The sequence below is a fragment of the Streptomyces sp. NPDC043738 genome (assembly GCF_056436545.1).
Genome location: NZ_JBWKCJ010000002.1, coordinates 57,531 through 172,533 on the forward strand (window position 1 = coordinate 57,531; position 115,003 = coordinate 172,533).

The 115,003-nt window shown below is 69.4% G+C and carries 103 protein-coding genes, 2 tRNA genes and 1 pseudogene (2 of these 106 only partly in view); 55 read left to right on the forward strand and 51 right to left on the reverse strand.

What is annotated here, in order from left to right; translation table 11 throughout:
* The 3 genes from pspAB to AC0680_RS03375 all read right to left on the reverse strand — a co-directional run.
* Positions 1-182, reverse strand: partial view of a PspA-associated protein PspAB gene (pspAB, locus tag AC0680_RS03365; RefSeq protein ID WP_478624554.1) — the beginning only. The gene continues 382 nt to the left of window position 1, outside the view; only the first 182 of its 564 coding nucleotides appear in the window; its start codon is at positions 180-182; its stop codon lies off the left edge, out of view.
* Positions 183-212: 30 nt separating this feature from the next.
* Positions 213-1,112: a zinc metalloprotease HtpX gene (gene htpX, locus AC0680_RS03370; RefSeq protein WP_467657984.1), complete on the reverse strand. Its 900-nt coding sequence runs from the start codon at positions 1,110-1,112 to the stop codon at positions 213-215.
* Between the two features lie 227 nt (positions 1,113-1,339).
* Complete coding sequence (locus tag AC0680_RS03375; RefSeq protein ID WP_478624557.1) at positions 1,340-2,236, reverse strand: LLM class flavin-dependent oxidoreductase; 897 nt, start codon at positions 2,234-2,236, stop codon at positions 1,340-1,342.
* Positions 2,237-2,388: 152 nt separating this feature from the next.
* Between AC0680_RS03375 and AC0680_RS03380 the strand changes: the two genes are divergently transcribed.
* On the forward strand, positions 2,389-3,297 hold the full coding sequence (locus tag AC0680_RS03380) for a Cof-type HAD-IIB family hydrolase (protein ID WP_478624558.1): 909 nt from the start codon (positions 2,389-2,391) through the stop codon (positions 3,295-3,297).
* A 71-nt stretch (positions 3,298-3,368) separates the two neighbouring features.
* Here the strand turns inward: AC0680_RS03380 and AC0680_RS03385 are convergent, their stop codons facing one another.
* The 4 genes from AC0680_RS03385 to AC0680_RS03400 form a co-directional block, all read right to left on the reverse strand.
* Positions 3,369-5,048, reverse strand: a complete 1,680-nt coding sequence (locus AC0680_RS03385; RefSeq protein WP_478625063.1) for a GAF domain-containing sensor histidine kinase — start codon at positions 5,046-5,048, stop codon at positions 3,369-3,371.
* A gap of 103 nt (positions 5,049-5,151) precedes the next feature.
* Entirely contained in the window at positions 5,152-8,736 is a 3,585-nt protein-coding gene (gene cydD, locus AC0680_RS03390) for a thiol reductant ABC exporter subunit CydD (protein WP_478624559.1), read from the reverse strand.
* A 38-nt stretch (positions 8,737-8,774) separates the two neighbouring features.
* Entirely contained in the window at positions 8,775-9,776 is a 1,002-nt protein-coding gene (cydB, locus tag AC0680_RS03395) for a cytochrome d ubiquinol oxidase subunit II (protein ID WP_478624560.1), read from the reverse strand.
* Positions 9,777-9,785: 9 nt separating this feature from the next.
* Positions 9,786-11,294 (reverse strand): cytochrome ubiquinol oxidase subunit I, encoded by a 1,509-nt coding sequence (locus AC0680_RS03400; protein ID WP_478624562.1) that lies wholly within the window; start codon positions 11,292-11,294, stop codon positions 9,786-9,788.
* A 258-nt stretch (positions 11,295-11,552) separates the two neighbouring features.
* Here AC0680_RS03400 and AC0680_RS03405 point away from each other — a divergent pair, with 258 nt between their 5' ends.
* Positions 11,553-11,921, forward strand: a complete 369-nt coding sequence (locus AC0680_RS03405; protein ID WP_478624563.1) for a cyclophilin-like fold protein — start codon at positions 11,553-11,555, stop codon at positions 11,919-11,921.
* Between the two features lie 47 nt (positions 11,922-11,968).
* On the opposite strand, the gene hisC is transcribed toward AC0680_RS03405, so the two are convergent.
* Positions 11,969-13,048, reverse strand: coding sequence for a histidinol-phosphate transaminase (gene hisC / locus AC0680_RS03410; protein WP_478624565.1), 1,080 nt, complete (start codon positions 13,046-13,048; stop codon positions 11,969-11,971).
* 415 nt (positions 13,049-13,463) lie between these two features.
* Here hisC and AC0680_RS03415 point away from each other — a divergent pair, with 415 nt between their 5' ends.
* From AC0680_RS03415 to AC0680_RS03425, 3 genes are all read left to right on the forward strand, one after another.
* Positions 13,464-14,564 (forward strand): LacI family DNA-binding transcriptional regulator, encoded by a 1,101-nt coding sequence (locus AC0680_RS03415; RefSeq protein WP_384424289.1) that lies wholly within the window; start codon positions 13,464-13,466, stop codon positions 14,562-14,564.
* Between the two features lie 269 nt (positions 14,565-14,833).
* Positions 14,834-15,949 carry a metallophosphoesterase gene (locus AC0680_RS03420; protein ID WP_478624567.1) on the forward strand — a complete coding sequence of 372 codons (1,116 nt, stop codon included), beginning with the start codon at positions 14,834-14,836 and terminating at the stop codon, positions 15,947-15,949.
* A 225-nt stretch (positions 15,950-16,174) separates the two neighbouring features.
* The gene (locus AC0680_RS03425) at positions 16,175-17,065 is read left to right on the forward strand and encodes a hypothetical protein (RefSeq protein WP_478624569.1); all 891 of its coding nucleotides are present in this window, start codon (positions 16,175-16,177) and stop codon (positions 17,063-17,065) included.
* Between the two features lie 139 nt (positions 17,066-17,204).
* On the opposite strand, the gene AC0680_RS03430 is transcribed toward AC0680_RS03425, so the two are convergent.
* The 3 genes from AC0680_RS03430 to AC0680_RS03440 are packed head-to-tail and all read right to left on the reverse strand — an operon-like array spanning position 17,205 to position 19,115.
* Positions 17,205-17,612 (reverse strand): arsenate reductase ArsC, encoded by a 408-nt coding sequence (locus AC0680_RS03430; RefSeq protein ID WP_478624571.1) that lies wholly within the window; start codon positions 17,610-17,612, stop codon positions 17,205-17,207.
* Positions 17,605-18,717: an ACR3 family arsenite efflux transporter gene (gene arsB, locus AC0680_RS03435; RefSeq protein ID WP_478624572.1), complete on the reverse strand. Its 1,113-nt coding sequence runs from the start codon at positions 18,715-18,717 to the stop codon at positions 17,605-17,607. Before arsB ends, AC0680_RS03430 begins: the two co-directional genes overlap by 8 nt.
* Complete coding sequence (locus AC0680_RS03440) at positions 18,714-19,115, reverse strand: ArsR/SmtB family transcription factor (protein WP_478624574.1); 402 nt, start codon at positions 19,113-19,115, stop codon at positions 18,714-18,716. Before AC0680_RS03440 ends, arsB begins: the two co-directional genes overlap by 4 nt.
* Positions 19,116-19,194: 79 nt before the next feature.
* On the opposite strand from AC0680_RS03440, the gene AC0680_RS03445 reads away from it, so the two are divergent.
* Positions 19,195-19,662 carry an ArsI/CadI family heavy metal resistance metalloenzyme gene (locus tag AC0680_RS03445; protein WP_478624576.1) on the forward strand — a complete coding sequence of 156 codons (468 nt, stop codon included), beginning with the start codon at positions 19,195-19,197 and terminating at the stop codon, positions 19,660-19,662.
* 186 nt (positions 19,663-19,848) lie between these two features.
* On the opposite strand, the gene thiC is transcribed toward AC0680_RS03445, so the two are convergent.
* Entirely contained in the window at positions 19,849-21,636 is a 1,788-nt protein-coding gene (gene thiC, locus AC0680_RS03450; RefSeq protein WP_478624577.1) for a phosphomethylpyrimidine synthase ThiC, read from the reverse strand.
* A gap of 197 nt (positions 21,637-21,833) precedes the next feature.
* On the opposite strand from thiC, the gene AC0680_RS03455 reads away from it, so the two are divergent.
* On the forward strand, positions 21,834-23,243 hold the full coding sequence (locus AC0680_RS03455; RefSeq protein WP_478624579.1) for a YibE/F family protein: 1,410 nt from the start codon (positions 21,834-21,836) through the stop codon (positions 23,241-23,243).
* Between the two features lie 100 nt (positions 23,244-23,343).
* On the opposite strand, the gene AC0680_RS03460 is transcribed toward AC0680_RS03455, so the two are convergent.
* From AC0680_RS03460 to AC0680_RS03475, 4 genes are all read right to left on the reverse strand, one after another.
* Positions 23,344-23,766 carry an SsgA family sporulation/cell division regulator gene (locus AC0680_RS03460; protein ID WP_384424280.1) on the reverse strand — a complete coding sequence of 141 codons (423 nt, stop codon included), beginning with the start codon at positions 23,764-23,766 and terminating at the stop codon, positions 23,344-23,346.
* Between the two features lie 104 nt (positions 23,767-23,870).
* On the reverse strand, positions 23,871-24,641 hold the full coding sequence (locus tag AC0680_RS03465; protein ID WP_478625065.1) for an IclR family transcriptional regulator: 771 nt from the start codon (positions 24,639-24,641) through the stop codon (positions 23,871-23,873).
* 374 nt (positions 24,642-25,015) lie between these two features.
* Positions 25,016-25,240 (reverse strand): DUF5326 family protein, encoded by a 225-nt coding sequence (locus tag AC0680_RS03470; RefSeq protein ID WP_478624581.1) that lies wholly within the window; start codon positions 25,238-25,240, stop codon positions 25,016-25,018.
* Positions 25,241-25,458: 218 nt separating this feature from the next.
* The gene (locus tag AC0680_RS03475) at positions 25,459-25,776 is read right to left on the reverse strand and encodes a cupin domain-containing protein (RefSeq protein ID WP_384424277.1); all 318 of its coding nucleotides are present in this window, start codon (positions 25,774-25,776) and stop codon (positions 25,459-25,461) included.
* Positions 25,777-25,824: 48 nt separating this feature from the next.
* Between AC0680_RS03475 and AC0680_RS03480 the strand changes: the two genes are divergently transcribed.
* The 5 genes from AC0680_RS03480 to AC0680_RS03500 all read left to right on the forward strand — a co-directional run bounded on the left by AC0680_RS03480 (position 25,825) and on the right by AC0680_RS03500 (position 29,572).
* Positions 25,825-26,202, forward strand: coding sequence for a phage holin family protein (locus AC0680_RS03480; RefSeq protein WP_384424276.1), 378 nt, complete (start codon positions 25,825-25,827; stop codon positions 26,200-26,202).
* A gap of 3 nt (positions 26,203-26,205) precedes the next feature.
* Complete coding sequence (locus AC0680_RS03485; RefSeq protein ID WP_478624584.1) at positions 26,206-26,781, forward strand: low molecular weight protein-tyrosine-phosphatase; 576 nt, start codon at positions 26,206-26,208, stop codon at positions 26,779-26,781.
* Positions 26,778-27,917, forward strand: a complete 1,140-nt coding sequence (locus AC0680_RS03490; RefSeq protein WP_478624586.1) for a cystathionine gamma-lyase — start codon at positions 26,778-26,780, stop codon at positions 27,915-27,917. Before AC0680_RS03485 ends, AC0680_RS03490 begins: the two co-directional genes overlap by 4 nt.
* 230 nt (positions 27,918-28,147) lie before the next feature.
* Positions 28,148-29,044 carry a LysR family transcriptional regulator gene (locus AC0680_RS03495; protein ID WP_478624588.1) on the forward strand — a complete coding sequence of 299 codons (897 nt, stop codon included), beginning with the start codon at positions 28,148-28,150 and terminating at the stop codon, positions 29,042-29,044.
* 48 nt (positions 29,045-29,092) lie between these two features.
* Entirely contained in the window at positions 29,093-29,572 is a 480-nt protein-coding gene (locus AC0680_RS03500; RefSeq protein WP_468975808.1) for an NUDIX domain-containing protein, read from the forward strand.
* 38 nt (positions 29,573-29,610) lie between these two features.
* Here AC0680_RS03500 and AC0680_RS03505 read toward each other — a convergent pair whose 3' ends face one another.
* The 3 genes from AC0680_RS03505 to AC0680_RS03515 all read right to left on the reverse strand — a co-directional run bounded on the left by AC0680_RS03505 (position 29,611) and on the right by AC0680_RS03515 (position 33,435).
* Positions 29,611-30,456 carry a pyridoxamine 5'-phosphate oxidase family protein gene (locus tag AC0680_RS03505; protein WP_478625066.1) on the reverse strand — a complete coding sequence of 282 codons (846 nt, stop codon included), beginning with the start codon at positions 30,454-30,456 and terminating at the stop codon, positions 29,611-29,613.
* A 49-nt stretch (positions 30,457-30,505) separates the two neighbouring features.
* Complete coding sequence (locus tag AC0680_RS03510; RefSeq protein ID WP_478624589.1) at positions 30,506-32,350, reverse strand: globin domain-containing protein; 1,845 nt, start codon at positions 32,348-32,350, stop codon at positions 30,506-30,508.
* A gap of 449 nt (positions 32,351-32,799) precedes the next feature.
* The gene (locus AC0680_RS03515; protein ID WP_478624590.1) at positions 32,800-33,435 is read right to left on the reverse strand and encodes an HAD family hydrolase; all 636 of its coding nucleotides are present in this window, start codon (positions 33,433-33,435) and stop codon (positions 32,800-32,802) included.
* A 153-nt stretch (positions 33,436-33,588) separates the two neighbouring features.
* Here AC0680_RS03515 and AC0680_RS03520 point away from each other — a divergent pair, with 153 nt between their 5' ends.
* Complete coding sequence (locus AC0680_RS03520; RefSeq protein WP_478624591.1) at positions 33,589-34,146, forward strand: DUF2269 domain-containing protein; 558 nt, start codon at positions 33,589-33,591, stop codon at positions 34,144-34,146.
* A gap of 21 nt (positions 34,147-34,167) precedes the next feature.
* Here the strand turns inward: AC0680_RS03520 and AC0680_RS03525 are convergent, their stop codons facing one another.
* Both AC0680_RS03525 and AC0680_RS03530 read right to left on the reverse strand, forming a co-directional pair.
* The gene (locus AC0680_RS03525) at positions 34,168-34,641 is read right to left on the reverse strand and encodes a GlcG/HbpS family heme-binding protein (protein WP_478624592.1); all 474 of its coding nucleotides are present in this window, start codon (positions 34,639-34,641) and stop codon (positions 34,168-34,170) included.
* 104 nt (positions 34,642-34,745) lie between these two features.
* Entirely contained in the window at positions 34,746-35,966 is a 1,221-nt protein-coding gene (locus AC0680_RS03530; protein WP_478624593.1) for an MFS transporter, read from the reverse strand.
* Positions 35,967-36,099: 133 nt separating this feature from the next.
* Between AC0680_RS03530 and AC0680_RS03535 the strand changes: the two genes are divergently transcribed.
* The gene (locus AC0680_RS03535; RefSeq protein WP_478624594.1) at positions 36,100-36,636 is read left to right on the forward strand and encodes a MarR family winged helix-turn-helix transcriptional regulator; all 537 of its coding nucleotides are present in this window, start codon (positions 36,100-36,102) and stop codon (positions 36,634-36,636) included.
* Positions 36,637-36,745: 109 nt separating this feature from the next.
* Positions 36,746-37,198, forward strand: coding sequence for a GNAT family N-acetyltransferase (locus AC0680_RS03540; protein ID WP_468975824.1), 453 nt, complete (start codon positions 36,746-36,748; stop codon positions 37,196-37,198).
* 62 nt (positions 37,199-37,260) lie between these two features.
* On the opposite strand, the gene AC0680_RS03545 is transcribed toward AC0680_RS03540, so the two are convergent.
* The 5 genes from AC0680_RS03545 to AC0680_RS03565 all read right to left on the reverse strand — a co-directional run bounded on the left by AC0680_RS03545 (position 37,261) and on the right by AC0680_RS03565 (position 43,680).
* Positions 37,261-38,085, reverse strand: coding sequence for a TetR/AcrR family transcriptional regulator (locus tag AC0680_RS03545; RefSeq protein ID WP_478624595.1), 825 nt, complete (start codon positions 38,083-38,085; stop codon positions 37,261-37,263).
* Between the two features lie 786 nt (positions 38,086-38,871).
* On the reverse strand, positions 38,872-40,008 hold the full coding sequence (locus tag AC0680_RS03550; protein WP_478625068.1) for a pyridoxal-phosphate-dependent aminotransferase family protein: 1,137 nt from the start codon (positions 40,006-40,008) through the stop codon (positions 38,872-38,874).
* 123 nt (positions 40,009-40,131) lie between these two features.
* A complete protein-coding gene (locus tag AC0680_RS03555; protein WP_478624596.1) occupies positions 40,132-41,595 on the reverse strand; it encodes a serine hydrolase domain-containing protein in 1,464 nt (487 codons plus the stop codon).
* Positions 41,596-41,715: 120 nt separating this feature from the next.
* Complete coding sequence (locus AC0680_RS03560; protein WP_478625069.1) at positions 41,716-42,426, reverse strand: hypothetical protein; 711 nt, start codon at positions 42,424-42,426, stop codon at positions 41,716-41,718.
* Positions 42,427-42,456: 30 nt separating this feature from the next.
* Entirely contained in the window at positions 42,457-43,680 is a 1,224-nt protein-coding gene (locus tag AC0680_RS03565; RefSeq protein ID WP_478624597.1) for a MerR family transcriptional regulator, read from the reverse strand.
* Positions 43,681-44,075: 395 nt separating this feature from the next.
* Between AC0680_RS03565 and AC0680_RS03570 the strand changes: the two genes are divergently transcribed.
* Both AC0680_RS03570 and AC0680_RS03575 read left to right on the forward strand, forming a co-directional pair.
* Complete coding sequence (locus tag AC0680_RS03570) at positions 44,076-44,321, forward strand: hypothetical protein (protein WP_384424260.1); 246 nt, start codon at positions 44,076-44,078, stop codon at positions 44,319-44,321.
* A 134-nt stretch (positions 44,322-44,455) separates the two neighbouring features.
* A complete protein-coding gene (locus AC0680_RS03575; RefSeq protein ID WP_478624598.1) occupies positions 44,456-44,878 on the forward strand; it encodes a hypothetical protein in 423 nt (140 codons plus the stop codon).
* A 30-nt stretch (positions 44,879-44,908) separates the two neighbouring features.
* Here the strand turns inward: AC0680_RS03575 and AC0680_RS03580 are convergent, their stop codons facing one another.
* Positions 44,909-45,247, reverse strand: a complete 339-nt coding sequence (locus AC0680_RS03580) for a cyclic-phosphate processing receiver domain-containing protein (RefSeq protein ID WP_478624600.1) — start codon at positions 45,245-45,247, stop codon at positions 44,909-44,911.
* A 272-nt stretch (positions 45,248-45,519) separates the two neighbouring features.
* Here AC0680_RS03580 and AC0680_RS03585 point away from each other — a divergent pair, with 272 nt between their 5' ends.
* On the forward strand, positions 45,520-46,245 hold the full coding sequence (locus AC0680_RS03585; protein WP_478624601.1) for a dienelactone hydrolase family protein: 726 nt from the start codon (positions 45,520-45,522) through the stop codon (positions 46,243-46,245).
* A 115-nt stretch (positions 46,246-46,360) separates the two neighbouring features.
* Here AC0680_RS03585 and dnaB read toward each other — a convergent pair whose 3' ends face one another.
* Positions 46,361-47,818, reverse strand: coding sequence for a replicative DNA helicase (gene dnaB, locus AC0680_RS03590; RefSeq protein WP_384424621.1), 1,458 nt, complete (start codon positions 47,816-47,818; stop codon positions 46,361-46,363).
* A 476-nt stretch (positions 47,819-48,294) separates the two neighbouring features.
* Here dnaB and AC0680_RS03595 point away from each other — a divergent pair, with 476 nt between their 5' ends.
* Both AC0680_RS03595 and AC0680_RS03600 read left to right on the forward strand, forming a co-directional pair.
* A complete protein-coding gene (locus AC0680_RS03595) occupies positions 48,295-49,632 on the forward strand; it encodes an MATE family efflux transporter (RefSeq protein ID WP_478624602.1) in 1,338 nt (445 codons plus the stop codon).
* A gap of 41 nt (positions 49,633-49,673) precedes the next feature.
* A complete protein-coding gene (locus AC0680_RS03600) occupies positions 49,674-50,537 on the forward strand; it encodes a trypsin-like serine peptidase (protein WP_478624604.1) in 864 nt (287 codons plus the stop codon).
* A gap of 78 nt (positions 50,538-50,615) precedes the next feature.
* Here the strand turns inward: AC0680_RS03600 and rplI are convergent, their stop codons facing one another.
* The 4 genes from rplI to rpsF all read right to left on the reverse strand — a co-directional run bounded on the left by rplI (position 50,616) and on the right by rpsF (position 52,385).
* Positions 50,616-51,062 (reverse strand): 50S ribosomal protein L9, encoded by a 447-nt coding sequence (gene rplI, locus AC0680_RS03605; protein ID WP_393485791.1) that lies wholly within the window; start codon positions 51,060-51,062, stop codon positions 50,616-50,618.
* Between the two features lie 18 nt (positions 51,063-51,080).
* The gene (gene rpsR, locus AC0680_RS03610) at positions 51,081-51,317 is read right to left on the reverse strand and encodes a 30S ribosomal protein S18 (protein WP_003978893.1); all 237 of its coding nucleotides are present in this window, start codon (positions 51,315-51,317) and stop codon (positions 51,081-51,083) included.
* A 107-nt stretch (positions 51,318-51,424) separates the two neighbouring features.
* The gene (locus AC0680_RS03615) at positions 51,425-52,012 is read right to left on the reverse strand and encodes a single-stranded DNA-binding protein (RefSeq protein ID WP_384424252.1); all 588 of its coding nucleotides are present in this window, start codon (positions 52,010-52,012) and stop codon (positions 51,425-51,427) included.
* A gap of 82 nt (positions 52,013-52,094) precedes the next feature.
* Complete coding sequence (rpsF, locus tag AC0680_RS03620) at positions 52,095-52,385, reverse strand: 30S ribosomal protein S6 (RefSeq protein WP_006604399.1); 291 nt, start codon at positions 52,383-52,385, stop codon at positions 52,095-52,097.
* A 229-nt stretch (positions 52,386-52,614) separates the two neighbouring features.
* Between rpsF and AC0680_RS03625 the strand changes: the two genes are divergently transcribed.
* From AC0680_RS03625 to AC0680_RS03635, 3 genes are all read left to right on the forward strand, one after another.
* A complete protein-coding gene (locus AC0680_RS03625; RefSeq protein WP_478624606.1) occupies positions 52,615-52,920 on the forward strand; it encodes a hypothetical protein in 306 nt (101 codons plus the stop codon).
* Positions 52,921-53,058: 138 nt separating this feature from the next.
* Complete coding sequence (locus AC0680_RS03630) at positions 53,059-54,180, forward strand: lipid II:glycine glycyltransferase FemX (RefSeq protein WP_478624607.1); 1,122 nt, start codon at positions 53,059-53,061, stop codon at positions 54,178-54,180.
* 79 nt (positions 54,181-54,259) lie between these two features.
* Positions 54,260-55,291, forward strand: coding sequence for an alanine racemase (locus AC0680_RS03635; RefSeq protein WP_467657933.1), 1,032 nt, complete (start codon positions 54,260-54,262; stop codon positions 55,289-55,291).
* 90 nt (positions 55,292-55,381) lie between these two features.
* Here the strand turns inward: AC0680_RS03635 and AC0680_RS03640 are convergent, their stop codons facing one another.
* On the reverse strand, positions 55,382-56,863 hold the full coding sequence (locus AC0680_RS03640) for a glycosyltransferase family 87 protein (RefSeq protein ID WP_478624608.1): 1,482 nt from the start codon (positions 56,861-56,863) through the stop codon (positions 55,382-55,384).
* 160 nt (positions 56,864-57,023) lie between these two features.
* Entirely contained in the window at positions 57,024-59,684 is a 2,661-nt protein-coding gene (locus AC0680_RS03645) for a transglycosylase domain-containing protein (RefSeq protein ID WP_478624610.1), read from the reverse strand.
* Positions 59,685-60,045: 361 nt separating this feature from the next.
* Between AC0680_RS03645 and AC0680_RS03650 the strand changes: the two genes are divergently transcribed.
* The 4 genes from AC0680_RS03650 to AC0680_RS03665 all read left to right on the forward strand — a co-directional run bounded on the left by AC0680_RS03650 (position 60,046) and on the right by AC0680_RS03665 (position 63,866).
* Complete coding sequence (locus AC0680_RS03650; RefSeq protein ID WP_478624612.1) at positions 60,046-60,726, forward strand: PadR family transcriptional regulator; 681 nt, start codon at positions 60,046-60,048, stop codon at positions 60,724-60,726.
* 46 nt (positions 60,727-60,772) lie between these two features.
* Positions 60,773-61,855, forward strand: a complete 1,083-nt coding sequence (locus tag AC0680_RS03655; protein ID WP_478624614.1) for an inositol-3-phosphate synthase — start codon at positions 60,773-60,775, stop codon at positions 61,853-61,855.
* Between the two features lie 78 nt (positions 61,856-61,933).
* Positions 61,934-63,193: an MFS transporter gene (locus tag AC0680_RS03660; RefSeq protein ID WP_478624615.1), complete on the forward strand. Its 1,260-nt coding sequence runs from the start codon at positions 61,934-61,936 to the stop codon at positions 63,191-63,193.
* A gap of 109 nt (positions 63,194-63,302) precedes the next feature.
* Complete coding sequence (locus AC0680_RS03665) at positions 63,303-63,866, forward strand: LppU/SCO3897 family protein (RefSeq protein WP_478624616.1); 564 nt, start codon at positions 63,303-63,305, stop codon at positions 63,864-63,866.
* Between the two features lie 124 nt (positions 63,867-63,990).
* On the opposite strand, the gene AC0680_RS03670 is transcribed toward AC0680_RS03665, so the two are convergent.
* A complete protein-coding gene (locus tag AC0680_RS03670; RefSeq protein WP_478624618.1) occupies positions 63,991-65,466 on the reverse strand; it encodes a CCA tRNA nucleotidyltransferase in 1,476 nt (491 codons plus the stop codon).
* A 249-nt stretch (positions 65,467-65,715) separates the two neighbouring features.
* Here AC0680_RS03670 and AC0680_RS03675 point away from each other — a divergent pair, with 249 nt between their 5' ends.
* From AC0680_RS03675 to trxA, 7 genes are all read left to right on the forward strand, one after another.
* The gene (locus AC0680_RS03675; RefSeq protein WP_478624620.1) at positions 65,716-67,986 is read left to right on the forward strand and encodes a DUF6049 family protein; all 2,271 of its coding nucleotides are present in this window, start codon (positions 65,716-65,718) and stop codon (positions 67,984-67,986) included.
* A 46-nt stretch (positions 67,987-68,032) separates the two neighbouring features.
* On the forward strand, positions 68,033-70,261 hold the full coding sequence (gene murJ / locus AC0680_RS03680; RefSeq protein ID WP_478624621.1) for a murein biosynthesis integral membrane protein MurJ: 2,229 nt from the start codon (positions 68,033-68,035) through the stop codon (positions 70,259-70,261).
* A gap of 107 nt (positions 70,262-70,368) precedes the next feature.
* On the forward strand, positions 70,369-72,084 hold the full coding sequence (locus AC0680_RS03685) for a protein kinase family protein (RefSeq protein WP_478624622.1): 1,716 nt from the start codon (positions 70,369-70,371) through the stop codon (positions 72,082-72,084).
* 578 nt (positions 72,085-72,662) lie between these two features.
* Entirely contained in the window at positions 72,663-73,340 is a 678-nt protein-coding gene (gene sigM, locus AC0680_RS03690) for an RNA polymerase sigma factor SigM (protein ID WP_478624623.1), read from the forward strand.
* Positions 73,341-73,342: 2 nt separating this feature from the next.
* Positions 73,343-74,275 (forward strand): anti-sigma factor family protein, encoded by a 933-nt coding sequence (locus AC0680_RS03695; protein ID WP_478624624.1) that lies wholly within the window; start codon positions 73,343-73,345, stop codon positions 74,273-74,275.
* A 114-nt stretch (positions 74,276-74,389) separates the two neighbouring features.
* Positions 74,390-75,364: a thioredoxin-disulfide reductase gene (gene trxB, locus AC0680_RS03700; protein WP_478624625.1), complete on the forward strand. Its 975-nt coding sequence runs from the start codon at positions 74,390-74,392 to the stop codon at positions 75,362-75,364.
* 46 nt (positions 75,365-75,410) lie between these two features.
* On the forward strand, positions 75,411-75,737 hold the full coding sequence (gene trxA / locus AC0680_RS03705) for a thioredoxin (protein WP_384424235.1): 327 nt from the start codon (positions 75,411-75,413) through the stop codon (positions 75,735-75,737).
* An 83-nt stretch (positions 75,738-75,820) separates the two neighbouring features.
* Here the strand turns inward: trxA and AC0680_RS03710 are convergent, their stop codons facing one another.
* The 9 genes and pseudogenes from AC0680_RS03710 to rpmH form a co-directional block, all read right to left on the reverse strand.
* Entirely contained in the window at positions 75,821-76,438 is a 618-nt protein-coding gene (locus AC0680_RS03710) for a GNAT family N-acetyltransferase (RefSeq protein ID WP_478624627.1), read from the reverse strand.
* Between the two features lie 308 nt (positions 76,439-76,746).
* Complete coding sequence (locus AC0680_RS03715; protein WP_478624628.1) at positions 76,747-77,844, reverse strand: ParB/RepB/Spo0J family partition protein; 1,098 nt, start codon at positions 77,842-77,844, stop codon at positions 76,747-76,749.
* Positions 77,841-78,911: an AAA family ATPase gene (locus tag AC0680_RS03720; protein ID WP_384424619.1), complete on the reverse strand. Its 1,071-nt coding sequence runs from the start codon at positions 78,909-78,911 to the stop codon at positions 77,841-77,843. The genes AC0680_RS03715 and AC0680_RS03720 overlap by 4 nt, the downstream gene beginning before the upstream one ends.
* Positions 78,912-79,218: 307 nt before the next feature.
* On the reverse strand, positions 79,219-79,944 hold the full coding sequence (gene rsmG / locus AC0680_RS03725; protein ID WP_467657914.1) for a 16S rRNA (guanine(527)-N(7))-methyltransferase RsmG: 726 nt from the start codon (positions 79,942-79,944) through the stop codon (positions 79,219-79,221).
* 136 nt (positions 79,945-80,080) lie between these two features.
* Positions 80,081-80,587, reverse strand: a complete 507-nt coding sequence (locus tag AC0680_RS03730; protein ID WP_393485754.1) for a Jag family protein — start codon at positions 80,585-80,587, stop codon at positions 80,081-80,083.
* Between the two features lie 14 nt (positions 80,588-80,601).
* Positions 80,602-81,729: a membrane protein insertase YidC gene (yidC, locus tag AC0680_RS03735; protein WP_478624630.1), complete on the reverse strand. Its 1,128-nt coding sequence runs from the start codon at positions 81,727-81,729 to the stop codon at positions 80,602-80,604.
* A 3-nt stretch (positions 81,730-81,732) separates the two neighbouring features.
* A complete protein-coding gene (gene yidD, locus AC0680_RS03740) occupies positions 81,733-82,050 on the reverse strand; it encodes a membrane protein insertion efficiency factor YidD (RefSeq protein ID WP_393485750.1) in 318 nt (105 codons plus the stop codon).
* Positions 82,051-82,136: 86 nt separating this feature from the next.
* Positions 82,137-82,505: pseudogene (gene rnpA / locus AC0680_RS03745) on the reverse strand (ribonuclease P protein component); the annotation flags it as partial.
* A gap of 24 nt (positions 82,506-82,529) precedes the next feature.
* Positions 82,530-82,667: a 50S ribosomal protein L34 gene (gene rpmH, locus AC0680_RS03750; RefSeq protein WP_003949374.1), complete on the reverse strand. Its 138-nt coding sequence runs from the start codon at positions 82,665-82,667 to the stop codon at positions 82,530-82,532.
* Positions 82,668-83,042: 375 nt separating this feature from the next.
* On the opposite strand from rpmH, the gene dnaA reads away from it, so the two are divergent.
* The 12 genes from dnaA (at position 83,043) to AC0680_RS03810 (ending at position 99,773) form a co-directional block, all read left to right on the forward strand.
* Positions 83,043-84,953 (forward strand): chromosomal replication initiator protein DnaA, encoded by a 1,911-nt coding sequence (gene dnaA, locus AC0680_RS03755; RefSeq protein ID WP_478624631.1) that lies wholly within the window; start codon positions 83,043-83,045, stop codon positions 84,951-84,953.
* A gap of 991 nt (positions 84,954-85,944) precedes the next feature.
* Positions 85,945-87,075, forward strand: a complete 1,131-nt coding sequence (dnaN, locus tag AC0680_RS03760) for a DNA polymerase III subunit beta (protein WP_033266997.1) — start codon at positions 85,945-85,947, stop codon at positions 87,073-87,075.
* Positions 87,076-87,290: 215 nt separating this feature from the next.
* Positions 87,291-88,169: a phosphogluconate dehydrogenase (NAD(+)-dependent, decarboxylating) gene (gnd, locus tag AC0680_RS03765; protein ID WP_399145855.1), complete on the forward strand. Its 879-nt coding sequence runs from the start codon at positions 87,291-87,293 to the stop codon at positions 88,167-88,169.
* Positions 88,170-88,232: 63 nt separating this feature from the next.
* A complete protein-coding gene (recF, locus tag AC0680_RS03770) occupies positions 88,233-89,369 on the forward strand; it encodes a DNA replication/repair protein RecF (RefSeq protein WP_478624633.1) in 1,137 nt (378 codons plus the stop codon).
* Positions 89,370-89,442: 73 nt separating this feature from the next.
* Positions 89,443-89,976 carry a DciA family protein gene (locus tag AC0680_RS03775; protein WP_478624634.1) on the forward strand — a complete coding sequence of 178 codons (534 nt, stop codon included), beginning with the start codon at positions 89,443-89,445 and terminating at the stop codon, positions 89,974-89,976.
* Positions 89,977-90,297: 321 nt separating this feature from the next.
* On the forward strand, positions 90,298-92,328 hold the full coding sequence (gyrB, locus tag AC0680_RS03780; RefSeq protein WP_478624635.1) for a DNA topoisomerase (ATP-hydrolyzing) subunit B: 2,031 nt from the start codon (positions 90,298-90,300) through the stop codon (positions 92,326-92,328).
* A 50-nt stretch (positions 92,329-92,378) separates the two neighbouring features.
* Positions 92,379-94,970, forward strand: coding sequence for a DNA gyrase subunit A (gene gyrA, locus AC0680_RS03785; protein WP_478624636.1), 2,592 nt, complete (start codon positions 92,379-92,381; stop codon positions 94,968-94,970).
* Between the two features lie 15 nt (positions 94,971-94,985).
* Positions 94,986-95,696, forward strand: coding sequence for a DUF3566 domain-containing protein (locus AC0680_RS03790; protein ID WP_478624638.1), 711 nt, complete (start codon positions 94,986-94,988; stop codon positions 95,694-95,696).
* Positions 95,697-95,784: 88 nt separating this feature from the next.
* Positions 95,785-95,858: transfer RNA gene (locus tag AC0680_RS03795), tRNA-Ile, on the forward strand.
* A 189-nt stretch (positions 95,859-96,047) separates the two neighbouring features.
* Entirely contained in the window at positions 96,048-96,182 is a 135-nt protein-coding gene (locus AC0680_RS03800; protein WP_003958712.1) for a DLW-39 family protein, read from the forward strand.
* Between the two features lie 232 nt (positions 96,183-96,414).
* Complete coding sequence (locus AC0680_RS03805; protein ID WP_478624639.1) at positions 96,415-98,346, forward strand: vWA domain-containing protein; 1,932 nt, start codon at positions 96,415-96,417, stop codon at positions 98,344-98,346.
* 32 nt (positions 98,347-98,378) lie between these two features.
* Positions 98,379-99,773 carry a hypothetical protein gene (locus tag AC0680_RS03810; protein WP_478624640.1) on the forward strand — a complete coding sequence of 465 codons (1,395 nt, stop codon included), beginning with the start codon at positions 98,379-98,381 and terminating at the stop codon, positions 99,771-99,773.
* Between the two features lie 33 nt (positions 99,774-99,806).
* Here the strand turns inward: AC0680_RS03810 and AC0680_RS03815 are convergent, their stop codons facing one another.
* Positions 99,807-101,135: a serine/threonine-protein kinase gene (locus tag AC0680_RS03815; protein WP_478624641.1), complete on the reverse strand. Its 1,329-nt coding sequence runs from the start codon at positions 101,133-101,135 to the stop codon at positions 99,807-99,809.
* Between the two features lie 48 nt (positions 101,136-101,183).
* On the reverse strand, positions 101,184-101,732 hold the full coding sequence (locus AC0680_RS03820) for a helix-turn-helix domain-containing protein (protein ID WP_384424220.1): 549 nt from the start codon (positions 101,730-101,732) through the stop codon (positions 101,184-101,186).
* A gap of 127 nt (positions 101,733-101,859) precedes the next feature.
* Between AC0680_RS03820 and AC0680_RS03825 the strand changes: the two genes are divergently transcribed.
* Positions 101,860-101,932: transfer RNA gene (locus tag AC0680_RS03825), tRNA-Ala, on the forward strand.
* Positions 101,933-102,115: 183 nt separating this feature from the next.
* Here the strand turns inward: AC0680_RS03825 and AC0680_RS03830 are convergent.
* Entirely contained in the window at positions 102,116-102,838 is a 723-nt protein-coding gene (locus tag AC0680_RS03830) for a DUF5324 family protein (protein ID WP_478624644.1), read from the reverse strand.
* A 297-nt stretch (positions 102,839-103,135) separates the two neighbouring features.
* Between AC0680_RS03830 and AC0680_RS03835 the strand changes: the two genes are divergently transcribed.
* Both AC0680_RS03835 and AC0680_RS03840 read left to right on the forward strand, forming a co-directional pair.
* Positions 103,136-103,663 carry a peptidylprolyl isomerase gene (locus AC0680_RS03835; RefSeq protein ID WP_384424218.1) on the forward strand — a complete coding sequence of 176 codons (528 nt, stop codon included), beginning with the start codon at positions 103,136-103,138 and terminating at the stop codon, positions 103,661-103,663.
* A gap of 134 nt (positions 103,664-103,797) precedes the next feature.
* Positions 103,798-104,706, forward strand: coding sequence for a rhomboid family intramembrane serine protease (locus AC0680_RS03840; protein WP_478624645.1), 909 nt, complete (start codon positions 103,798-103,800; stop codon positions 104,704-104,706).
* 236 nt (positions 104,707-104,942) lie between these two features.
* On the opposite strand, the gene crgA is transcribed toward AC0680_RS03840, so the two are convergent.
* The gene (gene crgA / locus AC0680_RS03845; protein WP_384424216.1) at positions 104,943-105,197 is read right to left on the reverse strand and encodes a cell division protein CrgA; all 255 of its coding nucleotides are present in this window, start codon (positions 105,195-105,197) and stop codon (positions 104,943-104,945) included.
* 179 nt (positions 105,198-105,376) lie between these two features.
* On the opposite strand from crgA, the gene AC0680_RS03850 reads away from it, so the two are divergent.
* The 6 genes from AC0680_RS03850 (at position 105,377) to AC0680_RS03875 (ending at position 109,996) form a co-directional block, all read left to right on the forward strand.
* Positions 105,377-106,147 carry a DUF881 domain-containing protein gene (locus tag AC0680_RS03850; protein WP_478624647.1) on the forward strand — a complete coding sequence of 257 codons (771 nt, stop codon included), beginning with the start codon at positions 105,377-105,379 and terminating at the stop codon, positions 106,145-106,147.
* A gap of 37 nt (positions 106,148-106,184) precedes the next feature.
* Positions 106,185-106,886: a class E sortase gene (locus AC0680_RS03855; protein WP_478624648.1), complete on the forward strand. Its 702-nt coding sequence runs from the start codon at positions 106,185-106,187 to the stop codon at positions 106,884-106,886.
* Positions 106,887-106,967: 81 nt separating this feature from the next.
* Positions 106,968-107,144, forward strand: a complete 177-nt coding sequence (locus AC0680_RS03860) for a hypothetical protein (protein WP_384424213.1) — start codon at positions 106,968-106,970, stop codon at positions 107,142-107,144.
* Entirely contained in the window at positions 107,141-107,797 is a 657-nt protein-coding gene (locus tag AC0680_RS03865; protein WP_468975941.1) for an aminodeoxychorismate/anthranilate synthase component II, read from the forward strand. The genes AC0680_RS03860 and AC0680_RS03865 overlap by 4 nt, the downstream gene beginning before the upstream one ends.
* Positions 107,794-109,227 carry a class E sortase gene (locus AC0680_RS03870; RefSeq protein WP_478624650.1) on the forward strand — a complete coding sequence of 478 codons (1,434 nt, stop codon included), beginning with the start codon at positions 107,794-107,796 and terminating at the stop codon, positions 109,225-109,227. Before AC0680_RS03865 ends, AC0680_RS03870 begins: the two co-directional genes overlap by 4 nt.
* Positions 109,228-109,252: 25 nt before the next feature.
* Positions 109,253-109,996, forward strand: coding sequence for a class E sortase (locus AC0680_RS03875; RefSeq protein ID WP_478624651.1), 744 nt, complete (start codon positions 109,253-109,255; stop codon positions 109,994-109,996).
* A 118-nt stretch (positions 109,997-110,114) separates the two neighbouring features.
* Here the strand turns inward: AC0680_RS03875 and pknB are convergent, their stop codons facing one another.
* From pknB to AC0680_RS03890, 3 genes are all read right to left on the reverse strand, one after another.
* On the reverse strand, positions 110,115-112,103 hold the full coding sequence (pknB, locus tag AC0680_RS03880) for a Stk1 family PASTA domain-containing Ser/Thr kinase (RefSeq protein ID WP_478624653.1): 1,989 nt from the start codon (positions 112,101-112,103) through the stop codon (positions 110,115-110,117).
* 145 nt (positions 112,104-112,248) lie between these two features.
* Positions 112,249-113,718 (reverse strand): peptidoglycan D,D-transpeptidase FtsI family protein, encoded by a 1,470-nt coding sequence (locus AC0680_RS03885; protein WP_478624654.1) that lies wholly within the window; start codon positions 113,716-113,718, stop codon positions 112,249-112,251.
* Positions 113,715-115,003, reverse strand: partial view of an FtsW/RodA/SpoVE family cell cycle protein gene (locus AC0680_RS03890; protein ID WP_399145875.1) — the 3' portion only. 94 nt of this gene lie beyond the right edge of the window; 1,289 of the gene's 1,383 nt are visible here — the last part of the coding sequence; the start codon falls outside the window, past its right edge — the gene reads right to left on this strand; it ends in the stop codon at positions 113,715-113,717. The genes AC0680_RS03885 and AC0680_RS03890 overlap by 4 nt, the downstream gene beginning before the upstream one ends.

Consider the following 115,003-nt stretch of genomic DNA (forward strand, 5'->3'; position numbering starts at 1 on the left):
TCCTCCTGGATACGTGCGAACGCACCGCCCTCGACGCTCGCGAAGCACACCGATCCCACGCCGGTGGCCTCGAAATCGGCCGCGGCCTGGAGAGTCACCGCGGCCGACGGCAGTGCGAAGAGCTGGTCGAGATCGGGGCGTACCGGCTTGCTGCGGCCGAGGATGGCGTCCAGAAATCCCATGCGCGGCTTACTCCTTTCACTTCCGGCCCGTCACGGCCGCCCCAGCTGTGCCGCGATGCGTCCCAGCTGCTCCAGCCGCGCCTCCAGCGTCGGGTGCGAGGACAGCAGCCGGCTGAAGCTCTCCTTGTTGAACGCCGGGGCGAAGTAGAACGCGTTGAACGGCTGGGCCTTGCGCAGGTCCTCGGTCGGGATCCGCGCGATCTGGCCGGTGACCTTCGTGAGCGCGGCGGCCAGCGCCGACGGCCGGCCGGTGAGCAGCGCGGCGGCCCGGTCGGCGGACAGCTCGCGGTAGCGGGACAGCAGCCGGGTCAGCAGGAAGCTGATCGCGTAGACGGCCACGCTGACGGCGGTGACGATGAGCACGGCGATGGCCGCGTTCTGGTCGCGGTTGTTGCGGCCGACGCCGCTCCACAGGGCGGCCCGGGTGATGATGCCCGCCAGTACGCCGAGGAACGACGCGATGGTCATCACCGCGACATCGCGGTGGGCGACGTGGGAGAGCTCGTGTGCCAGCACCCCCTCCAGTTCCTCCGGCTCCAGCCGCCGCAACAGCCCCGTCGTGGCACAGACCATGGAGTTCTTCTGGTTACGTCCCGTCGCGAAGGCGTTCGGCACATCCGACTCGGCGATCGCGACCCGCGGCTTGGGCATATCGGCCAGCGCACACAGCCGGTCGACCGCGCCGTGCAGTTCGGGCGCCTGCTCCGGCGTGACCTCGCGCGCACCCATGCTGAACGCCGCGATCCGGTCGCTGAACCAGAACTGCGCGACGAACAGGCCGCCCGCGAGCAGCAGCACCACCACCCAGGCGCCCTTGAGCAGCACCACCAGCACGCTGACGACCACGACGTACAGCAGTCCGATGAAGAACATCGTCGTGACCATGCGCGAGGTGAGTCCGCGGTCCGGGGCGAATCGGGTCCGTGCCATGGCTCCTCCACAAACGCCGCACTTCGCGCAGTGCGGCGATCCGCCGGTGCACAGCGCCACACTGCGCACCGCACCCGCCGCACTGCGCCGTTGTCCCGATTCTCCCTCTTCGCGGCTATATAGGGGGTAAAGCTGAGGCCAGAGGCGGTCGGGCGCGTCGGGCCACCCGGAGGGCACCCGACGAGCGCGGTCCCCTACCTGGGCGCCCGGCCCGGCCCCGGAGCGGCCTACTTGCGCAGCTGCGCCAGGCCCTCCGTGGCGATCCGCTCGAAGACCGCGGTGTCGGCCGCGAAGAGCGAGTCGGCGATCGGCCAGTGGATCACCAGCTCGTCGAAGCCCAGCTCGGCATGCCGGCCCGCGAAGTCCACGAAGGCGTCCACGGAGTCCAGCGGACGGTCCGGGGTGAATCCGCTCAGCATGATCTTCTGCAGTTCACCGGCGTCCCTGCCCCCCTCGGCGCAGGCCTTGGCGAGCCGTTCGACCTGCCCTCGGACCGCCTGGAGCGACTCGTCCGAGGTCCCGCCCCCGTTGGAGACCTTGGGGTCGCCGGTCGTCACCCAGGCCTGGCCGTACCGGGCGGCCAGCTTGAGCCCGCGCGGCCCGGTGGCCGCCACCGCGAACGGCAGCCGGGGCCGCTGCACACAGCCGGGGATGTTGCGCGCCTCGTCCGCGGAGTAGTGCGTGCCCTCGTAGGAGACCGCGTCCTCGGTCAGCAGGCGGTCCAGAAGCAGCACGAACTCGGCGAAGCGGTCCGCCCGTTCCCGCGGCGACCAGGCCTCCTGGCCGAGCGCGGTGGCGTCGAAGCCGTTGCCGCCGGCTCCGATGCCCAGCGTGATCCGGCCGTCGCTGATGTCGTCGAGCGAGATCAGCTCCTTGGCGAGGGTGACCGGGTGCCGGAAGTTCGGCGAGGTGACGAGGGTGCCCAGCCGCATCCGCGAGGTCGCCGCCGCGGCGGCGGTCAGCGTCGGCAGGGCACCGAACCAGGTCTGGTCGCGGAAGGTCCGCCATGAGAGGTGGTCGTAGGTGTAGGCGGCGTGGAAGCCCAGCTCCTCGGCGCGCTGCCACTCCTCCCGCCCACCCTCGGACCAACGGCGGACGGGAAGTATCACGGTGCTCAGTCGCATGCCTCCGAGCGTACGGCGGCCCGCACGCTCGCAGCGATCCGCCTGCTTCCCCACCCGTACCACCCCCGTTCGCCCCCCTCGACCCGGACGTTCCGGGCTCATCCGCGCAACCCACCGCACGCCTGTGCGCAGCGGTACGGGAAGATGGGGCCGTGACTGATGCCCCCGCCACGCCGCCCCGGGCGCCCGGACCAGCCGTTGCACCCCGGCTGATCGCCACCGACCTCGACGGCACGCTGCTGCATGACGACAAGACGGTCTCCGACCGGACGATCGCCGCGCTCGCCGCCGCCGAGCGGGCCGGTATCGAGGTGTTCTTCGTCACCGGCCGCCCGGCCCGCTGGATGGGCCCGGTCAGCGACCATGTGCACGGTCACGGCCTGGCGATCTGCGCGAACGGCGCGGCCGTGGTCGATCTGCACCGCGGCGGCCGCATCGTCGAGGTCAACCCCCTGGCACGCACGGCCGCGCTCCAGGTCGTGGACGCGCTGCGCAGCGCCGCGCCCGGCACCTCGTTCGCGGTCGAGCGCACCAGCGGCATCCACTACGAGCCGCAGTATCCGCCGCTCCTGCTGGATCCCACCGCGTTCGTCGCGCCGGCGGAGAAGCTGCTGGCCGAGGACTTCGTGGCGCCTCTGGGCGGCACTGACGGCGCCGCCCCCGACTTCCCCGACCAGCCCGTGATCAAGTTGCTCGCGCACCACCCCGAGCTGGAGCCCGACGCCTTCCTGGCGCTGGCCCGTAAGGCCGCGGGCGATCTCGCGTCCTTCACCCGCTCCAGCCCGACCGCCCTGCTGGAGATCAGCGGCTCGGGCGTCAGCAAGGCCGGCACCCTCGCCCACTGCTGCGCGGAGCGCTGCATCACGCCGGACGAGGTCGTCGCCTTCGGGGACATGCCGAACGACCTAGAGATGCTGACCTGGGCCGGCACCTCGTACGCCATGGCCAACGCCCACCCGGAGGTACTGGCGGCCACCACGCACCGTACGGCGTCCAACAACGACGACGGCGTCGCGATGGTCATCGAGGAGATCCTCCAGGAACACGGCCGCCGGCCCTGACCGAGCACGGGCCGGACGGTTTCACGTGAAACATCCCGCGCGTGCAACGTCCGCCTCGACGAGGCGTGCCCTCACAGCGGCGCTTCCCACGTCACCATCGTCCCCGTTCCGTCCGTGCCGAGCCCCGGCCCGTACGTGCTGGAGCCGCCCAGCGAATCCGCACGCTTGGCGAGGTTCTTCAGGCCGCTGCGGCGGCCGCCGTCCGGGATGCCGATGCCGTCGTCGGCGACGGTCAGACGAACCCCCTCGGCACCGTCCGGCAGTCTGATCGTCGCGTCGACGACGACCTCGATCCGCGAGGCCTGAGCGTGCCGGAAGGCGTTCGACAGCGCCTCGCGCAGCGCGGCGATCAGGTTCTTGCCGGTCAGCTCGCCGACCCGCGAGTCGACCGCACCGACGAAGCTCGCCGACGGCTGGAAGCCGAGCGGTACGGCGGCGGTGCCGATCTCCCGCAGCACCCGGGTGCGCAGCCCGGACGGCGCCTCGGCCGGGCCCTGTTGGAGGGCGAAGATCGCGGTCCTGATCTCCTGGATGGTGACGTCCAGCTCGTCGACGGCCTTGCCGACGCCCTGCACCACCTCGGGGACGACGGATCTGCGCTGGGCGCCCTCCAGCATCATGCCCGTCGCGAACAGCCGCTGGATGACGAGATCGTGCAGGTCACGGGCGATCCGGTCGCGGTCCTGATAGACCGCGAGGCGCTCACGGTCGCGCTGGGCGTCGGCCAGCACCAGCGCCAGCGCGGCCTGCGCGGCGAACTGGGTGGCCAGCGTCCGCTCGGCGCCGGTGAACGGGCGGGCGCCCCGGGACCGCGGGGTGGCCAGCGTGCCGAGCACCCGGCCGCCGCTCTTGAGCGGCAGCATCATGCTCGGCCCGAAGCGGGGTGCGAGGGCCGTCACCATGCGCGGGTCGGTGGCCGAGTCGTCCACGAACACCGGCTCCCCGGCGAGGAGTTGTTCGGCCACCGGACTGTCGGGCGGAATCTGTGTCCCCATGATCCCGGCGGGTTCGTCGGCCGAGACCGCGACGATCTCCAGACCGCCCTCGTCGTCGGGCAGCAGCACGATGCCGGCCGCCGAGTCCGCCAGCTTCCGCGCCTGCTCGGCCACCACCGCGAGCGCATCGTCGACGTCGCTGCCGGCGAGAAGTTCGGTGGTCACCGCCACCGAACCGTCGATCCACCGCTCCCGCTGCCGGGTCGCCGCGTGCAGCCGGGCGTTGCCGATGGCGATACCGGCCTCGGTCGCGAGCACCCGCACCATGTGCAGGTCCTCCTCGCTGAACTCCCCGCCGCCGCGCTTCTCCGTCAGATAGAGATTGCCGAAGATCTCGCCCTGGACGCGGACCGGCACCCCCAGGAACGTCCGCATGGGCGGATGGCCCGGCGGGAATCCGGCCGAGCGGGAGTCCTGGGTGAGGTCGGCGAGGCGCAGCGGCTTGGGGTCGTGGATGAGTGCTCCGAGCAGGCCCTTGTGCCCGTCGGGCAGCGCACCGATCCGCTTGTGCTCCTGCGCGGTCACGCCGTACGTCACGAAGTCCGACAGCCCCTCGCGGGCGTCGTCGATGATGCCGATGGCGGCGTAACGGGCATCGGCGAGCTCGGCGGCGGTCTCCACGATCCGATCGAGGGTGATGTGCAGGTCGAGGCCCGCGCCGACGGTGCGCATCGCCTCCAGCAGCTGCGGCACCCGGGCGGTCAGCTCGGACGACAGCCCCTGCAGGCTGCGGGTGGCCTCGGTGGCGGCGTCCATGGGATCGGGAGCCGGGCTGGCGTCACCGCGCCCGGCACCCATGGGGTCCGGGGGTGCGGATCCTGCCGTGGCTGCCATGCTCAAGAGCCTAATAAGGGGACATTTACGGAGCCATTTCTACGGAGCCGGCCATCGGCAGGGCCGCATCCACCGCCCGCTCGCGCTCCAGCATCCGCCGGAACGGGCCGTCGGCCGCCGCCAGCTCCGCGTATGCCCCGCACTGCACGACGCGTCCGTGATCCAGCACCAGCACCTCGTCGACGGCGTCGAGCCCGGTGAGCCGGTGGGTGATCAGCACCGTCGTACGGCCCTCGGTCGCGGCCAGCAGATCGGCGGTCAGCGCATCGGCGGTGGCCAGATCCAGATGCTCGGCGGGCTCGTCCAGAACGAGCACCGGGAATTCCGCGAGCAGCGCGCGGGCCAGGGCCAGCCGCTGCCGCTGGCCACCGGACAGCCGGGCGCCGTGCTCCCCGACCATGGTGTCCAGGCCGTCGGGCAGCCCGCGCACCCAGTCGGCGAGCCGCGCCCGGCCCAGGGCGTCCCAAAGGTCCTGGTCATCGGCGTCGCCCGGGTCAGCGCGCCGGTCCCGGCGGGCGAGCCTGAGGTTCTCCCGCAGCGAGCTGTCGAAGATGTGCGCGTCCTGCGCGCACAGCCCCACAAGCCGCCGCACCGCGTCGCCGTCCAGCGTCCGGGCGTCCGTCCCGCCCAGTGTGTACGCCCCCGACTCGGGGTCCAGGAAGCGCAGCAGCACCTGCGCCAGCGTGGTCTTGCCGGAACCGGACGGACCGACGACGGCGACCCGGCGGCCGGCCGTCAGGGTGAGGCCGACCCCGTCCAGCGCCGGCCGGGACGAGCCGCCGTGGCGCGCGGTCAGATCCCGTACGACCAGCGGGAACGGCGTCTCGGGGGCCGCCGCGGGCGCGGTCGGCTCGTGTACCGGCGCGGGGGCGTCCAGCACCTCGAAGACCCGCTCCGCGGCGTGCCGGGTGTGCTGCCGGTACTGCACCGCCAGCGGCAGCCCGGTCACCGCCTCGAACGCGGCGAGCGGGGTGAGCACGACGACCGCCAGCGCCACCCCCTCCAGTCGGCCCGCGTGCACGGCCTGGACGCCGACGACCGCGGCGGCGGCGACCGTCAGCCCGCACAGCAGCGCCGAGAGCCCGGCACCGGTCCCGGCCACGGCGGCCGAGCGGGAGGCGATCCGGGTCAGCTCCCGGTCGGCGCGCCGCACCGATTCCGTACGGGCCCTGAGCGCGCCGGCCACCGTCAACTCGGCGGTCCCGGTGAGCACCTCGACGACCCGGGTGGCGAGCCGGCCGCGGGCCGGCGCCAGCCGGCGCTCCGCCCGCCGGGCCAGCGCGCCCGAGAGCAGCGGCACCCCCGCCCCCGCGAGCAGCAGCCCGGCGGCGAGGATCGCCCCCGCCTCCGGCAGCAGCCAGCCGGTGAAGCCGACGGCACCCGCGCCGACCACGACCGCCGCCCCGACGGGCAGCAGCCACCGCAGGAAGTAGTCCTGCACCGCGTCGACATCGGCGACCAGCCGCGACAGCAGATCGCCGCGGCTGCGCTCCTTGAGCCCGGCCGGCGCCAGCCGCTCCAGCCGCTGAAAGACCGCGACGCGTACGTCGGCGAGCATCCGGAACACCGCGTCGTGGGCGACCAGCCGCTCGGCGTACCGGAAGACCGCGCGCCCGATGCCGAACGCCCTGGTCGCGGTCACCGCCACCATCAGATACAGCACCGGCGGCTGCTGCGCGGCCCGCGAGATCAGCCACCCGGAGGTCGCCATCAGGCCCACCGCGCTGGCCACAGCGAGGCTGCCCAGCAGCAGCGCCAGCCCGAACCGCGCCCGGCGGGCACGCGCCATCCGGCGCAGACGGGTGAGCGCGCCGCCGTGGGCGGCGTCCGCCCCGGCCTCGCCCGGGTACGCGGGATCGGCGGTCCCGACCGGGGCCGCGGCGGAGCCCGGGCCCCGGTCGCGGGCCGCGACCGCGCCCGGCACCGGTCCCGGCTCCACGGCGGCTGCCGGATCGGGCAGCCGCACGACCCGGTCCGCCACCGCCAGCAGCGCGGGCCGGTGGACCACGAGCAGCACCGTACGGCCGACCGCGAGCCGGCGGACCGCAGCGACGATCGCCTCCTCGGTCTCGCCGTCCAGATTCGCGGTGGGCTCGTCCAGGAGCAGGATCGGGCGGTCGGCGAGGAAGGCCCGGGCGAGCGCGAGGCGCTGACGCTGACCGGCGGAGAGCCCGGCGCCGGACTCGCCGAGCCGGGTCGCCGTGCCGTCGGGCAGCGCGTCGACGAAGTCCAGCGCCCCGGCGTCGGCGAGCGCGGTACGTACCGCGGCGTCGTCCGCGTCCGGCCGCGCCAGCCGTACGTTCTCGGCGATCGAGCCGGCGAACAGATGCGGGTGCTGCGGAACCCAGGCGATCCGCCGCCGCCAGCTGTCGGGGGCGAGGGAGGCGATGTCCTGGCCGTCGACCAGGGCCCGGCCCTCGGACGGCTCGGTGAAGCCGAGCAGCACGCTCAGCAGCGTGGTCTTGCCGGCGCCGGAGGGGCCGACCAGCGCGACGGTCTCGCCCGTCCGGACCTCGAACGAGGTCGCGGGAAGGGAGTCGGCGGCCCGCCCGGGGTGGCGTACCACCAGCTCCTCGACGGCGAGGGCGGTGCCCCGAGGAGCGGGCGCGGTGCCGGGCACCGGCAGCGGCGTCTGGAGCACCTCGAAGATCTCCTCGGCGGCCGCGAGCCCCTCGGCCGCGGCGTGGTACTGCGCGCCCACCTGTCGCAGCGGCAGATATGCCTCGGGCGCCAGCACCAGCACCATCAGCCCGGTGTAGAGGTCGAGTTCACCGTGCACCAGCCGCATCCCGATACCGACCGCGACCAGCGCGACCGAGATCGTGGCGAGCAGCTCCAGCGCGAAGGAGGAGAGGAAAGCGATCCGCAGGGAGCGCAGGGTCGCGCGGCGGTACTCGCTGGTGATGGTGCGGATGGCGGCGGCCTGGGCCTTGGCCCGGCCGAAGACCTTGAGGGTGGGCAGGCCCTCGACGACGTCGAGGAAGTGCCCGGAGAGCCGGGCGAGCAGCCGCCACTGGCGGTCCATCCGGGATTGGGTGGCCCAGCCGATCAAGATCATGAACAGCGGGATCAACGGGAGGGTGAGGACGATCGTCAGTGCCGATATCCAGTCGCCGGTGACGATCCGGGCGAGCACCGCGACGGGAACGACGACCGCCAACCCCAGCTGCGGCAGATAGCGCGAGAAGTAGTCGTCCAGGGCGTCGATACCGCGGGTGGCGAGAGTGGTGAGCTCGCCGGTGCGCAGCTCGGTGGCGCCGGCACGCGACGTGGCGGGCGCGCCGGGCCCGAGCTGCGCCGCCCGCTCGACCAGCCGCATCCGCAGCTCGGACTTCACCGCCGCGCCGGCGCGGTGCGCGGCCAGCTCGGTGAGCCAGGAGATCACACCGCGTCCGACGGAGACCGCGGCGAGCAGTGCCAACGGTGTGGTCAGGCCGCCGAGATCGAGGTCGCGCTGGAAGGCACCGACCACGATCTCGGCGATCAGCATCGCCTGGCCGACGACCAGGCCCGCTCCGGCAAGCCCGAGTACCACCACCGCGACAAGGAAGCCGCGGGTGGCGCGGGCGTATCGGAGCAGACGCGGGTCGACGGGTTTCACGTGAAACATTCCATCCTGCTGAGGCCGCCCGAGCAGCGGCCGCTCAGCTAGTGGGCATCGGCGATGTGCTGGGTGCCGATTCGCTTGCGGAACACCCAGTACGTCCACCCCTGGTAGAGCATCACGAGGGGCGCGGCGATCACCGCACACCAGGTCATGATCTTCAGGGTGTAAGGACTGGACGAGGCACTGCTGACCGTGAGACTCCAGCTCTCGTTCAGCGTCGACGGCATGACGTTCGGGAAGAGCGTCAGGAACAGCATGGCGACCGCCGCCGCGATGGTGACGCCGGAGAAGGCGAAGGCCCAGCCCTCGCGCCCGAGCTTGTTGGCCCCGAGCGCCGCGACCAGGGCTACCACCGCGACGATCATCGCGATCAGGCTGCTGCCATCACCCTTGTCGGCCTGGGTCCAGCTGAGGAAGCCGACCGCGAGCACGGCGGTGATCAGTCCGAGAACGGTCGCGGTCCTGCGCGCCCGCTCCCGGATGTCACCGACCGTCTTGAGCGAGGCGAACACCGCGCCGTGGAAGGTGAACAGCGTCAGCGTGACCAGGCCGCCGAGGATCGCATACGGGTTGAGCAGGTCGAGAAGGCTTCCGACGTACTCCTTGTGCGCATCGATCTTCACACCGCGCACGATGTTGCCGAACGCGACACCCCACAGCACCGCGGGCAGCAGCGAGGTCCAGAAGATCGCCTGCTCCCAGTTCCGCTGCCAGCGCTCCTCGTTCCGCTTGGCGCGGTACTCGAAGGCGACCCCGCGCACGATCAGGCAGACGAGGATGACCAGCATCGGGAGGTAGAAGCCGGAGAACAGGGTGGCGTACCACTCGGGGAAGGCGGCGAAGGTCGCACCGGCCGCGGAGAGCAGCCAGACCTCGTTGCCGTCCCAGACCGGCCCGATGGTGTTGATCAGTACGCGCTTCTCGCGGCGGTCGCGGGCGAGGAGCTTGGTCAGGACGCCGATCCCGAAGTCGAACCCTTCGAGGAAGAAGTACCCGGTCCACAGGAAGGCGATAAGGACGAACCAGACGTCGTGGAGTTGCACAGTCGCCTCCTAGTACGAGAAGGCCATCGGCCGGTCGGCGTCAGTGCTGTCGCCGCCGATCTTGGTGGGCGGGTTGAGGTCGGAGTCGGTGAGCTCCTGGGGTCCGGCCTTGATGTACTTCACCAGCAGCTTGACCTCGACCACGGCGAGGATCGCGTAGAGCGTGGTGAAGACGATCATGGAGGTGAGCACCTCGCCCTGCGAGACGCCCGGGGAGACCGCGTCCGAGGTGCGCAGCACGCCGTAGACCACCCAGGGCTGGCGGCCCATCTCGGTGAAGATCCAGCCCCACGAGTTCGCGAGGAGCGGGAAGCCGAGGGTGACGAAGGCGAGCGACCAGTACGCCTTGCTCAGCCGGGCACCGAGCACCTTGTTCTTGGTGAGCGCGAGCCGGGGTGGCTCCTCGTCCCCCGTGCGCAGCCCCGGCGCCAGCCAGAACTTCTTACGGGTGAGCCAGAGCCCGGCGAGCCCGAGGGCGAACGACGACATACCGAAGCCGATCATCCAGCGGAAGCCCCAGTAGGCGACCGGGATGTTGGGCCGGTAGTCGCCGGGCCCGAACTTCTGCTGCTCGGCCCTGTTGACGTCGTTGATGCCCGGGACCGGCGAGGAGAAGTCGTTGTGCGCGAGGAAGGAGAGCAGGCCGGGCACCTCGATGGCGACCTTGTTGTGGCCCTTGTCGACGTCGCCGTAGGCGAAGACCGAGAACGGCGCAGGCTTCTCCGTTTCCCACAGCGCCTCCGCGGCGGCCATCTTCATGGGCTGCTGCTTGAACATCACCTTGCCCAGCTCGTCGCCGCTCACCGCGGTGAGGATGCCGGATATGACCAGGGTGATCAGCCCGAGCCGCAGCGATGTCCGCATCACCTTGACGTGCTTCTTGCGCATCAGGTGGAACGCGGAGATGCCGACCATGAACGCGGCGCCGGTCAGGAAGGCCGCGGTCAGCGTGTGGAAGACCACGACCAGGGTGGTGTCCTGGGTCAGCACCTTCCAGAAGTCGGTGAGTTCGGCGCGCCCGTTGGCGGCGTTGTACTTGTAGCCGACCGGGTGCTGCATCCAGGAGTTCGCGGCGAGGATGAAGTACGCCGAGAGGATCGTGCCGATCGAGACCATCCACATGCAGAAGCAGTGGATCTTCTTGGGCAGCTTGTCCCATCCGAAGATCCACAGTCCGATGAAGGTGGACTCGAAGAAGAACGCGATGAGCGCCTCGAAGGCCAGCGGGGCACCGAAGACGTCGCCGACGAACCGCGAGTAGTCGGACCAGTTCATGCCGAACTGGAACTCCTGGACGATGCCGGTGACGACACCCATCGCGATATTGATCAGAAACAGCTTGCCCCAGAACTTGGTGGCCTTGAGGTACTTCTCCTTGCCCGTTCGCACCCATGCGGTCTCAAGTCCGGCCACCAGAGCGGCGAGGGAGATCGTCAGGGGGACGAACAGGAAGTGGTAGACGGTCGTGATGCCGAATTGCCATCGCGCCAGTGTCTCTGGCGCCAACGCCAGTTCCACGCCTTGCTCTCCTTACGTCGCCATTGCCCTAGGGGCAATGTCCCTTTTGCGTCACATAAAGCGGTACATACCGGGACGGGCTTGTGAACGCGTTCACATTCACAAGCATTATCTCCTATGGCCGAATCGCTACACCCATGGGGGTGCGTGACCGCGGTCACGCCCGATTCCATGGCGCATGAACGCTTCCGCCGAACCCGGCGGACGCGCCCGCGCACCCCTTCCCCAGGGCTTCAACATATTGTTGAATTCATCGCCATGAAGATCCGCATCACATGGCCCGCAGGGCAATTGACCGCCACCCTCGACGACACCCCGACCGCCGCGGCACTCATCGCCGCACTGCCGGTCGACTCCACCGCCCACACCTGGGGCGAAGAGGTCTACTTCGACACCGGACTCACCCCCGCGCTGGAGGCCGACGCCCGCCAGGTCGTCGAACCCGGCACGGTCGCCTTCTGGCCCCCGGGCAACGCCCTCGCGCTGCCCTACGGCCCCACGCCGATATCCGAGGGGGACAAGCCGCGCCTGGCCTCCCCCTGCAATGTGCTGGGCCGCATCGACGGCGACCCCCGCACGCTGGCCACCGTCCGCAGCGGCGACCCCATCCACGTCCAAAAAGCCTGAGGCCGCAGGTCAACGACCCACGGCCTCCCGCAAAGCCTTACGACGGCTTACAGCGCCTTGCGAAACTCCTCCGCGGCCTGCAGGAACAGATCCATCGCCGGCTTCTCGCCGATCGTGACCCGCACGCCCTCGCCGGGGAACGGGCGCACGACCACACCGGCCCGCTCACAGGCCGCCGCGAAGTCGGTCGTACGGTCCCCCAGCCGCAGCCAGACGAAGTTGGCCTGCGTCTCGGGGACCGTCCAGCCCTGCCCGAGCAGGCCGTCGACCACCCGTGCGCGATCGGCCACCAGCGTGTCGACCCGCTCCATCAGGGCCTGCTCGCTGCGCAGCGACGCCACCGCCGCCTCCTGTGCGAGCTGGCTCACCCCGAACGGCACCGCCGTCTTGCGCAGCGCGGCGGCCACCGGCTCGTGCGCCACCGCGAAGCCGACCCGCAGCCCTGCCAGGCCGTACGCCTTGGAGAAGGTGCGCAGCACACAGACGTTGGGACGGTCGCGGTAGAGGTCGATGCCGTCGGGCACCTCGGCGTCACGGATGAACTCGCGGTACGCCTCGTCCAGCACCACCAGCACATCGCTCGGCACCTGGTCCAGGAAGGACTCCAGCTCCGCACGGCGCACGACGGTGCCCGTGGGGTTGTTGGGGTTGCAGACGAAGATCAGCCGGGTCCGGTCGGTGATCGCCGCGAGCATCGCGTCCAGGTCGTGCACCTCGCCGGAGGTCAGCGGGATCTGCACCGGAGTGGCGCCGGAGATCTGGGTGACGATCGGGTACGCCTCGAACGACCGCCAGGCGTAGATCACTTCATCGCCGGGCCCGGCCGTCGACTGGACCAGCTGCTGGGCCACGCCCACCGATCCGGTCCCGGTCGCCAGGTGCTCCACCGGCACCGAGAACCGCTCGGACAGCTCCGCCATCAGGCCCGTGCAGGCCATGTCCGGGTAGCGGTTGAAGGAGCCGGCGGCGGTCACCGCCTGCTCCAGGACGCCCGGCAGCGGCGGATAGGGGTTCTCGTTGGAGGACAGCTTGTACGTCACCGGCCCACCGGTCGACGCCGGCCGGCCCGGCTTGTAGGTGGGGATACCGTCCAGCGCAGCGCGCAGCTTCGGGGTCTTCTCGCTCACCGCAGGTCCTCCTCGACCGTCCCGCTCCTCTTCAATACTGCACACCTTATGAGGATTGGCCCGTTCGGCGTCAGCCCCGACCGGGGCCCGGATCACCGCCCGCACCGCGTCCGCCCCCGCCCGGCGGTTCGAGGCGACCCCGCGCACAGCGTCCGGGGCGCGCTCCCCGAACCAGCGCGCGCCGGTGGCTCGCGCCGTGGCGCGCATCCCTCGTCAAGGTGACTTGAGACCGCTTCGAGACCTGAACCGATCGCCAGGCAAGGACGCCAGATCACCCCCCAAACGACCGACGATTACTCCAACTACCTTTACTTGATAGGCAGTTGACGCATCATCACCATGCAGAAACGTGCCTTTCCACCGTCTGCGTTCGAGCCCCGCGATTGGCCCTATCGAGCCCTACTATCGGCTCGCCATGACAGCAGCAGGGAAGCACCAGGTGAGCCGGTCGACCGGTCGCCGGCTGGGGCGGGCGGGCATCCGGGACGTGGCCGCCGCAGCCGGTGTGTCGATCACGACCGTCTCCGACGCGCTCAACGGCAAGGGCCGGCTTCCGGATGCCACCCGTAGCCACGTCCGCGAGGTGGCCGACCGGCTGGGCTACCGCCCGTCCGCAGCCGCCCGCACGCTCCGTACCGGCAAGTCAGGGCTCCTCGGCCTGACCGTGACCACGTACGGGGATGAACCTTTCACCTTCACCGAATTCGCGTACTTCGCGGAAATGGCCAGAGCCGCCACCTCCGCGGCCCTGGCCCGCGGCTACGCGCTGGTCATCCTCCCCGCGACCTCCCGCCACGACGTGTGGTCGAACGTCGCCCTGGACGGCACCGTCGTCATCGACCCCGCCGACGGGGACCCCGTCGTCACCGAGCTCGTCCGGCACGGCATCCCCGTCGTCTCCGACGGGCGCCCCGGCGGCACCCTGCCGGTCACCGGCTGGGTCGACAACGATCACGAAGCCGCCGTCCTCGGCCTGCTCGACCACCTCGCCGACGCCGGCGCCCGCCGCATCGGCCTGCTCACGGGCACCACCACCGACACCTACACCCGGCTGTCGACGACCGCCTATCTGAGCTGGTGCGAGCGGGTCGGCCAGGACCCGGTCTACGAGTCCTACCCGGCGCACGACCCGTGCGCGGGGGCCGTCGCCGCCGACCGGCTGCTGGCCCGCCCGGACCGGCCGGACGCCGTCTACGGGCTCTTCGACCCCAACGGCACCGACCTGCTCGCCGCCGCCCGGCGCTACGGCCTGCGGGTGCCGGAGGACCTGCTGCTGGTCTGCTGCAGCGAGTCCACCGTCTACGCCACCACCGAGCCGCCCATCACCACCCTGTCCCTCAAGCCGCGCCGCATCGGCACCGCCGTCGTCCAGATCCTCATCGACGCCATCGAAGGACTCGACAACGGGCGGCCCATCGAACAGGTGATACCGACCGATCTGATCGTGCGGACCTCGTCCCAGCGACGGTCCCCCAGGACGACGGTCAGCCCGCCACGGAAACCCGCAGGCGAGTGAGCGTGCTGCCATATACGGACGAGCGGGCGTTCCGGCCAATACCGGGCGCCTCGTCGGTCAGGAAAAAACTGGGCGATCACGGGAGAAAACAGCCGTGAACGGCGGGCTCCGCCGGATTGACCACCCCCGGGTGCGTCACAACCCGCGATCGGCATTCCTATGATGGGCGGACGACACCGCGGACCGCCGTCGACCAGGCAAAGGTCCGAGAGGTGCACGGCGGCGCAACGGTGGAGGGGTCGATGACTCAGGGGGCCAGTCAGGGACCCATGGTGTGGACCATGGGGGGACAAACTCCGGGGTCCGCTCCGTTGCCCGGAATGCCCTCCGGCATGTCCGCCGGTTCGCCCGTCCCGCCTGCCGGTCCGCCACTCCATCTGCCCGCCGGCCCGCCGGCCGCGCCCCCCGTGGTGCCGCCCGCGGCCCAGCCGGTCGAGCTGCCCGAGGAGTACACGCCGACCGCGCGCGATCTGCCGGTCATCACCCCGGGCCGCACCGACACCCTCATCGACCGCCCGGCCGTCGTCCCGGCGCCCGAGACGGCCGAGGACACCGACGCGCCCGAGGGAATGGGCCCGCTGTACGTCGTCGGCGATGTGCACGGCTACTACGACGAGCTGCGCGAGGCGCTGGCCGCCGAGGGCCTGATCGACGCCGACGGCAACTGGGCGGCCGGCAACGCCCGGCTCTGGTTCCTCGGCGACTTCACCGACCGCGGCCCGGACGGCATCGGCGTGATCGACCTGGTCATGCAGCTGTCCGCCCAGGCCGCGGCGGCCGGCGGCTACTGCAAGGCCCTGATGGGCAACCACGAGCTCCTGCTGCTGGGCGCCAAGCGGTTCGGCGACACCCCCGTGCAGTCCGGTGCCGGCACCGCCTCCTTCCAGGCGGCCTGGCTGCTGAACGGCGGCCAGAAGACCGATATGGACCGGCTGCAGGACCACCACCTCCAGTGGATGGCCCGGCTGGACGCCGTGATGGAGGAGGACGGGCATCTGCTCGTGCACTCCGACACCACCGCCTACCTCGACTACGGCGACTCCATCGAGGCCGTCAACGACAACGTCCACGACGTGCTCACCCGCAGCGAGGCCGACGAAGTCTGGGACCTGTTCCGCAAGTTCACCAAGCGCTTCGCCTTCCGCGACGAGTCCGGCTCGCAGGCCGTACGCGAGCTGCTGGACGCCTACGGCGGCGACCGCGTCGTCCACGGCCACAGCCCGATCCCGTATCTGCTGGGCGAGGTCGGCACGGAGGACAGCGAGGGCGACGGCATCGCCGTCGACGGTCCGCATGTCTACGCCGACGGTCTGGCCATCGCCATGGACGGCGGCATCACGATGGCCGGAAAGCTGCTGGTCGTTCAACTTCCGCTGACTGGCTGAGCGTTCCGGGGGCAGGTGTACGTCAAGCCTGGCGGCTGGTCGGCCGGGTCGGAATCGGGGGGCGGCACAGGCGGAATCCGGTCGTGGCATTACTCAATTTCCGCAAACTCTCTGTCACCCCATGCCGGAGTCGCTCTACCATCGGGCTATCCGTAGCAGGCTCTCCTCCGTTTCCGCCCACTGCCCGGCCAACGCCGGCCGTACGGCCCTACGGAGCATCGGGGGATGCACATGAACAGCGCTCCGCACCTGCTGAACGAGGATCGCGCGGAATTCACGCGGATCCTCGATGAAGCGCTGCGTACCGCCGAATACCGCCCGGACGACCCCACCGCCGCCGCGGGAAAACATCTGAGCACCGAGCAGTTGCGCACGATGGCGCTCAGCGCGACCACCGCCATCGCCGCCTGCGCGACGGCCGAATACCAGCGCTATGTGCAGCTCCGCGCCGAGTTGCGCGCGCCGGCGCCCGCATCGTCCGGCGCCGGCGTGAGCGGTGAGGAGCTGGGCGAGGCCGCCGACGGGGGGCTGGGACTGGCCACCGCCACGGCCATGGGCGAGGCCGAAACCACCGGTGCCGGGCTGGCCGCGATGATCACCGTCCTCGCCCCGGTCCTCGCGGGCATCGCCGCGGTCCTCTTCCTCCTCATCGGCTACGTCCTGCGCACCATCAGCCCCGACAAGTCCCTTGCGGAGCCGCTGATCAGCGTCGGCTGGATCTTCGCCGCGCTGGCCGCCGCCGGAGCCCTCGTCGCGATGGGCGGCCTGCTCATCACGGCGCTGCGCAACGGCCCGTCCGCCCGGTCCACCAGAGCCGACGAGCTGGGCGAGGCGCTGGACGACGCCCGCGAGGCCTGGCGGTGCGCCCTCCTGGAGCGCGGACTGCTGCCCTTTCTCCGTGAAGCGCTGGCCGATCCGGCGGCCGCCCCCGACGACGACCCGGTCCGCTACGTCCCGCGCCGCACCACGGCCCCCGAGAGCCGCATACCCACCCTCGGCTACACCCGCCCCGAATTCACCAGCCCCGACAGCGGCTCGTCGGGCCCCCGCCCCCGCTACTCCAGCCCGGACTTCACCAGCCCGGATTACGGGAGGCCGGATCACACGCCGGACTAGGGCGTGTCCGATGGGTCAGGCCCTGGGGCGCGTCTCTCCGATCCCCGTGGGCCTGCTGCGCCTGGCACCGGCCGCGTCCGTCGCGCTCGGGCTTCGGTAGGCCCGTTCCGCCGGCGAGCCCGAGGTCCATCGGCGTCGCTCAGCCAGTGAGGTCGGTCAGCAGCTCCCGGATGCGGGCCTGGATCTCGTCGCGGATCGGGCGGACCGCTGCCACACCCCGGCCTGCCGGGTCCTCCAACTTCCAGTCGAGATACCTCTTGCCGGGGAAGACCGGACAGGCGTCGCCGCAGCCCATGGTGATCACCACGTCGGACGCCTGCACCGTCTCGGCGGTCAGCACTTTCGGCGTCTCGGCCGAGAGATCGATGCCGACCTCGGCCATCGCCTGGACGACGGCCGGGTTGACGGTGTCGGCGGGGGCGGAACCGGCCGAGCGGACCTCCACCTCGCCCTGGGCGAGGTCGGCGAGGAAGGCGGCGGCCATCTGCGAGCGTCCGGCGTTGTGGACGCACACGAACAGCACCGACGGCTTGCGGGAGTCAGTCATGGACGCGCTCCTGGAGACCGGCCGGCACGGCGGCCGGGGTGGGGGTGTCGGGGAAGAGGCGGCGGGCGGCCAGGGCTACATGGACCAGTGCGATCAGTACCGGCACCTCGATGAGAGGGCCGACGACGCCGGCCAGGGCCTGGCCGGACGTTGCGCCGAAGGTCGCGATGGCGACGGCGATGGCGAGTTCGAAGTTGTTGCCGGCCGCGGTGAACGCCAGCGTCGTTGCCCTCGGGTAGGGCAGGCCGACGGCCTTGCCCAGCGCCATGGAACCGGCCCACATGAGCGCGAAGTACACCAGCAGCGGCAGTGCGATGCGCGCGACGTCCAGCGGGCGGGAGGTGATCGCGTCCCCTTGGAGGGCGAAGAGCACGACGATGGTGAACAGCAGCCCGTAGAGCGCGAAGGGGCCGATACGGGGGATCAGCTTCGTCTCGTACCAGGTGCGACCCTTGGTCTTCTCGCCCAGGCGGCGGGTGAGGAACCCGGCGGCCAGGGGGATGCCGAGGAAGATCAGCACACTGCGGGCGATCTCCCACACGCCGACGTTCAGTCCGGTCTGCTGCAGGCCGAGCCAGCCGGGCAGGACGGAGAGGTAGAACCACCCCAGCAGGCTGAACGCGAGGACCTGGAAGACGGAGTTCAGGGCCACCAGGACGGCAGCGGCTTCGCGGTCGCCGCAGGCCAGGTCGTTCCAGATGATGACCATCGCGATGCACCGGGCCAGCCCCACGATGATCAACCCGGTCCGGTACTCGGGCAGGTCGGGCAGGAAGAGCCAGGCGAGCGCGAACATCACGGCGGGGCCGGCGATCCAGTTGATCACCAGGGAGGGGATCAGCAGGCGGCGGTCCCGGGTGACGCTGTCCAGGCGGTCATAGCGGACCTTGGCCAGCACCGGATACATCATCACCAGCAGGCCCAGCGCGATCGGCAGGGAGACGCCGGTGACGGTCACTTCCGCCAGCGCGTCCCCCAGGCCCGGCACCGCGCGGCCCAGGACCAGGCCGGCGACCATGGCCAGCAGGATCCATACGGCCAGGAAGCGGTCAAGGAACGACAGCCGGGCCGCGACCGGCCCCGCAGCGCTGTTCCGCGTGGTCATGAGGCGGCCTCCGCGGGCGCCTCTGCGGGCGGGGAGAGGGCCAGGCCGGCGGGGCGGGTGAGGATGCCGGCCAACCGGTCGGTCATCTCGGGAAGCAGCCGGTAGTAGACCCAAGTCCCGCGGCGTTCGGAGTCGATCAGCCCGGCCTGCTTCAAGAGCTTGAGGTGGTGGGAGATCGTCGGCTGGGACAGGTCGAAGGCCGGCGTCAGATCACACACGCACACCTCGCCGCCGGCCCGGGAGGCGATCATCGACAGCAGTCGCAGCCGCACCGGATCGCCGAGGGCCTTGAAGACCTTCGCCAGCTCGCCGGCCTGATCCTCGTCCAGCGGCGCGGTCAGCAGCCCCGGGCAGCACTCCTGGGCCTGACCGAGCACCTCAAGCTCTTGATTCGACATACGTCTATGTTGACAAACTTCAATCCAAGGCGCAAGCTTGCATCGAAGGACGTCAATACAACGTGCCGAGGAGGCTGTGGTGTCCCGCGTTCAGCTCGCCCTCAGCGTTTCCGACCTCGACGCTTCGGTGGAGTTCTACGCCAAGCTCTTCGGCGTGGAGCCTGCCAAGCGCCGCCCGGGATACGCCAACTTCGCCATCGCCGAACCGCCGCTCAAACTCGTCCTGATCGAGGGCGAAGCCGACCAGGAGACCCGCCTGGACCACCTCGGCATCGAAATGGCCTCCACCGAGCAGGTCACCGCCGCCACCGACCGCCTCACGGAAGCCGGACTGGCGACGTTCACGGAGAACCACACCTCCTGCTGCTACGCCCTCCAGGACAAGGTCTGGGTCCACGGGCCCGGCAAGGAACCCTGGGAGGTCTACGTCGTCAAGGCCGACGCCGAGCAGATGGGCAACTCGCCCGCGCTCGCGGAGGATGCCTGCTGCGGCAGCGGGCAACACGAGATGGGACGGACCAACACGTCTGCTCCGCCCACCAGTTGACGCATCCAGAATCATCGAGGTCGATGCCCGGAGCCGGGTCGGCCCGGCGCAGGCCCATCCCGCGGAGGCACAGGACCCGTTCGCAAGAAGGCCGCGTCCGTGGCCGGCCGACACCCGGAGTTCAGACAGCGCACCGTAACGGCGGGGCCCTCTCTGGGCCTCCGCCATTACTCTCCGGCGCGGAAGTCAGTCCGCCAGCGGCAGATACACACGGTTGCCCGCGGCCGCGAACTCCTTGGACTTCTCCAGCATCCCCGCCTCGATCTCCTCCGGCGTCGCGTCAGCGTCGCCGCCGAACTGCTCCGTGATGCTCCTGCTGATCTTCATCGAGCAGAACTTCGGGCCGCACATCGAGCAGAAGTGGGCCGTCTTCGCCGGCTCCGCGGGCAACGTCTCGTCGTGGAACGCGCGTGCCGTGTCCGGGTCGAGGGCCAGGTTGAACTGGTCCTCCCAGCGGAACTCGAAGCGCGCGTCGGAGAGCGCGTCATCCCATTCCTGGGCTCCCGGGTGGCCCTTGGCCAGGTCCGCCGCATGGGCCGCGATCTTGTACGTGATGACGCCGGTCTTGACGTCGTCGCGGTCGGGCAGGCCCAGGTGCTCCTTGGGCGTGACGTAGCAGAGCATCGCGGTGCCCCACCAGGCGATCATCGCCGCGCCGATGCCGGAGGTGATGTGGTCGTAAGCGGGCGCGATGTCGGTGGTCAGCGGGCCGAGCGTGTAGAACGGCGCCTCTTCGCAGATCTCCTGCTGGAGGTCGATGTTCTCCTTGATCTTGTGCATCGGGACATGGCCCGGGCCCTCGATCATGGTCTGCACGCCGTGCCGCTTGGCGATGGTGTTCAGCTCGCCGAGCGTCCGCAGCTCGGCGAACTGCGCCTCGTCGTTGGCGTCCGCGATGGAGCCGGGGCGCAGTCCGTCACCGAGCGAGTAGGTGACGTCGTACGAGGCGAGGATCTCGCAGAGCTCCTCGAAGTGCGTGTACAGGAACGACTCCTGATGGTGCGCGAGGCACCAGGCGGCCATGATCGAGCCGCCTCGGGAGACGATGCCGGTCTTGCGGCGGGCCGTGAGCGGGACGTAGCGGAGCAGCACACCGGCGTGCACCGTCATGTAGTCGACGCCCTGCTCGGCCTGCTCGATGACGGTGTCCTTGTAGATCTCCCAGGTCAGCTCCTCGGCCTTGCCGTCGACCTTCTCCAGCGCCTGGTACAGGGGGACGGTGCCGATCGGGACGGGGGAGTTGCGCAGCACCCACTCGCGGGTGGTGTGGATGTTGCGTCCGGTGGACAGATCCATGACCGTGTCGGCGCCCCAGCGGGTCGCCCAGGTCATCTTCTCCACCTCCTCCTCGATGGAGGAGGTGACCGCCGAGTTACCGATGTTGGCGTTCACCTTCACCAGGAAGTTCTTGCCGATGATCATCGGCTCGATCTCCGGGTGGTTGACGTTGGACGGCAGCACGGCGCGGCCGGCCGCGATCTCGTCCCGTACGAACTCGGGCGTGACGTTCTCGCGGAGGGCGACGTACTCCATCTCCGCGGTGATCTCGCCGCGCCGGGCGTATGCGAGCTGGGTGACGGCGGCGCCGTTGCGGCCACGACGGGGCTGACGCGGACGGCCGGGGAAGACCGCGTCCAGGTTCTTGAGGCCACCGCGCGGTGAGGTGTGCTTGAGGCCGTCGTCCTCCGGCCGCATCGGGCGCCCCGCGTACTCCTCGGTGTCGCCGCGAGCGATGATCCAGTTCTCCCGCAGCGGCGCGAGGCCACGACGGACATCGGTTTCGATGTTGGGGTCGGTGTACGGCCCGGACGTGTCGTAGAGCGTCACGTGCTTGCCGTTGGTGAGGTGCACCCGCCGGACCGGGACCCGAAGATCCGGGCGCGATCCGGAGACATAGCCCTTGTGCCAGCCGATCTGCGGCTCGCCGCCGGCACCGTTTTCGTTTTCGGGCGTGCGTGCATCCTGCAGAGTCATGAGACCCAACTCCCTACGCCGGCATTACCCGGTAACAGGTTCGGCGGTCGACGCAGCGGCTTCCGTCCATCGACGTTTCACGTGAAACATCACTGGGACGAAGGTCAGCGCCCTCTCAGCCCGGTGCTCCGAGCTCCCGCGATTGCAAAGGTGGCACCACGGTAGCGGCCGACGTAGCGGGGTGAACAGGGGGCCCCATGAGTTGTTGCAATGATCTGTGGGTGAGCTCTCACGAATCCCACCACCATCCTGCCGCGCACTCGCACGGTCACGGACACGGCCCTGCCGCGCCCGTCTCGCGGCATCTGCGCAAGGTCATCGCGGCGGTGCTGATCCCGTTCGCCACCGCGGTCGCGGTCGGCCTGGTCGTGCTCTGGCCGGGCGGCGCACCGGGGCACAAACCATCCGGCGTCGGCTTCGACCAGCCCACCGAGCGGGCCAGAGTGGTGAAGGTGGCGGAGGTGAACTGCGCGGATGTCCATGCCGAGCAGCAGCCACAGCCACCGTCGCCGACGGGGCAGCCACCGGCCGGGGGAGCGGCACCGGACAAGCCCTGCCAGCAGGCGACCATCAAGGTCACCACGGGCGAGAACGCCGGGCGCACTTTCCAGACGGTGGTGACGCCGGACGCCCTGCGGCACTACACCACCGGGCAGGAGGTGGTGGTGTCGTACTCCCCCAAGGCACCCAGGGAACTGCAGTACTCGGTCACCGATGTCGACCGGTCTCTTCCGATGTGGGTGCTGGCAGGGATCTTCGCCATCGCCGTCGTGGTCGTCGGCCGGCTGCGCGGGGTGCTCGCGCTGGTCGCACTGGCGGCCAGCTTCGTCGTCCTGACGCTGTTCATCCTCCCGGCGATCCTGCAGGGCTCCAATCCGCTGGTGGTGGCCGTGGTGGGGGGCTCCGCGATCATGCTGATCGCCCTCTACCTGTGCCATGGGCTGACGGCCCGTACATCCGTGGCGGTACTCGGCACCCTCGCCTCGCTACTGCTGATCGCACTGCTCGGTTCGGTCTTCATCGGCTGGGCGCTGCTGACGGGCAATACGGACGACACGACCGGACTCGTGCACGGGCTCTACCCGAACATCGAGATCCGCGGTCTGCTCCTGGCGGGGATCATCATCGGGTCGCTGGGTGTGCTCGACGATGTGACGGTGACCCAGACCGCCGCGGTGTGGGAGCTGAAGGAGGCGGACCCGACGGCGGGCTGGCGCAAGCTCTACAGCGCGGCGATGCGGATCGGCCGCGACCACATCGCGTCCGTCGTCAACACTCTCGTCCTGGCCTACGCGGGTGCCGCGTTGCCGTTGCTTTTGCTGTTCTCGATCGCACAGAGCAGCGTCGGTACGGTCACCACGAGCGAGGTGGTGGCGGAGGAGATCGTCCGCACGCTGGTCGGCAGCATCGGCCTGGTCGCCTCGGTCCCGCTGACGACACTTCTGGCGGCGCTCGTCGTCTCGGCGGACCGCAAGAACGACGGCACACGCCGCGCGCCGGGGACAGCGGATTCAGGGTCAGGGAGTTCGGGGGCAGGGCGCACCGACGATGCGTCGCGCGGCCGGTCGGGACGGCGTGGAGGGCATGGCAGGCGACGCAAGCGGTAGCCGGTACGGGCATGCCGCGCGGGGCCCGGAGGCGCACGGCATGTGAAGTGACCGGCGGGACCGTATGGCGCCGGTGTGGACGGGGCGTTCGGGGCCGGGGTCAGCCCGCGGGCGCCTCCGTGAGGATCCGGTCCAGCACGGCCTCCAACGTGTCGCAGACCTCTTCCTTGCCGAGCGGCACGAGCCGGTCCGTACGGTCCAGGAAGGCGACCAGCGGCGCCGCGCTCACCCGGAACAGGGCGCGCTCGGCGCCTACTTGGAGGCTGATGAAGACATCGCTGAGATGCTCGGGCGAGGCCGGTTCGATCCGCACATCACCCTCACCGGACGGCCGGCTCAAGCCGTCCAGCAGCAGCTCACGCCCGAAGGCCCAGGTGACGGGCGCATCACCGGGCAGGTCGAAGGTGAGGCGGACGGCGTAGGGATCGGCGCTGTCGAAGTCCAGCTCCACCGGAATCCGGAACGCGAGCTCCTCGGAGACGACGAAGCTCATGATCACTTCTGCCTGAACTGTGTCGGTCATCAACCACTGCCCCGCACTTGATCGGAGATGGCCGGGAAACATCCCCCGTAGCCCTATTGCCGCCATCGTCGGCCACGTGCAGGCAGATCACAAGGAGTGAGTTTTCAGATACTGATAGAGAAGGCGAGTGTCGTTAGTGTCGCCTCCGCCATTTTTCGTAGTCGATCCGTAACGGACCGCAATCGGTGCAGTTCGTTGGCCGGAAGTGACACCGCCAACGTCGCCGCGGCCGCACCGACCTGGATGGGGATGGCCGAACACACCGTGCCCAGGGCATATTCCTGTCGCTCGAAGGCCGCCTGACCGCGACGCACCGTATCCAAACGGCGCAGCAAATCGTCCTCAGATCGCAGGGAAAAGGGCGTTATCGACTGCAGGGGATGCCGCGACAGATGCTCCTTCCTCGATGCCTCGTCAAGCTGCGCGAGCAGACACTGCCCGATCGCATGAGCGTGAGCGGTGGTACGAAAATCAACCCATTCCTCCACCGGAGGGCGATCCGGGTTGTCCGTGACCGCCACGACTTCCACTTCACCCTCCCGGTAGACGGCGAAGTAGACGGCGGCGCCCAGCTTCCGGCCCGCCACGGCCAGCGCTTCGGAGATCTGGGCCCGCTGCCGGCGCCTGGCCCCGGCCTGACCGATGGCCTCCGCCGCCGCACCGATGACGAAGACGCCGTTCTCGCGCTGCAGATAGCCCTCGTACGTCAGGGTCCGCAGCAGGTGATAGGTCGTCGGCAGCGGCAGTCCGGTTTCCCTGGCGAGTTGTTTGGCCGGCGCCCCATCGGCGTGTGTGCTCACCGCCTCCAGCAGCCGGAGCGCTCGCTGCACCGAACCGATCAAGGTGGGGTGTGAGGTGGATTCGCCGTTCACCATTGCCAACGCCAACCCCCAGATCCGCTCGCCGTGGGGCACGGGGGCCCCGGTCGCGGGACCCGCTCCCACAACCGCGCGCGTCTCCCAGGCTCCCGCGATGACGCCGGCCCGGCCTCGCCTCACTCGGTATTTTCCGGAACGTCACCATCCGGAAGACGCCTGCGATCCGCACTCTAACTCCGCCGATCGGGGCAGTAAGCCGAAAGCCAGAGGAGTTAACCCACCTGGCGCACTAGTTGGCGTACGGAGCCAGGGTCGGGCCGACATCCGAGATGCGGGGCCGCCGTCGAACGGAGTTCGGGCGGCGCGCGTCGGGCGGTGCGTCGGCACCGGCGGGGTCGTCCGGACGCAGTCGTCCGAACGGAGGGTGTGGCTTACCAGTCGCTCTTCGACGAGGACGACGACGAACCGTTGAACCTGCGGACGAGGTAGACGACTCCGGCAATGAGCGCCGCCGCGATGAGGAGCTTGAACAGCACGCTGATCAGGAACCCGAGCGCCGAGGCGAGAAATCCTCCGAAGACCACGATCAGGACGACGGGCACCACGACCCAGGTGACCCACCACGGAAGCCCTGCGAATATCCCCTTACCAGCCACTGCTCTGCCCTGCTTTCTGTCTGTAACGGTGTCTGTACCGCGCTATCTGTCCACCGCACTGTCTGTGCGCCGATGGGACCGTCCGCGCGCCGGGCCGCTGCCCGGCCGTCTCCGGTTCTCCCATCACCAACGATGCTAGGGCGCGGAGCACAGCCGTGGGGGCTTCGCAGCCCCGGTCCTCCCCTGAGCCTTCCCCTACGGGTATCGGGCTTCGACCCTTAGCTCTCAGGAGGAGAGAAGACCACCATCACCCTGAGATCCTCGCTGATGTGGTGGAACTTGTGGGGGACCCCGGCCGGCACATAGACCACGCTTCCGCGCGCCACCGGCTCCGTCTCCGCGCCGACGGTGATCGCTCCCCGGCCGCTGACCACGAAGTACACCTCATCCTGGGCGTGCGGCTGCTGCGGATCGATGCTGCCGGCGTCCAGCGCGTACAGCCCGACCGACATGTTGCGTTCCCTGATGAACTGCAGGTACGCGCCGTCGTTGGCGGCCCGCTCCGCTTCCAGTTCATCCAGCCTGAAGGCCTTCATGCCGTTCGCACCCCTTGATGGTTCACACTCGTCTGCGACGATCTCACCATGAAGCATTTTCTGGTCAAGACGATCGCCAACGCCGCGGCGCTTGCCGTGGCCATCTGGCTGCTCAAGGACATCACGCTCACCGGCGAGAACACCGGCCGCCAGGTACTGACCCTGATCCTCGTCGCGCTGATCTTCGGGTTGGTCAACTTCCTCGTCAAGCCCGTGGTGAAGCTGCTGTCCTTCCCCCTGTTCATCCTCACGCTCGGCCTGATCACGCTGGTCGTGAACGCGCTGATGCTGCTGCTGACATCCTGGCTCGCCGGCAAGGTCGACCTCGCCTTCCATGTGAACGGCTTCTGGACGGCCCTGCTCGGCGGCGTGATCATTTCCATCGTCTCCTGGGCGATGCATGTGATCCTTCCCGACGAGGACTGATCCTTGACCGCTGCGTTCCGCGTCTGCTTCGTCTGCACGGGCAACATCTGCCGTTCACCGATGGCGGAGTCCGTCTTCCGCGCCCACCTCGCGGAGGCCGGTCTCGACGCCCTGGTCGAGGTGGACAGCGCCGGTACCGGCGGCTGGCACGAGGGCGACGGAGCCGACCCACGCACGGTCGCCGTGCTGCGTGCGGGCGGCTACCCCTCTGCCCACACCGCCCGGCAGTTCCGTGCCTCCTGGTTCGACCGCCTCGACCTGGTCATCGCGCTCGACTCCGGGCATCTGCGCGAGCTGCGGCGGCTGGCCCCCACGCCCGACGCCGCCGCCAAGGTCCGCCTGCTGCGCTCCTACGCGGCCGACACCGCGGGTGATCTCGACGTACCCGACCCGTACTACGGCGGTTTCCCGGACTTCGAGGAGTGCCTGGAGATGATCGAGGCGGCGAGCGAGGGCCTGCTGGCAGCGGTCCGCACCGCAGTCACCGCCCGCACCGTCGTCCCGGCCCGCGCGCCCGGACACGACGACCGCCGCCCGGTGCAGGTCCCGCGCCACCCGCAGGAGAAGGAGGACGCATGACGGGCGACGGCACCCGCGTCGTACGAGCCGGGCTTCCGGAGCCGGAGGCCTTCGAGCCGGCCCTCCCCGGCCCGGTTTTCGCGGCCCACTTCCACCTGCCCGGCGACGCCGTCGGCCCCTACATGTACGGACGGGACGCCAATCCGACGTGGACCCGCCTGGAGCGGGCCATCAGCGAGCTCGAATCGCCGGACGAGAGCGCCCACACCGTCACCTTCGCGTCCGGGATGGCGGCGATCACCGCCGTCCTCTTCTCCCAGCTGCGCTCCGGCGACGCGGTGGTCCTGCCCAGCGACGGCTACCAGCTGCTGCCGGCCGTCCGCACCCGCCTGGAGAGCTACGGCATCGAGGTCCGTACGGCGCCCACGGCACATGACGCACAGCTCGACGTGCTGGACGGTGCCCGGCTGCTGTGGATCGAGACGCCCTCCAACCCCGGGCTCGATCTCTGCGACATCCGGCGGCTGGCCGACGCGGCGCACCGGCGCGGCGCCCTCGTCGCCGTCGACAACACCCTCGCCACCCCACTCGGCCAGCGCCCACTGGATCTCGGCGCGGACTTCTCGGTCGCCAGCGGCACCAAGGCGCTGACCGGCCACGGCGATGTCCTGCTGGGGTATGCCAGCACCCGCGATGCCGCGCTGGCCGAGTCCGTACGACTGTGGCGCAAGACCGTGGGCGCGATCCCGGGCCCCATGGAGAGCTGGCTCGCGCATCGCTCACTCGCCACCCTCGCACTGCGCGTCCGCCAGCAATCGGCCGGCGCCCTGACGCTTGCCACGGCGCTGGCCGGCCGCCCCGAGGTCACCGGCCTGCGCCACCCCGGACTGCCGTCCGACCCGTCCCACCGCCTCGCCGTCCAGCAGATGCGCCCTGGCCGCTTCGGCTCCGTGGTCTCGTTCGTACTGCCGGACAAGGCGCACGCGGAGCGGTTCCTGTCCGCGTTGACCTTGGTCGACGACGCGACGAGCTTCGGGGGCGTTCGGTCCAGCGCCGAGCGACGCGCCCGCTGGGGCGGCGACGCCGTGCCCGAGGGCTTCATTCGTCTGTCGGTCGGCGTCGAGGAACCGGAGGACCTGGTCGCGGACGTCCTCCAGGCACTGGATGTCGCGGCGCTCGAGGCCTCGCAGAGCTGATTGGACGTAACTGGCCGGCAGGGTATCCCCCCTCGTCACCCTGCCGGCCGCGGCTCCGCGCGGACCAAGTCCACGTGTTTCACGTGAAACCAGCTGTTTCACGTGAAACGAACCGCTGAGACAAGGCTAGTTGACTGAGCGTCAGTGTCCAATCACGCTAGCGACACAGCCCTATCGACAAATTTATAGTTGGCCCGCGACCAGGCTTCCGAGGGCGCAGGAGGTACGCGATGGATCTGGCTCTGCTGCGTACCTTCGTCACGGTGCACCGAGCCGGCTCCTTCACCCGTGCCGCGGCGTTACTCGGCCTCTCCCAACCCGCGGTGACCAGCCAGATCCGGGCACTGGAACGCCAGTTGGGCCGCCCGCTCTTCCTGCGTTACGCCCGTGGCGTCACCCCCACCACCATCGGCGACGAGCTCGCCCACAAAGTGGCGCCGCACCTGGACGCGCTCACCGAGATCACCGAGACCGGCCTGGACCGGGACTCCGTGACCCGCACCCTCCATCTCGCCGGCCCCCCGGAGTTCCTCGCCGAGCGCGCGCTCCCCGCACTGACCCCGCTCATCGCCCAGGGCCTGTCCATACGCACCGCCTTCGGCGCCACCGACGAGCTGCTGACCGGTCTGGCCGCCGGCCACCACGATCTGACCGTCACCACCACCCGGCCGCGTGGCGGACTGCTCACCGCGACTCCGCTGTGCGACGAGGAGCATGTCCTGATCGCCGCACCGCGCTGGGCGGCCCAGTTGGGCGGCCCGGCGGTGCTGCAGGCCGGGGGCGTCCGCGTGCTGGACCCCGTACCGCTCGTGGAAGTCCATGAGAGCCTGCCGCTGATCGCCCGCTATTGGTCGGCGGTCTTCGACGCCAAGCCGGCGGCCTCCGCCGCCGTGATCGCGGCCGATCTCCGGGCGGTGCTGTCCTGTGTCACGGCCGGTGCCGGGCTCGCCGTGCTGCCTCGCTATCTGTGTGCCGAGGCACTGGACTGCGGAGAGGTCGTCGCGCTGCTCGACCCGCCGGTGCCCCCGCTGCGCACCTACTTCCTCGCCGTACGGACCGGGACGCTGGGCCTGCCGCATATCGCCCGGGCGCATGAGTCGCTGCTGTGGTCCGCCGTCGACTGGTGACGAAGGGGCAGGGGTTTCACCAGGCTGCGGTTGCGGCATCTGTCGACTATGACCGTACGGCCAGTCGTCAAACGCACCGCCCGCGCGATTCTGCTCGACGGCGCGGATCTTGTTCTGATCAAGCGCACCAAACCGGGCCGGGCCCCGTACTGGATCACCCCCGGCGGCGGGGTCGAGCCCGAGGACGCCACCGTCATCGACGCCCTCCACCGTGAGCTGGACGAAGAGCTGGGCGCGAAGATCAAGGACGTGGTGCCGGTCTTCGTCGACACCGTCGAGCACATCAGCGACGGCGGGGTGGACGGCGTGAAGGTACAGCACTTCTTCGTGTGCCGGCTCGACTCGATGGACCCCGCACGCCGCCACGGACCGGAGGTCGAGGAGCCCTGCGGGGACTACGAGATCGTGCGGGTGCCCTTCACCCGAGTCGGGATCGCCTCCGTCGAGGTCGTGCCGCTGTCACTGCGGCACTACCTCGACGGCAACATCGAAGGCGTACGGGCGATGCACGCCCCCGATCTGGGCTGAGCCCGCACGGCCGCACCGCCGCGCCCGCGGCGGATACGTCAGTCGTCGCGCCGGTCGAACCACCCGCGGAATTCGGGTTCGTCCTCCGCGGGGCGGCGCGGCTGGGCGCGCGCCAGCACCCGCTCGACCCGGTCGAGGAACTCGGCATTGAGCTCCTGCACGAAGTCCTCCCGGCCCGCGGCGCCCCGCGGCGCCGGGCCGGTGTCCTCGTGCAGCCCGCCCCGAAGGTGCTCGTTCTTGCGCTCCGCGCGCCGGAACGGCGATCGCTCGCCCGCCTCGGCCGCCGCGCCGAAGAAGTCGCCGCCCTTGCGCTTGAAGTCGTCCGTTCCCCAGGCCCGCGCCCCGCGCTGGTGCGCCGGGATCTTCTGCAGATGCGGAATGTGCTTGGCGCAGTGGATGTACGCCTCCTCGACCTCGACCGTGACCCACAGCTGGGCACGGCGGCCGGGGACCGGGTCGACCGGCAGACCGGCGTGGTGCGCCCGCATCTCGTCGTCCATCACGACCCGCGCCCGCCCGTTGACGTGCAGCCCGATGCGGTCACGGGTGAAGTCGACCATCAGCATGCCCAGGCGGGGGTTCTCCGAGATGTTGCCGATGGACGCCATGACACCGTTGCCGCGGTACTCCGGGTAGGCCAGCGTCCGTTCGTCGAGCACCTGGAGGAACCCGGGCGGCCCGGCCCGGAACGTCGCGTCGCAATCGCCGTGCCGGTCGGCCGTGGACAGGAAGAACATCTCCTGCCGGGACACGAACTCCTGCATACGGGCGTTGAGATGGTCCATGACCTGGTCCCGGTAGAAGCGGTCGGCGCGCTCGGTCGTACCAAGTCTCTGCTGCACCAAGTGCTCGCCGTCGCTTCCGGGGCGCGCCTGCGCGCGCATCCCCCACCCCTGGCCTGTCGGCTCGAATTCACCCTGTGCTGCCAAGACCTCAATCTCCTGCCGAGACCAGCTCTTCTATGGAGTCGTGCCGTATGCGGTCGGTCGGAATACCGACCCCCACCAAAGCGTCCACGCCGCTGCGGATCAACCCGGGCGGCCCGGAAAGATAGGCGTCGTACTCCCGGAACGGACCGTATTGCCGTACTGCGTCCGGAAGCTGACCGGTCTCACTGCTGGTCCCGCCACGGACCGCGGGCCCGGTGGCGACGACCGGGCGGACCGAGAGCCAGGGGTGGGTCTGTTCGAGGTTCAGCATGGTGTCGAGGTCGTAGAGGTCGTGATCGCTGCGGGCGCCGTAGAAGACCTCGACCGGGCGCCGGATGCCGTGTTCGGCGACGTCCTCGACCAGGGCCTTGATCGGGGCGATGCCGGTGCCACCGCCCACGCACAGCAGACCGTTGCGGGTGGTGTGGTCGACGGTCATCGTGCCGGCCGGGGCACCGAGCCGGATGACGTCACCGGGCCGTGCGCGGTGGACCATGGCGTTGGAGACCCAGCCGGCCGGGACAGCCTTCACGTGGAACGAGAGCAGGCCGTCCGAGCGCGGCGCGGAGGCGAAGGAGTAGTGCCGCCAGACCCGCGGCCACCAGGGGGTTTCGACGCTGGTGTACTGACCGGCGAGGAACGGGTAGGGCTGGTCGGGGCGGACCGTCACCACCGCGATCTCGGGCGTGCGCAGCTCGTGCGAGACCACCTCGGCCTGCCACCAGGGGGGCGCCACGGCCTCGTCCTCGGCAGCGGCGTCGATCATGATCTGTGAGATCGCGGTGTACGCGCGGACCCATGCGGCCTCGGTCTCCGGGCCCCAACTGGAGGTCGCATAGCGCGCGAGCGATCTGAGCAGGCATTCGCCGACCGCGGGGTAGTGGTCGGGCTGGGTGCCGTACTTGCGATGCCCGCGGCCGAGGTTCGACAGGTACGCGGTGAGCACTTCGCCGTTGTCGACGTGCTGGGCCGCGGTGAGCAGCGCCTTGAACAGCCGGTCGCGCTGGGTGTCCATCGAGGCGGGGAACAGCGCCCGCAGATCGGGGTGCTGGACGAAGAGCAGCGCGTAGAAGTACGAGGTGACCTTGTCCGCCACCGGCCCGATTTCGGCCATGGTGCGGCGGATGAGGATCGCGTCGGGAGAGGCCGGTGCTGCGTCGGAGGCCGAGGCTTCCAGAGTGTCGAGGGAGGGCTCCGGGGCAGGAGCGGCGGGGCGCTGAGGGGTGAAGACGGAAGGGGCGGGGGCCGTGTTCTGCGCGGCGGGGGCGCCGCCGGCGGGAGCTGCCGGGCGGCGTACCGGCTCGTGGACGGGTTCCGGCTCACGGCCCCGGGACGGCTCGCGTTCCTGGGCGGGCTCGGGCACGAGGTGCGGCGGGTCGAACGGAGACGAGGGAGCGCCGTACCCACGGCCCGCGGCGGCCTGCTCGGCATAGGGGGATGCGGCGGCCTGCTCGACATAAGGGGATGCGGTGGGCCGACGGCCCGTCTCGCGCCGCGGCTGAGGAACCTGCGGCGGCTCGGCCTCGCGTTCACGCGTGGCAGCGGTACCTACCGGCCGGATCGGATTGACCGGCCGCCTGGGTATCCGTTCCCGTTCATCCCGTTCACCGGGTTCGTACCGTTCGTTGGGTTCGTACCGCTCGCCGGAGTCTGCGCGTTGACCGCGGTCGTCGTGTGCTCCCCGGTCGTTCGGCTCGGGCCGGCCGTCCTGGCCCTGCTGATCCTGGACGTCTTGTCGCTCCTGCTGTTCTCCGGAGGGCTTCTTCGCCGGCGGATTGAACCAACCCCAACCGCCACTGTTACCGCCAGAAGAGCCGCCATCGGCCGACGTGGTGGTCGGAGCGTCCATGGTCTGCCTCGCCTCGAACGTCTTTCGGTTGACTTAGCACTTCCGCGGATCGGAACTGCCCGGAATTCCCCCGTCCTGCCCCGGAATTCTTAATCGACTCAAGCGATTCCGGCAACCCCCTCCAAAGCGGACAGATCTCACTCCCTTACGACAATGCGGAGCAGACGCCGCGTCAGCAGCATGCCAGCCCTGCCCATCACAACGGACAAACAGTCGGAAGTCCGGTCGTCACGGCCGCTTCACCGCTATGCTGACGAGCTTTGCCCGCGCTTAGTGACCCGCGGGAGCCCTCACCCCCGCCAAGCCGGACTCGACCATACCGGCAGTAGTTGAAACCACAAGACCTGATCTTGGAACACTCCGAACGGCCCCTCCGATAAGAGTGTTCCTCCCCACAGAGTGCATTTTCAGCACACACAGTGGTCGAATCCCCGGCAGAAAACTCGGAATTACCGGCCGGTACGCACCAGTTCGTATGCCTCGCGCAGATCGCGTCCCGCGTATGCATATAAGGCCAGGTCACTGACGTGGTGATCGGCATTCACGGCCACGGATCGGGGCACCGCCGCGAACAGTTCGGCGTCCGACTGCGAGTCGCCGTACGCCACGCAGTCGGCCCGGGTCAGCCCGTACCTCACACAGAGTTCATCCGCGATCCGCACCTTCGCCGCCGGCGAGAGGATGCCGGCCGGGTCCATCGGCTGCCGGATCGGCACCGCGGGCCAACGCGAGGCGTGCGCGGTGTCGGCCCCCCAGCCCACCAGCCGGTCGACGAAGAAGCTGGGCGAGAGGGAGATCACCGCGCACCGTTCACCCCGCGCTCGGATATCCGCCCAGACCTCCTGAATTCCGGCCAGCCAGGGCGCGCCGTCGAAGGCCGCGGCCACGTGGAGTTCGGTCAGCTCGGCGGCCCAGAGATCACATGCCCGCTGCGCGTACTGCAGCGGCGTCAGCTCCCCCGTCACGAAGCCGCGCTCCAACTCGGCGATCTCCCGGTCCAGCCCAAGCTGCCGGGAGATCTCGATGGCGGCCGCGGACCCGTGGAGCAGAGTCCCGTCCATGTCGAACAGATGCAGCGTGCCCATGGGGCGGAGCTTAGGGCCTGGGCGTGCTGGCCCATAGGACGGGCCCTGGGTGCCGTAGGGGAGCCGGCGCGGAGACCGTACTCAGGTGCGCGTAGGCGCGGATACTCCCGGCGGCAGATGTACGGCGGGGCCGCGGGCGCCACCGTGGACCGTATGCAGCAGCTTCGCCGGCCCGCCCGCCGGGCCCTCCTCGTCCTCCATGTCGCCGTATCCGTCAGCTGGCTCGGGCTCACTCTCGGGCTTCTGACCCTCAGTGTCACCGGCTTCACCGCCGGCTCCCCCGAGACGGCGGCGATCGCCTACCGGGCGATGAAGATCTTCAGCGACTGGCTGGTCCTCCCGATCGCCCTCGCCACGCTGGTCAGCGGACTGGTGTTGTCGCTGGGCACCGCATGGGGACTGGCCAGGCACCGCTGGGTCTTCATCAAATTCTGGCTGACGCTCGTCACCTTGCTGCTGACGGTGTTCTCCCTCCGACCGGGCATCGACCAACTGGCCGCCGAGGCGGCCGCAGGCAGTCCCACCCCCGACTTCAGCCTCGTCGTCGCCCCGGCGGTCGCCACGGCCACCTACCTCTTCATCACCGCGATCTCCGTCCTCAAGCCCTGGGGGCTGACCAAACGCGGACGTCGACTGCGCGCGGCGCAGTCGACCGGGACCCGCACCCCCCAGGCGCGAGGCAGCGGCAAGGAGGGCGCGGGCGTCCGCTAGCGGCCAGGGCCAAGACCGCCGTCAGGCGAGGCCGGCCTCCGCTATCGCCGTGGTGGCGATCCGGTGGTCCTGGTCGGGGGCACCGCCGCCGACGCCGAGCGCGCCGATCAGCCGGCCGTCCCTGTGCAGCGGCACGCCGCCCGCGAGGAAGAGCAGCGGCCGGTCCAGCGCCGTGGGCAGCGTGTGGCAGAGGCCGTCGGGCCGTACGAGATCGACGAGGTCGGCGGTCGGCGTGTCCAGTTGCAGGGCGGTGTAGGCCTTGCGGGTGCTGGTCTCCCCGGAGATCAGCACGGCCGTGTCGTCCCGCCGGAAGCCGAGCAGATGGCCACCCGCGTCGACAACGGTCACGCTGCCCCGGACCCCGAGGTCCTCGGCGGCCCGCACGGCGGCCTCGATGAGGACGTCGGCATCACGGGTCGTGAGGGGGCGGACAGCGGGGGCGCCATCGGTGGTGGAGGAGTGGGGGGCGGAGGCCTGGGGGGTGGTGGTGCTCATGAGAAGTGTCCTTGGGGTTTGGTGCTGGTGGCGCTCGTGGCGCCGCTGGTGCTGGTGTTGCGAGTAGTGCGGAGGTACGTCTGCCGGCGCGGTCTCCGGAACCGTCAGCTCTGCGCCGCCGGTACGGGCTCGTCGGCGATCGCGCCGGGAAGCCCGGTGGCCACGACCTGGCCACGGCCCGTCTGACGCCGCTCCAGGGCGGAGGCGAATATCGCCACCACGAGCGCCGCGACGGTCATCAGCGCACCGACCCAGTTGGGTGCGGTGTAGCCGAGGCCGGCCGAGATGACGATCCCGCCGAGCCAGGCGGCCAGCGCGTTGCCGAAGTTGAAGGCCGCGATGTTGCCGGCCGAGGCCAGGGTGGGCGCCGCGGCCGCCTGATCCATCACCCGCTTCTGCAGCGGCGGCACGGTCGCGAAGCCGAAGACCCCGATCAGCGCGATGGTGACGGTTGCGGCGATCTTGTTGTGCGCGGTGAAGTGGAAGGCGGCCAGTGAGAGCGCCAGACCGGTCAGGGACACATAGAGCATCGGCATCATGGCGCGGTCGGTGAAACGGCCGGAGACCAGGTTTCCGCCGACCATGCCGAGGCCGAAGATGGCCGTCAGCCAGATGACGGAGGACGGTGCGAAGCCGGTGACCTCGGTCATCATCGAGGCGAGGTAGGTGACGGCTGCGAAGACACCGCCGAAGCCGAGGATCGTCATCAGCATCGCGAGGCCGACCTGGGGGTTGCGGAAGACCGCCAGTTCGCTGCCTATGGGGGAGGCCGCCCTCGCCCGCTGCGCGGGAACGAGCTTGACGATGCCCAGCAGGCCGATCACACCCAGCGCCGTGATGGCGTAGAAGGTGGTGCGCCAGCCGAACTGCTGGCTGAGCATCGTGCCGGCCGGGACACCCACGACGTTCGCGATGGTCAGGCCGCTGAACATCAGCGAGATGGCGCTGGCGCGCTTCTGGGGCGCGACCAGGTCGGCGGCCACGAGCGCACCGATGCCGAAGAACGCGCCATGCGTGAACGCGGAGACGATCCGCCCGGCCAGCATGATCCCGAAATTGGGCGCGATGCCCGTGAGCAGATTGCCCACGATGAACAGGCCCATCAGCAGCATCAGCATCTGCTTGCGCGTGAAGCGCGTGCCGAGAGCGGTCATCAGCGGGGCGCCGATCACCACGCCGAGGGCGTAGAGGGTGGTCGCGTATCCGGCGAGCGGGATGGATACACCGAAACCGGCCGCCATGTCGGGCAGCAGGCCCATGACCGCGAACTCGGTCGTTCCGATCCCGAAGGCGCCGATGGCAAGGGCCAGGAGCGCGAGAGGCATGACGGATCCCTTCAGATCGTTGCGTCCGTCCTTTACGAGCGTTCACAATAATTGCAGACGCGGGTTAAATGCAAGCGCCGGATATTTCGAAAGTGCTCTATCCTGGTTCGTGCGCCCCTTGAGGAGGTCTTCGATGACGCAGCAGACGCGGGAGAAGCTGGACGCGCGGGAGCAGGCGGCAGCCCAGCAGCCGGCGACGGCCGAGCCCGGTTGCCCGCCGGCGTCGACCCCCGGGCTCGCGCAAGGCTGGTGCGCGCTCTCCGCCCTGCACGGCCGGATCGAGTCGCACATCGAGCGCGCCCTGCAGGCGCAGCACGACCTCAGCGTCCGCGAGTTCTCGGTCCTCAACGTGCTCAGCGAGCAGCACGACGGACCGGGCGGCCATCTGCGGATGCACCAGGTGGCGGACTCCGTCGTCCTCAGCCAGAGCGCGACCACCCGGCTGGTCACCCGGCTCGAGGAGCGGGGACTGCTCTCGCGCTACCTGTGCCCCGACGACCGGCGCGGCATCTACACCAACGTCACGCCCGACGGGCTCGCGCTCCTGGTGGAGGCCCGGCCCACACACGACGGCGCGCTGCGTGAGGCCCTCCACGACGCCGCTCGGCGTCCTGAGCTGGCGCCGCTGGTCACCGCCGTCGAGACGCTCGCACCGTCGACGGAACACTGACCGCAGGGACGATCAGAGAGGCGCAGGGACCAGTACGGTCCGGTGGCCCGGGTGCCCGGCCCGGTCAACCCCCTGCTGTGCTGTGAGCGCACGGCATAGGGTCGCGCCCATGAGCGACATCGAGATACGCCGCGCGACCGAAGCCGACCTGCCCGCCATCGTCGCGATGCTCGCCGACGACCCCTTGGGCGCCGCCCGCGAGTCGCCCGACGACCTCGCCCCGTACCACGCCGCATACGCGGCACTCGCCGCCGACCCGCAGCAGCACCTGGTCGTCGCCGTGCGCGAGGGGCGGACGATCGGCACCCTCCAGCTGACGGTCATCCCCGGCCTGTCGCGGCGCGGCGCCACCCGTTCGATCATCGAGGGCGTACGGATACACCACGACGAGCGGGGCGGCGGCCTGGGCAGCCAGCTCATCGAGTGGGCGGTGGCGGAGTCCCGCACGCTCGGCTGCCAGATGGTGCAGCTCACCTCTGACGCGACCCGGATCGATGCACACCGCTTCTATGAGCGCCTCGGGTTCGAGGCCTCCCACCTGGGCTTCAAGCTCACGCTCTGAAGGATGCGCGCACACCGTTAAGGATGAGCTCACTCCGGTGGGCGCGTTCACTCCGCCGGCGTTCAGCTCCGCCGCGTCCGCCGCCGCGCCCGGTGGGCCTTCTGCCGGCAGGAGCCTCCACAGAAGCGCGCGGGCCGTCCCGTACGAGCCACGGCAATCGCCGTACCGCACACCTCACACCGGGATTCGTTACGGTTCGCCGCTCCAGGTGGAAGTTTCGTTACGGCAGGGCCCGCCCGCAGCGCATCACACATCAGCACCGTCATCCGTCCCTGCGCCGCGGACTCCGGATCCGCCGCCGATGCGGCCTGCTCCATGGCAAGACAGCCCACCAGCAGAGCCCTGAGGTCCGCTATCCCGACGTCCTTCCGCACCGCGCCCGCCTGTTGAGCCCTGGCCAGCAGGGCCTCCAGCGCCTCGTCGAAGTCCCGCCCCACCCCCGGCGACGGCTCGAAGCGCCCTGCTCCGGCCGCCACCAGCGCGTCGCACAACGCCTTGTTCCGTGAGGCGAGCCGCACCACCGACGACAGGAACCGAAAGAAGACCCCACCGGGGTCCTCGACATCGATCAAGTCCCTTGCGGTGTCCGTGAACAGCTCGATCCGTTCCACGATCGTCGCCCTGAACAGGGCTTCCTTGGACGGGAAGTGGCGGTAGACGGTGCCCGCCCCGACGCCCGCGCGTCGTGCGATCTCCCCGAGCGGAACCCCCAACCCCCGTTCCTCGAAGGCGAATCGGGCCGCCTGAAGCACCAGCGCCCTGTTTCGCCGCGCATCCGCACGCGCGTACGGGACACCACGCGCGGCACCACCGTCCGCCATTTCCCGGGCCTCCTGAGAACCGTCGACGTCCGCGTCGAGAACCGCCGATTTAAACGGGTCGAGCATTCCGATTCTACGGGAGGGATCTACACATGATCCTTAAGGGTCGGACGCGGCCGTGACGACCGGGTCGACCAAACGGGCGCGGCAAGCACGGCTAGCGGGCGAGATCAAGGTGAGCGGAAGCAAGATGAGCGGAAGCAAAGTGAGCAGGAGGGAGCACGGCAATGAGGGGGGCAGGGCGCAGGGCGAAGAGGAGGGCGCAGGGCGAAGAGGAGGGCGCGGGGCGAAGAGGAGGGCGCGGCAAACCGTCGACTGATGGCGGACGGCGGAAAGCAGGCGGCGGGCAGCGGACGACGAACGGCGAACGGCGAACGGCGAACGGCGAACGGCGAACGGCGAACGGCAGACTACGGAGAGCAGATGACGGGTGGTGAATGACGAATGTCGGGCGGCTGACCGGTACCGGCGCACTCCCCTCAGCCCGCAAGCCCAAGGCCCGCGTCCTTGGCCATCACCCACCCGCTACCGGCCGCCACCGGGCCCACCTGGCGCATGGCTGTCGACGTGCTCCCACCGCCCCGGGCGTACGCACCTCGACCACCACGCGCCTCGACCACACACCTCTGTCGACAGCGCCCAACTCGGGCCCAGGATAAGGACCTTGGCAAAATACCCGACCGCCAAGGAGGCCGTCCGCGACCTCGGGCTATGCGAAACGAGGTGGCCGTCCCCGCGGGAGCCCGAGGCCCGTTTCACGTGAAACGAAGCCGCGTTGCACCTCCACACGGCCGCGTTACGCATACACACGTGGGGCCGTGTTTCACGTGAAACACGGCCCCACCAATGCTTTCAGCTACCGATGGCCTCGTCCCAGGCCTCGCCCGCAGCCACAGCGGCGCCCTCAGCGTCCACGGACACCCCCAACGCACGCAGCCCGCCCGCCAGTGCCATCAGCGAGGCCCTGACCACCGCATGATCGGCCGCGCGGCCATAGTGGTTGACCCGGATCATCTCCTTGGCCAGCGTGCCCGCGGCGGCCTGTACCGGCACCGCGGCGTCCACCGCGAGCGCAGCGGTCACGATCTCCCGGGCGTCCGTTCCCTCCGGCGCACGGAGTGTCGTCGCAGCTGGCGCCGCGTCCTCGTCGCGCACGACGTACGGGGCGAGCCCACCCATCGCCCGCACACCGGCCCGGGTAGCCGCGGCTGCCGCCCGGTGCCGGATGATCACCGCGTCCAGCCCCTCGGCGTCGATACGGTCGGCTGCCTGCTCCAGGGCGAGCATCTCCAGCTGCGCCGGAGCGTGCGGCAGCGCGGCGCGGCCGCCGTCGATCCAGCGCTCCTTCCAGTCCAGCAGCGAGAGGTACGAGCGGCGCGGCGCCTGTTCGTTGGCGGCGATCCGCTCCCACGCACGGGCACTGACCGATACCGCGGACACGCCGGCGGGGCCGGCCATCGCCTTCTGCCCGCCGATCACGCACAGGTCCACGCCCCACTCGTCGGTCAGCAGCGGCTCGGCCCCCACGGACGCGACCGCATCGAGCATGAACAGCGCGCCGTGCTCCCGCACCACCGCACCGATCTCACCGACCGGGTTGGTGTTGCCGGTGGCGGCCTCGGCGTGCACCAGGCTCACAAAGTCGATCTCGGGGTGCTTCCGCAGCGCATCCGCCACCTGCTGCGGGGCCACCGCACCGGTGAACGGCGCACTGATGGTGATCACCTCGGCGCCGCAGGACCGCAGCCAGCCGCCGAAGGTCTCCCCGTACGGTCCGGTGATGATGTTGAGCGCCGTGCTGCCGGGCCGCACGGCCGAGCGGATACAGGCTTCCAGGGGCAGCAGCGCCTCGCCCTGCATCGCCACGACATCGCAGCGGGTGCGCATCAGCGCGGCGACCTTGTCCTCGATCCGCGCGAAGTGGGACGCGGTGAGGGGAGGCAGGTCGAGCAGGTCCGGGGCGGCGGGGTTCGCGGTCGGGTCAGACACGGCAGTCACAGGGCCTTCCAGCGGTAGCGAGCCGCCTCGACGCGGCTCCTGACGTCTCGCTCGACTGTACGGCCCGACGCCCACGCCCTCACCGCACGGGCCTCCCCGCCCAGCGCACGGGCCTCACACCCGCCAGCCCTCCGGATCCACGCCCCCAGGCACCGGCTCCGCCGGCTCGTACGGACCGCGGGTGAAGACGAAGGTGCCGAGATCCAGATGGCTGACCGAACCATCCGGCTCCCGCACCACTCGCAGGGTCTCGCCCGCGTAATAGCCGTCCAGTCCGGTCCAGGTGCCGTCCGCCTCGGCCCGGAACCGCGAGGCGCGACCCGCCCGGGACAGCGGAGCGAGTTCAAGTCCGCGCTCGGTGCGCAGCCGCAGCGTGTGGGGGTTCGCTCCCCAGTACCAGAGGCCGGTCAGCGCCAGCAGCTCCGGGTCCAGGGGGCCGGGCAGCGGTCGCCAGGGCTCGGGAATCCGGGGTTCGTGCTCGATCACGATCCCGGTGAGATCCGCGGCGATCGCCGGAACCGCCGGGCCGGAAGTGCAGTTGGCGAGCACGATCCCGGCGACGTCCTCCTCGACGTCGGCCCACAGCCCCGCCAGGAAGCCGGGCATCGAACCGCTGTGGCCCACCAGCGTCCGCCCTTCTCGGCGCACCAGCTGAAGCCCCAGCCCGTACCCCGCCTCCCACCCGCTCCCCTCCGGCGGCACGGCCGGGCTCCGCATCTCGGCCAGACTCGCCGCACTCAGCACCCGCTCATCGCCCATGAGCAGGAACGTCGCCCACCGGCACAGATCGTCCAGCGTGGACCACAGCTGCCCCGCCGGGCCCATCAACCCGGTGTCGTGAGCCGGTTCCGGCAGCATCACATCGGCCCACGGATGCACCGCCCAACCGCCCGCGTGCGGCATCTCCGGCTGCAGGGTCGTACGGCCCATGCCCAGCGGTTGCAGCACCTCGCGCCGCAGCACCTCTTCCCACGGCGTACCGCCCCGAAGGCGTTCGACCAGCGCACCCAGCAGCGCATAGCCGGGGTTGGAGTAGTGATGTCGCCGCCCGGCGGGGAGTCGCTGCGGCCGGTCACCGAACAGGTCGGCCGGCTCCGGTCGCAGTTCGCCCGAGGTCCGCTCCCACCAGGGAGCCCTCGCCTCCGCCGCCAACCCCGAGCTGTGCGCCAGCAGTTGAGCGATCGTCGCGTCGGGCGCCGGAGTGCCCTCCAGATGCCTGCCGACCGGGTCCTCGAGCCGCAGCAGCTCCTCGTCCCGGAGCCTCATCACCAGCACGGCGACAAAGGACTTGGTGAGCGAACCGATCCGGTACTGCACATCGCCGTGCGGCACCTCGCCCTCCACCGAAGTCCTGGCTCCGCTCCACACCGCCCGGCCGTCGCGGACCACCGCACCCATCATCGAGGGCGCCCGCCCCTCCGCCTGCCCGATCGCCAGCCGCCGCAGCAGCGACCGCCGTGTCTGGGGCAGTAGCCCCACAAAGGCTTCGCAGGTGTCGACCGGCACCGGCACATGGCCGACCGGCGCGGACTCCTCCGCCCCCGGCCCTTGAGGCTCGGCGGACTGGGTGATGGTCATGGTGCTCCTCAACGGCAGATCCGATGCAATCGATCAGTTCAGGCGGACAGCTTCGCCTGTCCGGCCCCGGCCGATCCAGCTCAGCCGTTCCCCGTTCGCCCACCACCGCCCGTCGACTGATCAGCGCAGCACCGGTGCCCCGAGCACGCTCCCCAGCTCGGTCTGTTCCTCCTCCGGCAGCCAGCGCGCCGCATGCACCATGTGCAGAGCGGTACGCAGCCGCATGCGGTCCTCGTCCGTACCGAGATACCCGAGGTAGGCCGGGAGCGTCAGCCCCAGTGCCTTGAGATCGGCCCGCTCACACCACCGCGACAGCAGCTCACGGACGCGTGCGTCGACCACGGCGTCGTGAGCCCATGGCGCCGTGTCCACTCCGGTTTCGCTGCCTTGCCCGGCCTCCTGCTCGGACGGCGCAGAAGCCGTACCCCGCAGGCCCTCCGCGATCGCGAACCGGTTCCAGTCGCCGTACTGCCCCTCGGGGGCGTCCCTCACCCGTTCCGCGGCGCGCAGGAAGTACGCATGCGCCGGCGCCGGTTGGCCGAGCTTTCGATAGGCGAGCCCGATGTTCACGTACAACGACGGATAGAACCCCTGGACCCGCTCGTCGCCCACCCGGTCTGCCCGGGCCAGGCACTCCTGGTTCCACCGCAGCGTCTCTTCGGGCAGGGTCTGGTGCCGGGCGAGATAGTGCGCGGCGATGCACGCCTCATAGTCATCAGCGGCGATGTCCCAGGCTCGCTGGAAGAGTCCGAGCGCCGTCTCGGCGTCTCCCTCCGCCTCGGCCTGCATCCCTTCCACGCACAACCGCACCACAGGCAGTTCCGGATCCATCGGCTCGTTCCCCTCGGCAGTCACCAGCGGTCAGTCCTTGGCCTCGTTCTCGCGCACCGGCATCACCAACGTGGTGAAACTTCCCTGGTCGGCGGAGCGGACCACGACAGGACGGTCGGCCGAAACGCTCTCCAGCAGCACATCGGGCCCCACCCCGGCCTCCAGCGCGGGCACAAGTACCGCCGGATCAAAGGCGATCCGCAGCCCAGGCCCCGTACGAACCATCCGCAGCAGGACAGGCTCACACCCTCCGCCCGATACCTCCAACGCCTGCTCGGCCATGAGCCCGGGCTGCTCGGCCGTGGACCCAGGCGCTGTTTCACGTGAAACAGCGTTCTCGCGCCGGCCGCCTGCTCCGTCCCCGGCGTCGTCCCCCGCAGCGGTCGACAACGACACCACCCCCGCCCGTCCGGCCACCGCGTCCCGTAGCGCCAAACGGTCGACGATGACGCGGTGCCGTCCGGCTTCCAGGCCTTCCAGCATCAGCCGGTAGTCCGGAAACACCTCGGGTGTGGCCCCGCCCTGTCGTCGACCCGCGCTCTGCGTCACCTCTCGGCAGTCCGCCTCGCCCCGAAACCGGACGCCCGCGCCGTCGTTCGCGCAGTCGTCCGCGCACTCCACATCGACCGTCACCTGCCGTACGGCCCACTCCGCCAGATGCCGCGCCGTCTCCGCGCCGATCAGGATCTGTCGCGGCCCGCCCTCGAACTCCGCCGGCCGCAGCACCCGCACGGCCAGGCGATAGCGGTCGGTGGCCACCAACCGCACCTCGCCGTCGACGAGTTCCAGCAGCACACAGCCCAACGGCGGGTACTCCTTCCGGGGCGCCCCGGTCGCCGCCGCGGGCGCCACCTGCCGTACCGCGCTGGCGAGTTCGGCACCGCCCACCCGCGCCCTGGCCCAGCTCCGACCGTCGCCGACAGCCTCCCGGAGAAGCCCCTCCACCACCGCCCGCGCCGCGTCCGCCGTCCGCCGCGTCCGCTCCAGGTGTGTCCGCAGCACGCCCCGCGCCGCCTCCTCCCGCCCGTCCAGCACGACTGCGGCATCCACCAGCGGCAGCCCCGCCTCCCGCAACCGCCGCAGTCGTACCGCCCGCGCCGCCTGCCCGGCCGCATAGCGCCGGTAGCCCGTCACGGCATCCACCCGAGCCGGCCGCAGCATCCCGCAGTCGTCGTAGAACCGCAGAGCACTCGGCGCCAGCCCTACCCGTCGCGCGAATGCGCCGATGCCCAGCAGTTCTTCGCTGTCGTCCATGGAGGCGATTGTGGAGCTTCAACCAGCTTGAAGGTCAAAGCCCATACCGCGGCGGCGGTGCTCCACCTGGCGGACCGCTGTTGCCTCCGACTCCGCTACGACCAGCGGATCTCACCCTGCACGCCTGCGCCCAATGTCGTTGCCAGCTCGTGGAGTTGGGAATTCCGTTGAGGAGCGGCGCCCTCAATTCCGTTCGCCGAGTGGCCAACTGGCTCTGTCACCCACAGGGCGGAGCCCCGGCGTCCGATGCCCAGCCCCCTCGCCACCGCCGGCAGATCCCCCGAGAACCCGGATGGCAGTACCGATGCGCGGTGCGGCATTTTTCATATTAGCATCCCAGTCACTGTACGCAGTGGATCTGTCACAGATCGCATCCGTCAATCTATGGAGGAGAAATGCGCAAGCTTCACAAGGCTGCCGTCGTGGCCGCCATCCTCGGCACTGTCAGCTTCCTCGGCGCCGGCACGGCCTCCGCCCGGGGCGGCGGCCACGGTAACTGGTGCCGGTCGCACGACCTGAACGTCGACGTCCTCGGCCAGGTCGGGATCCTCAACGGCCTGCTGGGCAACGCGCTCAACGGCGAGGGCGGCCCGGGCGGACAGTTCGGCGGGGTCGGCTCGAGCATGGGCTGCAACGGCTGACAACTGGCACATGTCCCGGCGTCCGAGCCACCGGCTCGGACGCCGGGGCCCCTCCCCGGCCTGCATCAGGGCCTGGACGCAATCCGGTGCGCCGCGCATGACGCCCCGGCATCGATCGCAAAGGAACCCCGCACATGTTCAGTCGAAAGAAGATCGCAGCCGTCTCGGTGCTCCTGAGCGGCCTCGCCGTGACCGGCGCCGGTGCCACCCAGGCCTACGCCGCGGCAACGCCCAGCGACTGCACCCGTACCGCACAGGGCATCACCTGCATGCACAAGAGCCAGTCCGTCTACACCAACAAGGACGGCAAGCGCATCGTCAGGCAGACGCACGAATGCTCGACGAACTCCCGGCACGTCCTGGTGCTGCCCCGCATCGGCCTGCTGAACGAGGCCCCACAGACCACAAGGGTCGGGCCCGTCATGAACTGCTCCAACAAGGTGCCGCCCTCCAAGCACTTCAAGGAGGACAACCGGAACGTCCGAGTGCAGCCGGCGGCCCCCCGCAACCGCAACGAGGAGGGCCTGGTCCAGCTCATCGCCAGACGGCTGCTCTGACCCGGGCGCCCCCACACCGTGGGGAATTCGCTAGGCCGTTGCCCGCCGGACTCGGTAGTTCCAGCGCCCGAGCGACCGGACGACGGTTTCGGCACCGATGGGGTTGGCACTGTGAACGAAGACCATGCCGATGTGGAAGGGCCGTCCGCTGAAGGCGGCTTCTTCCATCAGGGTCACCACGGGCATGATGCTGTCGTCGCCGCCGAGATCGTGATCGAGCCAGAGTTCGCCGATGAAGGCGTCGCGGTACTCCTGCAGTAGCCGGACGCCTTCGCGGCTGGTGCGGGCGATCCGGGTGGCTCCGGGGAGCGGTCGCAGGTCGTCGATGCCGAGGATGACGGGCGTTGGTGCGGCTGGGGCCTCATTCACCTCGTCATCATCACAGGAGAGCGGCCGCGAGAACCTCGGGGTGCCAGGTCGTTCTGAGAGCACCGATGACCGGCGCTCTCAAACGGCCTGGCTGCCTCGGGCGGACCGGCCGCCGATCCCCGGCCGTTGGCGGTGTCCACGGCGCGCCCCCGGGGTCCGGCAAGGCGATCGCCGAACGCCCCTGCGTCTCCTGACAGGTCGTGTCGCCGCGCTTTTCTGCCGACGGTGAAGACCGGCCCGACCGGGCTCGACGATCACTACAGTCCAGCCTCATGACGACGATCACCACGCGCACGGTCGAATACCCGGCCGACGGCCTGACGATGATCGGGCACCTCGCACTCCCCGCCGGCGCCGACCGCCGGCCCGCAGTCCTGATCGGGCCCGAGGGGATGGGGCTCAGCGACGTCGAACGCCGCCGAGCCGATGCCCTGGCCGAGCTGGGATACGTGGCGCTGGCATTCGACCTCCACGGCGGGCGCTATTTGGGCGACCCCGAGGAGATGCTGGCCCGTTGCATGCCGCTGCTCGCCGACCCCGACCGGATGCGGGACATCGGCCACGCGGCACTCGATGTACTGCGCGCCGAACCGCGGACCGACCCCGACCGGATCGCCGCTGTCGGCTACGGCACCGGGGGCGCCATCCTGCTGGAACTCGGGCGCGACGGCGTCGACCTGCGCGCGATCGGGACGGTCAACGCACTGACCACGGGCCGGCCGGGCGAAGCCGCGCGCATCCGTTGCCCCGTGTGGGCCGGGGTCGGATCGGAGGACCCGATCATGCCCGCCGAGCAACGGGAGGCCTTCGCCGCCGAGATGCAGGCCGCGGGCGTCGACTGGCGCCTCGCGGTCTACGGCGGTGCCCTGCACGCCTTCCACCACCCACCCGTCGACCACTCCGCGCCCCCCGGCGTCGGCTACCACCCGCAGCACGCGCAGCGAGCCTGGCGCGACGTCGTCGGCCTGCTCGCCGAATGCCTGCCCGTCACGGAGTGAGTTGGAGCGTCAGGACTGCCGTCGTCACGGCACGACTGTCGTCGTCACGGCCCGACCGCGGAGAGAACGGCACGGCGAAAACGACACGGAGCCTGAGAACCCGCAGCGCGTCCGCTCAGGTCTGTGCCATGTCCACGAAGCGCGAGTAGTGGCCCTGGAACGCCACCGTGATCGTGGCCGTGGGGCCGTTACGGTGCTTGGCCACGATCAGGTCGGCCTCGCCCGCGCGGGGGGACTCCTTCTCGTACGCGTCCTCGCGGTGCAGCAGGATGACCATGTCGGCGTCCTGCTCGATCGAACCGGATTCACGGAGGTCGGAGACCATCGGCTTCTTGTCCGTGCGCTGCTCGGGGCCACGGTTCAGCTGGGAGAGCGCGATGACCGGGAGCTCCAGCTCCTTCGCCAGCAGCTTGAGGTTTCGGGACATGTCCGAGACCTCCTGCTGGCGGCTCTCGGCGCGCTTCGAACCGCCGGACTGCATCAGCTGGAGGTAGTCGATCACCACCAGCTTCAGCTCGTTGCGCTGCTTGAGCCGTCGGCACTTGGCACGGATCTCCATCATCGACAGGTTCGGCGAGTCGTCGATGTACAGGGGCGCGGCCGAGACGTCGGGCATCCGCCGGGCCAGCCGCGTCCAGTCCTCGTCCGTCATGCTGCCGGAGCGCATGTGATGCAGCGCCACCCGCGCCTCGGCGGACAGCAGACGCATCGCGATCTCGTTGCGCCCCATTTCCAGGGAGAAGATCACGCTCGGCAGATTGCTCTTGATCGAGCAGGCCCGCGCGAAGTCCAGCGCGAGGGTCGACTTACCCATGGCCGGACGCGCCGCGATGACGATCATCTGCCCCGGGTGCAGACCGTTCGTGAGCGAATCCAGGTCGGTGAACCCCGTCGGCACGCCCGTCATCTGGCCCTGGCGTGAGCCGATCGCCTCGATCTCGTCGAGAGCGCCCTCCATGATGTCGCCGAGCGGCAGATAGTCCTCGCTGGTCCGCTGCTCGGTGACGGCGTAGATCTCCGCCTGGGCGCTGTTGACGATCTCGTCGACATCGCCGTCCGCGGCGTATCCCATCTGCGTGATACGGGTGCCGGCCTCGACGAGCCGGCGGAGCACGGCACGCTCGTGGACGATCTCGGCGTAGTACTCGGCGTTCGCGGCCGTCGGGACGGACTGGACGAGGGTGTGCAGATACGAGGCACCGCCGACCCGGCCGATCTCGCCGCGCTTGGTCAGCTCGGCGGCGATGGTGATCGGGTCGGCCGGCTCACCCTTGGCGTAGAGGTCGAGGATCGCCTGGAAGACCAGTTCATGGGCGGGGCGGTAGAAGTCCTCGCCCTTGAGGACCTCGACGACGTCCGCGATGGCGTCCTTGGACAGCAGCATGCCGCCGAGCACGGACTGCTCGGCGTCCAGGTCCTGCGGGGGGACCCGCTCGAAGCCGCCGGCCCAGGAACCGCCGTCGTCGTCGCGGTCCGGTCTGTCGCCGCGGCCGCGGCCCTTGCCGTCGCCTCGGCGGGAGCGGGGAGCCGGCAGGCGGTCGCTCGGACCGGAGTCCGCCCAGGGGTCCTCCATGGGCTCGGGAATGCTCACCCCGGCACCTCCTCCCGTCCGCGACGCGGACCTTGCTGTGCTGTTCTTTCATACGGCACAGCTCTGACAATCGAGACGCCCGACTCCGGTTACGGCGCGTCGAGTTCGGACGATGTCTCAGGCCGGAACAGGCGGCGGGTGCCGGACCACGGTAGGCCCGTGGGCACCGTCCGCCAATCTGGTTATCCACAGGCCATGTGGATGACCGCCCCACAGCTGTGGAGAAGTCCCCGGATCCTGTGCACGGCGCGGGGGAAACTTCTGTGGACAAGCACACAATCACCCCACCCTCACCCTTCTGACCTGCAGTTTTCTCATCCATAGGCTGTGGGGGAGAAAAACTTCCGCCAGCCGTTCAAGATCGCGACAAACGGCACGGAGGAGGAGGCTCCGCACAACGGAAAGTAAGGACTGCAAAGGGTTTGCGTCTCTTACCTGTGGAAGATTAGATTGAGTCCATGACACAGGCTCCCGCGACCCGGCGGCGCTCCGACCGCCGCCACGACCGCGAGATCATCGCGCTGGCCCTGCCCGCCTTCGGTTCACTGGTCGCGGAACCCCTCTTCGTCATGGTCGACAGCGCCGTCATCGGCCACCTCGGCACCTCCCAGCTCGCCGGCCTCGGCGTCGCCGCCGGCCTGCTGACCACCGCCGTCGCCGTCTTCGTCTTCCTCGCCTACGCCACCACCGCGGCGGTCGCCCGCAGGGTCGGCGCGGGCGACCTCCCCGCGGCGATCCGCCAGGGCATGGACGGCATCTGGCTCGCCCTGCTGCTCGGCGCGGGGGTCGTCGCGGCCGTGCTGCCCACCGCCCCCTGGCTCGTCGAAGCCTTCGGCGCCTCGGCCACCGCCGCCCCGCACGCCATCGCCTATCTGCGCATCAGCGCGCTCGGCATACCCGCGATGCTCGTCGTACTGGCCGCCACCGGCGTGCTCCGTGGCCTCCAGGACACCAAGACCCCGCTCTACGTCGCCCTCGGCGGCTTCTCCGCCAACGCCGCGCTCAATGTCGCCCTGGTCTACGGCGCCGGCCTCGGCATCGCGGGATCCGCCTGGGGCACCGTCATCGCCCAGTGCGCCATGGCTGCCGCCTACCTCGCCGTGGTGATCCGCGGCGCCCGGCGGCACGGGGCCTCGCTCCGCCCCGACGCCGCGGGGATCCGCGCCTGTGCCCAGGCCGGCGTTCCGCTGCTGGTCCGTACGCTCTCGCTGCGCGCTGTGCTGATGATCGCCACCGCCGTCGCCGCCCGGCTCGGCGACGCCGAGGTCGCCGCCCACCAGATCGTGCTCACGCTGTGGTCCCTGCTGGCCTTCGCGCTGGACGCCATAGCCATCGCCGGGCAGGCCATCATAGGTCGCTTTCTCGGCGCGGGGGACCGCGACGGCGCCCAGGCCGCCTGCCGCCGCATGGTCCAGTGGGGCATCGCCTCGGGCCTGGTGCTCGGTGTGCTGGTCGCGCTCGCCCGTCCGGTGTTCATTCCGCTGTTCACCTCCGACCCCGCCGTGCGGGACCCGCTGCTGACCACGCTCCTGGTCGTGGCCGTGACCCAGCCGGTCGCCGGGATCGTCTTCGTACTCGACGGCGTCCTGATGGGAGCGGGCGACGGCCCGTATCTCGCCTGGGCGATGGTGCTGACGCTGGCCCTGTTCGTGCCGGCTGCGCTCGCCGTACCGGCCTTCGGCGGCGGACTGGTCGCCCTGTGGTGGGCGATGGCGCTGATGATGGCCGTCCGTATGGCGACGCTCTGGCTGCGCACCCGCTCCGGCCGGTGGATTGTGATCGGGGCCTCCCGCTGAACCACCTCCCGCAACACACAGTGCATGTCGATAATGACGGGGTGCGCTCGCTTGCCAGGAAGTCCGTGCTGCCCATGACGTTCGTCGTCGTCATGGCCGCTGCCGTGGTGGGCTACGCCGCGGAGGAGTCCGATACCCACGGCGGCATCGGCCACAGCAGCTTCGGCAAGTCCGGCGAGGCGGGCCAGGACCCCCAGGACCAGGATCCCGCCGCGACGGCTCCGGCCGACATCGGCAACGCGTACACCCCGCGCCGCACCGAGCAGAACGCCCGGGTCGGCGTGGTCTTCGAGAAGAACGACTCCGGTGATCACTTCTGCACCGCGAGTGTGGTGCAGAGCCCGGGCCGAAACATGCTGATCACGGCGGCGCACTGCGCATTCGACGCCGACGCCGGTTCCACGGTGGACGATCTCCTCTTCGCTCCCGACTACCGCGACGGCGAAGAGCCCTCGGGTCTGTGGAAGGTCAGGAAGGTGATCGTCGACGACCGCTGGGCCAAGTCGCAGGACGAGGACCTCGACGTCGCCTTCCTCATCCTCGACAAGAAGGACGGCGAGCAGATCCAGGACGTCCTGGGCGGGAACACCCTGGGCATAGACCGTGGCTTCGACAACGAGGTCAAGATCACCGGCTATCCCACCAGCCGAAACACCCCGATCTCGTGCCAGAACCGCACCACGAAGTACAGCGACACCCAGATGCGCGTCCAGTGCACCGACTTCGAAGGCGGTACGAGCGGCAGCCCCTGGCTCGCCGACTACGACCCCAAGAGCCACACCGGCACGGTCATCGGCGTCCTGGGCGGCCATGAAGGCGGCGGCGACGAGGACGATGTCTCCTACGCGGCGTACTTCGACGACGACATCGCCGAGCTGTACAAGCACGCCCAGGACGAGGACTGAGTCCGGCCGCTCGCGCCCCGGCACGGCGAAGGGCCGCACCCCGGTGACGGAGTGCGGCCCTTCTGCGTTGTCCTGCGATCAGGCGGCGACGACCTCGACGCCCAGCTTCGCAACGACCTCGGCGTGCAGACGCACGGAGACCTGGTGCGCGCCCAGGGTCTTGATCGGCGAGCCGAGCTCGACACGACGCTTGTCGACGTCCGGACCACCAGCGGCCTTGATCGCCGCAGCGACGTCGGCCGGGGTGACGGAGCCGAACAGGCGGCCCGCGTCGCCGGCACGGACGGCCAGCTTCACGCTGACGCCCTCGAGCTGGCCCTTGACCTCGTTGGCCTGCTCGATCGTGGCGATCTCGCGGATCTTGCGACCGCGGCGGATCTGCTCGACGTCCTTCTCGCCACCCTTGGTCCAGCGGATCGCGAAACCGCGCGGGACCAGGTAGTTGCGGGCGTATCCGTCCTTGACGTCAACGACGTCGCCGGCGGTGCCGAGGCCGGAGACCTCGTGGGTGAGGATGATCTTCATGAGTCGGTCACCCTTCCCTTATCGCGCGGTGGACGTGTAGGGCAGCAGCGCCATCTCACGGCTGTTCTTCACGGCCGTGGCGACGTCACGCTGGTGCTGAGTGCAGTTGCCGGTTACTCGGCGGGCACGGATCTTGCCGCGGTCGGAGATGAACTTCCGCAGCAGGTTCGTGTCCTTGTAGTCGACGTAGGAGATCTTCTCCTTGCAGAACACGCAAACCTTCTTCTTAGGCTTGCGAGCAGGCGGCTTCGCCATTGTCTCTCTCCAATGAGTTCAAGAAGTTTGTGCTGACGCCCTCAAGGCCCCCGGCCGTTTCACGGCGTTGTTTCACGTGAAACAACGCGGTCGGGCCGGATCCAGACCTAGAAGGGCGGCTCGTCCGAGTAGCCACCGCCGGAGCTGCCGCCCCAGCCACCGCCGCCGCCACCCTGCTGGCCGCCGCCGGCAGGGCCGCTGGTCGCCCACGGGTCGTCGGCAGGAGCGCCGCCGCCCTGCTGGCCGCCGCCGGGGCCGCCGCCCCAGCCGCCGCCACCCTGGCCACCGCCCTGCTGACCGCCGCCGAAGCCGCCGCCCTGGCCACCGCGACCGCTGGTCTTGGTGATCTTGGCCGTGGCGTTCTTGAGGCTCGCGCCCACTTCCTCGACGTCGAGCTCGTAGACCGTGCGCTTCACGCCCTCGCGGTCCTCGTACGAGCGCTGCTTGAGGCGGCCCTGTACGACCACGCGGGTACCCCGCGTAAGGGACTCGGCGACGTTCTCAGCCGCCTGACGCCACACCGAGCAGGTCAGGAACAGGCTCTCGCCGTCCTTCCACTCATTGGTCTGACGGTCGAAGGTGCGGGGGGTGGATGCGACGCGGAACTTCGCAACCGCCGCACCGGACGGGGTGAAGCGCAGCTCGGGGTCGTCGACAAGATTGCCGACAACCGTGATGACGGTCTCGCCTGCCATTAGGGGAACCTCTCGGCGGGTGTGCTGCTGGCTGCTGGTGTTGCTGCTACTCGGACCCGGTTACCGCTGAACGCTGAGGCGCTCAGTGGGTCTCGGGACGGAGGACCTTGGTCCGGAGGACCGACTCGTTCAGGTTCATCTGACGGTCGAGCTCCTTGACGACCGCAGGCTCGGCCTGCAGGTCGATGACCGAGTAGATGCCCTCGGGCTTCTTCTTGATCTCGTACGAGAGACGACGACGGCCCCAGGTGTCGACCTTCTCGACCTTTCCGTTGCCCTCGCGGACGACGGAGAGGAAGTTCTCGATCAGCGGGGAGACAGCGCGCTCCTCGAGATCGGGGTCGAGGATGACCATCACCTCGTAGTGACGCATGGTGAACCCACCTCCTTTGGACTCAGCGGCCACGGTCGTTCCGTGGCAGGAGGGTCATATGCGTTTCCGCGCCGAGCCCGGCCGGTCATCCGGACAGACATGGGCGCAGACCGTACAGAGTACCTGCCTGAAGCCTTCCGGTTGAAATCCGGCCGGTGCACCCCTCAATCTGGAACACAACGGGTGTGAGCGGCGTTACAGTGCGCCGCCCTGTCATCGGAGGTGCCGCATGGCACAGGCAGCTAGGACCCAGCGCGACCTGCTCTCGCTTCTCAACAGCGACGGCAAGGAGCATCCCGTCGAGAACACCTTCGCCCTCGTCACCCTGGTGCTCGGCGCGATCGCCGCCTTCACCACGCTCTCTCCCAGTCTGCACCTGGTCAGTTCCTGGGTCGGTCTGATCGGAATCGGCACCGGCCTGTGGGGCCAGTTCATCTCGTCGACGACAGGCGAACGCTTCCTGTTGATCATCGGGCTGGGCGCTTCCGCCTTCGGTTTCTACCTAGGTGTGGCGTTCGGCGGACTCATCGGCTGAGGCGCCCGGCCGTCTCACGGTGTGGCATACGGGGCCCAGCCCGTACGGCCCAGACGGGGCGCTCCCCGGTCACAGTAGGCTTCGGCGCGAGAGCCGGAGCCCCGACCATGGGGACACACCTGCCGAGGAGCGCCCCGCATGAGCCTGACCCTGAGGACCATCAGCCGAGAGCAGCATCTGGCGTACATCCAGAGCCTGCCCGCGGCGAGCCACATGCAGGTTCCGGCCTGGGCGGACGTGAAGGCCGAATGGCGTTCGGAGAGCCTGGGCTGGTTCGACGCGAGCGGCGAGCTGGTCGGTGCCGGCCTGGTGCTCTACCGCCAGGTGCCCAAGGTCAAGCGCTACCTCGCGTATCTGCCCGAGGGGCCGGTCATCAACTGGTTCACGCCGAACCTCAAGGACTGGCTCGAGCCGATGCTGGCGCACCTCAAGAAGCAGGGCGCCTTCACCGTGAAGATGGGTCCTCCGGTCGTCATCCGCCGCTGGGACGCCGCAGCGATCAAGGCCGGCATCCAGGACCCGGACATCAAGCGCCTGCGCCAGGTCGAGGCGACGCACATCGAGCCGCGCGCCTTCGAGGTGGCCGACCAGCTGCGCCGTATGGGCTGGCAGCAGGGTGAGGAGGACGGCGCCGGCTTCGCCGACGTGCAGCCCCGCTATGTCTTCCAGGTGCCCCTGGCCAATCGTTCCCTCGAAGAGGTCCACAAGGGCTTCAACCAGCTGTGGCGCCGGAACATCAAGAAGGCCGAGAAGGCCGGCGTCGAGGTCGTCCAGGGCGGCTACGACGATCTGGCCGAATGGCAGCGCCTCTACGAGATCACCGCGGAGCGCGACCGGTTCACGCCGCGCCCCCTCGGCTACTTCCAGCGCATGTGGAAGGCGCTCAACGCCGAGGACCCCAACCGCATGCGGCTGTACTTCGCGCGGCACAACGGCGTGAACCTGTCGGCCGCGACGATGCTGGTCGTCGGCGGGCACGTCTGGTACTCCTACGGCGCCTCCGACAACATCGGCCGGGAGGTCCGGCCCTCCAACGCCATGCAGTGGCAGATGCTGCAGGACGCCTACAAGCTCGACGCCTCGGTCTACGACCTCCGCGGCATCAGCGACTCCCTGGACGAGAACGACCACCTCTTCGGTCTGATCCAGTTCAAGGTCGGCACGGGTGGGCAGGCGGCGGAGTACCTCGGCGAGTGGGACTTCCCGCTCAGCAAGGTCCTGCAGAAGGCGTTCGACATCGCGATGTCGCTCCGCGGATAGCCTGCGCACCGGCGGCAGCTCCCCCGCACCGTTTCGTACCCTGAGACACTCCGCTACGAGAAAGGTTCCGGCCCCGGCCATGGCGCTCACCCTCTACGTCGACACCGCGCGCTGGCGGGCGCATCAGCAGAGCGTTCTCCAGCAGTTCCCCGGTCTGGTCCCGGTCTGCAAAGGCAACGGCTACGGCTTCGGCCATGAGCGCCTCGCCGACGAGGCGACCCGCCTGGGCGCCGACATCCTCGCGGTCGGGACGACCTACGAAGCGGCCCGCATCAAGGACTTCTTCAGCGGTGACCTGCTCGTCCTGACCCCGTTCCGGCACGGCGAGGAGCCGGTGCCGCTGCCCGACCGGGCGATCCGCTCGGTCTCCTCGGTCGAGGGCGTCGGCGGCCTGGTCGGCGCCCGGGTCGTCATCGAGGTCATGAGCAGCATGAAGCGCCATGGCGTCAAGCCGGAGGACCTGCCGAAGCTGGCCGCGGCCATCGAGGACGTCCGGCTCGAGGGCTTCGCGATCCACCTGCCGCTGGACCGCGCCGACGGCTCCGACGCTGTCGACGAGGTCATCGGCTGGATGGACCGGCTCCGCGCCGCCCGCCTCCCGCTGCACACCATGTTCGTCAGCCACCTCAAGGCCGATGAACTCGCCCGCCTCCAGCAGCAGTTCCCGCAGACCCGCTTCCGCGCGCGGATCGGTACGCGGCTGTGGCTCGGCGACCACGAGGCCACCGAGTACCGCGGCTCGGTGCTCGACGTCACCCGGGTGTCGAAGGGCGAGCGCTTCGGCTACCGCCAGCAGAAGGCGGCCTCCGACGGCTACCTCGTCGTGGTGGCGGGCGGCACCTCGCACGGTGTGGGCCTGGAGTCTCCCAAGGCGCTGCACGGTGTGATGCCGCGCGCCAAGGGCGTGGCCCGGGCCGGCCTGGCGACCGTCAACCGCAATCTCGCGCCGTATGTCTGGGCCGGAAAGCAGCGCTGGTTCGCGGAGCCCCCGCACATGCAGGTGTCGATCCTGTTCGTGCCGGGGGACGCCCCGCAGCCGCAGGTCGGCGAGGAGCTGGTGGCCCATCTGCGGCACACCACCACTCAGTTCGACCGCCTCGTGGACCGCTGAACCGGCCGGCACTCCACCGCACACCAAGGGCCCGGTGCCGCAGACCTCCTCTGCGGCACCGGGCCCCGTGCATGCACCACCGGCGCCGGATCAGTCCCGTACGACGCCCCAGCGCACCCGTGGCGTCCCCTCGAAGTGCACCGCGTGCCGAGGCGGGTGGTACGTCCTGCCGAGCACGAACACATCGGGGCTGCGGTCCAGGACACCGCCCGACGGATCGTCGTCACCGTCCCTGCGGACCACGTCGCGCTCCGGCATCAGAATGTCCCGTACGACCACGGCGCACAGGTAGAGGGTGCCCAGGAGGTGCAGCGCGATGGCCAGCTGATAGCCCTCCGGCGGCAGACCTTGGTGCTTGTCGCCGCTGCCGGTGTAGGCGAGGTACATCCAGATCCCCAGGAAGTACATGACCTCGCAGGCCTGCCAGACGAGGAAGTCCCGCCAGCGCGGCCGGGCCAGCACGGCGAGCGGGGTCAGCCACAGGACGTACTGCGGCGAGTAGACCTTGTTGGTGAGGATGAACAGCGCGACGACGAGGAACGCGAGCTGGGCGAACCGCGGCCGCCGAGGCGCGTAGAGGGTCAGCACCCCGATGGCGGCACAGCCCAGGAGCATCAGGAGCGTGGCATAGGTGTTGGCGTTCTCCAGCGGATTGCCGGTGCGCTGCGAGATCAGCAACCAGATCGAACCGAAGTCGATGGGCCGCTCCTGGCTGAAGGTGTAGAACTTCGCCCAGCCCTCACGGATGTGGAAACCCGTCGCATCGTGCGTGATCATCACCGGCAGGTTCACCACCAGCCAGGCCCCCACCGCTCCGGCCGCCGCCTTCCCGAACGCGCGCCAGGCTCCCGCCCGCCAGCACAGCACCAGCAGCGGGCCCAGCAGCAGCACCGGGTACAGCTTCGCCGCGGTCGCCAGGCCGATCAGCATGCCTGCCTTCAGCGGGCGGCTGCGCGACCACATCAGCATCCCGCCGGCGGTCAGGGCGATCGCCAGCAGGTCCCAGTTGATGGTCGCAGTGAGGGCGAAGGCGGGCGCCAGGGCGACGAGCAGGCCGTCCCAGGGACGGCGCCGATGCGTACGGGCCACGCACACCGCGATCACGGCGGCGCAGACCATCAGCATCCCGGCGTTGACCAGCCAGTAGATCTGCTCGCGGTACTGGATCGTCCCCGCGTTCGGTGTCATCCACGAGGCGACCTCCATGAAGACGCCGGTGAGCACCGGGTACTCGAGGTACTCCATATCGCCGGGCAGCCGGTCGAAGTAGGGGATCAGCCCGTCGGCGAAGCCCCGCCCCGCATAGAGATGGGGGATGTCGGAGTAGCAGGCATGGGTGTACTGGCTCGTGGCCCCGAAGAACCAGCCGCCGTTGTAGCAAGGCAGCTTCTGCACCATGCCGAGCGCGAACATCCCGATGGCGACGAGTGCGACGACCCGCACCGGTGTCAGCCAGTGCGTACCGAGCAGGGCGCGCCGGCCGAGCGGACCTCCGACCAGCTCGCTGCCGGCCGCCGCCACCTCATCCCGCCTTGTCGGCCGTACCGGCCCATCCTGTCGCACGCTCGTCATAGCCCCATCCTGCCGTACGACCAGGGGCAGAACATGGCGAAGCCCCTGTCCCGGCAAGCCGGGCAGGGGCTTCGCGGCTCATGTTTCACGTGAAACGGTCACCGTTGTTTCACGTGAAACGGTCGGCGCCATGTTTCACGTGAAACGGTCGGCGCGGTGCCTATGAGCCGGACGGGCCACCGAACAAGCCTCCGTTACCTCCGCCGTTGCCGTTCCCATTGCCTCCACTGCTACCCGGGTCCACGGTGGGAGTGCTCGTCTCGCCCCCGGTGTCACCACCCGGTCCGCCGGTGGTCGTCCCACCGTTGTCGTTGCAGTTGACGTCCCAGGGAGAACAGGGCTTGGTCGGAGTCGGGCTCGGGCTGTCCGACGGAGGAGCGGACTCGGTGGGAGTCTCCGACGGGGTCTCCGACGGGGTGTCCGAGGGGGTGGGAGTCGGCGTCGGGGACGGCATACCTGCTTCGTCCGCCCGCTCTCCGATCGGGATGGCAGCCGGGAACGGCTCCGAGGTGACACCGTTCATCGCCTGCAGCATGTACTCGGTCCACACCTCGGTCGGCAGCGCACCACCGTGAATCGAGTCGAAGCCGCCGACTCCGTTCATGGACAGCTGACGCGGGTTCTGCGCGTCCTCGCGGAACATCGTGATGGCCGTCGAGAGCTGCTTGGTGTAGCCGACGAACCAGGCCGACTTGTTCTCGTCGGTGGTACCGGTCTTGCCCGCGGCCGGCATGTTCAGCCGGTTGGCTTCCTTCGCCGTGCCGTTGTCGATGACGTTCTCCAGGACCTTGGTCACGTTGTTGGCGATGTTGGAGTCCATCGCCGTCTCCTGGCTGGGCTTCTCGAAGCCCGGCTGGTCCTCGCCCTCGAACGTCACCTTGGTCACGGAGTACGGCTCCACCTTCGTGCCCGACGCGGCGAACGTCGCATAGGCGTCGGCCATGCGGATCGCGCTCGGTGTGGAGGTGCCCAGCGCGAAGGACGGGTTGAGGTTCTTGTCGAAGCTGGCCGGCGAGATGCCCGCGGCCTGCGCCATGTCCCGGACCTTCGCCATCCCGACATCCATGCCGAGCTGCACGAACGGGGTGTTGACGGACTGCTCCATCGCCTTGACCAAGGAGATGTAGCCCCAGCGGTGGGCGCTCTCGTTCTCCTGGTAGAAGGGCGAGTTGTCCCGCTTGAGGACGTAGGTGCCGTCCGCCTTCTTCACCTTGAGATGGTCGTTGCCGTTGTACCGGCTGAGGGGCGAGAGCCCCTGGGGCTCGGTCGCGGGCACGCCGTACTTCATCGCCGCCGCGAGCACGAACGGCTTCCAGGTCGAGCCGACCGGGACGCCGAAGGTGTCGGCGTTGTTGCTGAAGTGGCCCTTGTCATAGCCCTCACCGCCGTACAGGGCGACGATCTTGCCGTCCCCCGGCACCACGGAAGCACCACCGAACTGGACGTACTTGTCCTTCTCGCGCTCCTTGGGGTTGATGTACCGCTTGTGGACCTTCTTGACGGCGTCAGCGAGCTGACCGGTCTTCTTCTTGTCGAAGGTCGTCCGGATCGTGTAGCCGCCCTTGTCGAACTGGGCCTCGCTGATGTCCCCGTGCTTCAGCACGTACTTCTTGGCGGTGTCCATCAGATAGCCGATCTGGCCGCTCTTGCTGGCCACCGGCTTGGGGGTGATGGGCTTGGGGAACTTCGTGTACTCGGCCCGCTCCGACTTCGACATGAGGCCGTTCTCGACCTCCCGGTCGAGGATCCACTTCCACCGCGCGATGGCGCGCTTGGTGTTCGCCTCCCGGGTGGCTCCCGGGCCGGTGCCACCCGCCGGGTCGTACAGGTCGGCGCCCTTGAGCACGGTCGCCAGGAAGGCACCCTCGTCCGGCTTCAGCTTGTCGGCGTTCTTGCCGTAGTACGCCTGGGCCGCTGCCTGGATCCCGTAGGCACCGCGACCGTAGTAGCTGGTGTTCAGATACCCCTGCAGGATCTTCGGCTTGTCCATCCGCCAGCCGACCTTGATCGCGATGAACAGCTCCTTGAACTTGCGATCGAAGGTCTGCTGCTGGTTCAGCATGGCGTTCTTGACGTACTGCTGAGTGATGGTCGAGCCACCCTGGGTCTCGCCGCCCCTGGCCATGTTGAACACGGCACGCGCGATACCCATCGGGTCCACTCCGGAGTCCGTCCGGAAGGAGGCGTTCTCCGCCGCGATCGCTGCATTCTGCATGGACGGCGGGATGTCTTTTATGTCGATGTTCTGCCGGTTGGTCTTACCGTCGCGAGCCATGACGTCGCCATTGGCCCAGAGGTAGACGTTGTTCTGCGACTTGGCGGCGTCACTCTCGTTCGGCACGCTCACCAGGGCCAGCGCGACGCCGGATACGCCCACGATCAGACCGGCGAAACCGATGCACAGGCTGGTGACCTGCTTCCACGACGGCACAAAGCGCCGCCAGCCGACCTTGTTGGCGCGCGGGTAGTCGATCAGACGCCGCTTGGCGGGCCGCCCGTCGCCACGCCCGCGGCCGCGGCCGCCCTCGGGGCCACCGCCACCACCGCCACGGCGGCCTCCACCGCCATGGCCGCCGGCACCGGAGCCCGCCGCCGAGGCGTCGGACCCCCTCCGGCGGCCGCCGCGCTGGGCGGCCCTGCGGGCCTCGGCCCGACCGCCCGTCCGCGACTCGTGCCCGGAGGGGTCACCGTAGGGGGCAGGACCGGCAGCGGAGCCACGCGAACGGGCGCCACGGCGCCCCGATGACTCTTGTGCGGCGCGTCGGGCCGCGGCACGTCCGCCACTCTGCGGCTGTGGCGGTTTGCGACGGTGCTCGCTCATGGAACGAATACTCCTCGGGCAGGCGCGCTATCTCGTCGCCTGAAGGCGGCAGTTGTCTTCAGGTCCCCCCGATGCACGGCCCACGCCAAAGGCACGAGCCGCAATACACCGAGGACGGGGACGCCAGATATCGGCCCACGGTTCCCGGCAGTCTGCATGCCGCACAGACTACGCACGGCCAAAACCTGCCCAGTGTTGAAATTCACTCCAAATCAGTCAGGTTGCATCGCACGAATCGGTGATGTGACGCCGTTCACCACCTCCCCCCTTGTCCCCCTCCGATGCCCGTTCTATCGTCTGGATGTATCGAGTCGATACATCAGCACGAGATAAAGAACGCATCGGGCCGAGGAGGCGGAGGATGACCAGACGTTCCGGCATCCTCGAGTTCGCCGTCCTCGGCCTGCTCCGTGAGTCCCCGATGCACGGCTACGAGCTGCGAAAACGGCTCAACACCTCACTCGGGGTGTTCCGTGCGTTCAGCTACGGCACCCTCTACCCGTGCCTCAAGGCACTGGTCGCGAGCGGCTGGATCGCCGAGGAGACGGACGACGCTCCGGAGGGGGTCCCCGCCGCGGCTCTGACAGGGCGCCGAGCCAAGATCGTCTACCGATTGACCGCATCGGGCAAAGAGCACTTCGAGGAGTTGCTCGCCCACTCCGGACCGGATGCGTGGGAGGACGAGCACTTCGGCGTCCGCTTCGCATTCTTCGGCCAGACGTCGCGGGACGTGCGGATGCGGGTGCTGGAAGGCCGCCGCAGCCGGCTGGAGGAGCGCCTTGAGAAGATGCGCACCTCGTTGGCCAGATCCCAAGAGCGGCTGGACGACTACACCCTCGAACTGCAACGCCACGGCATGGAATCCGTGGAGCGCGAAGTCCGTTGGTTGAACGAGCTCATCGAGAGTGAGCGCGCCGGGCGCGATCAGCGCGCACCGGGTCCCGCAGCGCATGACATGAAGAACCAGTCAGGAGATACGGGCGGCCTGCCCCGGCACCGGGGTGGTTCCCGGCCGGATCCGTCCGATGACACCACCACATGAGGCTCTGCTGTGCAGGTCCTCATCGAGAACACAGGGAGCAACCGGAATGGGTTCGGTTCGCGTAGCCATCGTCGGCGTGGGCAACTGCGCCGCCTCGCTGGTACAGGGCGTCGAGTACTACAAGGACGCCGACCCGAAGAGCCGCGTGCCCGGCCTCATGCACGTGCAGTTCGGCGACTACCACGTGCGTGACATCGAGTTCGTGGCGGCCTTCGACGTAGACGCCAAGAAGGTCGGCCTCGACCTCGCGGACGCCATCGGCGCCAGCGAGAACAACACCATCAAGATCTGCGACGTGCCGAACACCGGCGTGCAGGTCCAGCGCGGCCACACCCTCGACGGCCTGGGCAAGTACTACCGCCAGACCATCGAGGAGTCCCCCGAGGCCCCGGTCGACATCGTCCAGGTCCTCAAGGACAAGCAGGTCGACGTCCTGGTCTGCTACCTCCCTGTCGGCTCCGAGGACGCCGCGAAGTACTACGCCCAGTGCGCCATCGACGCCAAGGTCGGGTTCGTCAACGCCCTTCCGGTCTTCATCGCCGGCACCAAGGAGTGGGCGGACAAGTTCACCGAGGCCGGTGTCCCGATCGTCGGTGACGACATCAAGTCGCAGGTCGGCGCCACGATCACGCACCGCGTGATGGCCAAGCTCTTCGAGGACCGGGGCGTCATCCTGGACCGCACGATGCAGCTGAACGTCGGCGGCAACATGGACTTCAAGAACATGCTCGAGCGCGAGCGCCTGGAGTCCAAGAAGATCTCCAAGACGCAGGCCGTCACCTCCCAGATCCGGGACCGTGAGCTGGGCGAGGACAACGTCCACATCGGCCCCTCGGACTTCGTGGCGTGGCTGGACGACCGCAAGTGGGCCTACGTCCGCCTCGAGGGCCGCGCCTTCGGCGACGTCCCGCTGAACCTCGAGTACAAGCTCGAGGTCTGGGACTCCCCCAACTCCGCGGGCGTCATCATCGACGCGCTGCGCGCCGCGAAGATCGCCAAGGACCGCGGCATCGGCGGCCCGATCCTCTCCGCGTCCTCGTACTTCATGAAGTCGCCGCCGGTGCAGTACTTCGACGACGAAGCGCGGGAGAACGTCGAGAAGTTCATCAACGGTGAGGTCGAGCGCTGACGCGCCCTCCGTGACCTTGCTCCGCAGGCCTCCGGGTATTCCACCCGGGGGCCTGCGGGCTGTGTGAGGCTGTGCCTCATGCATGCTGTGCGCGATCTCCGCGTATTACTCCGGCTACGTGACTTCCGTTCGCTCCTTGCCGCACGGCTTCTGTCCCAGGCTGCCGACGGGGTCTTCCAGGTCGCGCTCGCCACCTACGTCGTCTTCTCACCCGAGAAGCAGACCTCACCCGCGGCCATCGCCTCCGCCATGGCGATCCTGCTGCTGCCGTACTCGCTCCTCGGGCCGTTCACCGGCGTGCTGCTCGACCGCTGGCGGCGCCGCCAGGTCCTGCTCTACGGCAATCTGCTGCGCACACTGCTGGCCATGGCGACGGCCGCGCTGATCGTGTCGGACGTCCCCGACTGGCTCTTCTACGCCTCGGCCCTGTCGGTGACCGCCGTGAACCGCTTCGTCCTGGCCGGGCTCTCGGCCGCGCTACCCCGGGTCGTCGACGGCGGACAACAGCTGGTCATGGCCAACTCCCTTGCCCCCACGGCCGGCACGCTCGCCGCGACGGCGGGCGGCGGACTCGCCTTCGCGGTCCGGCTGGCCGGCTCGGACGTGGACGCGTTCGTCGTGCTGCTGGCCGCGGCCCTCTACTTCTGCTCGGCGCTCACCGCGCTGCGCATGACGCCACAGCTGCTCGGCCCCGATCTCACCGACCTCCAACCGCACCTGCGAGAAGCCCTGCTGAGCACCGTACGAGGTCTCGCGGAGGGGTTGCGTCATCTCGCCGAGCGACGCACCCCGGCCCGTGCGCTGGCCGCGATGACCCTCATCCGCTTCTGCTACGGAGCGCTGACGGTCATGGTGCTGATGCTGTGCCGGTACTCCTGGGCCGAGACCGAATCCGAGGGCCTGGCTCTGCTCGGGATCACCGTCTTGGTATCGGGCGCGGGCTTCTTCATGGCCGCCGTCGTCACTCCATGGGCGGTGGCGCGCTTCAGCGCGTTCGGCTGGATTGCCTGCTGTGCCGCCATGGGCGCGGTGCTGGTGCCGGCGCTCGGCCTGTTCTTCACGCCGGGGCCGATGCTGGCCGCCGCCTTCGTGCTCGGTCTCGGCACACAGGGAACCAAGATCTCCACGGACACGGTCGTCCAGTCGACGGTCGACGATGCGTTCCGCGGCCGGATCTTCGCCATCTACGACGTGCTGTTCAACGTCGCCTTCGTCGGTGCCGCCGCGGTCGCCGCCCTCATACTGCCGCCGGACGGCAGGTCCACCGTCCTGCTCCTCATGGTGACCGTGATCTACGCACTCGTCGCCGCGGCAGTGGTGCGCTTGAGGAGCGATTAGGCACCGCTTCCCCGCACGCCGGCGACCGGGCCCAGCAGCCGTGGCACGGACCCGATACCTTACGGGCGTCCTACACGAGCCTGTACACATCAAACTTCGGGGGAGTTCCATGACCATGCCGCCTCAAGGCCCGAACCCATACGGCCAGGCGCCGTACGGGCAGAACCCGTACCCCCAGGCACCGCCGCCGCCCCAGGCTCCCTACGGTCAGCCCCAGCCCGGGTACGGCCACCCTCAGCAGCCACAGGCTCCGTACGGCTACCAGCAGCCGCAACCGGGATACCCCGCGCCGCCGCAGCAGCCCTACATGCAGGGCGGTGCTCCCGTTCCGCCGCCGCGTCCCGCCAAGAACCGGTCTCCCAAGGCGATCCTGAAGGGCATCGGCGTCGTCTTCGTGCTGATCGCCTTCGCGTTCTTCTGGATCACCAGCCTGGACGACGCGGACAGCGCCGAGGTCGGTGACTGCGTGAAGAAGTCCGCAAGCTCGCTCGACGACGGCCTCAAGGTGGTGGATTGCGGCACCTCGGAGGCCCAGTACAAGGTGACCGCGGTGCACAACGACACCTCCGACCCCTCCGTCTGCCCTGCGGGGGAATCGGCGTACACCAAGTCCGTGCAGCGTCGTAAGCGCGCCGACACCCACATGGTGCTCTGTCTGACCCCCGCGAAGTAGAGCGAACCGAGCACGCCGGATAAGCCTTGGGGCGGTGTTTCCCGTGAAACACCGCCCCAAGCCGCATGCACCATGTTTCACGTGAAACATGGCGGCCCACCGACCGCCTGTTTCACGTGAAACATCAGCCCTGCGTCGCCCACCACTCCTTCAGAGCGGCGATGGCTGCCTCCCGGTCCATCGGACCGTGCTCCAGCCGGAGCTCCAGCATCTGCTTGTACGCCTTGCCGACCTCGGGCCCAGGGCGGATGCCCAGGATCTGCATGATGTCGTTGCCGTCCAGGTCGGGCCGGATCGCCTCCAGCTCTTCCTGCTCCTGGAGCCGCGCGATGCGCTCTTCGAGTCCGTCGTAGGCGCGTGACAGCGCAGCGGCCTTGCGCTTGTTGCGGGTGGTGCAGTCCGAGCGTGTCAGCTTGTGCAGCCGCTCCAGCTGGGGGCCGGCATCGCGCACATAGCGGCGGACCGCGGAGTCCGTCCACTCTCCCGTTCCATAGCCGTGGAAGCGCAGATGCAGCTCCACCAGACGCGAGACGTCCTTGACCATGTCGTTGGAGTACTTCAGCGCGGTCATCCGCTTCTTGGTCATCTTCGCGCCCACCACCTCGTGGTGGTGGAAAGAGACCCGGCCGTCCTTCTCGAAGCGACGCGTCCTGGGCTTGCCGATGTCGTGCAGCAGGGCCGCCAGCCGCAGGACCAGATCGGGTCCGTTCTCTTCGAGGTCCATCGCCTGGTCCAGCACCGTCAGCGAGTGCTCGTAGACGTCCTTGTGCCGGTGATGCTCGTCACTCTCCAGCCGCAGGGCCGGCAGCTCGGGCAGGACCCGGTCGGCCAGGCCGGAATCGACGAACAGCCGCAGGCCCTTACGCGGGTGCCCGGCCAGCAGCAGCTTGTTCAGCTCGTCCCGTACCCGCTCGGCCGAGACGATCTCGATGCGCTCCGCCATCGCCTTCATCGCGGCGACGACCTCGGGGGCGACCTCGAAGTCCAGCTGGGCGGCGAAGCGGGCGGCCCGCATCATCCGCAGCGGATCGTCCGAGAACGACTCCTCCGGCGTGCCCGGCGTCCGCAGGACACGGGCGGCCAGGTCCTCCAGGCCGTCGTGCGGGTCGACGAACTCTTTCTGCGGCAGCAGCACCGCCATGGCGTTCACCGTGAAGTCCCGGCGGATCAGGTCTTCCTCGATCGAGTCGCCGTAGGACACCTCGGGCTTGCGGGAGGTGCGGTCGTAGGCCTCGGAACGGTAGGTCGTGACCTCGATGTCGAACGAGTCCTTCTTGCACCCGACCGTGCCGAAGGCGATGCCGACCTCCCAGACCGCGTCCGCCCACGGCCGGACGATCTTCAGTACGTCCTCGGGACGGGCATCGGTGGTGAAGTCCAGGTCGTTGCCGAGCCGGCCCAGCAGTGCGTCCCGGACCGAGCCGCCGACCAGGGCAAGCGTGAACCCGGCCTCCTGGAATCGGCGGGCCAGGTCGTCCGCGACAGGGGAGACCCGCAGCAGTTCGCTCACGGCGCGCCGCTGCACATGGTTCAGCGCGTTCGTCGACTGCGCGCTCTGCTCGGCGTGCGGAGTGGGGAGGTCATTGTTGGCGTTCGGCACAACAGAACAGGGTACGTGGCCGCGCAGCGCCGAGCGCCACGTAATAAAGGGGACAGGCCGGTCATGCGGCGGCCGGCACCGCGATCATGTGGAGCACTCCCCGGCACTCGGGTGCGGCAGGCCTCGTTACCATTCGTGGACGCACATTCCGACGACCACTGACGACGACGAGGGACGGACGAGCGCGTGGCCGAGGCGGCAGGGTTCCAGGTGACTGAACGGCCGCGTGGTCGATGGCTGCGAAGGACCGTGACGCTGCTCACTGGAGTCCCCCTGCTCGTGGGACTGCTCCAGGTCCCGCACGCCCCCTCCGCGCAGGCGGCCCCGACGGGCTCCCGCACGGTCGACGTGACCATCGACTCACTGTCCCCCTCCGCTCCCGCCAAGAGCGACACGGTCACCGTCTCCGGCACGCTGACCAACGACGGTCGCAGCACGATCACCGACGCCCACGTCGGAATGCACCGCGGCGACGCGCTCAGCAGCCGCAGCGCCATCGAGGCCGCGACGCATCGCAACGGCTACCTGCCGGGAGTGGACGGCGAGGAGGTCAAGGACCACCAGCAGAAGATCGACAAGCTGGAGCCCGGCGTCAGCCGGCCCTTCACCCTCAGCGTCCCGGTCAAGGACCTCGACCTCGGCGACGACGGCGTGTACCAGCTCGGCGTCTCACTGTCCGGGCGCGCACAGGCCGGGTCCTATGAGCAGGTCCTGGGGATCGACCGGACGTTCCTGCCCTGGCAGGCCGCCAACGCCGAGAAGAAGACCCAGCTCACCTACCTGTGGCCGCTGATCTCCTCCACCCGCCTCACCGCCGAGACCGTCGGCGACGCCCAGCAGACGCCGGTCTTCCGCAACGACGACCTCGCCGCCGAGCTGGCCCCCGGCGGCCGGCTGCAGCAGATGGTCGCGCTCGGCAAGAACCTGCCGGTGACCTTCGTCATCGACCCCGACCTGCTCGCGACCGTCGACGCGATGACCAAGTCGTACCGGGTGGGCGGCCCGGACGGCCCGATGGGCAAGAACCAGGCGGTCGCCAAGCAGTGGCTGCACGAACTCGAGGAAGCGGTCACCTCGCACGAGGTGGTGGCGCTGCCCTTCGCGGACCCCGACCTCGCCTCGCTCGCGCACCACGGCAAGGGCGTGCCCAGCGCGCTCAGCCACCTCGGCCCGGCCACCGACCTCGCCGAGAAGACCGTGGACACGATCCTCGGCGTCAAGCCGCGTACGGACTTCGCCTGGCCCGTGGACGGCGCGGTCGACTCCTCCATCGTCGATGTCGCCACCTCGGCCGGTGCGCACAACGTGATCACGCGTAGCGACAGCCTGCGGGAGAACGGCGGGCTGTCCTACACCCCGACGGCGGCCCGTCCCATCGGCGGCGGCAACACCGCCATCGTCGCGGACGCACCGCTCTCACAGGCGTTCGAGGGCGATATGTCGAAGGCCGGGAACGCCACCCTCGCGGTCCAGGAGTTCATCGCCCAGACCCAGATGATCAGCCTCCAGGAACCGGACCGGCAGCGCAGCATCGTCGTCGCACCGCAGCGGATGCCGTCGGTCAGCCAGGCCCAGGCCATGGCCACCGCGCTGCGTCAGCTGAACGAGTCCGGGCGCTGGACCACGCCGCTGCACCTCGGCGCCGCCGCCAAGGCCAAGCCCGACCCCGCGGCCAGCCGCCGTGTGCCCAGCGGCGCCGCCTACCCGTCCTCGCTGCGCCGGCACGAGCTGCCCACGGAGGCCTTCCGGCAGATCCAGGGGACCCAGGTCGCGCTGGACGACTTCCGGGTGATCCTGGCGCAGCCGGAGCGGGTGGTGACGCCGTTCGGCAACGCGATAATGCGCGAGATGTCGACGGAGTGGCGGTCCGATGCCTCCGGCGCCTCGGCGTTCCGTCGCTCGGTGCGCAGCTACCTCGACGGCCTGACCAAGAAGGTCCACCTGATCCAGAAGTCGGACGCCACGCTCTCCGGGCGCAGCGCCACGATTCCGGTGACGGTCCAGAACAACCTGGTCCAGGGCGTCAAGGACATGACGCTGAAACTGACCTCCTCCCAGCCCAACCGCCTGGACGCGGGCAAGCCGCAGCAGATCACGGTCGACGGCGGGCACAGCCAGTCGTTCAAGTTCAACACCACGGCCAATGCCAACGGCCGCGCGTGGGTGACCGCCCAGCTCTACACGTCGGACGGAAAGCCCTACGGTGGCCCCATGACGTTCCAGGTGAACGTCACGGAGATCACCGCCACTGTGATGCTCGTCATCGCCGGCGGTGTGCTGCTGCTCGTCCTCGCCGGAGTGCGGATCTACCTCCAGCGCAAGCGGGCCGCGGCCCAGCGCGCCGAGGACGGGTCGGACGGCGACGGCTCCGACGGTGACGGGCCTGACGGCGAGGAAGGCACGGACGGCGACAGCGGTGGCACGGACGGCGACACCCCCGAGCAGCCGAGTGACCCCAAGCCGGACACCGGTTCGGAAAGCTCCGACCCGTCCGGCTCAGGTGAGAAAGTGGACCGTTGATATATGGCGGGGCCGGATGGCCGGCGACGGATGAGGTGGGGCAGCGATGAATGCGCCGTACGACGGTGACCGGGGCCGGGGCGCCAATGGCGACCCCATGGGGCCGGTCCCTCCGACGCCCCCGCCCTCAGCGGACCGTGATCCCTTTGTGCAGGACGCCTACCGCGACAGCCCGCACCGCGCACCGGACCCGATGGCCCAGGGTCCGGTGAGCGAGGCACGCTACGACCGCCCCGCGCACCCCCCTGCGCCTCCGGCGCAGCCCGCGCACCCGCTCTACCAGCAGCCGGGCCGCCATACCCCCGACGCACAGCCGTGGCCCGCGCCTGCGCCCTCCGAGCCGCAGGGCCCCGGCCGCGATCTCCAGTACAGCGACGATGCCGCGACGATGCAGTTCATGGGCGTCGACGATCGAGGCGCCCAGGCCGCCGGCGACCGTCCGGAGCCCGACGCCTTCGCGCATCTCTTCCGCGACCAGCAGCAGCCCTACGAGCCGCAGCGCCCGGCGCCCGCCGGCCCGCCTGCCACGCCCTCCGCTGCCGCCGCGGCACCCGCACCGGAGCCCGTACCGCAGCAGACCGCTCCGGCGCCGGCACCCGCCCCCGTGGCGGCGGCCGGCAAGTCCTCCGCCAAGCCCTCCGGGGGCCGCGCCTCCGGCCTGCTCAAGTCCAGTGCGGTGATGGCCGCCGGCACGATGGTGTCCCGTCTCACGGGCTTCATCCGCTCGGCGCTGATCGTCGCGGCGCTCGGCGGCGCCGTGCTCGGCGACTCCTGGCAGGTCGCCTACCAGCTCCCGACGATGATCTTCATCCTGACCATCGGCGGCGGTCTGAACTCCGTCTTCGTCCCGCAGCTGGTGCGTGCGATGAAGGAGGACGACGACGGTGGCGAGGCCTATGCCAACCGGCTGCTGACCCTGGTCGTCGTGGTCCTCGGCGTGCTGACGGTGCTGTCGGTGTTCGCCGCTCCGCTGCTGGTGAAGCTGGTCTCCTTCGACATCTCGCGCGACCCCGCGGCCAACGAGGTCGCCGTCGCGTTCACCCGCTACTGCGTGCCCACGATCTTCTTCATGGGTCTGCATGTGGTGATGGGGCAGATCCTCAACGCCCGCGGCCGCTTCGGCGCGATGATGTGGACCCCGGTCCTCAACAACATCGTCATGATCGCCACCTTCGGCCTGTTCATCTGGGTCTACGGCACGGCGAAGACCTCGCACATCGGCGTCACCACCATCCCCGACGAGGGCATCCGGCTCCTGGGCATCGGCACCCTCCTCGGGCTCGTCGTCCAGGCGCTGGCGATGATCCCCTACCTGCGCGACGCCGATTTCCGGCTCCGGCTCCGCTTCGACTGGCGCGGCCACGGCCTGGGCAAGGCCGCCAAGCTCGCCAAGTGGACGGTGCTGTTCGTGCTCGCCAACCAGGCGGGCGTCCTCGTCGTCACCCAGCTGTCCACCTGGGCCGGCAACACCGCCGACCAGCAGGGCCACCCGGGCACCGGCTTCATCTCGTACGCCAGCGCCCAGCTGATCTGGAACATGCCGCAGGCGATCATCACCGTCTCCGTCATGGCGGCGCTGCTGCCGCGGCTGGCACGGTCCGCCCACGACGGTGACACCGGAGCCGTCCGGGACGACATGTCGCAGGGCCTGCGCACCTCCGCCGTCGCCATCGTCCCGATCTCGTTCGGCTTCCTCTCCCTCGGCATCCCGCTGTGCACGCTGGTCTACGGCTCGTCCGGCGCCGGCGTCCCGATGGGCTACATGCTGATGGCCTTCGGTGTGGGCCTGATCCCGTTCTCGGTGCAGTACGTCGTCCTGCGCGCCTTCTACGCGTACGAGGACACCCGCACGCCCTTCTACAACACGGTGATCGTCGCCGCGGTCAACGCAGCGGCCTCCGGGCTCTGCTTCCTGATCCTGCCCGCCCGCTGGGCCGTGGTCGGCATGGCGGCCTCCTACGGCCTGGCCTACATCATCGGCGTCGGTGTGGCCTGGCGGCGCCTGAGCAAGCGGATGGACGGCGATCTCGACACCGCTCATGTCGTACGGACCTACGCGCGGCTCGCCGGCGCCAGCATCCCGGCCACGATCGTCTCCGGAGCCGTGGTGTACGCAATCATGCAGACCCTCGGCAGCGGATTCCTCGGCTCGCTGGCCGCGCTGGTCGCCGGCATCGCCGCACTTCTGGGCGTGTTCTACATCGCCGCACGCAAAATGCGCATCGAGGAAATGAACGCCCTGGTCGGCATGGTCCGGTCAAAGCTTGGGCGTTGATTGAGCACAACCATCGACTGCCACCGTGTGTCGTGCATAGTGGCGGACTGTGGGCACAATTGTCTTGGCTCATTGAGCCTGCAACGGATGGGGAGGCAGGAACGACGGTGGCGGAACGGAGCACGGCTGCCGTCGACGTGGCCGACACGAGCGGTGAGGAACCGCTGACCGCCAAGGCGGTCAAGGCCACGGACGACGGTGCTAAGGCCGAAAAGGTATCCGGCGGGGAACAGGACGCCGCACGCACCGATGAGCAGCGTGCCCAGGCGACCGAGGCCCAGCCACCGGAACTGCACAGCGGCCACAAGCTCGCCAGACGCTACCGACTCGAGGAGTGCGTCACCCGTCTGGACGGATTCAGCAGCTGGCGTGCAGTGGACGAGAAGCTGCGCCGGGCCGTCGGCGTGCACATCCTGCCCGCCGACCATCCGCGGGCCCGGCCGGTGCTCTCCGCCGCGCGCTCCTCGGCTCTGCTCGGCGACCCCCGGTTCGTCCAGGTCCTGGACGCGGTCGAGGAGAACGACCTCGTCTACGTCGTCCATGAGTGGCTGCCGGACGCCACGGAACTCACCACCGTGCTGGCCAACGGACCGCTCGAGCCGCACGACGCCTACCAGCTCGTCAGCCAGGTCTCCCAGGCCATGGCCGCCGCGCACCGCGAGGGCCTGGCCCATCTGCGGATCACCCCCGGTTCGGTGCTGCGCACGGAATCCGGGCAGTACCGCATCCGTGGTCTTGCCGTCATGGCGGCGCTGCGCGGCATCACCTGCGAGCACCCGCAGCGCACGGACACCGAGGCGATCGGCGCGCTGCTGTACGCCGCGCTGACCCAGCGCTGGCCGTACGAGAACGACGCCCACGGCCTGACCGGCCTGCCCAAGGGCGTCGGGCTGATCGCTCCCGACCAGGTGCGCGCCGGCGTCCACCGCGGGCTCTCCGAGCTGGCCATGCGTGCCCTGATCAACGACGGCGCCACGGCTTCCCGCCAGGAGCAGCCCTGCACCACCCCGGAGGAACTGGCCAAGGCCGTTGCGGCCATGCCGCGTATCCGGCCTCCGGAGACGGCGTTCACCACGCCGCCGCCGTATCAGCGCACGGGGTACCAGCAGGGCAACTACCGGCAGTCGTCGGCGCACAACGGCCAGGCCGCCCGGCAGACGCAGCCCGTTCCCACGCCTCCGCCGCCGCTGCAGAGCCGCACCGGCCGGGCGCTGAAGTGGTCCGTCTCCGCGCTGCTGATCGCTGCGCTGGGGCTGGGCAGCTGGCAGCTCGCGGACACGCTGCTGAAGCGGGAGAACGACCAGGAAGACCCGGGGAACTCGCAGAGCAGCGGCGGCCGGGCGAAGAAGCCGAGCGGCAAGCCCCTGTCGATAACGGGCGCCACGGAGTTCTCGCCCCTGGCCGAACCCTTCTCAGCAGCGCAGGCGGCCAATGCCACGGACGGCGACCCGGGTACCGCCTGGGTGACAGGTCGGTTCAAGGGCTGGGCAAACTTCGGAAACCTGCCGTCGCGCGCGAACGGCAGCGGCATCATCGTCGACCTCGGAAGCGCGAAGGACATCTCCGGGATACAGGTCAGCATGTATCGGCCGGGCCAGACCGTGGAAGTCCGCGCGGCGGCGGCTTCCGCAGTCGACCCGACGAAGCTCGACGATTTCTCACGGCACCTCTCCAAGCCGGAGAAGGCAGGTGACCGGCTGGATGTGAAACTCGACCAGCCGGTGCGAACCCGCTATGTACTGATCCGCGTCACGGAACTCCCCAGCGATGGGGAATCGGATTGGTACCGGGGTGGCCTTTCAGAAATCAAAATTTCAGGCTGATACCGCGGACCGCACTTTCCCGCCCGCCGGTACCTTCGCCTTGGGCACGAGGGCCTGCCGAGTCATCGGCAGGCCCTCGTGTCGTGTGCTGCTCAGCTGCGTCCCTGGGTGACCTGGGCGACGACGAAGCAGACAGCGCCCATGATCCCCCTAAGGGCTGCCCCGGCCAGGCTTCCGACGGCCGCTGCACGGCCTGCTTCCGCATGAGGAATTCCAGAACAATTCCGCGCGGGCCATTCCGGCGCGAAATCCAGTCAACATCGCCGTGCGAAGCGGGCCATACCAAATGACCTCGGATCGCTGCGCGCAACAAACAACCGGAAGAATGACTGGAAAACGACACCTGTACGGCCGCCATGCCGAGAAGGAAAAGCGCCGGTACGGCCTTCAGAAATCCCAGGGACGAGGTCGCGCGCCTACGAATACCTGGCACTTCTCCCGACGGCTGCCTACCATGCGGGGTACGAGGTTGCTGCCAACCCGTGGACTCATCACGTCGCGGTGCGACAGGTCGACGATCGCCGGTGTGTGACAAGGTCAAGGTTCCGAGGGTTCAGCCGCTGGGCAAGGGGGTTTGAATGGGTGCGCTGGACGAACTTGGTGATCAGGACCTCCTGGCTCGCCATGTCGCCGGCGACCCCGACGCCTTCGGGGAGATCGTCCGGCGGCACCGCGACCGGCTCTGGGCAGTGGCACTGCGCACCCTGGGGGACCGCGAGGAAGCCGCCGACGCCGTGCAGGACGCCCTGGTCTCCGCCTATCGTGCGGCCCACACCTTCCGTGGTCAGTCCGCCGTGACGACCTGGTTGCACCGCATCACGGTCAACGCCTGTCTGGACCGGGCCCGCAAGGCCGCCTCCCGGCGCACCTCTCCCGTCGCAGAGACCGAGCGGCTGGAGCAGCTGCTGGAGCCCGAGGAATCCGCCGCCGCACCCGCCGAGCGCCAGGATCTGTACCGGGAGCTGCTGAGTGCGCTGCGCACACTCCCGGAGGAGCAGCGTGCCGCTCTCGTCCTCGTCGATATGCAGGGCTATCCCGTCGCGGAGGCTGCCGCCGTCCTCGATATCCCGACCGGGACGGTGAAGAGCCGCTGCGCACGAGGCCGCGCTCGGCTCCTGCCCTTGGTCACCCATCTGCGCGCTGACGGCGGGGGTAGCGAACCCGCGAGCCGGGGAAGGAACCGGGCGCAGGGGACATCCGTCCCACCGACGGCAGGGCCGAAGGACACAGGTGCCGTGAAGGGCGGAGGTGGGTGAGCGTGACGTCGACGACCGGCACGGGTGAGCACCCGGAGGTCTCTGAGATCTCCGACCTCACGGACGGGCTGCTCTCCCCCTCCCGCACCGCAGATCTGCGCGACCACCTCGCCGCCTGTGCGCTGTGCGAGGACGTCTATGAGTCCCTGGAGGAGATCCGGGGGCTGCTCGGCACGCTCCCCGGTCCGGTGCGAATGCCGGCCGATGTCGCCGGACGCATCGATGCCGCCCTCGCCGCCGAGGCGCTGCTGGATGCCACCGCTCCTGGCGTCGAGGGGCATGTTTCACGTGAAACAGCCACCTCGCCGATCGCTGTTTCACGTGAAACCGATGCCGAGTCCCCCCGTCGTGAAACGCCGTCCACCCGGCCCGCCGGACGGCCTCGGGGCGCATCCGGCCCGGGCCGCCCGGCAGCGGGCGGTCGCTCGTCCCGCGCACGCCGCTGGCCACGGATTCTGCTCGGCACCGCAGCGGCTGCCGCGATCTTCAGCTTCGGTGGCCTTCTGCTCCAGAACGCCACCATGGACAGCCCCCAGGGCCACCACCAGGACCGGTCCACCGCGACCACCGAAAAGAACATGAACGGCGCGGCCGGCCTCACCGCCGCGAGCCTTGAATCACATGTCCGCGGCCTGCTGGCGTCCAAGGGCTCGCACAAGTCCCCTGATGTCGGTGCTCAGGGCCTCCCCGAGACACCGCTGCGGGGCAACGCCGACACGATTCCGTCCTGTGTCCGCCAGGGCATCGGGCGCCCCGAAGCGCCGCTCGCGTCCAGCCACACCCGCTACCAGGGCAAGGACGCCTTCCTCGTCGTACTGCCGGATCCGAGCGATGCACGGCGGGTCTCGGCGTATGTCGTCGCCTCCTCGTGCGTCTCCGCCACGCCGCCGGCTCCCGGAAAGGTCCTGCTGTCGCACTCGTACCAGCGAGACTGAAGGACGAGAAGTGCGCTGTGACACTCCGGGAATGCTCGCCCCGTAGGATCCGTTGGGTGGGGTGAGAGTTCCCCGAGCCCCAGCAAGCAGTCGGCAGAGACAAGGAAGACACCCGTGAGCGACGTCCGCAACGTGATCATCATCGGCTCCGGGCCCGCGGGCTACACCGCAGCGCTCTACACCGCCCGCGCGTCCCTGAAGCCGCTCGTCTTCGAAGGTGCCGTCACCGCCGGAGGCGCGCTGATGAACACCACCGACGTGGAGAACTTCCCCGGTTTCCGTGACGGCATCATGGGGCCGGACCTCATGGACAACATGCGCGCCCAGGCCGAGCGCTTCGGTGCCGAACTCGTGCCGGACGACATCGTCGCGGTCGATCTCTCCGAAGAGATCAAGACGGTCACCGACACCACAGGAAACGTGCACCGGGCCAAGACGGTCATCGTCAGCACCGGCTCCCAGCACCGCAAGCTCGGCCTGCCCCGCGAGGACGAGCTGTCCGGCCGCGGTGTCTCCTGGTGCGCCACGTGCGACGGGTTCTTCTTCAAGGACCAGGACATCGCCGTCATCGGCGGCGGCGACACCGCGATGGAAGAGGCCACCTTCCTCTCCCGCTTCGCCAAGTCGGTCACGGTCGTCCACCGCCGTGACGTCCTGCGCGCCAGCAAGGCGATGCAGGATCGTGCCTTCGCCGACCCGAAGATCAAGTTCGTGTGGGACAGCGAGGTCGCCGAGATCCACGGCGAGAACAAGCTCGCGGGTCTGACGCTGCGCAACGTCAAGACCGGTGAGACCTCCGAGCTCCCCGTCACGGGCCTGTTCATCGCGATCGGCCATGACCCGCGGACCGAGCTGTTCAAGGGCCAGCTGACGCTCGACGACGAGGGATACCTCAAGGTCGACGCCCCCAGCACCCGCACCAACCTGCAGGGGGTCTTCGCCGCGGGCGATGTCGTGGACCACACCTACCGTCAGGCGATCACCGCTGCCGGCACGGGCTGCTCCGCCGCCCTCGACGCCGAGCGCTTCCTCGCCGCGCTGTCGGACGGCGAGGCGACCGCCGAGCCGGAGAAGACCGCCTCCGCCTGACCCGCGCACCCAGCTTTCCCAACACCCACTCAGTAAGGAGATTGCCATGGCCGGCGCCACGGTGACCGTCACGGACGCCAACTTCGAAGAGGTCGTCCTCAACAGCGACAAGCCCGTCCTCGTGGACTTCTGGGCCACCTGGTGCGGCCCGTGCCGCCAGATCGCCCCGTCCTTGGAGGCCATTGCCGCCGAGCACGACGAGATCGTCATCGCCAAGCTGAACACCGACGAGAACCCGGCGACCACCGCCAAGTACGGCGTCATGTCGATTCCGACGATGAACGTCTACAAGGGCGGCGAGGTCGTGAAGACCATCGTCGGCGCCAAGCCGAAGGCCGCCATCGAGCGCGACCTGGCGGACTTCCTCGCCTGAGTCACGCCGTTCGTTTCACGTGAAACGGGCCCGCCCTCATCGAGGGGCGGGCCCGTTCTCCGTTTCACGTGAAACAGACTGCCTTACAGCGGTCGCAGGGCGGGTTCCTTCTGGACGGCTCCCAGCAGACGGTCGAGCGCCAGCTCCACATCTTCCTTCCACGAGATCGTGGTCCGCAGCTCAAGGCGCAGCCGCGGAAAGCGGGGGTGGGGCCGTACGGTCTTGAAGCCCACCGCGAGGAGATGATCTGCGGGCAGTACACACGCCGGCTCGGCCCAGCGAGCGTCGCCGAACGCCTCGATGGCCTTGAAGCCGCGCTGGATCAGGTCCTTGGCAACCGTCTGAACCATCACTCGACCCAGCCCCTGCCCCTGGAATCCAGGGGTCAGCCACGCCGTCAGCAGCTGCACCGCATCCGGCGACACCGGACTCGTGGGAAAGGCCATGGAGCGCGGCACATAGGCCGGCGGGGCATACATCACGAAGCCGGCCGGCACCTCGTCGACGTAGACGACCCGCCCGCAGGACCCCCACTCCAGCAGTACCGCCGAGATCCAGGCTTCCTTCTCCAGCTCGGGACGCCCCGCCTTTACCGCAGCCTCGCCGCTGACGGGGTCGAGCTCCCAGAAGACACAGGAGCGGCAGCGCTTGGGGAGATCCGGAAGGTTGTCCAGCGTGAGCGGTACGAGCCGACGGCCCATGAAGCAAGGTCCTCACTTCTCTCACCTGCCGCACCACGAAGCGCCGTCAGCGCCGCCTGCTCCCTGAGCAGACCACCAACGAACCCTCCGACGGCTGCGAGGCCGAACCCCGCCGCCAGCAGTCCGGTGCGGCTCACCGATCGCATGGCCCTCTCCTCGCTGTGAGGTGTCTCCACGTGGATCCGTGCCATACCCGAACGCATCGTATCCACCCTTTACGGGCACCGGTAGCGCGCGAGAGCAAAGGGCGGGCCGTGTTCCGGTATGGATTCCGGAACACGGCCCGCCCAGCTGCCGACGGTGTCAGCTCACTCTTCCTCGTTCTTCTCCTCGGCCAGCGTCTGGCCCAGGACAGGTCCCTCACCGGGGGCGAGAGTGCCGAGGATGCGCTCAAGATCTTCTATCGAGGCGAACTCGACAACGATCTTGCCCTTCTTCTGCCCCAGGTCGACCTTCACCCGGGTCTCGAAGCGGTCGGACAAACGGGAGGCGAGGCCGGTCAGCGCGGGGGACACCCGGGTACCGGCACGCGGTCCCTTCGCCTTGCTCGCGCTCTTGGGAGCCGAGCCCATCAGCTTCACGATCTCCTCGACCGTGCGCACCGACAGCCCTTCCGCCACGATGCGGTGCGCCAGGTGTTCCTGCTCCTCCGGTTCCTCCACGGAGAGCAGGGCACGGGCGTGGCCCGCGGAGAGCACGCCCGCGGCGAGCCGGTTCTGCACGGACGGCGAGAGGTTCAGCAGACGCAGCGTGTTGGAGACCTGCGGACGCGAGCGTCCGATCCGGTCGGCCAGCTCGTCATGCGTGCACTTGAAGTCCTTCAGCAACTGGTCGTAGGCGGCAGCCTCTTCCAGCGGGTTGAGCTGTGCCCGGTGCAGGTTCTCCAGGAGCGCGTCGAGGAGCAGCTTCTCATCGTCGGTGTCCCGGACGATGGCGGGAATCTTCTCCAGTCCGGCCTCACGGGACGCCCGCCAGCGGCGCTCCCCCATGATCAGCTCGTACTTGTCGGGCGCCGTCTGACGCACCACCACCGGCTGGAGCAGACCCACCTCCTTGATGGAGGTGATCAGCTCGGCAAGCGCATCCTCGTCGAAGACCGTTCGCGGCTGGCGCGGATTGGGCTTGATGGCGTCCAGCGGCACCTCGGCGAAGTGCGCGCCGACGACCTCCGACAGGCCCTCTGCCGATACCTCGGTCCCGGCCGCTTCCGTTTCACGTGAAACACCGCGCGCCGGCAGCGACGTCACCTTGGCGGCCGCCACTCCTCGCTCCGGGGTCAGCACCGGTACGGACGACGGTGACGTCGCCCCCTGTCCCACCGCAGGCCCGACATGATCCGTGCTCTGCGGTGCGGCGGGGATCAGCGCACCGAGCCCACGGCCCAGGCCTCTACGTCGTTCGCTCACTGATTCCCCTCCGAGATGCTGTGCTGTGCTTCGTAGTTGACGCTGAGGCCCTGGCCCCCGGTCTGCGGGGCTCCACGCAACGCGATCTCCCGGGCCGCTTCGAGATAGGAGAGCGAGCCGCTGGATCCCGGGTCGTAGGTGAGCACCGTCTGCCCGTAACTGGGTGCTTCGGAGATACGCACCGAGCGGGGAATGCTCGTACGGAGCACCTCGTGGCCGAAGTGGTTGCGCACCTCGTCGGCGACCTGGGACGCCAGGCGGGTACGCCCGTCGTACATCGTGAGCAGGATCGTCGAGACATGGAGCTGGGGGTTGAGATGCCCCCGCACCAAGTCGACGTTCCGCAGCAGCTGGCCCAGACCCTCCAGCGCGTAGTACTCACACTGAATCGGGATCAGTACCTCGGCTCCGGCGACCAGGGCGTTGACGGTCAGCAGGCCGAGCGAGGGCGGGCAGTCGATGAAGATGTAGTCCAGCGGCTGTTCGTACGCCTTGATGGCCCGGTCCAGCCGGCTCTCCCGTGCCACCAGGGAGACCAGCTCGATCTCAGCACCGGCCAGATCGATCGTGGCGGGAGCACAGAACAGTCCCTCCACATCCACGACCGGCTGCACCACATCGGAGAGCGGCTTGCTCTCCACCAGCACGTCATAGATCGACGGCACTTCGGAGTGGTGGTCGATACCCAGCGCCGTCGATGCGTTGCCCTGAGGATCGAGGTCGATCACCAGAACCCGTGCCCCGTGCAGGGCAAGCGAGGCCGCCAGGTTCACGGTGGTGGTGGTCTTGCCCACCCCGCCCTTCTGGTTGGCAACCACCATGACCCGAGTCTGTTCAGGCCGGGGCAGCCCCTCACCCGCGCGGCCAAGTGCCTCCACCGCCAGCTGAGCTGCACGACCGATCGGGGTGTCGTCCATCGGGGGCGGCGTTTCACGTGAAACGTCGTCCCCGAACGACTCGCTACGGGGACCGGGGACCGGATCGGTCATCGGTCCCGCGATGTTGGCGTCGGACCGCAAGGATTCACTCTCCTCGACATCAGGCTCGCAATGTTCAGAGCCTGCCATGCTTTCGGTGTCGTGAACCAGTGAGGTCCGTTCTCCTGTGGACGAATCCACATCTGTGGATACTTCCGTGACCCTTGTGGGCTTACGGTCGCGCGGCGCGGCGGCCGCACGACCGCGGCCGATGATCCCTTGCAGCAGAGAACGACGTTTCACGTGAAACACGATGCCAGCGTCGCGCCCGAATAAGCCGCGACACTCCGTCTTGGGTGGTTTTGATGGCGTTTATGGAATTAGCCCGTTCCCCTATTTCGCGGAACGGGACATCCCTCGCCTCAATGCCGGACTGATCCACACCGGCACAGGAACGTCAGCGCCGGCGCCCCCTCGACGCCCTGCTGACGCGGGCCGCCTTCGCCCGCTTGGCCGCGAAGCGCACACCGCCGGGGCTCTCGCCCACCTCGACCCGCACCACGGTGGTCGGCGGATCCACAATGCCCTCGCCCACCTGCACCACCGAGGTCTCCACCACACCGAGCTTGCTCAGCGCAGCCCGGGCGCCCTTGAGCTCCTCCTCCGCGGCATCGCCCTTGAGCGCCAGCATCTCGCCGTAAGGGCGCAGCAGCGGAACACCCCAGCCGGCGAGCCGGTCGAGCGGTGCGACGGCGCGCGCGGTCACCACATGCACCTGGGGAAGCTTGCCCATGACCTCTTCGGCTCGCCCCCGCACGACCGTGACGTGGTCGAGGCCGAGCAGCTCGACGACTTCCTGAAGGAAGTTCGTCCGCCGCAGCAGCGGCTCCAGGAGCATGATCTTCAGATCCGGGCGTACCAGCGCCAGCGGGATGCCGGGCAGCCCGGCCCCCGAACCCACATCGCACACCGAGACGCCCTCGGGCACCACCTCGGAGAGCACCGCACAGTTCAGCAGGTGCCGCTCCCACAGCCGCGGCACCTCACGCGGGCCGATCAGCCCTCGCTTCACACCCGCGTCGGCGAGCAGTTCGCCGTACCGCACGGCCTCCGGAAAGCGCTCGCCGAATACCTCCTGCGCCGCCTTAGGCGCAGGAGGGAGCTCCGCTGCTGCCTCCGTCACGGGAACCGCCCTTCCTCTGGACTGCTTTTCCTGCCGGGAACCCGGGCCTACTCACCCGGAATAACACAGAACGCTGACAACTTTTGGCCCCGCCTGCGAGCAGACGGGGCCAAAGAAAAACGGAAGTGCTGAGCGGTCAGGCCGGGAGGACAACCACTCGGCGCTGCGGCTCCTCGCCCTCGGACTCGCTGCGCAGCCCGGCCGCGGCCACGGCGTCGTGGACGACCTTGCGCTCGAACGGCGTCATCGGGTCGAGCTTCACCGGCTCGCCGGTGCCCTTGGCTTCCTCGGCCGCCTTCGCGCCGATCTCCGTGAGCTGCTCGCGCTTGCGCGCCCGGAAGCCTGCGATGTCGAGCATCAGACGGCTGCGGTCACCGGTCTCCCGGTGCACGGCCAGCCGGGTCAGCTCCTGCAGCGCCTCCAGCACCTCGCCGTCACGGCCCACCAGCTTCTGCAGGTCGCGGCTGGTCGAGTCGCTGATGATCGACACCGCGGCGCGGTCGGCCTCGACGTCCATGTCGATGTCACCGTCGAGGTCGGCGATGTCCAGCAGACCCTCGAGGTAGTCGGCCGCGATCTCGCCTTCCTGCTCCAGGCGGGTCAGGGTGTCGGTGCCCTCGGCGGCAGGGGTCGTGTCCGTCACGAAAGGACTCCTTCTTACTTCTTCGACGGGTGCTTGGGGCGCTGCTGGCCCTTGCGCTGTCCGGACTTGGCGGTGCGGGACCCGGAGGCGCCGCCCTTCTCCTTGCCGTCCTGCGTGTCCTTCTTCTCCAGCGATTGCTTCTTCGCTCCGCCCTGGTCAGAGCCCGCCGCCCCGGCACGCGTACGCTGCGCGCCGCCCGCGGCCGGAGCACCACCGGTCTGCCGCTTGGCCTTCGTCTGACGCTTGGGCTGCTGGCGGTTCTGACGCGCCTCCTCGGCAGCCTTCTTCGCCGCGATCTCGGCCGGGGCCTCGACCAGCTTGCCCGCGGCCCGCAGGCGCGCCTGGCGCTCCTCGAAGGCCTTGCTGCCCGGAGTCGGGTTACGGCGGATGACGAACATCTGCTGGCCCATGGTCCACACGTTGGTGGTCAGCCAGTAGACGAGAACACCGACGGGGAAGTTGATGCCGAAGACGGCGAACATGATCGGGAAGACGTACATCAGCATCTTCTGCTGCTGCATGAACGGCGTCTTCACCGTCAGGTCGACGTTCTTGGTCATCAGCTGGCGCTGGGTGAAGAACTGCGACGCCGACATCAGGACGATCATGATGACCGTGACCACGCGGACATCGGTCACCGAGGCGCCCAGGCTCTCGATCTTCTCCGCGCTGTCCATGAACTTCGCGGCCAGCGGCGCACCGAAGATGTGGGCCTTCTGCGCACTCTCGAGCAGCGGCTGGTCGATGACACCGACCACCTTGTTCTGCGCGATGTGGTTCAGGACCTGGTACAGCGAGATGAAGAAGGGCGACTGGGCCAGAATCGGGAGACAGCTCGAGAGCGGGTTGGTGCCCGTCTCCTTGTAGAGCTTCATCATCTCTTCGGACTGGCGCTGCTTGTCGCTCTTGTAGCGCTCCTGGATCGCCTTCATCTTCGGCTGGAGCGCCTGCATGTTCCGCGTCGACTTGATCTGCTTCACGAAGAGCGGGATCAGGCAGATACGGATCAGCACCACCAGCGAGACGATGGACAGACCCCACGCCGCGCCACTGTTCGGGTCAAAGATCAGGCCGTAGAACGAGTGGAACTGGACGATGATCCAGGAAACGGCGTAATAGAGAGGATTCAGGATCGTGTCCACGAATCAGGCTCCTTGGGCGTTGGGCTGAGTCTCGGGCTGGGTGGCGGGCTCATGGACAGCAGTCCCACCCAGACGGCTCCTCAGCCGCTGATGCCAGACCGGACGCTTCCGGGGAGGGACGTGGTCGACGCCACCGAGCGACCACGGGTTGCAGCGCAGGATGCGCCAGGCCGTCAGCGCAGTCCCTTTCACCGCGCCGTGCCGGTCGATGGCCGTATAGCCATAGTGCGAACACGACGGGTAGTACTTGCAGACCGGGCCCAGCAGAGGGCTGATGGTCCACTGATAGATCTTGATCAAAAGCAGCAGCGGGTACTTCACTGTGCGCTCCCTCCCGGGCCCCGGCCGGGGTTCCGGGAGCCCGCGGCGCTGCCACCGCCGGTCACAGCTCCCGGGGGATTGCAGCCTTTCGGCGCCCCTCCGAGCAGCCGCTCAAGGGCGGCGTCCAGGTCGCGGGCCAGCTGGTCGTGATCCGCGTCACCCGCGCCGGGCAGGGCCCGTACGACAACCAGGCTACCGGCGGGCAGCCGGTCCAGCCGGTCGCGCAGGAGATGGCGAAGTCTGCGCTTGACCCTGTTGCGCACGACCGCGATGCCAACGGCCTTGCTGACGACGAAACCCGCACGCGCCGGGGGAAGGCATTCCCCCGCTGCGTGCGGGTCCGTTGCACCGCTACGACAATGAACGACAAGGAGCGGGCGCCCGGCCCTGCGTCCCCGGCGTACCGCGGTCGCAAAGTCCTCGCGCCGCCTCAGCCGATTTTCGGTAGGCAGCACGTCATGGACCTAGGTTCGGGCTGCTCAGGCCGACAGGCGGGCGCGACCCTTGCCACGGCGGGACGCGAGGATCGCGCGACCGGCGCGGGTCCGCATGCGCAGACGGAAGCCGTGGGTCTTCGCGCGGCGGCGGTTGTTCGGCTGGAAGGTGCGCTTGCTCACTCGGGGGCTCCAGGAATGCTTGTTGTCTCAAGCGAGACAGATGTGGGGCGTCGTTGGCTGTCACCGTGCGCCCACGAGTAGCTCGCAACGCCTAAGTGCACCGCTACACGATCACCAGAGCGCGATCTTTGCCCATCGGAGGCAGGCGGCAGCAGCCATCGACAACTCGACCTGGTCACGGTACGCGCGGCTACGCCATCCGGTCAAACCGGCTCCTCGGCAGCACGAGGAGCCGCCCGTCAGGACACACTATGCACAGCCTGTGGACAACAACTTGAATCCCCAGGCCCGCCCTGACTACCGTGGCTGAACTCCGATTCCTTCCCGCCCGTCCTGAGAATCACACATTCGTGGGACTGTGAGAGAGCGTGCCCTGTGGCTGACGTACCTGCCGATCTTGCCGCAGTGTGGCCCCGCGTGCTCGACCATCTCCTCCGGGCGGAAGCCGACGGCCTCAAGCCCAAGGACCAGGACTGGCTCAAGCGCACCCAGCCGCTGGCGCTGGTCGCCGACACCGCGCTGCTCGCCGTCCCCAACGAATTCGCCAAGGGCGTGCTCGAGGGCCGGCTGGCACCGCTGATCGGGGAAGCCCTCAGCCATGAGTGCGGCCGGCCGATCCGGATCGCGATCACCGTCGACGACTCCTCCGAGGAGCCCCCGGCTCCGGCCGCGCCCACGCCGTCGCAGCACCAGCAGCACCAGTCGCCTGCGCAGCACCAGTCGCCGCAGCAGCAGGCCCCGCACCACCAGCAGCCGCATCAGTCACCGCAGCAGCACGACGCGTATGACTACGAGCGCCGCCACGACACCCGGCAGGGCTACGGGCACCAGGGCGACGACATGCCCGGCGTCCGGCCCGCCTACCCCGACTACCAGCAGCCGCGGCACGAGCCCGGTTCCTGGCCGCAGCACTCCGCCCCTCTTGCCGGCGGCCCCGGACCGCGTGACGACTACGGATGGCAGCAGCAGCACCTCGGCGGCTTCCCCGAGCGCGACCCGTACGCCTCCCCCTCGCACGTACAGCACCAGCAGCACCAGAACGACTACCGTGCGCAGGCCCCCGACCGCAGCGGACCGCCGCAACACTCCGACGGCGGGCGCTCCGCGTACGAACAGCAGCGCCGTGATCTCACCGAGCACCAGCCCGGCGGGCACAACGGCCGCTCCGGCCCCGGCGCCGTACTGCCCGCACCCAGCGGTGCGCCCGGCCCGCTCGCCGCGCAGCCCGCGCCGGCGACCGGCCCCGGTGAGCCGACCGCGCGGCTGAACCCGAAGTACCTCTTCGACACCTTCGTCATCGGGGCCTCGAACCGCTTCGCGCACGCCGCCGCGGTCGCCGTCGCCGAAGCCCCGGCCAAGGCGTACAACCCCCTGTTCATCTACGGGGAGTCCGGCCTCGGCAAGACCCATCTGCTGCATGCGATCGGGCACTACGCGCGGAGCCTGTACCCGGGGACCCGGGTGCGGTACGTGAGCTCGGAGGAGTTCACCAACGAGTTCATCAACTCCATCCGCGACGGCAAGGCGGACGCGTTCCGCAAGCGCTACCGCGACATGGACATCCTGCTGGTCGACGACATCCAGTTCCTGGCGAGCAAGGAGTCGACGCAGGAGGAGTTCTTCCACACGTTCAACACGCTGCACAACGCCAACAAGCAGATCGTGCTCTCCAGTGACCGGCCGCCCAAGCAGCTGGTCACCCTGGAGGACCGGCTGCGCAACCGCTTCGAGTGGGGTCTGATCACCGACGTCCAGCCGCCCGAGCTGGAGACCCGGATCGCGATCCTGCGCAAGAAGGCGGTGCAGGAGCAGCTGAACGCGCCGCCGGAGGTGCTGGAGTTCATCGCGTCCCGCATCTCGCGCAACATCCGCGAGCTGGAGGGTGCGCTGATCCGGGTCACCGCGTTCGCCTCGCTCAACCGGCAGCCCGTCGACCTGGGACTGACCGAGATCGTGCTGAAGGACCTGATCCCAGGGGGCGAGGATGCCGCGCCGGAGATCACCGCGACCGCGATCATGGCCTCCACCGCCGACTACTTCGGGCTGACCATCGACGATCTGTGCGGCTCCTCGCGCAGCCGGGTGCTGGTGACCGCCCGCCAGATCGCCATGTATCTGTGCCGGGAGCTCACCGATCTCTCGCTGCCCAAGATCGGCGCGCAGTTCGGCGGCCGCGACCACACGACCGTGATGCACGCCGACCGCAAGATCCGCGCGCTGATGGCCGAGCGGCGCTCGATCTACAACCAGGTCACCGAACTCACCAACCGCATCAAGAACGGCTGAGGCCGCCGGCCACCGCCACAGGCGCCCAGGGCGCCCCGGGATCCGCTCCCGGGGCGCCCTTCGCATATAGGGGAAGGGCGAGGCGGCCGGCGCCGGAACGCACGGGCGGCGGCGCCCGACGAAGCGCTCGCGTGCCGCTCCCGTACCGCTGCACAGTCGCCCGGAGCCGCCGATGCCCGCTCCCGGAGCCCTCCCGGTCTCCTCCCGGACCCGTCCCAAACCTGTGGAGCACGCCGGCTGTGTTCGATTCCGTGCCTGGTCACGGCCTCTCTCCACAGATTGGGCAAGATTCTTCCGTCCACACCCTGGGGAGAGGAAAGTTATCCCTGTGGGATCCACAGGCCGGGCTTCTGACGGAGCATCGGGGGAGGTCAGCAGCGTGTGGAATTGTGGCCAAACGCTCTCCACAGGTTGTGGACAGCGCATTCGTCCACAGGGGGGTGGATGTCTTGTCCACCGGCCGCCCACAGGAGAGCCGCTGTTGTCCCCAGCGATACCCGGCTTCTCCACACCCCTGTCCACTGTTCGGCAACGCAACACCCCTCCTCACCGCGCCGAGTGAAAGCGGTCACACCAAGGTGGTGGGTTGGGCTGTGGGGAACGTGGGTAAAGCTGGGGATGGCACTGGGGAGAAGTACCCCTCCCCTGTGCATCGGGTGTGCAGAACTTCGGGCGGTCCACAGAACCCCCGGTTTTTCCACGGCCGCCGCCCACAGGGGCAGTGGACAAAAAATCCGTGTTGACCTGCGCAAAGGCAGTTGTCCACGGTTTCCACAGCCCCTACTACTACGACCACGGATATCTACCGGGGAACTCGTTCGGAAACGGGGCCTGTGCACAAGTTGGCCGCCGGGCGTCCGGGACCGGTCGAGCCGACTTGACCCCGAGCCGCACCGACTGTCGGTGGCGTGCGTCAGACTGGTCTCCGGCAACCCAGCCGACGAAGAAGGCCAGCAGGGCGAGAGCCAGCAACAGCAGGAGGCGGTTTCCGGTGAAGATCCGGGTGGAGCGCGATGTACTCGCGGAGGCAGTGGCCTGGGCGGCCAAGAGCCTCCCGGCCCGTCCGCCGGTGCCCGTCCTCGCGGGCCTGCTGCTGAAGGCGGAGGACGGCGCACTGAGCCTCTCCGGCTTCGACTACGAGGTCTCGGCGCGGGTCTCGGTGGAGGCCGAGGTCGAGGAGGAGGGCACGGTCCTGGTCTCCGGCCGGCTGCTCGCCGACATCTGCCGTGCGCTCCCCAACCGCCCGGTGGAGATTTCCACCGACGGTGTACGAGTGACCGTCGTCTGCGGCTCCTCGCGGTTCACCCTCCACACCCTTCCTGTGGAGGAGTACCCGTCGCTGCCGACCATGCCCACCGCCACCGGCACCGTCCCCGGTGAGGTCTTCGCCGCTGCCGCCGCCCAGGTGGCCATCGCCGCCGGCCGCGACGACACCCTCCCGGTGCTCACCGGCGTACGGATCGAGATCGAGGGCGACACCGTCACCCTGGCCTCCACCGACCGCTACCGCTTCGCGGTGCGCGAGTTCCTGTGGAAGCCGGAGAGCCCGGACGCCTCCGCCGTCGCGCTGGTCCCGGCGAAGACGCTGCTGGACACCGCCAAGTCGCTGAGCAGCGGCGACACCGTCACGCTCGCGCTGTCCGGCTCCGGCCAGGGCGAGGGTCTGATCGGTTTCGAGGGCGCCGGCCGGCGGACGACGACGCGTCTGCTGGAGGGCGACCTGCCCAAGTACCGCACGCTCTTCCCGACCGAGTTCAACTCCGTCGCCGTGATCGAGACCGCCCCGTTCGTCGAGGCCGTCAAGCGTGTGGCGCTGGTGGCCGAGCGGAACACGCCGGTCCGGCTGAGCTTCGAGCAGGGCGTGCTGATCCTGGAGGCCGGCTCCAGCGACGATGCACAGGCTGTGGAGAGGGTCGACGCGGATCTGGACGGCGACGACATCTCGATCGCCTTCAACCCCGGCTTCCTGCTGGAGGGCCTGTCCGCCATCGACTCCCCGGTGGCCCAGCTGTCCTTCACGACGTCCACCAAGCCGGCGCTGCTGAGCGGCCGCCCGGCCAAGGACGCCGAGGCGGACGACGCGTACAAGTACCTGATCATGCCGGTGCGGCTGTCGGGCTGACGCTCGCAGCGCGCGGGTCGGCCGCGCGCTGCGGCACACGCCGGTGCGGCCGTCGGCCGGCACCGGACCGAGCGCCCGGACGCTCATCGGAGCCCTTGCGGCGACTGGCTGACAGGGCCCCGATGAGCGGCTGAGCCCACAGCTGTGCACGGACCTGCGGGCGTAGGCTCGGACTCGGGAACACCAGCAACGACTACGTGCAAAGAGGGTCTCTGATGGAGCTCGGTCTCGTCGGTCTCGGCAAGATGGGCGGCAACATGCGCGAGCGCATTCGCCGCGCCGGCCACACCGTCGTCGGTTACGACCGCAACCCGGACCTGGCGGATGTGAACAGCCTCCAGGAGCTTGTGGGCAAGCTCAAGGGTCCGCGGGTGGTCTGGGTCATGGTGCCGGCCGGCGCCGCCACCCAGTCCACGATCGACGAGCTGGCCGAGCTGCTCTCCCCGGGCGACATCGTCGTGGACGGCGGCAACTCCCGCTGGACCGATGACGAGAAGCACGCCGAGGAGCTCAAGGCCAAGGGCATCGGCTTCGTCGACTGCGGTGTCTCCGGTGGCGTCTGGGGCCTGGAGAACGGCTATGCGCTGATGTACGGCGGCGAGAAGGACGACGTCGCCAAGGTGCAGCCGATCTTCGACGCCCTCAAGCCCGAGGGCGAGTTCGGCTCGGTGCACGCCGGCAAGGTCGGCGCCGGCCACTTCGCGAAGATGGTCCACAACGGCATCGAGTACGCGATGATGCAGGCCTTCGCCGAGGGCTGGGAGCTGCTGGAGAAGGTCGACTCCGTCACGGACGTCCGCGAGGTCTTCCGCTCCTGGCAGGAGGGCACGGTCATCCGCTCCTGGCTGCTGGACCTGGCCGTCAACGCGCTGGACGACGACGAGCACCTGGAGAAGCTGCGCGGTTTCGCCCAGGACTCCGGCGAGGGCCGGTGGACCGTGGAGGCCGCCATCGACAACGCCGTGCCGCTGCCCGCGATCACGGCCTCGCTGTTCGCGCGCTTCGCGTCCCGCCAGGACGACTCCCCGCAGATGAAGATGATCGCCGCGCTGCGCAACCAGTTCGGCGGCCACGCGGTCGAGAGCAAGAAGTAAGCAACCCGCAGTAACCGCAGTAGCGGCAAGGAACAGGAAGCCGGGGGAGGTCGGCGCACCGCCATGCACGTATCGCATCTGTCGCTCGCCGACTTCCGCTCGTACGCCCGGGTCGAGGTCCCGCTCGACCCGGGCGTCACGGCTTTCGTGGGCCCCAACGGCCAGGGCAAGACCAACCTGGTCGAGGCGGTCGGCTATCTGGCCACGCTCGGCAGCCACCGGGTCTCCTCGGACGCCCCGCTGGTGCGGATGGGCGCCGAGCGGGCGGTCATCCGTGCCGCGGTCGTCCAGGGCGAGCGCCAGCAGCTGATCGAGCTGGAGCTGAATCCCGGCCGGGCCAATCGGGCCCGTATCAACCGGTCCTCGCAGGTCAGACCGCGTGATGTGCTGGGCATCGTACGGACGGTGCTGTTCGCGCCGGAGGATCTGGCGCTGGTCAAGGGCGACCCCGGGGAGCGCCGGCGGTTCCTGGACGAGCTGATCACCGCGCGCTCGCCGCGGATGGCCGGGGTGCGTTCGGACTACGACCGCGTCCTCAAGCAGCGCAACACCCTGCTCAAGACCGCGGCGCTGGCGCGACGGCACGGCGGGCGGCAGATGGACCTGTCGACGCTGGACGTATGGGACCAGCACCTGGCGCGGGCCGGGGCCGAGCTGCTGGCGCAGCGCCTCGATCTGATCGCCGCGCTGCAGCCGCTCGCGGACAAGGCCTATGAGCAGCTGGCGCCCGGCGGCGGGCCGCTGACGCTGGAGTACCGCGGTTCGGCGGGCGAGGCGATGGCCGCCGCCTCGACCCGCGAGGAGCTCTACGGCGTGCTGCTGGCGGCGCTCGGCGAGGCCCGCAAGGGGGAGATCGAGCGCGGGGTGACGCTGGTCGGCCCGCATCGGGACGATCTGCTGCTCAAGCTGGGGCAGCTGCCGGCCAAGGGGTACGCCAGTCACGGTGAGTCCTGGTCGTATGCGCTGGCGCTGCGGCTGGCCTCGTACGACCTGCTGCGCGCCGAGGGCAATGAGCCGGTGCTGGTGCTCGACGACGTCTTCGCCGAGCTGGACGCGCGGCGCCGGGAGCGGCTGGCGGAGCTGGTGGCCCCGGGCGAGCAGGTGCTGGTGACCGCCGCGGTGGACGACGATGTGCCCGGGGTGCTGACCGGCGCGCGCTACGCGGTGGCGGACGGTGCCGTGCAGAAGGTGGCCTCGTGAGCGAGCGGAGCGAGCGAGCCATCAGAAGGCACGCGCCTGGCGAATGCGAGGCCGACCGGAGCGAGGTCTCGGCGTGAGCGACGAGCAGTCAGGCCGCCCCAAGCCTCCGGAGCTGTCCGGTGTGGATCTGGCCCGGCAGGCGCTGGTGGCCGCCAAGGAGCAGGCGCGTGCGCGGGGGGCGGCCGCACAGCAGAAGAAGCAGGCCCGGCGCGGCGGGCTGCGCTCGGGTGCGCGGGCGGACGGCCGCGATCCGCTGCCGCTCGGGGCGGCGATCAACCGGCTGATCACGGAGCGCGGCTGGGAGACCCCGGCCGCGGTCGGCGGGGTGATGGGGCGCTGGCCGCAGCTGGTCGGGCCCGAGGTGGCGCAGCACTGCGAGCCGCAGAAGTACGACGAGGACGCCCGGGTGCTGACGGTGGGGTGCGACTCGACGGCGTGGGCGACGCAGCTGCGGCTGCTGGCGCCGACGCTGGTGGCGCGGCTCAACGAGGACCTGGGCCACGGCACCGTAAAGCTGATCAAGGTGCTGGGTCCCGGCGGTCCCGCGCGCCGGTACGGAGCGCTGCGGGCACCGGGCAGCAAGGGCCCCGGAGATACCTACGGGTGAGCCCCCGGACGCCGGTAAACACATGAGGCGGATGAGACTCCGCTCACGGTAGCCGGCGGTTGACAGTCGGAAGCGCTGAGTGCCCGCGTGAGCGTCCTGGGGCCCCTTCTCGGATATGGGGAGTCGGCGGACGCCAGTTCAGGGCGGCACATGACGACTCAGGTGCCTGCAAACCCCCATGAGTGTCAGCGCTACCGGTAGACTGGTGGCAATCCCGCCCACTCGCGGAACATGTCGAACGACGCAGCCGCTCCCGCCTGTCCTCCCGGGGTGACCCGCACAGGCGCGGAAGGGCTTGTGCTGTGCCAGAAAGGGCGCTTCGTGGCCGACTCCGGCGACCTCAACGAGAACAACACGGCTTCTACTGAAGAGGGGGTTCCTGCCGGCGCCCTGGGCGACTCCTCGGTGGAGAAGTCGTACGACGCCAGCGCGATCACCGTCCTCGAAGGCCTGGACGCGGTTCGCAAGCGCCCCGGCATGTACATCGGCTCGACGGGCGAGCGCGGTCTGCACCACCTCGTGCAAGAGGTCGTCGACAACTCCGTCGACGAGGCGATGGCCGGGCACGCCGACACCATCGACGTGACGATCCTGCCCGACGGCGGCGTGCGGGTGGTCGACAACGGCCGTGGCATCCCCGTCGGCATCGTGCCGTCCGAGAACAAGCCGGCCGTCGAGGTCGTGCTGACCGTCCTGCACGCCGGCGGCAAGTTCGGCGGCGGCGGCTACGCGGTCTCCGGTGGTCTGCACGGCGTGGGCGTCTCCGTCGTCAACGCGCTGTCGACGCGCGTCGCGGTGGAGATCAAAACCGATGGCCACCGCTGGACGCAGGACTACAAGCAGGGTGTGCCGACCGCCCCGCTGGCCAAGCACGAGGCCACCGAGGAGTCCGGCACCTCGGTGACGTTCTGGGCCGACCCGGACATCTTCGAGACCACCACCTACAGCTTCGAGACGCTCTCCCGGCGCTTCCAGGAGATGGCGTTCCTCAACAAGGGCCTCTCGATCGCGCTGCGCGACGAGCGCCCGGACCATGTGGACGAGGACGGCAACCCCCTCGCGGTCCGGTACCACTACGAGGGCGGCATCGTCGACTTCGTGAAGTACCTCAACTCGCGCAAGGGCGAGCTGGTGCATCCGACGGTGGTCGCGGTGGAGGCCGAGGACAAGGAGCGGCTGCTCTCGGTCGAGCTGGCGATGCAGTGGAACACCCAGTACAGCGAGGGTGTCTACAGCTTCGCCAACACCATCCACACCCACGAGGGCGGTACCCACGAAGAGGGCTTCCGCGCGGCGCTGACGGGTCTGATCAACCGCTACGCCCGCGACAAGAAGCTGCTGCGCGAGAAGGACGACAACCTCACGGGTGAGGACATCCGCGAGGGCCTGACGGCGATCATCTCGGTCAAGCTCGGCGAGCCGCAGTTCGAGGGCCAGACCAAGACGAAGCTGGGCAACACCGAGGCAAAGACCTTTGTGCAGAAGGTCGTCCACGAGCACCTCACGGACTGGCTCGACCGCAACCCCAACGAGGCCGCGGACATCGTCCGCAAGGGCATCCAGGCGGCGACCGCCCGGGTGGCCGCCCGTAAGGCGCGCGATCTGACCCGCCGCAAGGGCCTGCTGGAGACGGCGTCGCTGCCGGGCAAGCTGAGCGACTGCCAGTCCAACGACCCCACCAAGTGCGAGATCTTCATCGTCGAGGGTGACTCCGCCGGCGGCTCGGCCAAGTCCGGCCGCAACCCGGAGTACCAGGCGATCCTGCCGATCCGAGGAAAGATCCTCAACGTCGAGAAGGCACGCGTCGACAAGATCCTGCAGAACAACGAGGTCCAGGCGCTGATCTCGGCGTTCGGTACGGGCGTGCACGAGGACTTCGACATCGAGAAGCTCCGCTACCACAAGATCATTCTGATGGCGGACGCCGACGTCGACGGTCAGCACATCAACACCCTGCTGCTCACGTTCCTGTTCCGCTTCATGCGCCCGCTGGTCGAGGCCGGACACGTCTACCTCTCCCGCCCGCCGCTGTACAAGATCAAGTGGGGCCGGGACGACTTCGAGTACGCCTACTCCGACGCGGAGCGGGACGCCCTGGTCGAGCTCGGCAAGCAGAACGGCAAGCGGATCCGCGAGGACTCCATCCAGCGGTTCAAGGGTCTCGGCGAGATGAACGCCGAGGAGCTGCGGGTGACGACCATGGACATCGACCACCGCGTCCTCGGCCAGGTCTCCCTGGACGACGCGGCCCGCGCCGACGACCTGTTCTCGGTGCTCATGGGTGAGGACGTCGAGGCACGCCGCTCGTTCATCCAGCGCAACGCCAAGGACGTCCGCTTCCTCGACATCTGAGCCCTGTCGGCCCGAACAACAGCCGCAGCTCGAAAGGACTTTGAACCACCATGGCCGACGAGAACCCCCCTGTGACCCCGGACGGCGTGACCGCCGAGGGCGCGCCCGCCGCCATCGAGGGCGTCGGGATGCGCGTCGAGCCCGTCGGGCTCGAGACGGAGATGCAGCGCTCCTACCTCGACTACGCGATGTCCGTCATCGTCTCGCGTGCGCTGCCGGACGTCCGCGACGGCCTCAAGCCCGTCCACCGCCGCGTCCTGTACGCGATGTACGACGGCGGCTACCGCCCCGAGAAGGGCTTCTACAAGTGCGCCCGCGTCGTCGGCGACGTCATGGGTACGTACCACCCGCACGGCGACACCTCGATCTACGACGCGCTGGTGCGCCTGGCGCAGCCGTGGTCGATGCGGATGCCGCTGGTGGACTCCAACGGCAACTTCGGCTCCCCGGGCAACGACCCGGCCGCCGCCATGCGGTACACCGAGTGCAAGATGGCGCCGCTGTCGATGGAGATGCTCCGGGACATCGACGAGGAGACCGTCGACTTCCAGGACAACTACGACGGCCGCAACCAGGAGCCGACGGTCCTGCCGTCCCGCTTCCCCAACCTGCTGATCAACGGCTCGGCCGGTATCGCGGTCGGTATGGCCACCAACATCCCGCCGCACAACCTGCGCGAGGTCGCGGCCGGCGCCCAGTGGGCGCTGGAGCACCCGGAGGCCTCCCACGAGGAGCTGCTCGAGGCGCTGATCGAGCGGGTCAAGGGCCCGGACTTCCCCACCGGCGCGCTGGTGGTGGGCCGCAAGGGCATCGAGGAGGCCTACCGCACCGGCCGCGGCTCGATCACGATGCGCGCGGTGGTCGAGGTCGAGGAGATCCAGAACCGCCAGTGCCTGGTGGTCACCGAGCTGCCCTACCAGGTCAACCCGGACAACCTCGCGCAGAAGATCGCCGACCTGGTCAAGGACGGCAAGATCGGCGGCATCGCGGACGTCCGCGACGAGACCTCCTCGCGCACCGGCCAGCGCCTGGTCATCGTCCTCAAGCGGGACGCGGTCGCCAAGGTCGTCCTGAACAACCTCTACAAGCACACCGATCTGCAGACCAACTTCGGTGCGAACATGCTCGCCCTGGTGGACGGCGTGCCGCGCACGCTCTCCCTGGACGCGTTCATCCGCAACTGGGTCACGCACCAGATCGAGGTCATCGTCCGCCGTACGAAGTTCCGGCTGCGCAAGGCCGAGGAGCGGGCGCACATCCTGCGCGGTCTGCTCAAGGCCCTGGACGCCATCGACGAGGTCATCGCGCTGATCCGGCGCAGTGAGACGGTCGACGTGGCCCGCGAGGGCCTGATGGGCCTGCTGGAGATCGACGAGATCCAGGCCAACGCGATCCTGGAGATGCAGCTGCGCCGGCTGGCCGCCCTGGAGCGCCAGAAGATCACCGCCGAGCACGACGAGCTGCAGCGCAAGATCAACGAGTACAACGCGATCCTGGCCTCCCCGGAGCGCCAGCGCCAGATCATCAGCGAGGAACTCGCCGCGATCGTCGAGAAGTTCGGCGACGACCGGCGCTCGAAGCTGGTGCCCTTCGAGGGCGACATGTCCATCGAGGACCTGATCGCCGAGGAGGACATCGTCGTCACGATCACCCGTGGCGGCTATGTGAAGCGCACGAAGACCGACGACTACCGCTCCCAGAAGCGCGGCGGCAAGGGCGTGCGGGGCACGAAGCTCAAGGAAGACGACATCGTCGACCACTTCTTCGTCTCCACCACCCACCACTGGCTGCTGTTCTTCACGAACAAGGGCCGGGTCTACCGCGCCAAGGCCTACGAGCTCCCCGACGCGGGGCGCGACGCGCGCGGCCAGCACGTCGCCAACCTCCTCGCCTTCCAGCCGGACGAGCAGATCGCGCAGATCCTGGCGATCCGCGACTACGAGGCCGCGCCGTATCTGGTGCTCGCCACCAAGGCCGGCCTGGTGAAGAAGACCCCGCTCAAGGACTACGACTCCCCGCGCTCCGGCGGTGTGATCGCGATCAACCTGCGCGAGCAGGAGGACGGCTCGGACGACGAGCTGATCGGTGCCGAGCTGGTGTCGGACACCGACGACCTGCTGCTGATCAGCAAGAAGGCCCAGTCGATCCGCTTCACGGCGACGGACGAGGCGCTGCGGCCGATGGGCCGGGCCACTTCCGGTGTGAAGGGCATGAGCTTCCGCGAGGGCGACGAGCTGCTGTCGATGAACGTGGTCCGCGCCGGTACGTACGTCTTCACCGCCACGGACGGCGGGTACGCCAAGCGCACCGCGGTCGACGAGTACCGCGTCCAGGGCCGCGGCGGTCTGGGGATCAAGGCCGCCAAGATCGTCGAGGACCGTGGCTCGCTGGTCGGCGCGCTGGTCGTCGAGGAGACGGACGAGATCCTCGCCATCACCCTCGGCGGTGGCGTGATCCGCACACGGGTCAACGAGGTCCGTGAGACCGGCCGTGACACCATGGGCGTCCAACTGATCAACCTCGGCAAGCGTGATGCCGTCGTCGGCATCGCACGGAACGCCGAGGCCGGCCGGGAAGCCGAGGAGGTCGACGCGGGCGAGGCGCCCGAGGAGGCCGAGGGGACCGAGCTCGCGGCGGAGTAGCGCAAGGAGTAGGTCGTGAGTGGAGCCACGGGCGCTGCGGCGGGTGGACCGGGAGACAACAAGAGCTCCCCGTCCGGACCCGCTACCGTGACGGAGCACAGCGCCCGTGGCTCTGCCATATCTGACAACGGCCCCCGAGACGAGGGCTCGCACCAGGGGAGAACCGTGTCCGACACCCGACAACCACAGCCGCAGCCGCAGTCCCAGCCGCAGCCGCGTCCCCAGGGAGCGTCAGAGGCGGCCCAGGGTGCCCCACAGCAGCCGTATCAGCCGCCTCAGGCGTATCCCACCGGCGGTGGGCAGGACGGCGGGCAGGCGGTGCGCAGGCCGCGTACGGGCGCCCGTACGATCCCGCGGACGCGCAAGGCCCGGCTGCGGGTGGCACGGGCCGATCCGTGGTCGGTGATGAAGGTCAGCTTCCTGCTCTCCATCGCACTGGGCATCTGCACGGTCGTGGCCGTCGCGGTGCTGTGGATGGTCATGAACGCGATGGGGGTCTTCTCCACCGTCGGCGGAACGATCAGCGAGGCGACCGGCTCCGGTGACGGCAGCGGCTTCGACCTGCAGTCGTTCCTGTCGCTGCCGCGGGTGCTGCTGTTCACGTCGATCATCGCGGTGATCGACGTGGTGCTGGCGACGGCGCTGGCCACTCTCGGTGCCTTCATCTACAACCTGTCGGCCGGCTTCGTCGGCGGTGTGGAGCTCACGCTCGCCGAGGACGAGTGAGTCTTCGGCGGGAGGGGTTCCGGGGGCCCTCGGGAACCGATTTTGGGAACGCCTCTGAAGTGCGCTAATCTTTCGGTGCAGCGAACGCGCGGCTATAGCTCAGACGGTTAGAGCGCTTCCCTGATAAGGAAGAGGCCCCAGGTTCAAGTCCTGGTAGCCGCACTGCACAATCGGCCCGGCCGGGGAACTCCCCGGCCGGGCCGATTCGTTGTACGGGCGCGGAAGTTGGCCCGTGAAGCAGGCCTCGGACGAGGTGTTGCCGACTGCGGGCTAGGTAACCGATCGGTATCGGCCGGTGTGTATCATCGGCCGACATAGGTCCCCTACGTCAACGAAAGACGAGGTCGCGCGGTGAAGAAGCTTCTCCTGGTCGCACTGGCCGCCATCGGCGGGCTCCTCGTGTACCGCCAGATCCAGGCGGATCGCGCCGAGCAGGATCTGTGGACGGAGGCGACCGACTCCGTGCCCGCAGGTTCGGGTGTCTGAGACCCATAAACGCACAGCACGCTGGTGCGGAACCCCGATTGCCGCTGGGTGATCGGGGTTTCGCATGTCCGGGGGCGGGCGGGGCGGCATGCGGTGGCCGTACCGGGGTGGCTGATTGTCGTTGCGGTACCGTGACGGTGATCCTCTTGAGTTTGCTATAGCACACCATTAGCTTGCATTAGCAAAGTTTCTGTCTGTGATGTGACCAGCAGGACACAAGGGGGATCAAGACATGGCACTCCGACCATGCAGGGGGGCGGTGGTGGCGTTGCTCGGCGGGCTGTTGCTGGCCCTGACCGCCGCACCGTTTCAGGCCATCGCGGCCACACCCACCAAGGCACCGCCCGCCGAGGGCACCGGCATGGTGATGGTGCTCGACTCGTCCGGCTCGATGGCCGACGACGACGGCTCGGGCAGCACCCGGATCGCCTCCGCCCGCAAGGCCGTCGGCACCGTCGTCGACGCACTGCCCGACGGCTATCCGACCGGCCTGCGGGTCTACGGCGCCGACAAGCCCAAGGGCTGCGACGACACCCGGCTCGCCCAGCCGGTCGCGGCCCTCGACCGTGCGGGCATCAAGAAGGCCGTCGCGGGCCTCGAACCCAAGGGCGACACCCCCATCGGGCTCTCCCTGCGCAAGGCGGCCGAGGACCTGCCCCGGCCCGCCGGCGGCTCGATCGGCAAGCGCACGATCCTGCTGATCTCCGACGGCGAGGACAACTGCAAGACCCCGCCGCCGTGCAAGGTCGCCGCCCAACTCGCCGCGTCCGGCGTCGACCTGCACATCGACGCCATCGGCTTCCAGGTGGCCGGCAAGGCCCGCGCCCAGCTGGAGTGCATCGCCAAGGCCGGCAACGGCCAGTACTACGACGCGCCTGACGCCAGGTCACTCGCCCGCCAGCTCCAGCGGGCCGGCCAACTTTCCGCGGACGGCTACCGGTTCAAGGGGAAGCAGGTCCGCGGTACGGCGACCAGGAGCGGCGCGCCCGACATCGGTCCCGGGCAGTATCTGGACTCCATCGGGCCCAACGAAGAGCGCTACTACGCCACCGATCTGGACGCCGTCTCGACCGCCGACTTCTCGGCGACCGTGGTGCCGCAGCCCGGCGCGGCCGTCGACTCCCTCGATACGCTGCGCACCCGCGTCGCCTACGGCACCGACAGCTCCTGCGACTCCACCAGTGAGCTGTTCGGGCAGACCGAGGGCGCCACGCCGCTGACCTCGGGCGTGAGCCGGGTCCCCTCGCAGAGCGGTACCAGCACCTGCGACAAGGCGGGCCGCTACTGGCTCGTCGTCGAGCGCAAGGCCGCCAAGGGCTCGGACGCCGCGCGCTGGCCCATGGAGCTGACGTTTCACGTGGAACAGCCGCTGGCGAAGGGGGTCACCCCCGCACAGTCCGAGCCGGAGTACGGCGCGGGCGGCAAGGACGCCACCCTGCCGGCCGGCGCCCCCAGGGACGTCACCGGCGGCACCGGCTTCAACGACGCCCAGTCGCTGCACCCGGGGGTCTGGCGGGACAAGATCCTTCCGGCGCAGACCCTTTGGTACAAGGTGCCGGTCGGCTGGGGCCAGCAACTCCGCTACGACGTGGAGTTCGGCAACGAGCCGACGGTCAGGGGATACAGCTCCCACATCTCCTACGGAGCCACCCAGGTCTATACGCCGTTCCGCGCGCCGGTCGGCAGTGGTGCGGGACAGTTCAATCGGCAGGCGTCCTACAACGGGCGGCTGGCAGCGCTCAGCATGGGAACCGTCCCGGTCTCCTGGACCAACCGCTATGAGACGCACCCCAATGTGATTCCCGTGCACCACAAGGGCGACTTCTATCTGGCGGTGACGCTGGGCGCCAAGGCCTCCCAAATCGCGGAGAATCCGCGGATCGGTGTGGTGCTGCGGGTCGCCGTGCTGGGCAAGGAGAAGTCCGGCCCCGAAGCCGGCGCCTCCGCGGCCAAGGCCGACACCTCCCCGGGCGAATCCGGGCGCTCGGCGGACGGCGGGGACGGCGGCGGTGGAGGATGGTCGACCGGACGTGTGGTGGCTCTCGCCGTCGGTGGAGTGGGCGTACTGCTGCTGGCCGGTCTCGCGCTGGCCTACGTACGGGCTCGCAGGAAGCCGACGGCCGCAGAGGGGAATTCGGATCCGATGAGGGGTGGCTCGTGGTGACGGGGCGCATGACGACTCGGACGGTGTTTCACGTGAAACACCGCAACAGAGTGGTCGCCGTGCTGGCGGCGCTCGCGGCGGTGACGGTGCTGCCGGGGACGGTGGGGGTGGCCTCGGCCGACGAAGTCCCGGGCTACCGGACGGCCGACGGCGCCACGTCCGTCACGGGCACCGCCAGCGCCACGGACGCACCGCAGCTCAAGCCCGGGCTGCACACCGACGTCATCAAGCGCGGCGAGCAGAAGTACTACGCCGTCACCCTCGATGCCCGGCACAGCGCGTACTTCTCGGTGACCGCAGCGCCCAAGCCCGGTACCAAGGTCGAGGACTTCGCCGACAAGCTGACCCTCAACGTCCAGGACAGCAGCGGCGCCACCTGCGACAGCGAAGCCAACCCGTCCTTCAACGGCGGTGGCATGGTCTATCCGGTCGCCGACTACGCCACCCGCCGCATCGGCGCCGACCGTGCGGGCTGTCAGAAGGCGGGCCCGTACTACCTGGTGGTCACCCGCAAGGGATCGGCGACCTCCGGCCCCGAGACCTGGCCGATCGAGCTGGACTACCTCGAAGAGCCCCCGCTCAAGGGCAACACCCCCGCCCAGCCGGGCGAGGGAACCTGGAGCACCGCCGCGCCGCCGTTCCGTACGGACCCCACCAAGCGCAGGGCCAAGGGAGGCACCGGCTTCAACGATGCGGGCTCGGTCGCCACCGGCGTGTGGCAGGACCGGATCAGACCGGGCGAGACCCGTTTCTACCGCGTACCGGTGGACTGGGGGCAGCGGCTCAACCTGAGCGCGGAGCTGCCGAACGCCTCCGCCGGCACCTCCTCGGGCTTCCTCGCCAGGGCGCTCAGGCTGGCCGTCTACAACCCTGCGCGTGGCGCGGTCGGCGACGGGACCTTCGCTTCGTTCACCGGGAAACCGGCCGGAGCCAAGGAGTTCACCGCGCCCGTCGACTACGGCAACCGCTTCAACGTGTCCCGCGAGATCAGCGCGATGCGGTTCGCCGGCTGGTACTACCTCGAGGTCAGCCTGCACCCCGATGCCGCGCGGTACTTCCCCAAGGGCACCCCGCTCACCCTCCGGGTGGACGTCCGCGGCGCCGCCAAGGCCGGGCCCGGCTACGCCGAGCCGACCAGCGTGTTCTCCGTGACGCCCGAGGACCAGGAGACGGCGCAGAAGGGCCAGACCGCGCAGGAGGCGGCAAAGAACGGCACGCTGCTGACGGTGGGCTACGCCGGGATCGGTACGGGTGTGGTGCTGCTGGTGGGGCTGGGGGCGTGGACGCTGCTGGCCCGGCGGTCGGCGGCCGCGGCCCCGGGCGCCGCGGGCGGACCGGGGGCACAGCCCGTGCTGCCGCACCAGCCGACGCAGTCCGCCCAACAGGCCCGGCACACCCAGCAGTCTGGGCCGCCGCAGGGCTGGTAGCGGGGCAACGCGCCGCCGCCCCGCAGCGGCGCGTCAGGCGGAGACCAGCGCCCAGACCCCGACCGCGATGCACAGCAGCGCGACGATCAGCACCGGGATCGCGACCTTCGGGGGCGGTCCCGGCTTCCTGTACGGCGCGGGCGTCGCCGCGCCCGGGGCGGAGACGGTCGCGCCGAGCGGAGACGGTCCGGGGACGGGGTGCGGCCCGGCCGTGTAGGGGCGGGTCGCGGGGTAGTCCGGGCGGACGGCGGCCGTGGGCTCGTACGCGGGCGGCGGGGGAGGGGTCTGCGCCGGCATCGGCACGGGAGGCGGGGTGGAAGCCGGTGCCGATGCGGATGCCGATGTCGGTGTCGGTGTCGGCGGGGTGCTCGGCTCCGGCGGTGCGAGCTGGAAGCTGCCGGTGTCCGACATGGAGCCGTGCCCGGTGGCACCGCCGCCCACTGCGGCGCCGGACGTCGGCGTCCCGGAAGGATCCTCGGCCGCCAGGGGCCCGTCCGGTCCGAACCCGGCCGGCAGCGGCCCTATGTGGTCGAAGACCTCGACGACCTCTTCCTCGATCGTGCTGTCCGGCAGCATCTCGACCGCCGCCAGGACCGCCTTGCGCGCGCCCGTGGCCGTCTTGAACCGGGAGTCCGGGTTCGGGTGCACCAAGGACGCCAGGACCTGCCACAGCGGCTCCGGCACGCCCTCGGGCGCGCTGGGGATGCCGTGCTGCGCGAAGTGCCCGACCAGGGCCTCGGCGTCCGGCTTGGTGCCGGTGAGCAGATACACCGCGACCAGACCGACCGCGAACAGGTCCGCCGGGAAGTCCGGTTCGGCACCCAGCATCTGCTCCGGCGCGAAGTAACCGGGCGTGCCCACCACATAGTTGGTCTCGGTCAGGCGCGGCTCGCCCTTGCGCATCGCGATGCCGAAGTCCGACAGCCGCAGATGCGGCCGGCCGGTGCCGGTGGACTCCAGCAGGATGTTCGCCGGCTTGATGTCGCGGTGCACCACGCCCTCGGCGTGCACCGCGGTGAGCCCGGCCAGCAGCTGGTCCAGGAGCGTGCACACGAACCGCGGCGGCAGCGGTCCGTAGTCGCCGATCAGATGCGCCAGCGAGCCGCCGTTCACCAGGTCCATGGTGAACAGCACCTTGTCGTCGTTCGCGGCCCAGCTCGCCGGGGCCAGCACATGCGGATGATCGATCCGCAGCGCCTGTTCGCGGACGAACCGCAGCAGCGTGTGCGCGTCGCTCTGCTGCAGCACCTTGGCCGCGACATAGCGGCGGCGCCGGTGGTCCCAGGCGCGCCAGACCGCGCCCACCCCGCCCCGCCCGATCGGATCGATCAGCTCGTACCGACCGGCGAAGATCTCACCCATTGCGCCCCGTCCGCTTCTGAACTCACGACGTCCCCTGTGGCTGCGGGTCTAGTTCTGGTGCGCCTCGTAGTGGGCGACCGCGTCCGCGGTACGACCGGCACCGTAGACCCGGAGAAACTCTGCCAGTTCGGGGTGAGTGGGGGCGAGGGTGTTCGCCGCATCGATGATGTCCCCGGCGTCGGAGACCGATCGCAACAGCGACTGGATCTCACGCACCACGCGCCGCACCGTGGTCGCCCCCGTCGACGAGGTCTGCTGCGCGGTGTTGTTCAGCACCGAGCCGCCCGCCGTCTTCTTGATCTCCTCCATGCGGTCGGTGGCCTCGGCGGCGCTGACGCTGCCGTCCGCGACCTGACCGGCCAGTTCCTGCAGCGCCTGGACCCGCTGCACCACAGCCGGGTTGCCTATCTTCGCGCGCTGCCCGCTCATCAGCTGGGAGAGCATCGGCGCGGACAGGCCGAGCACCGAGGCCAGCCGGGCCTGGTTGAGACCGAGGTCGTCGATGAGACGGCGGAACAGCGCACCCAGAGGCTCCCCGTACCAACTGCGCTGGAGCTCCCGGGCCCGCGCGGTGGCTTCCTGCTGTGCTGCGTCCATGCCGTGTCCCCTGTCTCCCCGGTCGCTTCGCTGCCGCGAATCTCGCGAAGCATCCTACGGAGAGCGACGGTGTGCGGCGATACCCGGTCGGGAAAGCGGCCGGACACCGGGTACCCTGGTGCGCGAAGGGGCCTTAGCTCAGTTGGTAGAGCGCTGTCTTTGCATGGCAGATGTCAGGGGTTCGACTCCCCTAGGCTCCACTCCCAAAGCCCTTCCGATCGGCGTCACCGCTGGTCAGAGGGGCTTTTTGCATTCCCAACGGGCTGTGCTGACGGGCTGTCACCCACGCCGTGGCGGGGTCGGTGCGGCGGTACGCGAACGGGCCGTGCCCACCGCCCTCCTACGGCGCTGGGCACGGCCCGGTGGTTTCCGGCCGTCCGGGGTCAGGCCGTGTTGCCTCCGCCGCGGCGTTCCTCGGCCTCCGCCTCGGCCTGCTTGGACTGCACCTCGGGGTCGAGCGGCGCGCCCTCGCTGCCGTCGACCGCGCTCAGCCGCCCGCGGTCGCCGACCTCGGTGGGGGCCGGCGGCTCGACCAGCCAGTCCGGGTTGGCCTGCTTGTCCCACCACTTCCAGGCGGCGACCGCACCGCCGACCATGACGCCGAGCACGGCGAGGCGCTTGGTGACCCTGCCGCACTTGGCGCGGCGGCTGTGCTTCTTCTGCAGCTTGGTGATCTCGGCGGCGGTCACCTGGCCGCGGAGCGCGGCGAGCGCGGCGCTGCCGCGGGCGAGGGCCTCGTCGCGGACCGGCTCGGCCGCGGCCCGCGCACTGGTCACGGCGTGCTCCAGGCGCGGCGCGGTGTACTCGGCGGCGTGCCGTGCCGCCTTGCGGGTCCGGCGGGCCGCCTGGGTCGCCGCGGCGTCCACCTTGGGCGGCAGCGTGCCCCGTGCGTGCTCGATGCGCGGATGCAGATGGGTGTCGTACTGCGAGCGGGCCTGGTGGGCGGCCTCGGCCACCTTCGGGCCCACGCGCGTACGGGCCTCGTGCGCGTAGTGCACGGCGGCGTCCTTGGCCGTACCGGCATACGGTGCCACCGCCTCCGCGGCGTGCCGCACGCTGTCCTTGGCCGTGCTGGTCGCGGCGCGCACGCTGTGCTTGCGGGTCACGGGATCCTCCTCCTCGGTGGCGTCTCCGGGGGCTGGGGGGTTGGTCCCCATGTCTGCTGTATCGCCTGTCCACCCGTTTGGAGATCATGCCCGCTCGGCGCCCGTACGGCATGTGCGAGCGGCCATCCGGGTCATGCGCGGCCCTTTCCGCGGCCGCCGGCGACGACGGCCGCGCCGTGGGCCGGTCCGGCGCCCGAAATCAGTGCGAAGGCAGGGAAGAGGTGGTGGTCGTGCGTCCCTTGGGCCTGTCCATGCGAGGATCGGGAACCGTCAGAGCAGACTTATGGAAGGTTGATCGTGGCTGAGCAGCTTTACGCCACCCTGAAGACGAACCAGGGCGACATCGAGATCCGGCTTCTGCCGAACCACGCACCCACGACGGTCAAGAACTTCGTCGAGCTCGCCAACGGCGAGCGGGAGTGGACCCACCCGGCGACCGGCAAGAAGTCCACGGACCGGCTCTACGACGGCACCGTCTTCCACCGCGTGATCAGCGGCTTCATGATCCAGGGCGGCGACCCGCTGGGCAACGGCACCGGCGGCCCCGGCTACGAGTTCAAGGACGAGTTCCACCCCGACCTCGCCTTCAACAAGCCGTACCTGCTGGCCATGGCCAACGCCGGCCCGGGCACCAACGGCTCGCAGTTCTTCATCACCGTCTCGCCGACCGCGTGGCTGACCGGCAAGCACACCATCTTCGGTGAGGTCAGCACCGAGGCGGGCAAGAAGGTCGTCGACGCGATCGCCGGCACCCAGACCAACCCGCGCACCGACCGCCCGGTCAACGACGTGGTCATCGAGTCCGTGGTCATCGAGACCCGCTGAGCCGCGTCTTGTGCCCCGGCCGGGTCCGGGGGAACCATTGCGCCCCGCCCGGTCGTACTCCGGGCGGGGCGGTGTGTTTGACGCCTCCGGGGCGGGTGCCGCGCCCCGCACACAGCAAGAGGACGAGGGGACCGATGGACCAGGTGCCAGGCAGCCCACAGGAGCCGCAGAACGCGCGGGGCGACGACGGCCTGCCGGGCTGCTACCGCCACCCGGATCGCCCGACCGGCATCCGCTGCACCCGCTGCGACCGGCCGATCTGCCCGGACTGCATGGTCAGTGCCTCGGTCGGCTTCCAGTGCCCGGACTGTGTACGAGGCGGCAGCGGGACCGGCCACGCCCCGGGGGCGACGGCACCGCGCACGATCGCCGGCGGCACCATCGCGGCCGATCCGCGGCTGGTCACCAAGATCCTGCTGGGCCTCAACGCCGCTGTCTTCCTCGCCGTGCTGGCGACCGGCGACGAGCTGGTGGGCCGGCTGGACCTGCTGGGGCTCGCCTTCGACCCGAGCCGGTACCAGCTCGTCGGCGTCGCCGAGGGCGAGTGGTACCGCCTGCTGACCGCGATGTTCCTGCATCAGCAGATCCCGCACATGGCCTTCAACATGCTCTCGCTGTGGTGGCTGGGGCCGCCGCTGGAGGCGGCGCTCGGCCGGCTGCGGTTCATCGCGCTGTACATGCTCGCGGGCCTGGGCGGCAGCGCCCTGTCCTACCTCCTCGCCGCGCAGAACCAGCCCTCGCTGGGCGCGTCCGGCGCGATCTTCGGGCTGCTGGGTGCGACCGCGGTGCTGATGCGGCGGATGCGCTACGACATGAAGCCGGTGCTGATCCTGCTCGGCCTCAACCTGGCCTTCACGTTCCTGTGGCCGCATATCGCCTGGCAGGCGCATGTCGGGGGCCTGGTGGTGGGCGCCGCGGTGGCGTTCGGGATGGTGCACGCGCCGCGCGACCGCCGCAACGCGGTCCATCTCGCGACGTGTGCGGTGGCGCTGCTCGCGATCGGCGCGGTGGTGTGGGTACGGACCCTTCAGCTGGTGGGCTGAGGGTCCCGTCCCGTCAAGTTGTCCACAGTACGTGGCCGATCTTGTGCATGCTGTGCGGAACTGGTGTCCCACGCCGCCCTGACCTGCGTTTCCCCAGTAAGGACAGGGGGAGGCGGAGGTCAGGGGCGGGTGCCGCCGATCACACCGGCGTCAACCTCCAGAGGGTTATCCACAGATCTTCTGAAGTTTTCCCCGGCTGTGGATAACTGTGTGGATGGCCTTGGGCAGGGCTTGCGCTACTTCCACTGTGTGGATACGCCGAAGCCCACCGCGATGAAGCCGAAACCGCAGACGATGTTCCAGTTGCCCATGGCGGCGATCGGCAGATCGCCCTCCGACACGTAGAACAGCACGATCCACACGAGCCCGATCAGGAACATCGCCAGCATCAACGGCGCCACCCAGCCGCGGCCCGAGGCCATCTTCAGGTTGGTGGTCTTCGCCGGCGGCGGCGTGAAGTCGTCCTTCTTGCGGATCCGTGACTTCGGCACGAGGAACTCTCCTGTCGATGTGCTGCTCCCCCACTCTCGACGTCGCTCGAGCGGCTGACCTGTCCGCGCGGGGGAGGTACGAGGTGTGCGCCGGGCTGTGGACGCGATGGGGAGCGGATTCCTTTCCCGGGCGTCCGTTAGCGTAGTGCTTCCGCGGCGTCGTAAGGAGTAAGGGTACGTTGAGTAATTCCGCTGACTCCTCCGGCCGCCCCGTCCGCCTGCGACTGCGGCCCGTACGGCTGCTCACCCTGGTCGTCTTCGCGCTCGCCGGGCTGCTCTTCTGGCTGAGCTTCGACACCGCGCGTGGCACCAATCTACGCTCGGACGACTCCATGCTGCGGCTGTCCGACCTCATCCAGGAACGCAGCCACAAAAACGGCGCCCAGGACGACCGCAACGCCACCCTGCGCGAGGAGGTCGACGCCCTCGCCCAGCGCGACAACGGCAGCTCCAAGGCCGAGGACGCCAAGCTCAAGGCGCTGGAGAAGAGCGCCGGCACCAAGGCGCTGTCCGGCCAGGGCGTGACCGTCACCCTCACCGACGCCCCGCCGAACGCCACCGCCAAGATCCCCGGTGTTCCCGAGCCGCAGCCCAACGACCTGGTCATCCACCAGCAGGACCTGCAGGCCGTGGTGAACGCCCTGTGGCAGGGCGGCGCCAAGGGCATCAAGGTCATGGACCAGCGGCTGATCTCCACCAGCGCGGTGCGCTGCGTCGGCAACACCCTGATCCTCCAGGGCCGGGTCTACTCCCCGCCGTACAAGGTCACCGCCGTCGGCGACCGCGAAGCGCTCAACAACGCACTGACCGCCTCCCCCGCCATCCAGAACTATCTGCAGTACGTCAACGCCTACGGACTGGGCTGGAAAGTCGACCAGCACGAGGCGATGACTCTTCCCGGCTACTCCGGCACAGTGGATCTCCACTACGCACAGCCTGTGAAGCCGTAGCCCGCGCGCCGCGGGGCGGCGGGGAGGGGCGGGGCCGATGACGCTGCGGTGGATCGTGCGGACGCTCAGCGAGGCCTGTGTCACCGTCGGCGCGCTGATCGTCCTCTTCGTGGTCTACCTGCTCTTGTGGACCGGCGTACGGGCCGACAGCGCCATGGACGGCGAGATCGGCAAACTCCAGCACCAGTGGTCGTCGTCGCCGGCCACCGAGCCCGGACCCGATCCCGCCGCCGGCGAGCCCACCCCGGCCCCGCGGCCCCGCCGCTATGTGCCGGGCGGCTCCTTCGCCGTCATGTACGTTCCGCGCCTCGGCGCGGACTGGGCCAAGCCCGTACTGGAAGGCACCGGGACCGACGTCCTCAAACGAGGCCTCGGCCACTACGCCCGCACCGCCCGCCTCGGCGAGGTCGGCAACTTCTCCGTCGCCGGCCACCGCCGCACCTACGGCGACCCCTTCAAGGACTTCCCGCGGCTGCGGCCCGGCGACGCCGTGGTGCTGACCGACGGCACGACCTGGTTCACCTACCGCATCGACAACCGGCCCTACACCACGCTGCCCGGCGACATCGGCGTGATCGACCCCGTACCGCGCAAGTCCGGATTCAACGGCCCCGGGCGCTACCTCACACTGACCACCTGCGAGCCGGAATGGGGCCACAGCCACCGGCTGATCGCCTGGGCACACCTCGACTCCACCCAACCCGTGGCACAGGGAAGGCCGTCGGCTTTGACGAGCTGACCCCCCTGCGCCCGCCCTCGCCCTTTACTCTGGTGTCGCAATCGACATCGTCATCGGCATCGGCAAGGGGACAGCGACAGCATGTACGGCTGGATCTGGCGGCATCTGCCGGGCAACACATGGGTCAAGGCGCTGATTTCCCTGGTGCTCGTGCTGGCGATCGTCTTCGTGCTCTTCCAGTACGTCTTTCCGTGGGCGGAGCCGCTGCTGCCCTTCAACGACGTCACGGTCGACCAAGGGATGGCAGCCGTCCGATGACCGCACGGATTCTTGTCGTCGACAACTACGACAGCTTCGTCTTCAACCTCGTCCAGTACCTCTACCAACTGGGCGCCGAGTGCGAGGTGCTGCGCAACGACGAGGTCGCGCCCCGGCACGCCCAGGACGGCTTCGACGGGGTACTGCTCTCGCCCGGTCCCGGCACCCCCGAGCAGGCCGGCGTCTGCGTCGACATGGTCCGGCACTGCGCGGACACCGGCGTCCCGGTCTTCGGCGTGTGCCTGGGCATGCAGTCGATGGCGGTCGCCTACGGCGGCGTGGTGGACCGCGCGCCCGAGCTGCTGCACGGCAAGACCTCGCCCGTCCTCCACGAGGGCGTCGGTGTCTTCTCCGGCCTCCCCTCCCCCTTCACCGCCACCCGCTATCACTCGCTGGCCGTCGAGCCCGACACCGTCCCCGACGAACTGATCGTCACCTCCTGGACGGAGGCCGAGGACGTCCCCGGCGGACGGATCGTCATGGGCCTGCGGCACCGCGAACTGCCGGTGGAGGGTGTGCAGTTCCACCCCGAGTCGGTACTGACCGAGTGGGGACACCGGATGCTGGCCAACTGGCTCGTCGAATGCGGCGACGAGGGAGCTGTGGAGCGCTCGACGGGGCTCGCCCCGGTGGTCGGCAAGGCCGGCGCGTGACCGCCCTGCGCCCCGAGCGTGAAGGGAGATCCTACGACCCGTACGAGGAACAGCCGTACGCGTCGCAGGAACCGTACGGGTCGCAGGACCCGCACGGACGCCCCGATGCGTTCGAGGCGGCGGTGGGGCGGCTCGACGACCCGCTGAACGATCCGCTCCCGGGCCGGGCATCGCCGCCGCCCACGCCGGCCCCCGCGCCCGCACCGGCGCCCACGCCGAGTCTGCTCGACCAACCGGGCCGGGGGCGCCGCCGGGGCAAGCCGGCGGAGGAGGGGCTGCCGGGCTCACCGTGGTTCCGGCCGCAGCAGACGCCGCAGCAGACGCCGCAACGGCCGGCCCCGGCGCCGCAACGGCCGGCCCCGGCGCCGCAACGGCCGGCCCCGGCGGCGCCCCCCGCCCCACGGGGACCGCAGCAGCCCTTCGGCCCCGCGTCCCGCTCCGCGCCCGCTCCCGCCGCGCAGGGGCCGGACGACGAGACCATGGCGCTGCGGCAGGCCGAGAAGCGCGGCGGGGGCACCGTTTCACGTGAAACCGACACGGCCGTTTCACGTGAAACATCGACATCGGCGTCCACCCCGGCAGTCGGCGGCCGTGCGGCCCGGCGTAAGGCCGCTCAGGAGGCCGCCAAGCGAGGCGGCAGGCGTGGCCGGCGCGGAGATGCGGCCACCGCCACAGCGGCCGCTGCGACGGCCGCTGAACCGGCTCCCGCACCCACATCCCGGCTGGAGGCCCGACGGGCCGCCCGTGCCGCCAAGGACAGCCCCAGCCTGATCGTCAGCCGCGCGCTGGGCGAGGTGTTCATCACCCTCGGCGTACTGATGCTGCTGTTCGTCACCTACCAGCTGTGGTGGACGAATGTGATGGCCGAGCAGGAGGCGGGCGGCGCCGCCAACAACCTCCAGCACGAGTGGGACAAGGGCGGCGGGGAGAAGAAGAATCTCGCGGCCGGCGAGCGCTTCGGGATCATGTACATCCCCAAGCTGGATGTGAAGGCGCCGATCGCCGAGGGCATCGACAAGCCCAGCGTGCTGGACCACGGCATGGTCGGTCACTACGACAAGAGCAGCGGGCTCAAGACGGCGATGCCCTGGGACAAGAAGGGCAACTTCGCGGTCGCCGCCCATCGCAACACGCACGGTGAGCCGTTCCGGTACATCAACAAGCTCACCAAGGGCGACAAGATCATCGTCGAGACGCAGAGCTCGTACTACACGTACGAGATGGAGAGCATCCTCCCGCAGACGTCTCCGAGCAACACCAGCGTGATCGGTCCGGTACCGCCCGGCTCGGGATTCACGGGGCCGGGGCGCTACATCACCCTGACGACGTGCACGCCGGAGTTCACCAGTACCTTTCGGATGATCGTCTGGGGCAAGATGGTCGACGAGCGGCCGCGGAGCAAGGGCAAACCGGAAGCGCTCGCCGGCTGAGCGAACACAAAAGGGGTACTACGCGGTGACTGCAACCGGAACCGACGAGGACAGCGACCGGTTCGCGCCGCCACCCAAGCCGCGACGCCGGGTACGCAGGACCATTGCCGCCATCGTCAGCGTCATCGGCGAGCTGCTGATCACGGCCGGTCTGATCATGGGCCTCTTCGTCGCCTACTCGCTGTGGTGGACCAATGTCCTCGCCGACCGCGAGGCGCACAAGCAGAGCGACCAGGTGCGCCAGCACTGGGCGAGCAGCGGGCCCAAGGGGCCGGGGGAGCTGGACACCAAGGACGGCATCGGCTTCCTGCACGTACCGGCGATGAACAACGGTGAGGTGCTGGTCAAGAAGAGCACCGCCGAAGACGTCCTCAACGAGGGGGTGGCCGGCTACTACACCAAGCCGGTCAAGTCGGCGCTGCCCCAGGACAAGAAGGGCAACTTCACCCTCGCCGCGCACCGTGACGGTCACGGCGCGAAGTTCCACAACATCGACAAGCTCAAGGACGGCGACCCGATCGTCTTCGAGACCAAGGACACCTGGTACGTCTACAAGGTCTACGCGACGCTCCCCCAGACCTCGAAGTACAACGTCGACGTCCTCAACAAGGTCCCCAAGGAGTCCGGCAAGCGCAAGCCGGGCCGCTACATCACCCTGACGACCTGCACCCCGGTCTACACCTCGACCTACCGCTACATCGTCTGGGGCGAGCTGGTCCGCACGGAGAAGGTCGACGCGGACCGCACACCGCCGAAGGAGTTGGGCTGACCGGCCCGCAGCACCCCGCAAGCGCCCGCCAGGACCTCGCGCACGCACGATGAAGCCCCGGCCGCCCTCCAAGGGCTGCCGGGGCTCCACTGTGCCGTCACTTCACGGACGCCGGCCGTCAGCCGCCGAACGGTCCGCCGAAGAAGCCGCCACCGTCGTCGCCGCCGTCACCACCGCCACCACCGACGGTGGTCAGCGTCACGGTGGCGGTCTTGGGGTCGGACGGCGTCTGCGGCTGCGGGTCCTGGGTGATCACACGGGCGTTGTCGTCCGGTGAACTGCCCGCAGCGACCTGGATGTTGGTGAATCCGGCCTGCTGCAGCGCCTGCTTGGCTTCCTTGAGCTTCTTGCCCCGCACGTCCGGCATGGGGGTCTGCGCCGCAGCCTTGCCGATCGTGAGGGTGACCGTGGAGCCGTTCTTGGCCTCGGTGCCTCCGTCAGGCGTCTGCGTGAGCACCTTGCCGACCTGGTTCGGGTCGGGGGTCTCCTGCTCGGACTTGCTGACGTCGAAGCCGAGGTCCCTCAGCTGCTTCTCCGCCGCGGCGGCGTCCTGCCCCACGACCGGCGGGACCTTCGTCTTCGGGCTCGCCTGGGCCACGGTCAGCGTGATCTTCGCGTTCTTGGACGCCTTGCTCTGACTCGTGGGGTCCTGGTCGATGACGGTGCCCGGCGTGCGGTCGGACTCCTGCTGCTTCTGCGTGACGTTGGTGAAGCCCTTGTTCTGCAGCTCCTTGGAGGCGTTCTCGAACGTCAGACCCTTGACGTCGGGAACAGTGATCTTCACACCCCCCGAGCACAGCGTGACCGAGACCGTCTCGCCCTTGCTGATGTCGCCGCCCGCGGCCGGTTCCTGCTCGGTGACCTGGCCCTTCTTGACGTTGTCGCAGGCCTTGCGGCCGCCCAGGGCCACCTTGAAGCCGCCGTTGACCCCGAAGTCCTTGGCCTCCGACAGGGTCTTCCCGACGAGGTTGGGCACCGTCGTCTCGGTGCTCTTGTTGCCGCCCTTGAACATCGCCTTGCCGATGAAGATCGCACCGACCAGGACGAGGACCGCCGCGAGCACCAGCAGGATCGTCGAGGTGTGGCTCTTCTTCTGGCCGCCGCCGCGCCGCCGGTCGCCACGATCCTCATAGCCGTAGCCGCCGTCGTCCGGGTTCATCGGCGGGAGCATGGAGGTCTGGCCCGCCGGATCCTGCGGACGCAGCATCGTGGTCGGCTGGTCCTGGTCGTAGCCGGCCGCGCCCATGGCGGAGGTCGCCGCGACCGGCTGGCCCTCCAGCGCCGCCTCGATGTCGGCGCGCATCTCATCGGCCGACTGGTAGCGGTAGTCCGGGTCCTTGACCAGCGCCTTCAGGACGATGGCGTCCATCTCCGGCGTGATCTCGGGGTCGAAGTTGCTCGGCTTCTGCGGCTCCTCGCGGACATGCTGGTAGGCCACCGCGACCGGTGAGTCGCCGATGAACGGCGGCCGGACCGTGAGCAGTTCGTAGAGCAGACAGCCGGTGGAGTACAGGTCGGAGCGGGCGTCGACCTGCTCGCCCTTGGCCTGCTCGGGCGAGAGGTACTGCGCGGTGCCGATGACCGCCGCGGTCTGCGTCATCGTCATCCCGGCATCGCCCATCGCACGGGCGATACCGAAGTCCATGACCTTGACCTGGCCGGTGCGCGTCAGCATGACGTTGGCCGGCTTGATGTCGCGGTGGACGATGCCGGCCCGGTGGGAGTACTCCAGCGCCTGGAGGACACCGGTGGTCATCTCCAGCGAACGCTCGGGCAGCAGCTTCCGCCCGGAGTGCAGCAGCTCACGCAGGGTGGAGCCGTCCACGTACTCCATGACGATGTACGGGATCGAGACCCCGTCGACGTAGTCCTCGCCGGTGTCGTAGACCGCGACGATCGACGGATGGTTCAGCGAGGCGGCCGACTGGGCCTCACGGCGGAACCGGGCTTGGAAGGACGGGTCACGAGCGAGATCCACCCGCAGCGTCTTCACAGCTACGGTGCGGCCCAGGCGGGTGTCATGCGCGAGGTACACCTCGGCCATGCCACCGCGGCCGAGCACCGAGCCCAGCTCGTACCGGCCGCCGAGGCGACGCGGCTCTTCCATAAGCTTCTCCAGCCCTCTCCGTCAGTCCCGACCGCACCGGTGTGTGGTCCGGCGGTGTGCTGTCCGGGCTACCGTACCCGGCACGCCACTTCGGATCGGGTCAGAGCCGCAACCTGATATATGACCGGTATGGGCATGACCCGAGTCACTTCTCGCCTTCGAGTACCGCCTCCATGACGCGCTTGGCGACCGGCGCGGCGAGCTTGCCACCGGCGATGTCGTCGCGGAGGGTGTCGGATCCCTCGATGACGACGGCGACCGCGACGGGAGTGCCCTTGTCGGTCTTCGCGTAGGAGATGAACCAGGCGTACGGGTTGTCCTTGTTGTTCTCGCCGTGCTGCGCCGTACCGGTCTTACCGCCGACTGTGACGTCCGGGATCTGGGCGTTGGTTCCCGTGCCCTCCTTGACCACGGTCTCCATGATGCTCTGGATCTTCTGCGCGTTCTCCGGCGAGAGCGGCTGGCTCATCTCCTGCGGCGTGTGCTGCTGGACCACGTTGAGGTTCGGCGCGACCAGCTGCTCGACCATGTACGGCTTCATCAGCTTGCCGCCGTTGGCGACCGCCGAGGCGACCATGGCCATCTGCAGCGGGGTGGCGCGGTTGGAGGCCTGGCCGATGCCCGCCATGGCGTTCTGCGGCCGGTTGTCCGTGGGGAAGATGCTCTCCGCGGCGCGGACCGGAGTGTCGATCTTCGCGTTGTTGAAGCCGAACTTCTCCGCCTCGGACTTCATCTTCTTGTTGCCGAGGTCCGCGCTGATCTTGCCGAACACCGTGTTGCAGGACACCCGCAGCGCCTCCCGCAGGCTGGCGTTCTCGCACGGGATGTTGCCCTCGTTCTTCAGCTGGAGGCCGGCCGTGTCGGGCAGCGTGTAGGGCAGCGGCGAATCGGTCTTGGAGTCGACGTCGGTGTAGAGGCCGTTCTCCAGGGCCGCCGCGGCCGTGACGACCTTGAAGGTCGAGCCCGGCGGGTAGGTCTGGCGCAGCGCCCGGTTGAGCATCGGCTCGTCGGGGTTGTTCTTCTTCTGCAGCCCGAGGTAGGCCTTGGCGTCCTTGTCGCTCATCCCGGCGAAGGTGGACGGGTCGTACGACGGGGTGCTGGCCAGCGCCAGGATCGCGCCGGTCTCCGGGTTGATCGCGGCGACCGCGCCCTTCTGGTCGCCCAGGCCGGCGAAGGCGGCCTTCTGCGCCTTGGCGTTCAGGGTGGTCACCACGTCACCGCCCTTCTGCTTGCTGCCGGTGAACATGTCGACCGTGCGGCTGAAGAAGAGCCTGTCGTCGGTGCCGGTGAGGATGCCGTCGTTGAGCTTCTCGAGCTGGTTGGCGTCGAAGGCCTGCGAGGCGTAGCCGGTGACCGGCGCCCACATCTTGCCGTTCTTGTACGTGCGCTTGTACTTGAAGTCACCGCTGTCGGTGGTCGTGGAGCCGGTGACCGCCTTGCCGTCGACGATGATGTTGCCCCGCGGCGTGCTGTAGCGCTCGATGGCCACCCGACGGTTGTGCGGGTCGTTCTTGAGCTCGTCGCCCTTGACGAACTGCACCCAGTTGACGCGGACGAGCAGGGCGAGGACGAGCAGGCCGCAGAAGATCGCGACCCGGCGCAGAGGCTTGTTCACGGGCGGACCACCTGGGTCATCTCGGCGTCGGTGGACGGGGCGGGGGCCGGTGCCGGGCGGCGTGCGGTGTCGCTGATCCGGAGCAGGATCCCCACCAGCGCCCAGTTGGCGATCACGGAGGAGCCACCCTGGGCGAGGAACGGCATCGTCATACCCGTCAGTGGGATCAGGCCCGTCACACCGCCGGCGACGACGAAGACCTGCAGCGCGAACGCGCCGGAGAGGCCGACGGCCAGCAGCTTGCCGAACGGGTCACGGGCGGCCAGCGCGGTACGGATACCGCGCTCGATCAGCAGGCCGTACAGCAGCAGGATGGCCATCAGCCCGGCCAGTCCGACCTCCTCGCCGACGGTGGCGAGGATGTAGTCGCTCTTCGGCGCGATGCCCAGGATCAGGCGGGAGTAGCCCTGTCCCAGGCCGGAGCCCAGGATGCCGCCGGAGCCGAAGGAGTACATGGCCTGGGCGGTCTCGGTGACACCGCCGTCGAGCAGCTCCAGCGGGTTGAGCCAGTTGTGCACACGCGTCTGGACGTGCGACTCGAACGACGCCACCGCGACCGCGCCGCCGGCGCTGAGCAGCAGGCCGAACACGATCCAGCTGGTCCGCTCGGTCGCGACGTACAGCATCACGACGAACAGGCCGAAGAACAGCAGCGAGGTACCCAGGTCGGTCTCGAAGACCAGGATCATCAGGCTCAGCGCCCAGATGACCAGGATCGGGCCGAGGTCGCGGCCGCGCGGGAGGTAGAGCCCCATGAAGCGGCGGCTGGCCAGCGCCAGCGCGTCCCGCTTCACCATCAGGTAGCCGGCGAAGAAGATCGCGATGATGATCTTCGCGAACTCGCCGGGCTGCAGCGAGCCGAGGCCGGGGATCGTGATCCAGATCTTCGCGCCGTTCACGCCGGGGAAGAACATCGGCGCGACCAGCAGCACCAGCGCGACCACCATCGAGATGTAGGTGTAGCGCTGCAGGACGCGGTGGTCCTTGAGGAAGATCAGGATGCCGAGGAACAGCGCCACACCGAGCGTGGACCACATCAGCTGGTTGGGCGCCATCGCCTTGCCCAGCGAGGGCTCCTGGTCGAGCCGCCAGATGAAGACCAGCCCCAGGCCGTTGAGCAGGGTGGCGATGGGCAGCATCAGCGGGTCGGCGTACGGCGCCCACTTGCGGACGACGAGGTGGGTGACGCCCGCCAGCAGACCGAGGCCCAGGCCGTAGCCCAGCACACCGGCCGGCACCGACCCGTCCTTCGCCAGTCCGACGTTGATGTACGCGAACACGGGGA

Excerpts from the sequence above, each read along its gene's own strand:
- gyrA (WP_478624636.1), top strand. The coding sequence starts at position 92,379 with ATGGCCGACGAGAACCCCCCTGTGACCCCGGACGGCGTGACCGCCGAG.
- AC0680_RS03640 (WP_478624608.1), bottom strand. The coding sequence starts at position 56,863 with ATGACGAGCGTGCGACAGGATGGGCCGGTACGGCCGACAAGGCGGGAT.
- AC0680_RS03595 (WP_478624602.1), top strand. The coding sequence starts at position 48,295 with ATGACACAGGCTCCCGCGACCCGGCGGCGCTCCGACCGCCGCCACGAC.
- AC0680_RS03645 (WP_478624610.1), bottom strand. The coding sequence starts at position 59,684 with ATGAGCGAGCACCGTCGCAAACCGCCACAGCCGCAGAGTGGCGGACGT.
- AC0680_RS03585 (WP_478624601.1), top strand. The coding sequence starts at position 45,520 with ATGACGACGATCACCACGCGCACGGTCGAATACCCGGCCGACGGCCTG.
- dnaB (WP_384424621.1), bottom strand. The coding sequence starts at position 47,818 with ATGGAGGACCCCTGGGCGGACTCCGGTCCGAGCGACCGCCTGCCGGCT.
- AC0680_RS03805 (WP_478624639.1), top strand. The coding sequence starts at position 96,415 with ATGGCACTCCGACCATGCAGGGGGGCGGTGGTGGCGTTGCTCGGCGGG.
- AC0680_RS03840 (WP_478624645.1), top strand. The coding sequence starts at position 103,798 with ATGGACCAGGTGCCAGGCAGCCCACAGGAGCCGCAGAACGCGCGGGGC.
- AC0680_RS03535 (WP_478624594.1), top strand. The coding sequence starts at position 36,100 with ATGACGCAGCAGACGCGGGAGAAGCTGGACGCGCGGGAGCAGGCGGCA.
- AC0680_RS03505 (WP_478625066.1), bottom strand. The coding sequence starts at position 30,456 with ATGCGCGCGCAGGCGCGCCCCGGAAGCGACGGCGAGCACTTGGTGCAG.
- pknB (WP_478624653.1), bottom strand. The coding sequence starts at position 112,103 with ATGGAAGAGCCGCGTCGCCTCGGCGGCCGGTACGAGCTGGGCTCGGTG.
- AC0680_RS03420 (WP_478624567.1), top strand. The coding sequence starts at position 14,834 with ATGGTGTGGACCATGGGGGGACAAACTCCGGGGTCCGCTCCGTTGCCC.
- AC0680_RS03865 (WP_468975941.1), top strand. The coding sequence starts at position 107,141 with ATGACCGCACGGATTCTTGTCGTCGACAACTACGACAGCTTCGTCTTC.
- AC0680_RS03655 (WP_478624614.1), top strand. The coding sequence starts at position 60,773 with ATGGGTTCGGTTCGCGTAGCCATCGTCGGCGTGGGCAACTGCGCCGCC.
- AC0680_RS03665 (WP_478624616.1), top strand. The coding sequence starts at position 63,303 with ATGACCATGCCGCCTCAAGGCCCGAACCCATACGGCCAGGCGCCGTAC.
- AC0680_RS03475 (WP_384424277.1), bottom strand. The coding sequence starts at position 25,776 with ATGAAGGCCTTCAGGCTGGATGAACTGGAAGCGGAGCGGGCCGCCAAC.
- AC0680_RS03500 (WP_468975808.1), top strand. The coding sequence starts at position 29,093 with ATGACCGTACGGCCAGTCGTCAAACGCACCGCCCGCGCGATTCTGCTC.
- AC0680_RS03520 (WP_478624591.1), top strand. The coding sequence starts at position 33,589 with ATGCAGCAGCTTCGCCGGCCCGCCCGCCGGGCCCTCCTCGTCCTCCAT.
- AC0680_RS03860 (WP_384424213.1), top strand. The coding sequence starts at position 106,968 with ATGTACGGCTGGATCTGGCGGCATCTGCCGGGCAACACATGGGTCAAG.
- AC0680_RS03815 (WP_478624641.1), bottom strand. The coding sequence starts at position 101,135 with ATGGGTGAGATCTTCGCCGGTCGGTACGAGCTGATCGATCCGATCGGG.
- recF (WP_478624633.1), top strand. The coding sequence starts at position 88,233 with ATGCACGTATCGCATCTGTCGCTCGCCGACTTCCGCTCGTACGCCCGG.
- AC0680_RS03575 (WP_478624598.1), top strand. The coding sequence starts at position 44,456 with ATGTTCAGTCGAAAGAAGATCGCAGCCGTCTCGGTGCTCCTGAGCGGC.
- AC0680_RS03660 (WP_478624615.1), top strand. The coding sequence starts at position 61,934 with ATGCATGCTGTGCGCGATCTCCGCGTATTACTCCGGCTACGTGACTTC.
- gnd (WP_399145855.1), top strand. The coding sequence starts at position 87,291 with ATGGAGCTCGGTCTCGTCGGTCTCGGCAAGATGGGCGGCAACATGCGC.
- AC0680_RS03455 (WP_478624579.1), top strand. The coding sequence starts at position 21,834 with ATGAGTTGTTGCAATGATCTGTGGGTGAGCTCTCACGAATCCCACCAC.
- cydD (WP_478624559.1), bottom strand. The coding sequence starts at position 8,736 with ATGTTTCACGTGAAACCCGTCGACCCGCGTCTGCTCCGATACGCCCGC.
- AC0680_RS03710 (WP_478624627.1), bottom strand. The coding sequence starts at position 76,438 with ATGGGCCGTCGGCTCGTACCGCTCACGCTGGACAACCTTCCGGATCTC.
- arsB (WP_478624572.1), bottom strand. The coding sequence starts at position 18,717 with ATGACCACGCGGAACAGCGCTGCGGGGCCGGTCGCGGCCCGGCTGTCG.
- AC0680_RS03405 (WP_478624563.1), top strand. The coding sequence starts at position 11,553 with ATGAAGATCCGCATCACATGGCCCGCAGGGCAATTGACCGCCACCCTC.
- AC0680_RS03465 (WP_478625065.1), bottom strand. The coding sequence starts at position 24,641 with ATGGTGAACGGCGAATCCACCTCACACCCCACCTTGATCGGTTCGGTG.
- AC0680_RS03515 (WP_478624590.1), bottom strand. The coding sequence starts at position 33,435 with ATGGGCACGCTGCATCTGTTCGACATGGACGGGACTCTGCTCCACGGG.
- AC0680_RS03375 (WP_478624557.1), bottom strand. The coding sequence starts at position 2,236 with ATGCGACTGAGCACCGTGATACTTCCCGTCCGCCGTTGGTCCGAGGGT.
- rpsR (WP_003978893.1), bottom strand. The coding sequence starts at position 51,317 with ATGGCGAAGCCGCCTGCTCGCAAGCCTAAGAAGAAGGTTTGCGTGTTC.
- AC0680_RS03525 (WP_478624592.1), bottom strand. The coding sequence starts at position 34,641 with ATGAGCACCACCACCCCCCAGGCCTCCGCCCCCCACTCCTCCACCACC.
- AC0680_RS03530 (WP_478624593.1), bottom strand. The coding sequence starts at position 35,966 with ATGCCTCTCGCGCTCCTGGCCCTTGCCATCGGCGCCTTCGGGATCGGA.
- AC0680_RS03565 (WP_478624597.1), bottom strand. The coding sequence starts at position 43,680 with ATGGACGACAGCGAAGAACTGCTGGGCATCGGCGCATTCGCGCGACGG.
- AC0680_RS03720 (WP_384424619.1), bottom strand. The coding sequence starts at position 78,911 with ATGGCAGGCTCTGAACATTGCGAGCCTGATGTCGAGGAGAGTGAATCC.
- AC0680_RS03650 (WP_478624612.1), top strand. The coding sequence starts at position 60,046 with ATGACCAGACGTTCCGGCATCCTCGAGTTCGCCGTCCTCGGCCTGCTC.
- AC0680_RS03430 (WP_478624571.1), bottom strand. The coding sequence starts at position 17,612 with ATGACTGACTCCCGCAAGCCGTCGGTGCTGTTCGTGTGCGTCCACAAC.
- AC0680_RS03415 (WP_384424289.1), top strand. The coding sequence starts at position 13,464 with ATGACAGCAGCAGGGAAGCACCAGGTGAGCCGGTCGACCGGTCGCCGG.
- trxA (WP_384424235.1), top strand. The coding sequence starts at position 75,411 with ATGGCCGGCGCCACGGTGACCGTCACGGACGCCAACTTCGAAGAGGTC.
- AC0680_RS03820 (WP_384424220.1), bottom strand. The coding sequence starts at position 101,732 with ATGGACGCAGCACAGCAGGAAGCCACCGCGCGGGCCCGGGAGCTCCAG.
- AC0680_RS03560 (WP_478625069.1), bottom strand. The coding sequence starts at position 42,426 with ATGGATCCGGAACTGCCTGTGGTGCGGTTGTGCGTGGAAGGGATGCAG.
- rplI (WP_393485791.1), bottom strand. The coding sequence starts at position 51,062 with ATGAAGATCATCCTCACCCACGAGGTCTCCGGCCTCGGCACCGCCGGC.
- murJ (WP_478624621.1), top strand. The coding sequence starts at position 68,033 with ATGAATGCGCCGTACGACGGTGACCGGGGCCGGGGCGCCAATGGCGAC.
- AC0680_RS03540 (WP_468975824.1), top strand. The coding sequence starts at position 36,746 with ATGAGCGACATCGAGATACGCCGCGCGACCGAAGCCGACCTGCCCGCC.
- rpsF (WP_006604399.1), bottom strand. The coding sequence starts at position 52,385 with ATGCGTCACTACGAGGTGATGGTCATCCTCGACCCCGATCTCGAGGAG.
- AC0680_RS03570 (WP_384424260.1), top strand. The coding sequence starts at position 44,076 with ATGCGCAAGCTTCACAAGGCTGCCGTCGTGGCCGCCATCCTCGGCACT.
- AC0680_RS03630 (WP_478624607.1), top strand. The coding sequence starts at position 53,059 with ATGAGCCTGACCCTGAGGACCATCAGCCGAGAGCAGCATCTGGCGTAC.
- AC0680_RS03490 (WP_478624586.1), top strand. The coding sequence starts at position 26,778 with ATGACGGGCGACGGCACCCGCGTCGTACGAGCCGGGCTTCCGGAGCCG.
- AC0680_RS03460 (WP_384424280.1), bottom strand. The coding sequence starts at position 23,766 with ATGACCGACACAGTTCAGGCAGAAGTGATCATGAGCTTCGTCGTCTCC.
- AC0680_RS03385 (WP_478625063.1), bottom strand. The coding sequence starts at position 5,048 with ATGGACGCCGCCACCGAGGCCACCCGCAGCCTGCAGGGGCTGTCGTCC.
- AC0680_RS03425 (WP_478624569.1), top strand. The coding sequence starts at position 16,175 with ATGCACATGAACAGCGCTCCGCACCTGCTGAACGAGGATCGCGCGGAA.
- thiC (WP_478624577.1), bottom strand. The coding sequence starts at position 21,636 with ATGACTCTGCAGGATGCACGCACGCCCGAAAACGAAAACGGTGCCGGC.
- AC0680_RS03495 (WP_478624588.1), top strand. The coding sequence starts at position 28,148 with ATGGATCTGGCTCTGCTGCGTACCTTCGTCACGGTGCACCGAGCCGGC.
- AC0680_RS03625 (WP_478624606.1), top strand. The coding sequence starts at position 52,615 with ATGGCACAGGCAGCTAGGACCCAGCGCGACCTGCTCTCGCTTCTCAAC.
- AC0680_RS03855 (WP_478624648.1), top strand. The coding sequence starts at position 106,185 with ATGACGCTGCGGTGGATCGTGCGGACGCTCAGCGAGGCCTGTGTCACC.
- htpX (WP_467657984.1), bottom strand. The coding sequence starts at position 1,112 with ATGGCACGGACCCGATTCGCCCCGGACCGCGGACTCACCTCGCGCATG.
- AC0680_RS03545 (WP_478624595.1), bottom strand. The coding sequence starts at position 38,085 with ATGCTCGACCCGTTTAAATCGGCGGTTCTCGACGCGGACGTCGACGGT.
- AC0680_RS03440 (WP_478624574.1), bottom strand. The coding sequence starts at position 19,115 with ATGTCGAATCAAGAGCTTGAGGTGCTCGGTCAGGCCCAGGAGTGCTGC.
- AC0680_RS03480 (WP_384424276.1), top strand. The coding sequence starts at position 25,825 with ATGAAGCATTTTCTGGTCAAGACGATCGCCAACGCCGCGGCGCTTGCC.
- AC0680_RS03510 (WP_478624589.1), bottom strand. The coding sequence starts at position 32,350 with ATGGACGCTCCGACCACCACGTCGGCCGATGGCGGCTCTTCTGGCGGT.
- AC0680_RS03615 (WP_384424252.1), bottom strand. The coding sequence starts at position 52,012 with ATGGCAGGCGAGACCGTCATCACGGTTGTCGGCAATCTTGTCGACGAC.
- AC0680_RS03635 (WP_467657933.1), top strand. The coding sequence starts at position 54,260 with ATGGCGCTCACCCTCTACGTCGACACCGCGCGCTGGCGGGCGCATCAG.
- sigM (WP_478624623.1), top strand. The coding sequence starts at position 72,663 with ATGGGTGCGCTGGACGAACTTGGTGATCAGGACCTCCTGGCTCGCCAT.
- AC0680_RS03555 (WP_478624596.1), bottom strand. The coding sequence starts at position 41,595 with ATGACCATCACCCAGTCCGCCGAGCCTCAAGGGCCGGGGGCGGAGGAG.